80 protein-coding genes, 11 tRNA genes, 1 other RNA gene and 1 pseudogene (1 of these 93 running past the window's edge) are annotated in these 87,395 nt (G+C 66.6%); 50 read left to right on the forward strand and 43 right to left on the reverse strand.

What is annotated here, in order from left to right; translation table 11 throughout:
* The 14 genes from ACMZPQ_RS16640 to ACMZPQ_RS16705 form a co-directional block, all read left to right on the forward strand.
* Window positions 1-61 (forward strand) — tRNA-His (locus tag ACMZPQ_RS16640) (it extends 16 nt beyond the left edge of the window).
* A 79-nt stretch (window positions 62-140) separates the two neighbouring features.
* Window positions 141-216, forward strand: a tRNA-Lys gene (locus ACMZPQ_RS16645).
* A gap of 197 nt (window positions 217-413) precedes the next feature.
* Window positions 414-489 (forward strand) — tRNA-Lys (locus tag ACMZPQ_RS16650).
* Between the two features lie 153 nt (window positions 490-642).
* Window positions 643-727 (forward strand) — tRNA-Leu (locus ACMZPQ_RS16655).
* Between the two features lie 357 nt (window positions 728-1,084).
* Window positions 1,085-2,380 (forward strand): trigger factor, encoded by a 1,296-nt coding sequence (gene tig / locus ACMZPQ_RS16660; RefSeq protein ID WP_197583252.1) that lies wholly within the window; start codon window positions 1,085-1,087, stop codon window positions 2,378-2,380.
* A 76-nt stretch (window positions 2,381-2,456) separates the two neighbouring features.
* Window positions 2,457-3,083 (forward strand): ATP-dependent Clp endopeptidase proteolytic subunit ClpP, encoded by a 627-nt coding sequence (gene clpP, locus ACMZPQ_RS16665; RefSeq protein WP_004146318.1) that lies wholly within the window; start codon window positions 2,457-2,459, stop codon window positions 3,081-3,083.
* A gap of 126 nt (window positions 3,084-3,209) precedes the next feature.
* Window positions 3,210-4,499: an ATP-dependent Clp protease ATP-binding subunit ClpX gene (gene clpX, locus ACMZPQ_RS16670; RefSeq protein WP_197583251.1), complete on the forward strand. Its 1,290-nt coding sequence runs from the start codon at window positions 3,210-3,212 to the stop codon at window positions 4,497-4,499.
* Window positions 4,500-4,641: 142 nt separating this feature from the next.
* Window positions 4,642-7,089 (forward strand): endopeptidase La, encoded by a 2,448-nt coding sequence (gene lon, locus ACMZPQ_RS16675; protein WP_197583250.1) that lies wholly within the window; start codon window positions 4,642-4,644, stop codon window positions 7,087-7,089.
* Between the two features lie 217 nt (window positions 7,090-7,306).
* On the forward strand, window positions 7,307-7,579 hold the full coding sequence (gene hbs, locus ACMZPQ_RS16680) for a non-specific DNA-binding protein Hbs (protein ID WP_004146343.1): 273 nt from the start codon (window positions 7,307-7,309) through the stop codon (window positions 7,577-7,579).
* Window positions 7,580-7,590: 11 nt separating this feature from the next.
* Window positions 7,591-7,665 (forward strand) — tRNA-Val (locus ACMZPQ_RS16685).
* 26 nt (window positions 7,666-7,691) lie between these two features.
* Window positions 7,692-7,768, forward strand: a tRNA-Asp gene (locus tag ACMZPQ_RS16690).
* An 83-nt stretch (window positions 7,769-7,851) separates the two neighbouring features.
* Window positions 7,852-7,928, forward strand: a tRNA-Asp gene (locus tag ACMZPQ_RS16695).
* A gap of 87 nt (window positions 7,929-8,015) precedes the next feature.
* A tRNA-Asp gene (locus tag ACMZPQ_RS16700) sits at window positions 8,016-8,092 on the forward strand.
* Between the two features lie 146 nt (window positions 8,093-8,238).
* Complete coding sequence (locus ACMZPQ_RS16705) at window positions 8,239-10,194, forward strand: peptidyl-prolyl cis-trans isomerase (protein WP_197583249.1); 1,956 nt, start codon at window positions 8,239-8,241, stop codon at window positions 10,192-10,194.
* 218 nt (window positions 10,195-10,412) lie between these two features.
* Here the strand turns inward: ACMZPQ_RS16705 and ACMZPQ_RS16710 are convergent, their stop codons facing one another.
* Window positions 10,413-11,612, reverse strand: coding sequence for a lytic transglycosylase domain-containing protein (locus ACMZPQ_RS16710; protein ID WP_197580344.1), 1,200 nt, complete (start codon window positions 11,610-11,612; stop codon window positions 10,413-10,415).
* Window positions 11,609-12,373 (reverse strand): hydroxyacylglutathione hydrolase, encoded by a 765-nt coding sequence (gene gloB / locus ACMZPQ_RS16715; RefSeq protein ID WP_197580343.1) that lies wholly within the window; start codon window positions 12,371-12,373, stop codon window positions 11,609-11,611. The genes ACMZPQ_RS16710 and gloB overlap by 4 nt, the downstream gene beginning before the upstream one ends.
* 11 nt (window positions 12,374-12,384) lie before the next feature.
* Between gloB and ACMZPQ_RS16720 the strand changes: the two genes are divergently transcribed.
* From ACMZPQ_RS16720 to dnaQ, 3 genes are read left to right on the forward strand one after another with little or no spacing between them, the layout of a single operon-like run.
* Window positions 12,385-13,029: a class I SAM-dependent methyltransferase gene (locus ACMZPQ_RS16720; RefSeq protein ID WP_197580342.1), complete on the forward strand. Its 645-nt coding sequence runs from the start codon at window positions 12,385-12,387 to the stop codon at window positions 13,027-13,029.
* Between the two features lie 12 nt (window positions 13,030-13,041).
* A complete protein-coding gene (gene rnhA / locus ACMZPQ_RS16725; protein ID WP_014036151.1) occupies window positions 13,042-13,494 on the forward strand; it encodes a ribonuclease HI in 453 nt (150 codons plus the stop codon).
* A gap of 4 nt (window positions 13,495-13,498) precedes the next feature.
* Window positions 13,499-14,230 (forward strand): DNA polymerase III subunit epsilon, encoded by a 732-nt coding sequence (dnaQ, locus tag ACMZPQ_RS16730; protein ID WP_197580341.1) that lies wholly within the window; start codon window positions 13,499-13,501, stop codon window positions 14,228-14,230.
* A gap of 63 nt (window positions 14,231-14,293) precedes the next feature.
* On the opposite strand, the gene ACMZPQ_RS16735 is transcribed toward dnaQ, so the two are convergent.
* The gene (locus ACMZPQ_RS16735; protein WP_197580340.1) at window positions 14,294-14,998 is read right to left on the reverse strand and encodes a protein phosphatase 2C domain-containing protein; all 705 of its coding nucleotides are present in this window, start codon (window positions 14,996-14,998) and stop codon (window positions 14,294-14,296) included.
* A gap of 164 nt (window positions 14,999-15,162) precedes the next feature.
* Between ACMZPQ_RS16735 and ACMZPQ_RS16740 the strand changes: the two genes are divergently transcribed.
* Both ACMZPQ_RS16740 and ACMZPQ_RS16745 read left to right on the forward strand, forming a co-directional pair.
* Window positions 15,163-15,253, forward strand: a tRNA-Ser gene (locus ACMZPQ_RS16740).
* A 223-nt stretch (window positions 15,254-15,476) separates the two neighbouring features.
* On the forward strand, window positions 15,477-15,881 hold the full coding sequence (locus ACMZPQ_RS16745) for a DUF6165 family protein (RefSeq protein ID WP_040008687.1): 405 nt from the start codon (window positions 15,477-15,479) through the stop codon (window positions 15,879-15,881).
* 48 nt (window positions 15,882-15,929) lie between these two features.
* Here ACMZPQ_RS16745 and ACMZPQ_RS16750 read toward each other — a convergent pair whose 3' ends face one another.
* Window positions 15,930-16,976 carry a glycosyltransferase family 9 protein gene (locus tag ACMZPQ_RS16750; protein WP_197580339.1) on the reverse strand — a complete coding sequence of 349 codons (1,047 nt, stop codon included), beginning with the start codon at window positions 16,974-16,976 and terminating at the stop codon, window positions 15,930-15,932.
* Between the two features lie 20 nt (window positions 16,977-16,996).
* On the opposite strand from ACMZPQ_RS16750, the gene ACMZPQ_RS16755 reads away from it, so the two are divergent.
* From ACMZPQ_RS16755 to ACMZPQ_RS16765, 3 genes are read left to right on the forward strand one after another with little or no spacing between them, the layout of a single operon-like run.
* Entirely contained in the window at window positions 16,997-17,746 is a 750-nt protein-coding gene (locus ACMZPQ_RS16755; protein WP_197580338.1) for a 3-deoxy-D-manno-octulosonic acid kinase, read from the forward strand.
* The gene (locus tag ACMZPQ_RS16760) at window positions 17,746-18,513 is read left to right on the forward strand and encodes an MBL fold metallo-hydrolase (RefSeq protein WP_197580337.1); all 768 of its coding nucleotides are present in this window, start codon (window positions 17,746-17,748) and stop codon (window positions 18,511-18,513) included. The genes ACMZPQ_RS16755 and ACMZPQ_RS16760 overlap by 1 nt, the downstream gene beginning before the upstream one ends.
* On the forward strand, window positions 18,510-18,899 hold the full coding sequence (locus ACMZPQ_RS16765) for a nuclear transport factor 2 family protein (protein ID WP_197580336.1): 390 nt from the start codon (window positions 18,510-18,512) through the stop codon (window positions 18,897-18,899). Before ACMZPQ_RS16760 ends, ACMZPQ_RS16765 begins: the two co-directional genes overlap by 4 nt.
* Window positions 18,900-18,989: 90 nt before the next feature.
* On the opposite strand, the gene ffs is transcribed toward ACMZPQ_RS16765, so the two are convergent.
* Window positions 18,990-19,086, reverse strand: an RNA gene (gene ffs, locus ACMZPQ_RS16770) — signal recognition particle sRNA small type.
* 300 nt (window positions 19,087-19,386) lie between these two features.
* Here ffs and ACMZPQ_RS16775 point away from each other — a divergent pair.
* Together ACMZPQ_RS16775 and ACMZPQ_RS16780 are read left to right on the forward strand one after the other, a co-directional pair.
* A complete protein-coding gene (locus ACMZPQ_RS16775) occupies window positions 19,387-19,704 on the forward strand; it encodes a DMT family transporter (RefSeq protein WP_008265478.1) in 318 nt (105 codons plus the stop codon).
* A gap of 367 nt (window positions 19,705-20,071) precedes the next feature.
* Window positions 20,072-30,985 carry an autotransporter-associated beta strand repeat-containing protein gene (locus ACMZPQ_RS16780; protein WP_197580335.1) on the forward strand — a complete coding sequence of 3,638 codons (10,914 nt, stop codon included), beginning with the start codon at window positions 20,072-20,074 and terminating at the stop codon, window positions 30,983-30,985.
* A gap of 57 nt (window positions 30,986-31,042) precedes the next feature.
* Here ACMZPQ_RS16780 and ACMZPQ_RS16785 read toward each other — a convergent pair whose 3' ends face one another.
* The 3 genes from ACMZPQ_RS16785 to ACMZPQ_RS16795 form a co-directional block, all read right to left on the reverse strand.
* Entirely contained in the window at window positions 31,043-31,486 is a 444-nt protein-coding gene (locus ACMZPQ_RS16785) for a GNAT family N-acetyltransferase (RefSeq protein ID WP_197580334.1), read from the reverse strand.
* Window positions 31,487-31,562: 76 nt separating this feature from the next.
* Window positions 31,563-32,684: a DUF3667 domain-containing protein gene (locus tag ACMZPQ_RS16790; protein ID WP_414486069.1), complete on the reverse strand. Its 1,122-nt coding sequence runs from the start codon at window positions 32,682-32,684 to the stop codon at window positions 31,563-31,565.
* A gap of 191 nt (window positions 32,685-32,875) precedes the next feature.
* Window positions 32,876-32,968: transfer RNA gene (locus ACMZPQ_RS16795), tRNA-Ser, on the reverse strand.
* 143 nt (window positions 32,969-33,111) lie between these two features.
* Here ACMZPQ_RS16795 and dnaX point away from each other — a divergent pair.
* The 4 genes from dnaX (at window position 33,112) to ACMZPQ_RS16815 (ending at window position 36,619) form a co-directional block, all read left to right on the forward strand.
* Window positions 33,112-35,130: a DNA polymerase III subunit gamma/tau gene (gene dnaX / locus ACMZPQ_RS16800; RefSeq protein WP_197580332.1), complete on the forward strand. Its 2,019-nt coding sequence runs from the start codon at window positions 33,112-33,114 to the stop codon at window positions 35,128-35,130.
* Between the two features lie 6 nt (window positions 35,131-35,136).
* Window positions 35,137-35,457, forward strand: a complete 321-nt coding sequence (locus ACMZPQ_RS16805) for a YbaB/EbfC family nucleoid-associated protein (RefSeq protein WP_004154630.1) — start codon at window positions 35,137-35,139, stop codon at window positions 35,455-35,457.
* Window positions 35,458-35,578: 121 nt separating this feature from the next.
* Window positions 35,579-36,178 (forward strand): recombination mediator RecR, encoded by a 600-nt coding sequence (recR, locus tag ACMZPQ_RS16810; RefSeq protein WP_197580331.1) that lies wholly within the window; start codon window positions 35,579-35,581, stop codon window positions 36,176-36,178.
* 81 nt (window positions 36,179-36,259) lie between these two features.
* Window positions 36,260-36,619 (forward strand): histidine triad nucleotide-binding protein, encoded by a 360-nt coding sequence (locus ACMZPQ_RS16815; protein WP_133933945.1) that lies wholly within the window; start codon window positions 36,260-36,262, stop codon window positions 36,617-36,619.
* A gap of 77 nt (window positions 36,620-36,696) precedes the next feature.
* On the opposite strand, the gene ACMZPQ_RS16820 is transcribed toward ACMZPQ_RS16815, so the two are convergent.
* The 4 genes from ACMZPQ_RS16820 to ACMZPQ_RS16835 are packed head-to-tail and all read right to left on the reverse strand — an operon-like array spanning window position 36,697 to window position 41,063.
* Window positions 36,697-37,224 (reverse strand): Slp family lipoprotein, encoded by a 528-nt coding sequence (locus ACMZPQ_RS16820; protein ID WP_008265847.1) that lies wholly within the window; start codon window positions 37,222-37,224, stop codon window positions 36,697-36,699.
* Window positions 37,221-39,170, reverse strand: coding sequence for a transglutaminase TgpA family protein (locus tag ACMZPQ_RS16825; protein ID WP_197580330.1), 1,950 nt, complete (start codon window positions 39,168-39,170; stop codon window positions 37,221-37,223). Before ACMZPQ_RS16825 ends, ACMZPQ_RS16820 begins: the two co-directional genes overlap by 4 nt.
* Entirely contained in the window at window positions 39,163-40,107 is a 945-nt protein-coding gene (locus tag ACMZPQ_RS16830) for a DUF58 domain-containing protein (protein WP_197580329.1), read from the reverse strand. The genes ACMZPQ_RS16825 and ACMZPQ_RS16830 overlap by 8 nt, the downstream gene beginning before the upstream one ends.
* Window positions 40,108-40,109: 2 nt before the next feature.
* Window positions 40,110-41,063: an AAA family ATPase gene (locus tag ACMZPQ_RS16835; RefSeq protein WP_197580328.1), complete on the reverse strand. Its 954-nt coding sequence runs from the start codon at window positions 41,061-41,063 to the stop codon at window positions 40,110-40,112.
* 42 nt (window positions 41,064-41,105) lie between these two features.
* On the opposite strand from ACMZPQ_RS16835, the gene ACMZPQ_RS16840 reads away from it, so the two are divergent.
* On the forward strand, window positions 41,106-42,947 hold the full coding sequence (locus tag ACMZPQ_RS16840; protein WP_197580327.1) for a glycosyltransferase family 39 protein: 1,842 nt from the start codon (window positions 41,106-41,108) through the stop codon (window positions 42,945-42,947).
* Window positions 42,948-43,117: 170 nt separating this feature from the next.
* Here ACMZPQ_RS16840 and ACMZPQ_RS16845 read toward each other — a convergent pair whose 3' ends face one another.
* Window positions 43,118-43,687, reverse strand: coding sequence for a Maf family protein (locus ACMZPQ_RS16845; protein ID WP_197580326.1), 570 nt, complete (start codon window positions 43,685-43,687; stop codon window positions 43,118-43,120).
* A 113-nt stretch (window positions 43,688-43,800) separates the two neighbouring features.
* Here ACMZPQ_RS16845 and ACMZPQ_RS16850 point away from each other — a divergent pair, with 113 nt between their 5' ends.
* The 14 genes from ACMZPQ_RS16850 (at window position 43,801) to ACMZPQ_RS16915 (ending at window position 55,214) form a co-directional block, all read left to right on the forward strand.
* On the forward strand, window positions 43,801-44,310 hold the full coding sequence (locus tag ACMZPQ_RS16850; protein ID WP_008266016.1) for a YceD family protein: 510 nt from the start codon (window positions 43,801-43,803) through the stop codon (window positions 44,308-44,310).
* Between the two features lie 107 nt (window positions 44,311-44,417).
* Window positions 44,418-44,612, forward strand: coding sequence for a 50S ribosomal protein L32 (gene rpmF, locus ACMZPQ_RS16855; RefSeq protein ID WP_004154640.1), 195 nt, complete (start codon window positions 44,418-44,420; stop codon window positions 44,610-44,612).
* 91 nt (window positions 44,613-44,703) lie between these two features.
* A complete protein-coding gene (locus ACMZPQ_RS16860) occupies window positions 44,704-45,681 on the forward strand; it encodes a beta-ketoacyl-ACP synthase III (RefSeq protein ID WP_197580325.1) in 978 nt (325 codons plus the stop codon).
* Between the two features lie 78 nt (window positions 45,682-45,759).
* Entirely contained in the window at window positions 45,760-46,542 is a 783-nt protein-coding gene (locus ACMZPQ_RS16865; protein WP_197580324.1) for a BUD32 family EKC/KEOPS complex subunit, read from the forward strand.
* A gap of 117 nt (window positions 46,543-46,659) precedes the next feature.
* Complete coding sequence (gene fabD / locus ACMZPQ_RS16870; RefSeq protein ID WP_197580323.1) at window positions 46,660-47,604, forward strand: ACP S-malonyltransferase; 945 nt, start codon at window positions 46,660-46,662, stop codon at window positions 47,602-47,604.
* A gap of 81 nt (window positions 47,605-47,685) precedes the next feature.
* Window positions 47,686-48,429 (forward strand): 3-oxoacyl-ACP reductase FabG, encoded by a 744-nt coding sequence (gene fabG / locus ACMZPQ_RS16875; RefSeq protein ID WP_005408312.1) that lies wholly within the window; start codon window positions 47,686-47,688, stop codon window positions 48,427-48,429.
* A 152-nt stretch (window positions 48,430-48,581) separates the two neighbouring features.
* Entirely contained in the window at window positions 48,582-48,821 is a 240-nt protein-coding gene (gene acpP, locus ACMZPQ_RS16880) for an acyl carrier protein (protein ID WP_005408313.1), read from the forward strand.
* 143 nt (window positions 48,822-48,964) lie between these two features.
* Window positions 48,965-50,227: a beta-ketoacyl-ACP synthase II gene (gene fabF / locus ACMZPQ_RS16885; RefSeq protein WP_197580322.1), complete on the forward strand. Its 1,263-nt coding sequence runs from the start codon at window positions 48,965-48,967 to the stop codon at window positions 50,225-50,227.
* A gap of 100 nt (window positions 50,228-50,327) precedes the next feature.
* Window positions 50,328-51,692, forward strand: coding sequence for an aminodeoxychorismate synthase component I (locus ACMZPQ_RS16890; RefSeq protein WP_197580321.1), 1,365 nt, complete (start codon window positions 50,328-50,330; stop codon window positions 51,690-51,692).
* Between the two features lie 309 nt (window positions 51,693-52,001).
* A complete protein-coding gene (gene mltG, locus ACMZPQ_RS16895; RefSeq protein ID WP_197580320.1) occupies window positions 52,002-53,063 on the forward strand; it encodes an endolytic transglycosylase MltG in 1,062 nt (353 codons plus the stop codon).
* Window positions 53,060-53,725, forward strand: coding sequence for a dTMP kinase (gene tmk / locus ACMZPQ_RS16900; protein ID WP_197580319.1), 666 nt, complete (start codon window positions 53,060-53,062; stop codon window positions 53,723-53,725). The genes mltG and tmk overlap by 4 nt, the downstream gene beginning before the upstream one ends.
* Window positions 53,722-54,678: a DNA polymerase III subunit delta' gene (locus ACMZPQ_RS16905; protein WP_049457619.1), complete on the forward strand. Its 957-nt coding sequence runs from the start codon at window positions 53,722-53,724 to the stop codon at window positions 54,676-54,678. Before tmk ends, ACMZPQ_RS16905 begins: the two co-directional genes overlap by 4 nt.
* Window positions 54,675-55,028: a PilZ domain-containing protein gene (locus ACMZPQ_RS16910; protein ID WP_004146965.1), complete on the forward strand. Its 354-nt coding sequence runs from the start codon at window positions 54,675-54,677 to the stop codon at window positions 55,026-55,028. Before ACMZPQ_RS16905 ends, ACMZPQ_RS16910 begins: the two co-directional genes overlap by 4 nt.
* Window positions 55,029-55,139: 111 nt before the next feature.
* Window positions 55,140-55,214 (forward strand) — tRNA-Val (locus tag ACMZPQ_RS16915).
* A gap of 94 nt (window positions 55,215-55,308) precedes the next feature.
* Here ACMZPQ_RS16915 and ACMZPQ_RS16920 read toward each other — a convergent pair.
* The 3 genes from ACMZPQ_RS16920 to ACMZPQ_RS16930 all read right to left on the reverse strand — a co-directional run bounded on the left by ACMZPQ_RS16920 (window position 55,309) and on the right by ACMZPQ_RS16930 (window position 57,884).
* Window positions 55,309-55,716, reverse strand: coding sequence for a hypothetical protein (locus ACMZPQ_RS16920; RefSeq protein ID WP_197580318.1), 408 nt, complete (start codon window positions 55,714-55,716; stop codon window positions 55,309-55,311).
* A gap of 465 nt (window positions 55,717-56,181) precedes the next feature.
* Window positions 56,182-56,817 carry an SMI1/KNR4 family protein gene (locus tag ACMZPQ_RS16925; RefSeq protein ID WP_197580317.1) on the reverse strand — a complete coding sequence of 212 codons (636 nt, stop codon included), beginning with the start codon at window positions 56,815-56,817 and terminating at the stop codon, window positions 56,182-56,184.
* On the reverse strand, window positions 56,814-57,884 hold the full coding sequence (locus ACMZPQ_RS16930; protein ID WP_197580316.1) for a NucA/NucB deoxyribonuclease domain-containing protein: 1,071 nt from the start codon (window positions 57,882-57,884) through the stop codon (window positions 56,814-56,816). Before ACMZPQ_RS16930 ends, ACMZPQ_RS16925 begins: the two co-directional genes overlap by 4 nt.
* Before the next feature lie 277 nt (window positions 57,885-58,161).
* Between ACMZPQ_RS16930 and ACMZPQ_RS16935 the strand changes: the two genes are divergently transcribed.
* Window positions 58,162-58,542: a tautomerase family protein gene (locus ACMZPQ_RS16935; protein ID WP_049457617.1), complete on the forward strand. Its 381-nt coding sequence runs from the start codon at window positions 58,162-58,164 to the stop codon at window positions 58,540-58,542.
* 81 nt (window positions 58,543-58,623) lie between these two features.
* On the opposite strand, the gene ACMZPQ_RS16940 is transcribed toward ACMZPQ_RS16935, so the two are convergent.
* From ACMZPQ_RS16940 to ACMZPQ_RS17050, 23 genes are all read right to left on the reverse strand, one after another.
* Entirely contained in the window at window positions 58,624-59,697 is a 1,074-nt protein-coding gene (locus tag ACMZPQ_RS16940; RefSeq protein ID WP_197580315.1) for a contractile injection system protein, VgrG/Pvc8 family, read from the reverse strand.
* Entirely contained in the window at window positions 59,688-59,903 is a 216-nt protein-coding gene (locus tag ACMZPQ_RS16945; protein ID WP_197580314.1) for a tail protein X, read from the reverse strand. The genes ACMZPQ_RS16940 and ACMZPQ_RS16945 overlap by 10 nt, the downstream gene beginning before the upstream one ends.
* On the reverse strand, window positions 59,887-60,354 hold the full coding sequence (locus tag ACMZPQ_RS16950; RefSeq protein ID WP_197580313.1) for a phage tail protein: 468 nt from the start codon (window positions 60,352-60,354) through the stop codon (window positions 59,887-59,889). The genes ACMZPQ_RS16945 and ACMZPQ_RS16950 overlap by 17 nt, the downstream gene beginning before the upstream one ends.
* Window positions 60,355-60,356: 2 nt before the next feature.
* Window positions 60,357-62,819 (reverse strand): phage tail tape measure protein, encoded by a 2,463-nt coding sequence (locus tag ACMZPQ_RS16955; RefSeq protein WP_197580312.1) that lies wholly within the window; start codon window positions 62,817-62,819, stop codon window positions 60,357-60,359.
* Between the two features lie 120 nt (window positions 62,820-62,939).
* A complete protein-coding gene (locus tag ACMZPQ_RS16960; RefSeq protein WP_004154663.1) occupies window positions 62,940-63,230 on the reverse strand; it encodes a phage tail assembly protein in 291 nt (96 codons plus the stop codon).
* 81 nt (window positions 63,231-63,311) lie between these two features.
* Window positions 63,312-63,815: a phage major tail tube protein gene (locus ACMZPQ_RS16965; protein ID WP_008266187.1), complete on the reverse strand. Its 504-nt coding sequence runs from the start codon at window positions 63,813-63,815 to the stop codon at window positions 63,312-63,314.
* Between the two features lie 2 nt (window positions 63,816-63,817).
* Window positions 63,818-65,020: a phage tail sheath C-terminal domain-containing protein gene (locus ACMZPQ_RS16970; protein ID WP_197580311.1), complete on the reverse strand. Its 1,203-nt coding sequence runs from the start codon at window positions 65,018-65,020 to the stop codon at window positions 63,818-63,820.
* A gap of 106 nt (window positions 65,021-65,126) precedes the next feature.
* Entirely contained in the window at window positions 65,127-65,786 is a 660-nt protein-coding gene (locus tag ACMZPQ_RS16975) for a hypothetical protein (RefSeq protein WP_197580310.1), read from the reverse strand.
* A 1-nt stretch (window position 65,787) separates the two neighbouring features.
* Window positions 65,788-67,869, reverse strand: coding sequence for a tail fiber domain-containing protein (locus tag ACMZPQ_RS16980; protein WP_197580309.1), 2,082 nt, complete (start codon window positions 67,867-67,869; stop codon window positions 65,788-65,790).
* A 7-nt stretch (window positions 67,870-67,876) separates the two neighbouring features.
* Complete coding sequence (locus ACMZPQ_RS16985; protein WP_312645465.1) at window positions 67,877-68,425, reverse strand: phage tail protein I; 549 nt, start codon at window positions 68,423-68,425, stop codon at window positions 67,877-67,879.
* A gap of 223 nt (window positions 68,426-68,648) precedes the next feature.
* Window positions 68,649-69,545: a baseplate assembly protein gene (locus tag ACMZPQ_RS16990; RefSeq protein WP_197580307.1), complete on the reverse strand. Its 897-nt coding sequence runs from the start codon at window positions 69,543-69,545 to the stop codon at window positions 68,649-68,651.
* 2 nt (window positions 69,546-69,547) lie between these two features.
* Window positions 69,548-69,886: a GPW/gp25 family protein gene (locus tag ACMZPQ_RS16995; protein WP_008264997.1), complete on the reverse strand. Its 339-nt coding sequence runs from the start codon at window positions 69,884-69,886 to the stop codon at window positions 69,548-69,550.
* Window positions 69,887-69,938: 52 nt separating this feature from the next.
* On the reverse strand, window positions 69,939-70,529 hold the full coding sequence (locus tag ACMZPQ_RS17000; RefSeq protein WP_197580306.1) for a phage baseplate assembly protein V: 591 nt from the start codon (window positions 70,527-70,529) through the stop codon (window positions 69,939-69,941).
* Window positions 70,526-71,080, reverse strand: coding sequence for a hypothetical protein (locus tag ACMZPQ_RS17005; RefSeq protein ID WP_197580305.1), 555 nt, complete (start codon window positions 71,078-71,080; stop codon window positions 70,526-70,528). The genes ACMZPQ_RS17000 and ACMZPQ_RS17005 overlap by 4 nt, the downstream gene beginning before the upstream one ends.
* A gap of 92 nt (window positions 71,081-71,172) precedes the next feature.
* Entirely contained in the window at window positions 71,173-71,448 is a 276-nt protein-coding gene (locus tag ACMZPQ_RS17010; RefSeq protein WP_197580304.1) for a hypothetical protein, read from the reverse strand.
* Window positions 71,423-71,800, reverse strand: coding sequence for a hypothetical protein (locus ACMZPQ_RS17015; protein WP_197580303.1), 378 nt, complete (start codon window positions 71,798-71,800; stop codon window positions 71,423-71,425). The genes ACMZPQ_RS17010 and ACMZPQ_RS17015 overlap by 26 nt, the downstream gene beginning before the upstream one ends.
* Window positions 71,797-72,282: a glycoside hydrolase family 24 protein gene (locus ACMZPQ_RS17020; protein ID WP_197580302.1), complete on the reverse strand. Its 486-nt coding sequence runs from the start codon at window positions 72,280-72,282 to the stop codon at window positions 71,797-71,799. The genes ACMZPQ_RS17015 and ACMZPQ_RS17020 overlap by 4 nt, the downstream gene beginning before the upstream one ends.
* Complete coding sequence (locus tag ACMZPQ_RS17025; protein WP_004154677.1) at window positions 72,279-72,629, reverse strand: hypothetical protein; 351 nt, start codon at window positions 72,627-72,629, stop codon at window positions 72,279-72,281. The genes ACMZPQ_RS17020 and ACMZPQ_RS17025 overlap by 4 nt, the downstream gene beginning before the upstream one ends.
* Window positions 72,626-73,054 carry a helix-turn-helix domain-containing protein gene (locus tag ACMZPQ_RS17030; protein ID WP_312645433.1) on the reverse strand — a complete coding sequence of 143 codons (429 nt, stop codon included), beginning with the start codon at window positions 73,052-73,054 and terminating at the stop codon, window positions 72,626-72,628. The genes ACMZPQ_RS17025 and ACMZPQ_RS17030 overlap by 4 nt, the downstream gene beginning before the upstream one ends.
* 352 nt (window positions 73,055-73,406) lie before the next feature.
* Window positions 73,407-73,790 carry a hypothetical protein gene (locus tag ACMZPQ_RS17035; RefSeq protein WP_197580300.1) on the reverse strand — a complete coding sequence of 128 codons (384 nt, stop codon included), beginning with the start codon at window positions 73,788-73,790 and terminating at the stop codon, window positions 73,407-73,409.
* 151 nt (window positions 73,791-73,941) lie between these two features.
* On the reverse strand, window positions 73,942-74,493 hold the full coding sequence (locus ACMZPQ_RS17040) for a nucleoside/nucleotide kinase family protein (RefSeq protein ID WP_197580299.1): 552 nt from the start codon (window positions 74,491-74,493) through the stop codon (window positions 73,942-73,944).
* A gap of 40 nt (window positions 74,494-74,533) precedes the next feature.
* Window positions 74,534-74,761 carry a hypothetical protein gene (locus ACMZPQ_RS17045; RefSeq protein ID WP_008268745.1) on the reverse strand — a complete coding sequence of 76 codons (228 nt, stop codon included), beginning with the start codon at window positions 74,759-74,761 and terminating at the stop codon, window positions 74,534-74,536.
* Between the two features lie 153 nt (window positions 74,762-74,914).
* Window positions 74,915-77,200, reverse strand: coding sequence for a VapE domain-containing protein (locus ACMZPQ_RS17050; RefSeq protein WP_495495851.1), 2,286 nt, complete (start codon window positions 77,198-77,200; stop codon window positions 74,915-74,917).
* 531 nt (window positions 77,201-77,731) lie between these two features.
* On the opposite strand from ACMZPQ_RS17050, the gene ACMZPQ_RS17055 reads away from it, so the two are divergent.
* From ACMZPQ_RS17055 to ACMZPQ_RS17075, 5 genes are all read left to right on the forward strand, one after another.
* The gene (locus ACMZPQ_RS17055) at window positions 77,732-77,956 is read left to right on the forward strand and encodes a hypothetical protein (protein ID WP_008265251.1); all 225 of its coding nucleotides are present in this window, start codon (window positions 77,732-77,734) and stop codon (window positions 77,954-77,956) included.
* A gap of 11 nt (window positions 77,957-77,967) precedes the next feature.
* Window positions 77,968-78,222 carry a hypothetical protein gene (locus tag ACMZPQ_RS17060; RefSeq protein WP_197580297.1) on the forward strand — a complete coding sequence of 85 codons (255 nt, stop codon included), beginning with the start codon at window positions 77,968-77,970 and terminating at the stop codon, window positions 78,220-78,222.
* A 212-nt stretch (window positions 78,223-78,434) separates the two neighbouring features.
* Window positions 78,435-78,821, forward strand: a complete 387-nt coding sequence (locus ACMZPQ_RS17065; RefSeq protein WP_197580346.1) for a DUF2946 family protein — start codon at window positions 78,435-78,437, stop codon at window positions 78,819-78,821.
* Between the two features lie 128 nt (window positions 78,822-78,949).
* Window positions 78,950-81,088: a TonB-dependent receptor gene (locus ACMZPQ_RS17070; protein WP_197580296.1), complete on the forward strand. Its 2,139-nt coding sequence runs from the start codon at window positions 78,950-78,952 to the stop codon at window positions 81,086-81,088.
* A gap of 11 nt (window positions 81,089-81,099) precedes the next feature.
* A complete protein-coding gene (locus tag ACMZPQ_RS17075; protein WP_197580295.1) occupies window positions 81,100-82,605 on the forward strand; it encodes a PepSY domain-containing protein in 1,506 nt (501 codons plus the stop codon).
* A 9-nt stretch (window positions 82,606-82,614) separates the two neighbouring features.
* On the opposite strand, the gene ACMZPQ_RS17080 is transcribed toward ACMZPQ_RS17075, so the two are convergent.
* On the reverse strand, window positions 82,615-83,748 hold the full coding sequence (locus ACMZPQ_RS17080; RefSeq protein ID WP_197580294.1) for an MFS transporter: 1,134 nt from the start codon (window positions 83,746-83,748) through the stop codon (window positions 82,615-82,617).
* Between the two features lie 10 nt (window positions 83,749-83,758).
* Window positions 83,759-84,535: a DeoR family transcriptional regulator gene (locus tag ACMZPQ_RS17085; protein ID WP_197580293.1), complete on the reverse strand. Its 777-nt coding sequence runs from the start codon at window positions 84,533-84,535 to the stop codon at window positions 83,759-83,761.
* A 126-nt stretch (window positions 84,536-84,661) separates the two neighbouring features.
* Here ACMZPQ_RS17085 and smqnr point away from each other — a divergent pair, with 126 nt between their 5' ends.
* Entirely contained in the window at window positions 84,662-85,309 is a 648-nt protein-coding gene (gene smqnr, locus ACMZPQ_RS17090; protein ID WP_197580292.1) for a SmQnr family pentapeptide repeat protein, read from the forward strand.
* A 16-nt stretch (window positions 85,310-85,325) separates the two neighbouring features.
* Here the strand turns inward: smqnr and ACMZPQ_RS17095 are convergent, their stop codons facing one another.
* Together ACMZPQ_RS17095 and ACMZPQ_RS17100 are read right to left on the reverse strand one after the other, a co-directional pair.
* Window positions 85,326-86,000, reverse strand: a complete 675-nt coding sequence (locus ACMZPQ_RS17095; protein WP_197580291.1) for a methyltransferase — start codon at window positions 85,998-86,000, stop codon at window positions 85,326-85,328.
* A gap of 78 nt (window positions 86,001-86,078) precedes the next feature.
* Window positions 86,079-87,299, reverse strand: a pseudogene (locus ACMZPQ_RS17100) (aminotransferase-like domain-containing protein); the annotation flags it as partial.
* Window positions 87,300-87,395: the final 96 nt, after the last annotated feature.

The raw sequence follows: 87,395 nt of genomic DNA on the forward strand, positions 1-87,395 counted from the left end.
TGGTTAGAGTACCGGATTGTGATTCCGGTGGTCGGGGGTTCGAATCCCCTCAGCCACCCCACTGATTCAACCGCATCGGCGCAGCCGAAACGGTATTGCAATAAACAGAAAGCACGCTACACTGTGCGTCTGAGTTTCACGGGCCGTTAGCTCAGTTGGTAGAGCAGTTGACTCTTAATCAATAGGTCCAAGGTTCGAATCCTTGACGGCCCACCAAGACAGAAGCCACCTGGTACGCCAGGTGGCTTTTTTCTTATAAGTGTGACTGCTTCGTTTTGATCGGTCACGTGCAGCAGGACCCTGTTTTTCAGGGGCCTGCGGCAGAAGCGGGATCGCAATGCTGGTTTCAACGACGTTGAAAAAAGTGCTTGCACCCACCGAGCGGATCGGGTCATAATTCGCGCCCCGATTTCGGGCTGTTAGCTCAGTTGGTAGAGCAGTTGACTCTTAATCAATAGGTCCAAGGTTCGAATCCTTGACAGCCCACCAGACGAAAGCCACTTGGTACGCCAAGTGGCTTTTTTCTTGCCTGCGTGTTGGTGGAATCGGCGCAGAGCCTGCCTTCGGGATGATGGATTCAGCTTTGTGCAGGCCTTTCGCTTACGGCCTCTGCCTGCGACAATGACGGCCTGTGCCGGCCACGCGAAAGTGGCGGAATTGGTAGACGCCCTGGATTTAGGTTCCAGTGCCGCAAGGCGTGGGGGTTCGAGTCCCCCCTTTCGCACCAGCAGTGGTGCCTCCATGGCCGGCCAGCCCCCCTCTGCACTGCCACGGGCAAGCCTCCTGCCGGCCTATCGTCGCTGCCGGCGCGCGTTCCGGCTTTCCGGCGCCGCCCTCTGGCGGCTGCGGGCCCGGGAGTTGCGGCAGTCGCCTGAAGGGGCCTCGGCACCGCGCCGCGCTGCCCCCGCACCCGCCCGGAGGCCTGGCTCGGCCCCCCTTGACCGGCACGCGCTGGCAGTGCAGGCCGAATTGGGCGAAACTAAAGGGCTGCGGCAAGCAGGCGCGTCACAGACGTCGTGTCCTTACAACCGTTTCATTCCAATCATCGAGCCGGGGGCGTGGGCCACCGGTGGCAGGAGTCAACATGCAAGCTTCGATCGAATCCACCGGCAACCTGGAACGCCGCCTGAGCTTCTCGCTGCCGGAAGACCGTCTGCAGAGCCACATCGTCGGCCGCCTGGGCGAAATCGCCCGTACCACCCGCATCAAGGGTTTCCGTCCGGGCAAGGTGCCGGCCAAGGTGATCGAGCAGCGCTTCGGCGCGCAGGTCCGTGGCGAGGCGCTGGACGGCCTGCTGCGCGAAACCTTCGACGCGGCCGTGCGCGAGCACGACCTGCGCATCGTCGGCAGCCCGCGCATCGACAAGGGCGACGAGGGTGAGTTCTCGTTCGTGGCCACCGTGGAAGTGGTGCCGGACTTCGGCGACATCGACGTCAGCAAGCTGACCGTGGTGCGCCACAGCGCCGAGATCACCGACGCCGACATCGACCAGATGATCGAAAACCTGCAGAACCAGCGTCGTACCTGGGCCCCGGTCAGCCGTGGCGCGCAGGACGGTGACCTGGTCGCGGTGGAAACCTGGTCGCAGGCCGGCGAAGAGCGCCTGCCGGCGGAGGGCACCGAGAAGGGTTCGATCGTGCTCGGCCAGGGCATGATGTTCGAGACCATCGAAAAGGGCCTGGTCGGCCTGGCCAAGGGCGAAGAGAAGACCCTGGACGTCGAGTTCCCGGCCGACTGGCGCGTGCCGGTGCTGGCCGGCAAGACCGTGCAGGTCACCGTCAAGGTCGCCGAAGTGTCCGAGCCGGTCGTGCCGGCGGTCGACGAAGCCTTCATCAAGAGCTTTGGCGTGAAGGGCGGTGACGTCGAGCAGTTCCGCAGCGACATCCGCGCCAACCTGGAGCGTGAGCTGAAGGGCGCGCTGATGAACCGCCTGCGCCGCGAAGTCGGTGAGCAGCTGATCGCCGCGTATTCCTCGGTGGAAATGCCGCCGCGCCTGGTCGAGAACGAAGCCCGCGCCATGCTGGCCCAGCAGGTCGAGCAGATCCGCCGCAACGGCCAGAACGTCGGCGAGATCCCGGCCGATGCCCACGAAGGCTTCAAGGACGCTGCCGCCAAGCGCGTGCTGGTCGGCCTGCTGGTCGGCGAAGTGGCCCGCACCAACGACCTGCGCCTGGAAGCCAAGCGCCTGAACGAAACGATGCGCCTGATCGCTTCGACCTACGAAGAGCCGGAGCAGGTCATTGAGATGTACCGCAACGACCCCCAGCTGATGTCTGGCCTGCAGAACCGCGTGATGGAAGAGCAGGTGATCGACTGGATCGCCGAGCGTGCCCAGCACACCGAAGAAAAGCTGTCGTTCCAGGACGCGATCCGCCAGTAAGCCCGGGCGGATCACCGGATGCCCCGCGCCTTTGCCGGCGCGGGGTTGTTTCCCCCCAAGATAGGTACCTCACGTAATGGACAACCGAACCAAAGCCCTGAACCTGGTTCCGATGGTGGTCGAGCAGACCAGCCGCGGCGAGCGTGCCTACGACATCTATTCGCGCCTGTTGAAGGAGCGCCTGATCTTCCTCGTGGGCCCGATCGACGATCACATGGCCAACGTGGTGGTGGCGCAGTTGCTGTTCCTGGAATCGGAAAACCCGGAAAAGGACATCAACATCTACATCAACTCGCCGGGTGGCGTGGTCACCGCCGGCATGGCGATCTACGACACCATGCAGTACATCAAGCCGAATGTGAGCACCACCTGCATCGGCCAGGCCGCCTCGATGGGCGCCCTGCTGCTGGCCGCGGGCGAAGCTGGCAAGCGCTACGCGCTGCCGAACTCGCGCGTGATGATCCACCAGCCGCTGGGCGGCTACCAGGGCCAGGCCACCGACATCGACATCCACGCGCGTGAGATCCTGACCCTGCGTTCGCGCCTGAACGAGGTGCTGGCCAAGCACACCGGCCAGTCGCTGGAGACGATCGCCCGCGACACCGAGCGCGACAACTTCAAGAGCGCCTTCGAGGCGCAGGCCTATGGCCTGGTCGACCAGGTCCTGGAGCGTCGTCCGGATGAGTCGATCCAGGCGGGTTGACCGGCCTTCACGGGGCCCGGCAGGCCCCGTTCCTGCAGGGTCGGGCGGGACTGGTGTCCCCTCGGCCCTGTGCTATTCTCGAATCGAACCCCCGTTCAGCGGGTGGGGTAACTGGGTAAGCGAAGCATGAGCGAAGACCGCCAAGGTCGTTCCACGGACACCGGCAAGATCCTCTACTGCTCTTTCTGCGGCAAGAGCCAGCATGAAGTGCGCAAGCTGATTGCGGGTCCGAGCGTGTTCATCTGCGATGAATGCGTGGAGCTGTGCAACGACATCATCCGCGAGGAACTTGAGGAAAAGGCGCAGTCGGCGCGCAGTTCGCTGCCCAAGCCGCGCGAGATCCTCGAGGTGCTCGACCAGTACGTGATCGGCCAGAACCGCGCCAAGCGCACCCTGGCCGTGGCCGTGTACAACCACTACAAGCGCATCGAGAGCCGGCAGAAGAACGACGACGTCGAACTGGCGAAGTCGAACATCCTGCTGGTCGGCCCGACCGGTTCGGGCAAGACGCTGCTGGCCGAGACCCTGGCCCGCCTGCTCAACGTGCCGTTCACCATGGCCGACGCCACCACGCTGACCGAAGCCGGTTACGTGGGCGAGGACGTGGAGAACATCATCCAGAAGCTGCTGCAGAAGTGCGACTACGACGTCGAGAAGGCGCAGCAGGGCATCGTCTACATCGATGAGATCGACAAGATCTCGCGCAAGAGCGAGAACCCGTCGATCACCCGCGATGTGTCCGGCGAAGGCGTACAGCAGGCCCTGCTGAAGCTGATCGAAGGCACCGTGGCCAGCGTTCCGCCGCAGGGCGGCCGCAAGCACCCGCAGCAGGAATTCCTGCAGGTGGACACCAAGAACATCCTGTTCATCTGCGGCGGCGCGTTCGCCGGGCTGGACAAGGTGATCCAGGCCCGTTCCACCGACGTCGGCAGCATCGGCTTCGGCGCCAAGGTCAGGAGCAGCGAGCGCAAGCAGGAAGTGGGCAAGGTGCTGGCTGAAGTCGAGCCGGAAGACCTGATCAAGTTCGGCCTGATTCCCGAGTTCGTCGGCCGCCTGCCGGTGGTGGCGACCCTGGAGGAGCTGGACGAGCCGGCCCTGATCAAGATCCTGACCGAGCCGAAGAACGCCATCACCAAGCAGTTCAAGAAGCTGTTCGAGATGGAGAACGTCGAGTTGGAGTTCCGTCCGGACGCGTTGTCGGCCATCGCCAGGAAGGCGCTCAAGCGCAAGACCGGCGCCCGTGGCCTGCGCACCATCGTCGAATCGGTCCTGCTGGACACCATGTACGACCTTCCCTCGCAGGAAAACGTCAGCAAGGTGGTGGTGGACGAGTCGGTGATCGAGCACAAGTCCGAGCCGTACCTGATCTACCAGACCCCGGCGGCCCCTGAACAGAAGGTCGCAGGCGCTGAGTGATCCTTTCAAGCTTTTGATTTGAAAGGATTTTAAACGAACGCCTTGCATCTGAAAGCCGATGGCCCCATAACGGGGCCATCGGCTTTTTTTGTCTCCGGAAGATGCCCTCCCGGAGGCGGTTTTCCCCTTCCCTGGAGCCCCCATGGCCCGTTCCCCAAGTGAAACCCTCGACCTGCCGGTCCTGCCGCTGCGCGACGTAGTGGTGTTCCCGCACATGGTCATCCCGCTGTTCGTCGGCCGTGACAAGTCCATGCACGCGCTTGAACAGGCAATGGAAGCGGACAAGCGCATCCTGCTGCTGGCGCAGAAGTCGGCCGAGACCGACGACCCGCATGCGGCCGACCTCTACCAGGTCGGTACGCTGGCGCAGGTGCTGCAGCTGCTGAAGCTGCCCGACGGCACCATCAAGGTGCTGGTCGAAGGCCTGTCGCGCGTGCAGGTGACCCACGTCGACGAGCGCAACGGCTCGCTGCACGGCCAGGCCGTGGAGATCGATGCCACCGACGAGCGCGAAGCCCGCGAGGTCGAGGCGATCGCGCGCTCGCTGATGTCGCTGTTCGAGCAGTACGTCAAGACCAACCGCAAGCTGCCGCCGGAACTGCTGCAGACGCTGTCGGGCATCGACGAGCCGGCCCGCCTGGCCGACACCATCGCCGCCCACATCAGCGTGCGCCTGGCCGACAAGCAGCGCCTGCTGGAAACGCTGGCCGTGAGCGACCGCCTGGAGATGCTGGTCGGCCTGGTCGATGGCGAGATCGATGTGCAGCAGATGGAGAAGCGCATCCGCGGCCGCGTGAAGTCGCAGATGGAGAAGAGCCAGCGCGAGTACTACCTCAACGAACAGATGAAGGCCATCCAGAAGGAACTGGGTGACCTGGACGACGCGCCGGGCGAGCTGGAAGAGCTGGCCCGCAAGATCGCCGAAGCCGGCATGCCGAAGGCCGTTGAAGCCAAGGCGCGCAACGAACTGAACAAGCTCAAGCAGATGTCGCCGATGTCGGCTGAAGCAGCGGTCGTGCGCAACTACCTGGAGTGGCTGCTGGGCGTGCCGTGGAAGAAGCGCAGCAAGGTGCGCAAGGACCTGAAGGCCGCGCAGGACACCCTCGACGCCGATCACTACGGGCTGGAGAAGGTCAAGGAACGCATCCTTGAGTACCTGGCGGTGCAGTCGCGCGTGAAGCAGATGAAGGGCCCGATCCTGTGCCTGGTCGGGCCGCCGGGCGTGGGCAAGACCTCGCTGGGGCAGTCCATCGCCAAGGCCACCAACCGCAAGTTCGTGCGCATGTCGCTGGGCGGCGTGCGCGATGAAGCCGAGATCCGTGGCCACCGTCGTACCTATGTGGGTTCGATGCCGGGCCGCATCGTGCAGAACCTCAACAAGGTCGGCAGCAAGAACCCGCTGTTCGTGCTCGACGAGATCGACAAGATGTCGATGGATTTCCGCGGCGATCCGTCGTCGGCGCTGCTGGAAGTGCTCGACCCGGAGCAGAACAACGCGTTCAACGACCACTACCTGGAAGTGGACCTGGACCTGTCCGAAGTGATGTTCGTGGCCACCTCGAACTCGCTGAACATCCCGGGCCCGCTGCTGGACCGCATGGAAGTGATCCGCATCCCCGGCTACACCGAGGATGAGAAGCTCAACATCGCCACCCGCTACCTGGTGCCGAAGCAGATCAAGGCCAACGGCCTGCAGCCGGAAGAACTGGAGATCGGCAGCGATGCCATCCAGGACATCGTGCGTTACTACACGCGCGAATCGGGTGTGCGCAACCTGGAACGCGAGATCGCCAAGATCTGCCGCAAGGTGGTGAAGGAGATCGCGCTGGCCGGCCCACAGCCAGTGAAGGCGAAGAAGGGTGCCAAGAAGAAGGCACTGGTGAGCGTGTCCAGCAAGAACCTGGACAAGTACCTGGGCGTGCGTCGCTTCGACTTCGGCCGTGCCGAGGAAGAGAACGAGATCGGCCTGGTCACCGGCCTGGCCTGGACCGAAGTCGGTGGCGATCTGCTGCAGATCGAATCGACGCTGGTGCCGGGCAAGGGCCAGCTGATCCTGACCGGCCAGCTCGGCAACGTGATGAAGGAATCGGCGTCGGCGGCGCTGTCGGTGGTGCGTTCGCGTGCGGTTGGCTTCGGCATCGACAGTGACTTCCTGCAGAAACACGACGTGCACCTGCACGTGCCCGATGGCGCCACGCCGAAGGACGGTCCGAGTGCCGGTGCGGCGATGGTCACCTCGCTGGTGTCGATGCTGACCAAGGTGCCGGTGCGCGCCGATGTGGCGATGACCGGCGAGATCACCCTGCGTGGCCGCGTCACCGCCATCGGTGGCCTGAAGGAGAAGCTGCTGGCCGCGCTGCGTGGCGGCATCCGCACGGTCATCATTCCGGAAGAGAACCGCAAGGACCTGGCCGACATCCCGGCCAACGTCACCCGCGACCTGAAGATCGTGCCGGTGAAGTACATCGAAGAAGTCCTCGACCTGGCACTTGAACGTCCGTTGGCACCCAAGAAGGCGCGCAAGAGTGCGCAGCGTGTCACGGTGCGCAGCAAGGCCAAACCGAGTGGAAGCGCGCGCGTCAAGCATTGACGCGCGCTGTCCAATGGCCCGAAACCCGCGTCGTTGCTGGCTTTCCAGCTTGCGTGGGGGTAGGGCCACTGGTATAAAAGCAGCACTCGCGAATGAGTGATCGCTGTCAGCGGTGACTGAATCGGCGAACCGTTTCCACATGGCGGCCGCATGCAGAAGGCGTGCGGTTGCTTCCCTGTCGAATAAGCGGAACCCACCGCCAAAGGAGTTGTAGAGAATGAACAAGACCGAATTGATCGATGCCGTTGCTGAAGCTGCCGACCTGACCAAGGCCGAGTCCAGCCGCGCTGTCGATGCCGTCGTTGCTGCCGTCACCAAGGCGCTGAAGGACGGCGATGCGGTCACCCTGGTTGGCTTCGGTACCTTCCAGGTCCGCGACCGTGCTGCACGCACCGGCCGCAACCCGAAGACCGGCGACACCATCAAGATCGCTGCTTCGAAGAATCCGTCGTTCAAGGCTGGTAAGGCCCTGAAGGATGCTGTAAACTAAGCGGCTCGCTGGGGTGCTTAGCTCAGCGGTAGAGCGTCTCCTTTACACGGAGAGGGTCGGGGGTTCGAAACCCTCAGCACCCACCACAGCACCGCGGTAAAAGTTTGAGTGTGGAGCGGTAGTTCAGCTGGTTAGAATGCTGGCCTGTCACGCCGGAGGTCGCGGGTTCGAGTCCCGTCCGCTCCGCCATTCAACGAGGCCTCCGGCCAAAAGCTGGAGGCTTTGTTTTCTTCCCGGTCCAGGCCGGCGGAAAACAAGAAAGGTAACAACGCGGAGCGGTAGTTCAGCTGGTTAGAATGCTGGCCTGTCACGCCGGAGGTCGCGGGTTCGAGTCCCGTCCGCTCCGCCATTACATCGAGGCCCCCGGTCTGAAGCCGGGGGCCTTGTCTTCTCCCCGGAAGGTTGGGGAAGAAGGCGAAAAGGTTTTTGCAAGAACGGAGCGGTAGTTCAGCTGGTTAGAATGCTGGCCTGTCACGCCGGAGGTCGCGGGTTCGAGTCCCGTCCGCTCCGCCAACTTTAAAAGCCCTCGGCATACGCCGGGGGCTTTTTCTTTGGTCTTCGCCAGGAAGCGCGCAGGCCGCGCCGGTGCTGCTTTTGGTCCCTGCGGCGAAGCGGGTTACACTGCCGGGCTCGCCAATCAGGCCTTGTGATTCCTCACCATGCTGCAGAAACTCCGCGACAAGACCTCAGGCTGGATCGTCACCGTGATCCTGGGGCTGCTGATGATTCCCTTCCTGTTCGTGATCGACAGCAGCTACCTCGGTGGCGTTGGCGCTCAGAACGTGGCCAAGGTTTCCGCACCTCCGACCTGGTGGCGTTCGGCGCCGTCGTGGTGGCCGGTGCGCATGCTGTGGCAGCACCACGAGATCAGCGCGCAGGATTTCCGCACCCGTTTCGAACAGGAGCGCATGCGTGAGCGCCAGCAGCAGGGCGAGAACTTCGACCCGCGCGCGTTCGAAAGCACCGAAAACAAGCTGGCCGTGCTCGACCAGCTGATCGACGAGCAGGTCGTGCGCCTGGTCGGCGAGCAGGCCGGCGTGGTGATTGGTGACGGCGCGGTGCGCGAGTACATCACCACCATCCCGGCCTTCCTCGATTCGAACGGCAAGTTCAACGAGAACAACTACCGCCTGGCGCTGGCCGGTGGCAATCCGCCGCGCACCCCGACCCAGTTCCAGGAACTGGTGCGTGAGAGCCTGCAGCAGTCGGTGATCCCGTCGGGCCTGCAGAATTCGGGCTTTGTCACCCAGTCCGAGACCGAGCGCCTGCTGAAGCTGCTGGGCGAGACCCGCGACGTCGAGCTGGCCGCGCTGCCGGAAGTGCCGGCCGATACCGCGCCGGTCACCGACGCGCAGATCAAGCAGTGGTATGACAGCCACGGCAAGGATTTCCGCCAGGCCGAGAGCGTCTCGCTGGAGTATGTCGAGATCAACGGCGCGAACCTGCCGGCACCGACCGCGGCCGACGAAGCCGCCCTGCGCAAGCGCTATGAAGACGAGAAGGCGAAGTTCACCTCGCCGGAGCAGCGCCAGGCCGCGCACATCCTGATCACCGGCGACGGTGCCGAAGCCAAGGCCAACAAGATTGCCGCCGAGGCCAAGGCCGCCGATGCTGACTTTGCCGCGCTGGCCAAGGCCAACTCGGAAGATCCGGGCTCGAAGGCGCAGGGCGGTGACCTGGGGTGGGTCGAGCGTGGCGCGATGGTCAAGCCGTTCGAGGACGCCCTGTTCGCTGCCAAGGCGGGCGAGGTGATCGGTCCGGTCAAGACCGACTTTGGTTACCACATCATCAAGGTGGCCGCCGTGCGCGGTGGCGAAGGCAAGTCGTTCGAGGAAGTGCGTGACACGCTGGCCGCCGAGCAGCTGAAGGCCGACGGCGAGCGCGGCTTCAACGAGCTGGCAGGCCGCCTGGTTGACGCCATCAACAAGAGCCCGAGCGATCTGGCCGCTGCAGCCAAGGAAGTGAAGCTGCCCCTGCAGACCCTGGGCCCGATCACCCGCGCCACCGCCAGCGGCATCGCCGCTGATCCGGCTGTGCTGCGCGCTGCTTTCTCCGACGTGCTGGTACAGGACGGTACCGCCAGCGATCCGATCGCCCTCGGTGGCGCGACCAACCACAGCGTGGTGATCCGCGTGGCCGCCCACACCCCGGAACAGGCGATGCCGTTGGACAAGGCGCGTGAGCAGGTGATTGCCGCGATCCGTGCCGACCGCCAGCGCCAGGCCAGCGACAAGGCCGCCGACGCAGTGCTGGCCAAGCTGAAGGCGGGTGCCACCCTGCAGTCGCTGGCTGCCAGCGAGAAGCTGCAGCTGAGCCCGATGCCGGGCCTGCCGCGCAGCCAGCCGGTACCGACCCCGGAAATCAACCGCGCGATCTTCAGCGCGCCGCTGCCGGCCGAAGGCAAGCCAAGCTACGGCAAGGTCGACGTCAACGGTCACGCGCTGCTGTTTGCGGTGAACAAGGTCAATCCGGGCGACATCAAGGAAGTGACTGCCGAGCAGCAGAAGCAGCTGAAGGACCAGCTGAGCCAGATCGACGGCATGGCTGCGGCCAAGGCCTACATCGAGGCGATGCGCAAGAAGTTCGTGGTCCAGACCACCGAAGCCAACCTGTAAGCCTCGCGGCGGGCAGGAACGAAAAGGCCCGGCATTGCCGGGCCTTTTTTGTGGAGCCGGTCGGCGCCGAACTTGCTCGATCGCCTTTTGTAGAGTCGAGCTTGCTCGACTGGATACACAAAAGCAGTCGAGCAAGCTCGACTCTACGGGCGATGTTTCGAGGGCAAGAAAAAAGCCGAGCGTGGGCTCGGCTCTATAGGGAGTGCCTGGCTGGTGCGTCAGTCTTCGACGCGCAATACAGCGCCCGGCTTCAGTACGCTGCTGCCGCTCAGCCCGTTCAGCGACAGCAGGGCCTTCACCGGCATGCCGTAGCGGCGTGCGATGGTCCAGGCCGACTCGCCATCACGCACGGTGTGGCGACGGCTGCGCGGGCGGTCGGCGATCGCGGCAACGGTCTTGGCGACCGTCGGGGTGGGAACCGCGGCGGCCACCGGGGCGACGCTGGCGACCAGTGCGGTCGCGGCCTCGGTCACCGTCGCATTGGCGGCCGAGACCGGCGCCAGTACGCGGGTGGTGCCGGAGGCGCGGCCACCGGATGCCAGGGCCGGGTTGAGGCGGGCGATCCGGGACGGGTCCAGGGCGCGCTGTGCGGCCCACTGCTGCACGCTGGTGCCCGCCGGCAGGGTGTGATCCTTCAGCACCGGCACGGTGCGGTCCAGCGAGGCCATCACGCCCGGCTGGTCTTCCACGTCTTCCAGCACGCAGGCCAGGGCATGCAGCTTCTCGACGTAGGCATGGGTGACCGGCGACAGGCCAGGCAGCGCTGAAGGCTTGGCGTTCTGCGCGTTCATGCCGGCCTTGCGCATGGATTGCAGCACGCGGTACTCACCGGCGTTGTAGGCCATGGTGGCCAGGCGCCAGTCGCCGCCGAACATGCCGTGCAGGGTCTTCAGGTAACGCACGGCAGCCTGGGTCGAATCGACCGCCGACAGGCGGCCATCGTAGCCGTTGGCCATCGGCACGCGGTGGTTGCGTGCGGTGGTGGCGATGAACTGCCACAGGCCGGTCGGGCCGCTGCCATTGCGGGCATTGGGCCGGTAGCCGCTTTCCACGAAGGGAATCAGTGCGAATTCGGTGGGCAGGTTGGCCTTGCGCAGCTCTTCCACCACGTACCCGAACAGCACCAGTGCATCGTCATCCTGGTTGGCCAGGCGCGAGGGGGCGTGGGCGAACTGCTTCTGCCAGCGCGGGCTGGTGGCCTCGGCGTCGCAGCTGGGTTCGGCCAGGCCGTCGCGGAAGCTGGTGAAGATCTCCTGGCCGTTGCGTACCGACGCGGCCGGCAGCGCGGACGGATCCAGCGGCAGGGCCGCAGCAGCGGTCAGGTTCTGGCTGATGCCGGCGCCCAGCGACTGCGCGCCCGCGGTTCCGGCCAGCCCCAGGGCAAGGCCCAGGGCCAGCGGCAGACTTCGGCGCATCATGCGCGGAAGCCGTCTTTCCAGTGCCGGAGACCGGCCATCACGTCGACGTCGTCCACGACGTCACGGCCCAGGTGTGCCGATACCGACGCACGGATCGGCGCCGCGTGCACACGCAGGAAGGGATTGCAGTCGAATTCGTTGGCCAGGGTTACCGGCAGGGTGGAACGGTCATCGCGGCGCATGGCCAAAGCCTCCTCTTGGCGCTGCCACAGGGCAGCGTTGGCGGGGTCGACATGCCGCGCGAAGACGGCATTTGACACGGTGTACTCGTGGGCGCAACAAAGCAGCAGTTGCGCGGGCAAGGTACCCAGCTTGCGCATCGATGCCAGCAGCTGGGACGGCGTACCTTCGAACAGACGTCCACAGCCCAGGCTGAACAACGAATCTCCGCTGAAAAGATGTTCAGCTGTGTGAAACGCGATATGGCTGCGGGTATGCCCGGGCACGGATAGTACGTGGAACGTCCGGCCCAGTGCCTGAACGCGTTCACCTTCGCCGACCCGTTCGGTGGCCGTGGGAATGCGTTCCTCAACCGGCGCGATGACCCGCACGCCGGGAAAACGGGCCTGCAGGGCCGGCACGCCGCCGATGTGGTCGTCGTGGTGGTGGGTGAGCAGGATCGTGTCCACGCGCAGGCCCTGATCGGCCAGCGCAAGCACCGGCGCAGCATCGCCGGGGTCGACGACCACGGCGGCGCCATCGTCGTCGATCAGCGTCCAGATGTAGTTATCCGCAAATGCGGGCAGGGCAGTCAGTCGCATAGAATTGGACCATGCCCGCCCTGCAGAGCACCCGTCAAGCGAGCCAGACCCCGTGGTTCGACAGTGAACCGGCGGCGGCCTTGCGCGTGCTGGAGCGGCAATTGCTGCTGCCGCAGCTGTCGGTGTTGCCGGCCCAGCCCTGGTTGTGGATCGCGCCGAGCGCGGCGTGGCTGGACGACGCGCAGCTGGGTGGGCGCGGCCTGCGACTGCACCGGCAGGGACACGGCTATGCCGGTGATACCCGCTGCGCGTTGCCGCTGCCGTTGGCCAACGAGAGCGTCAATGCAATCGTGCTGCAGCATGTCACCGCCGCCGATGCCGACCTGCTGCTCGACGAGTGCGAGCGCGTGCTGATGCCGGGCGGCCACCTGTGGCTGAGCAGCCTCAATCCGTTCAGCCCGTATCGCACGCGCTGGCGCCAGCACGGGCTGGTGGTGCGCACGCCGCAGCGGATCCGCCTGCTGCTGGGCCGCCATGGCCTGGAGTGCGACGATATGCGTTACCTCGGACCGCTGTGGCGGGGCGCCGGCAGCCGTGGCCCCGGGGGCTGGGCCCCCCTGCGCGCGGCCTGCCTGTTCCATGCGGAAAAACGCACGCTGGCCCTGCCCGGGCCGAAACCGCTGCCGGTGCGATGGCACGGCACCGTAGCTACCTGATCTGGAGTTGTATTGAAAACCATTGAAATCCACACCGACGGTTCCTGCCTGGGTAATCCTGGCCCCGGCGGCTGGGCGGCCTTGCTGCGCTACAAGGGGCATGAGCGCGAACTGAGCGGTGGCGAAGCGCACACCACCAACAACCGGATGGAGCTGATGGCGGCCATTTCCGGGTTGGAGACGCTGACCGAGCCGTGCAATATCGTGCTCTACACCGATTCGCAGTACGTGCGGCAGGGGCTGACGCAGTGGATGCCGGGCTGGATCCGCAAGAACTGGAAAACCGCTGGCGGTGACCCGGTGAAGAACCGTGAACTGTGGGAGCGGCTGCATGCAGCGACGCTGCGGCACCAGATCGACTGGCGCTGGGTGAAGGGGCACTCCGGTGACCCGGACAACGAGCGGGTCGACACGCTGGCCCGCAACGCGGCGATCCAGATCCGCGACTCCAGCCCGGTAAACTGAGCCCATGCGTCAGATCATCCTTGATACCGAAACCACCGGCCTGGAGTGGAGAAAGGGCAACCGCATCGTCGAAATCGGCTGCGTGGAGCTGTTCAAGCGTCGCCCGACCGGCAACAACTACCACCAGTACATCAAGCCGGACTGTGAGTTCGAACAGGGCGCGCAGGAAGTCACCGGGCTGACCCTGGAGTTCCTCGACGACAAGCCCGACTTCGCGCAGATCGCCGACGAGTTCCTGGCCTTCATCGATGGCGCCGAGCTGATCATCCACAACGCGGCGTTCGACCTGGGCTTCCTCGACAACGAGTTGTCGCTGCTGGGTCCGCAGTACGGGAAGATCACCGACCGCTGCACGGTGATCGATACCCTGGCAATGGCGCGCGAGCGCTTCCCGGGCCAGCGCAACTCGCTGGATGCGTTGTGCAAGCGGCTGGGCGTGGACAATTCGCACCGCGCGTTGCACGGCGGCCTGCTCGATGCGCAGATCCTGGGCGATGTCTACATCGCGCTGACCTCGGGCCAGGAAGAGATTGGCTTCGGCCTCGGAGACGAGGACGGTGGTGGCGCGGGTGCAGCGCTGCAGGCGTTCCATACCAGCAAGCTATTGCCGCGGCCGCGGGTGATGGCCACGGCGTCGGAGCAGGAAGCGCATGCCGCGCGCCTGGAACGCCTGCGCAAGAAGGCCGGCCACGCGTTGTGGGATGGCCCGAAGGTGGAAGAGCCCGCCAGCGCGTAATCGTTCGGGGCTGCCGGCCAGCGGCCGGCACTACCGCATCCACGCATGGCGTGGATCTACGGATTAATGGCAGCGCACCAGGATCACGCTGATGTTGTCGCGACCGCCGCCGTCGAGCGCGGCCGCGACCAGCGTGTCCACGCATTCCTGCGCGCTGGCGTCCTCAAGCGCCAACGTGCGGGCGATGGCGCGGTCATCGACTTCCTCGGTCAGGCCGTCGCTGCACAGCAGCAACTGCATGCCCGGGCGCAGTTCGCCGCTGGTGGTGGCCACGTTCAGATGAGCGGGATCGGTCACGCCCAACGCCTGGGTGACCACGTTGCGATGCGGATGCGCGCGCGCCTGTTCGGCGGTCAGGTTGCCCTGCGCGACCAGTTCCTGCACCACGCTGTGGTCCTGGCTGAGCTGGGCCAGCTGGCCATTGCGCCACAGGTAGGCGCGACTGTCGCCCACCCACGCCACTTCATAGCGGTTGCCCTGCACGCGGGCGGCGACGACGGTTGTACCCATCGGCAGGGTGTCGTTGCGCCGGCGCGAGGCACGGATGATTTCCTCGTCCGCGGTGCGGATGGCCTGCGGCAGCAGGGCGCCACGTCGGATCTCGCGCACGATGGTTTCGCGGGCGAGCGCGCTGGCGACCTCGCCGCAGGCGTGGCCGCCCATGCCGTCAGCCACCAGCCACAGGGCCAGCTCACTGTCACCGTAGTAGGTGTCCTCGTTGAGCTCGCGGCGCATGCCGGGGTGGGTGAGGTGTCCGAATTCGATCATGTGGGCGGGGGCGGGGTAATGCTGGGGAGACAGGCATCATCGGGTGGCTGCAGGCATCCGGCAAGGCGTGCGCCCAGGAAATTTTCACTTCATTGGCCGCAATGACTTGTCGTCGGCCTCACTTCCTCGTATGATGCGCGTCCCCGGTCCGCCGGGGACCACCCGGAGAGGTGGCAGAGTGGTTGAATGTACCTGACTCGAAATCAGGCAGGCGTTTATAGCGCCTCGGGGGTTCGAATCCCCCCCTCTCCGCCAGATAAAGAAAAAAGCCGCCCACTGGGCGGCTTTTTTCTTTATCTGGCTGGGGATGCGCCGCGCTCTGCGCGTCGCCCCACGTTGTTGGCCTCTCCCCGGTAGATCCAGGCCATGCGTGGATGCTGTTCCTGCCGAGCTGAATCATCCACGCATGGCGTGGATCTACCCGTTCCATCGCGAGCTGCGGGTTAAACTGCCTGCATCACCTGCTGGAGCTTTCCCCATGACCGCTGAAATTCTCGTGCCCGTTTCTTTCGGCGAGCTGCTGGACAAGATCTCGATCCTGCAGATCAAGTCCGAGCGCATCAGCGACGAGGGCAAGCTGGCCAACGTGCGCAAGGAACTGTCGGCGCTGGAGCAGACCTGGATGGCGCACCCGGCGGCGGTGAAGGACATCGCCAAGCTGCGTGCCGAGCTGAAGGCGGTCAATGAGCAGCTGTGGGACATCGAGGACGACATCCGGCTGAAGGAGAAGGCGCAGGCCTTCGACCAGGGCTTCGTCGACCTGGCGCGCAGCGTCTACCTGCGCAACGACGAGCGCGCGCGCATCAAGAAGGCGATCAACCTGGCGCTGGGTTCGGCCTACGTGGAAGAGAAGTCGTACCAGGATTACACGCAGCGCGCGTAATCCCGGCCAAGCGCTAGATCCACGCCATGCGTGGATGGAGCCTGTCGCTCACCCCAGTTGGTCGGCCACGTAGCGTTCGAAGGCGGCGATGCCGTCCTCGACGGTGATCAGTTCCATCACGTCGTCGAACTCGATCTTGGTGCCCCACTTCAGGTCGTCGGCCTGCTTGCCGAGGTACTTGCGCGCGGCGTCGTCGTAGCGGTCCACGCAATAACGGCGGTCCGAGTACGGGCCGCTGCGGTGCGGATTGCTGGCCGCATGCAGGCCCAGAACTTTCGCGCCCATTGCGTTGGCGATGTGCATCGGGCCGGAATCCGGCGTCATCACCAGGTTGGCGCGCGCCAGCAGGGCCGGCAGCTGCTTGAGCGTGTCCTTGCCGACCAGGTCCAGTGCGGGGGTATGCAGCTGTGCCTGGATGGCATCGGCCATGCTGCGCTCCAGTTCACTGCGGCCGCCGCACAGCACCACTTGCCAGCCACGCTGTACGGCGTGGTTGGCTACAGCGGCATAGCGATCGGCGTACCAGTTGCGGCGCACGTGGCTGGAGCACGGCGAGATCATCAGCACCGGGCGGCCATCGTCCTGCCATTGCGCGGCGGCCCAGTCGAACGCCGACTGCGGCGTGGCCAGGTCCCAGCTGACGTCGGTCTGGCGCAGCCCCAGCGGTTCGCAGAAGCTGCCGATCGCATCGAGCACGTGGATGCCCGGGCGGTCGGGAATGCGCTCGTTGATGAAGAGCCCGTGCAGGTCCTTGGAGCGGCTGCGGTCGTAGCCGATGCGGCGCTCGGCCGGAATGAAGGCCGACAGCAGGTTGGCGCGGAACGCGACCTGCATCTGCAGCAGCGCTTCGAAACGTCCCGGTGGCAGCTGTCTGCGCAGCTCCTTGACACCGGCCATGCCGCTCTTCTTGTCGTAGGCATGGAAGGTGACGCCCGGCAGGCCATCAAGCAGCTTGTGCCCGGCCTTGTCGATGATCCAGTGGATCGGCGTATCCGGGCGCGCGGCCTGCAGGGTGCGCACCAGGGGCACCACGTGGGTGACATCGCCGAGTGCGGACAGGCGCAGGAGGCACAAGGAAGAGGACGCTGATGCCATGTGTTGTTAGACTCAATGAAATGGTCGCATTCGACGCCAATGAAGCGCTGACGCCATGCCGCGAGGGTCGCGGCATCGGGGCCATTCTGTTCGACCGCGAGCGGCTGCGGCAAGCCGAGGTCGGCCTGTTCTCGCCCCAGCACTGGGGCAGCAAGGCCCGGCCGGTCGGTGAGGGCGGCCGCGGCAGCGCCTGGTTCATCGATGCGCCGTTCGGCGCCAGCGTGCTGCGCCACTACCTGCGAGGTGGTCTGGCGGCGAAGATCAGCCACGACCAGTATCTCTGGCGGGGCTCGGACCGCACCCGCAGCTTTGCTGAATTCCGGCTGATGCGGGCGCTGCGCGAGAAGAAACTGCCGGTGCCACGGCCGATCGCCGCGTTCTACATGCGTGAGGGCCTGCGCTACCGCGCCGCGATCCTGATGGAGCGCATCGAGGGTGTGCGCTCGCTGGCCGACCGCGCGCTGGTCGCTGGCCGGGGCGCGCCGTGGGAGGAGACCGGGCGGCTGATCGCCCGCTTCCACCGTGCCGGGCTGGACCATGCCGATCTCAATGCGCACAACATCCTGTTCGATGGCAACGGCCATGGCTGGCTGATCGACTTCGACCGCGGGGTCATCCGCATCCCCGCCACCGCGTGGCGCGAGCGCAACCTCAAGCGCCTGCTGCGTTCGCTGATCAAGCTGCGCGGCGAGCGCAGCGTGGAAGACGTGCAGAAGGACTACGCGCGGCTGCGCCGCGCCTATGACATGGCCTGGAACCGGGGCACCTGATGGACTGGTCGTTGCGTTTCCTCGGCGTCGGCAATGCGTCGGCGGTCGAGCTGGGCTCGCCGATGTCGGTGATCGAGCGCGATGGCCGGCCGTGGCTGACCATCGACTGTGGCGGCGAAGGACTGACCGCGTTCAAGGCCCACTACGGGCATATGCCGCAGGCGCTGTTCGTCACCCACGTGCACCTGGACCATGTGGCCGGCTTCGAACGGTTGTTCGTGGATACCTTCTTCAGCGCGCAGCGGCGCGGCAAGGTGCGCCTGTACGTGCCGGCCACCGTGGTGCCGTTGCTGCACAAGCGTATCGGCGATTACCCGAACGTGCTGGCCGAGGGCGGTGCCAACTTCTGGGATGCCTTCCAGCTGATCGTGGTGGGTGAGGCGTTCTGGCACGAGGGGGTACGGCTGGAGGTCTTCCCGGTGCGCCACCACTGGCCGGAGACGGCCTATGGCCTGCGCCTGCAGGGCGCGCTGACCTGGAGCGGCGATACCCGGCCGATTCCGGAGATGCTGGCCCGCTACGCCAATGACAATGAACTGATCGCCCACGACTGCGGCCTGCACGGCAACCCGTCGCATACCGGCGTGGCCGATCTGGAGCGCGAGTACAGCGCCGAACTGCAGGCGCGGATGATGCTGTATCACTATGCCAGCGTGGCCGACGGCCAAGCGCTGGCCGCGCGCGGGCACCGCGTGGCGCAGCCGGGGCAGTGCGTGCCGCTGGCGGCCCCGACCGCGCCGCACGTGCTGGCGCAGGATCCGCCGTGAACATCTGCGGCCAGCCTGCTGATGCAGCGCTGGCGGCTGAACTGGAGGCTCTGGAACGCGCGCTGCACACCCCGCAGGTGCGGGGGGATCGTGCGCGCCTGGCGGAACTGCTGGATGAGGATTTCAGCGAGATCGGCAGCTCCGGCCAGTGCTACGGCCGTGCGGCGGCGCTGGCGGAAATTCCGCTGGAGCGGGCGCAGGTGTTGATCGAGTCGGAACAGTTCGCGGTGCGGCTGTTGGCCGATGGTCTGGCCCAGGTGCGCTACCGCAGCCGCTATCACGTGGAGGGCCTCGCGCAACCCTGGGTGCTGCGCAGTTCGCTGTGGCGCCGGCATGGGCAACGCTGGCGGATGCTGTTCCACCAGGGCACGCCCGAGGCACGGTAGCGCCGGGCCATGCCGGGCGAAGCATGTGAAGCCGGGGTCAGATCCCTTTCCCATGCAAAGAGATCTGACCCCAGTGCAGAAAAGGCGATGGCCCCGCCGGCTGACCTCGGCGCCCGCGTCGATCGATACCGTTGCTGCCTTCCGGCCCTGGCGGGATTTTCGACCTAGCGTCGCGAGGGGCCGACGGGGCCACCATAGAGACGTTGGCCGCCCGGTGGGCGGCCAGTTCACGGATCAGGGGAAGCAGCGCGCGATGCGCCAGAGACCACAGCCGGACTGCACATCGGCTGTCCGATGGCAGACGCGCATTCTAGCGCACGCAGGTGCATCGACGCCAGCTTCACGCGCTGAATCGGCTGTAACCCGCTCCCGGCCACGGCGGCCGGGGCCAGCCCCCGTTGCTAGAATGCGGGCCTGGAGGAACGGCCTCCCCCACATCGGGAATCAATGACCAGGACGGCCTGGCCCTACCAAGAGGAGGGCCGTCATGGCCTGGATCTATCTGTTGTTCGCCGGCCTGCTGGAAATCGTCTGGGCCGTGTCCATGAAGCAGTCCGAAGGCTTCACCCGGCTCACCCCCACCGTGGTCACCATCGTCGGCATGATCGCCAGCTTCTGGCTGCTGGCCGTGGCCATGCGCAGCCTGCCGCTGGGTACCGCCTACACGATCTGGACCGGCATCGGCGCGGTCGGCGCGTTCGTGGTCGGCATCGTGTTTCTCGGCGAGCAGGTCAGCCCGATGCGGATCGGCGCAGCGGTGCTTATCGTTTCTGGCCTGGTTTTAATGAAACTCTCCAGCACGTGAAGGTTTATCGGGGCGCGATTTATCCAGGCCCCGGCCGGTTTGCTGTGAATATGCAATGCGCATATTCGGCAAAATAGATTTATTAACCCATTTTATTTGACGTACGTCATAAAAATTATGTGGGTGATTCACGCGGCACTGTCGGCATCCGTCGCACAGTGCCGCCATTCGTCAAGCGAAACCGGGGAGTTTTCGCGCTGATGGATACGCCGGCGCGCCGCTCTTCCTGCGCGTTCGCGTGAAGATGTGAAGATTTTCACGAGTAAATGCCGTAAGCCTTGTTCCCGTGAAGGAGCAGGGACGGGCGGCATCGTCTTCAAAAAAACCTGCCTGCCGTGCCGTCCGGTCTTTTCATGGAGATTTACCGATGAACCGCATTTACCGTCTGGTTTTCAATCGCGCCCTCGGGGTAATGCAGGTTGCTTCGGAGGTCGCCCAGAATCCTGGCGGAAGTGCGATTACCGCGAAGCGGCCACCGCGATTGCGGGCACATCAGCTGGCGGTCGCATTGGCGGCCACATTGGCCAGCGGTTCGGCATTCGCGGCGTGCAATACCTCAGGCACCACGGTGACCTGTGCGACCGGCTCCAATACCAACTCGCTGGCCAACAGCATCAATGGCGTGACGCTGGATATCCAGACTGGTGCTGTGCTGAGCGTGCCGCCGATCGTTGGGGGCAGTGCAGTGAACCTGAGCGGTAACGGCATTACCGTGAACAACCAGGGCACGGTCGACCCCACCATCAATGGTGGCCTGAGCCTGGCGGCGTCAGGCATGGTGCTGGGCAACAACACCGCCGGTGGAAACACCATCAACGTCAACAACCAGGCGGGCGGGGCGATCAAGGGCCTGGTCAATATCGGTTCCATCCTTGGTTTCGGTGGACAAGCGCTGGTGGTGCAGAACGCTTCCGGCGGTGTCAGCAACATCGTCAACGCCGGCACTGTGGACATGTCGATCTTTGGCGCAGGCCTGTTGACCACGGCCGATGCGGCGTCGATCGTCAGCTACGGTGGCGCGCAGACCAACCTCAACAACACCGGCACCATCACCGGTCGCATTGGGTTCCAGGGGTCGGCCACGGCAGGAGCCGGCAACACCTTCCTCAATGCGGGCACCATCAACGGCAGCGTGAACCTGGGCAGTTCGGTCAGCGGCAACACCTTCACCGCCGTGTCGGGTTCCAGCGTCAACACCGCAGGCATCGGCGTGGCCGGGCAGGTCGGCGCGCTTGCGGTGAATCTGGCCGCGGCCGGCATCGTCGACGGCGGTTCGGCGTCCAACAACACCCTCGTGCTGCAGAACAGCGCGACCGGAACCGGCAGCGGTACCGGCGGGGCGGTGACCTCGCTGGGCTGGAACCAGTACATCAACTTCCAGAGGCTCACCGTCAACAGCGGTACCTGGAACCTGCAGGGGGCGTGGGCGGGCGCTGGTACGACCACGCTCAATGATGGCCTGGTCAACTTCAGCACGGCGACGTCTTTCGGCAGCGGCCTGTTCACTGCCAACGGGGGTGCGATTGCCGCATCCACCGCCGGCCTGAACCTGGCCAACCCCTTCAGCCTCGGTGGCACTCTGTCCCTGTCGGGAACCAATGCATTCGGGTTGGGCGGCGTGCTGTCCGGTACCGGCGGGCTGACGGTCAACAACACCGGCATCGTCACCCTGGGCGGCGCGAACCTGTTCAGCGGTGGCGTCAACCTCAATGCCGGCGGCCTGGTGCTGGGCAATGCCGGGGCGCTCGGCAGCGGCAACCTGACTGTCGGTGGCAGCGCCTCGCTGGATACGACGGCCGGCTTCAACCTGGCCAACAACCTGGTGATCAATGGCGGCGGCGCGCTGAACCTGCTGGGCAGCAATGCGTTGTCATTGAACGGCTCGATCTCCGGTGCCGGCAATCTGACCAAGAACGGTGCCGGCACCCTGACCCTGAACGGTGCCAATTCGCTGACCGGCAATTTCAACCTGGCCGGAGGCGCGTTGGCACTGGGCGCGGGCGGCAGCCTGTCGCCCACCGGCGCGATCACGGTCGGCGTCGGCACCAGCCTTGACCTGTCCGCAGCGGGCAACCAGACCATCGGTTCGCTGGCCGGGCTCGGTGGTTCGGTCAACCTTGGCAGCCGCACGCTCACGCTCGGCGGGCTGGGCAATACCAGCTACAGCGGCACGTTCGCCGCAGGCACGGGTGGCCTGGTCAAGCTTGGCACTGGCGTGCAGACCCTCTCGGGCGTCAACAACCTCAGTGGCGGTGTCGCGCTCAATGCCGGTGGCCTGTTGCTGGGCAATGCGGCTGCGCTGGGCAGCGGCGCGCTCACTGTGGGAGGTGCCGTCACCCTCGACGGTACCACCGGGTTGTCGCTGGCCAATGCGGTCAATCTTGGCAGTGGCGCCAGCCTGAATCTGCTGGGAGGCCAGCCGCTGGTCTTCAATGGAGTGATTGCCGGTGCCGGCAGCCTGGTCAAGAACGGCGCTGCCCAGCTCACCCTGAACGGCGCAAACACGTTCAGCGGTGGCACGTCGCTCAACGCTGGCAGCCTGCTGCTGGGCAATGGCAGTGCCCTGGGAACAGGGGCCTTGAACGTCGGCGGGGCCGTGACCCTCGATGCCAGCGCCGCGTTGAGTGTGGGCAACAACATCAATCTTGGCGTAGGGGCCTTGCTCGGCATTCCGGGCAGCAATGCACTGACGTTGGGCGGGGTCATTGCCGGCAGCGGCAGCCTGGTGAAAAACGGCGCATCAACACTCACCCTGACCGGTGCCAGCACCTACACCGGTGGCACCGCCATCAATGCTGGCACCCTGGCGATCGGTGCCGGTGGCAGCCTTGCGGCGGGCGGCGCGGTCAATCTCGGTGCGCTTGGCACCACGTTCGACATCTCCGCCGCTGGCAACCAGACCGTGGGTGCGCTCAGCGGTGTGCTCGGCAGTACCGTGGCGCTCGGGGGCAATACGCTCACCTTCGGTGATGCGACCAACCAGACCCTGGCGAGCGTGGTCACCGGCACCGGTGGCCTGGTCAAGCAGGGTACCGGCACGCAGACCCTGTCCGGCGCCAACGTCTTCAGCGGAGGCGTGAATCTGGCCGCGGGTGGGCTGTTGCTGGGCAACAACGGTGCCCTCGGCACCGGTGCGCTGACGGTCAGTGGCAACGGCTCGCTCGATGGCACCGCCGCGCTGAACCTGGGCAACGCCGTGAACCTGAGCGGTTCGCTGAACCTGTTGGGCGGGCAGAACGTAACGCTGGGCGGCGTGATCGCCGGTACCGGCAGCCTGGTCAAGAACGGCGCATCGCTGCTGACCTTGAACGGCAACAACACGTTCAGTGGTGGCCTTGCGCTCAACGCCGGTGGCCTGCTGCTGGGCAACAGCGGCTCGCTGGGCAGTGGTGCACTGAACGTCAATGGTTCAGCCACGCTGGATGGAGCGACGGCGCTCACGTTGGGCAACAACATCGCGCTGGGCGCGGGCGCCGCGCTGGCGCTGCCGGGTACGCAGGCAATCACGCTCGGTGGCGTGGTCTCGGGTACGGGCAGCCTGACCAAGAATGGAGCCAGCACGCTGGCACTCAACGGTGCCAACACCTTCAGCGGTGGCCTCGCGCTCAACGGCGGCGGCCTGCTGCTGGGCAACGCCGGTGCACTCGGCACGGGTGCGTTGAATGTGGGCGCAAGCGCGACGCTGGACAGCAGCGTGGCGCTCAACCTGGGCAACGCGGTGAACCTGGGCGCAGGCACTGCACTGAATCTGCTCGGTAGCCAGAACGTGACGCTGGGCGGCGTCATCGCCGGTACGGGCGCGCTGGTCAAGAACGGAACGTCGACGCTGGCATTGAATGGCGCCAATACCTTCAGCGGCGGCGTCGGCCTCAACGCCGGTGTGCTGCAGCTGGGCAACGCGGGCGCGCTGGGTACCGGCGCGTTGAACGTGGCCGGCAACGCCTCGCTGGACACCAGTGCCGCACTGAATGTGGCCAACGGCATTAGCCTGGCCGCCGGCGCCAACCTGACCCTGCTGGGCAGCAACGACCTGACCCTGAGCGCGCCGGTGACCGGTGCGGGTGGGCTGATCAAGGACGGTGCGGCACGCCTGACCCTTGGCGGTGCCAATCTCTATGCCGGTGGCACCACCATCAACAACGGCACGCTGGCATTGGGCGCTGGCGGCAGCCTTGCGGCGGGCGGTGATGTCACGCTCGGCAATGCCGGCGCAGGGTTTGATATTTCCGGTGCCAGTGGCAACCAGACCATTGCAGCCCTGAACGGCGTGGCCGGAACCGCGCTCTCGCTTGGCAGCAATTCGCTGACCTTCGGCACCAACGCCAACGCCACGTTTGATGGCGTGATCAGTGGCACGGGCGGGTTGGTCAAGACCGGCACCGGCATCCAGACGTTGTCCGGCGCCAACACCTTCAGCGGTGGCCTGGCGCTCAATGGCGGTGGCCTGCTGCTGGGCAACGCCGGCGCACTGGGTACCGGCGCGCTCGGCGTCGGCGGCAATGTCAGCCTCGACAATACGGTGGCACTGAACCTTGCCAACGCGGTGAACTTCGGTGCCGGCACGCAGCTGACGCTGGGCGGCAGCAATGATGTCACCCTCGGCGGCGTGTTGAGCGGCAACGGCAGCCTGGTCAAGAACGGCACTGGCCTGCTGGCGCTCAACAACAGCAACACCTTTGGTGGCGGCCTGACCTTGAACGGCGGCAATCTGGTGGTGGGCGCCAACGGCGCGCTGGGTACCGGCGCATTGGCGGTGAACAACAGTGCCTCGCTGGATGCCGGCGCTGCGGTGACGCTCGGCAACGCGGTGACCCTGGGCTCGGGCGTGGCACTGACCGTGCCGGGCAGCAACGCGCTGACCCTGGGCGGCATCGTGTCCGGTAATGGCAGCCTGATCAAGAATGGCGCTGCCACGCTGACGCTGGGCGGCGCCAACACCTACAGTGGTGGTACCACCATCAATGCCGGTACGTTGGCGTTGGGTGCGGGCGGCAGCCTTGCCGCCGCCGGCGACGTCACTCTCGGCAATGCCGGTGCGGGCTTCGATATCTCCGGCGCGGGCAGCAGCCAGACCATCGGTGCGCTCAACGGCGTGACCGGAACCACGGTGACGCTCGGTGGCAACTCGTTGACCTTCGGCACCGCGGCCAATGGCGCCTTCGATGGCGTGATCAGCGGTGGCGGTGGGCTGGTGAAGGTCGGCGCCGGGGTGCAGACCCTGTCCGGTGCCAATACGTTCGGCGGCGGCGTGACGCTCAATGCGGGCGGCCTGGTGCTGGGCAATGACGCGGCGCTGGGTACCGGCGCACTTACCGTCGGTGGCGCGGCCACGCTGGATACCACCGCGCTGGCGACGCTGGCCAACAACGTTGTGCTCAATGCCGGGCTGACCGTGCTGGGCACCAACGCGCTCACCCTCAACGGCGTGCTGTCCGGTACCGGCAGCCTGACCAAGAACGGTGGCGCAACGCTGACCTTGAATGGCATCAACACCTACACCGGTGGCACCAATGTCAACGCCGGTACGCTGGCGCTCGGCGCTGGTGCCAGCCTGGCCGCAAGCGGTACCGTCAATCTCGCCACCGGCGCCACGCTGGACCTGTCGGCGGGCAACGGCACGCAGGTGTTCGGCACGCTGGTCGGCAACGGTACGGTCAACCTGGGGGCCAACAACATCGAAGTGGGCAGTGCTGCCAATGGCACCTTCAGTGGTTCGATCGCCGGTACCGGTGGCCTGACCAAGGTCGGCGCCGGTACCGAAACACTGACCGGCACCAACACCTACACCGGTGGCACCACCATCAACGCCGGCACGCTGGCGATCGGTCCCGGCGGCAGCCTCTCCCCGATCGGTGCGGTGAACGCGGCGAGCGCCGGTGCCGGCTTCGACATCTCGGGGTCCGGTGCCAACCAGACCATCGGTTCGTTGTCCGGTGTGACCGGCTCGACGGTGAGCCTCGGCGCCAACGCGCTGATCCTCGGCGGCGCCAGCAGCAGCACCTTCAACGGCGCGATTTCCGGCACGGGCGCGCTGGTCAAGAATGGCGCGGGCATCCTGACCCTCGGCGGTGACAACCTGTTCAGTGGTGGCCTGACCTTGAACGGAGGCGGCCTGGTGGTCGGCAACAACAACGCGTTGGGAACAGGGGCACTGGGTGTTGGCGCCGACGCGACGCTGGACAGCAGCCTGGCGGTGACCCTGGCCAATGCCATCGGTCTTACCGCCGGCAGCAACCTGACCCTGCTGGGCAGCAATGCGCTGACCCTGGGTGGCGTGATCAGCGGCGGCGGCGGGCTGGTGAAGGACGGCGCGGCCACGGTGACCCTCACCGGCGCCAACACCTACACCGGCGGGACGACCATCAACAATGGCACGCTGGCGATCGGTGCCGGTGGCAGCCTGGCGTCCACGGGGGCGGTGAATCTTGCCGGTGCCGGCACGCTGGATATCTCCGGCGGCGGCAACCAGACCATCGGTTCGCTGGCTGGCGTGGCCGGCAGCACCGTGGCGCTGGGTGGCAACGGGTTGACGCTCGGCGGTGTGGCCGACAGCACCTACAACGGCGTGATCAGCGGCAGCGGTGGCCTGATCAAGAACGGTGCCGGCGTGCAGACGCTGACCGGTGCCAATACCTTCAGTGGTGGCGTCACGCTCAACGCCGGTGGCCTGGTGGTCGGAAACAATGCCGCGCTCGGCACCGGCACGGTGACCGTGGGCGGCAATGCCACGCTCGATTCCAACAGCGCGGTCACGCTGGGCAACAACTTCGTTCTCAACGCCGGCCTGACCGTGCTGGGCAGCAATGACCTGATCCTCAACGGCAACCTCAGCGGCGTTGGTTCGCTTACCAAGGATGGCCTGGCCACGCTGACCTTGAATGGCACCAACACCTACACCGGCGGCACGTTCATCAACGCCGGTACGCTGGCGCTGGGTGCGGGGGCGAGCCTGCATGCCAATGGCATCGTCAACCTGGCTAGCGGCGCGACCTTCGATCTGTCTGCCGGTGCCGGTACGCAGCAGTTCGGCACGCTGATCGGCAACGGCACGGTGAACCTGGGCGCGAACACGCTGACCATCGGCGACGCCACCAACGGCACCTTCTCCGGCTCGGTGGCGGGCACCGGCGGTCTGATCAAGGAAGGCAGCGGCACCCAGACCCTGACCGGTACCAATACCTTCACCGGTGGTACCACCATCAACGCCGGCACGCTGGCGATCGGCGCCGGCGGCAGCCTGGCGGCGACCGGTGCGGTCACCCTGGCCAATGCCGGCACCGCGTTCGATATCTCCGCAGGCGGCAACCAGAGCATCGGCTCGCTGGCGGGCGTGACGGGCTCGAATGTGGCGCTGGGCGGCAACACGTTGACCCTCGGCGGCATCGGCAACACCGCGTTCAATGGTGCCATCGGTGGTACGGGCGCCTTGAGCAAGAACGGCGCAGGCGTGCAGACGCTGGGGGGTGCGAACACCTTCAGCGGTGGCGTCACCCTCAATGCCGGTGGGCTGGTGGTCGGCAACAATGACGCGCTGGGTACGGGGGCGTTGACCGTGGCGGGCAACGGCTCGCTGGATGCCAATTCAAACGTCGCCCTGGCCAACAGCGTCGCGCTGGGCGCCGGTGCGACGCTGGACGTGCTGGGCAGCAACGACCTCACCCTGGCCGGCGCGGTTTCTGGTGCGGGCGGCCTGACCAAGGATGGCGCGGCCACCCTGACCCTGACCGGTGCCAGCAGCTACACCGGCACCACCACCATCAACAGCGGCACGCTGGCGGTGGGCGCGGGTGGCAGCCTGTCCGGCGCCAGCACGGTGAACCTGGCCGGCACCGGCACGCTCGACATCAGCGCCGGTGGCAACCAGAGCATCGGCGGCCTGGCCGGTGTGGCCGGCAGCACGGTGGCCCTGGGCGGTGCGACGCTGACCACCGGCGGCAACAACGCCAGCACCACATTCGCCGGCATCCTCGACGGCACCGGTGGCCTGGTACAGAGCGGTGCCGGCACGCTGACCCTGAGCGGCGACAACACCTACACCGGGGGTACCACCATCAACGGTGGCAGCACGCTGCAGATCGGCAACGGCGGCAGCACCGGTTCGGTGCTGGGTGACATCACCAACAACGGCAGCCTGGTCTACAACCTGGGCACCACTGCAACGGTGGCGGGCGTGGTCAGCGGCAGCGGTGGCCTGACCCAAGCCGGCAGCGGCACGCTGGTGCTGACCGGCAACAACACCTACACCGGCGGCACTACCATCAATGCCGGTGGCACGCTGCAGGTGGGCAACGGCGGCGCGACCGGTGCGATCGTCGGTGACATCACCAACAACGGCGCGCTGGTCTCCAACGTAGCCGGCAACACCACGCTGGGTGGCACCATCAGCGGCAGCGGCGGCCTGACCCAGGCCGGCGCCGGTACGCTGACCCTGACCGGCAACAACACCTACACCGGCGGTACCAGCATCAATGCCGGTGGCACGCTGCAGGTGGGCAACGGCGGTGCGACCGGTGCGATCACCGGCAACGTCGCCAACAACGGCAGCCTGGTGTTCGACGTGGCCGGCAACACCACGGTCGGTGGTGCCATCAGTGGCACCGGCGCGCTGACCCAGGCCGGTGCCGGCGTGCTGACCCTGGTCGGCAACAACACCTACACCGGCGGCACCACCATCAACAGCGGTGGCACGCTGCAGGTCGGCAATGGCGGCGCGACCGGCTCGATTGCTGGTGACATCACCAACAATGGCGCGCTGATCTCCAACGTGGCCGGCAACACGCAGCTGGGCGGCACCATCAGCGGCACGGGCGCGCTGACCCAGGCCGGCAGTGGCACGCTGCTGCTGACCGGCACCAACACCTACAGCGGCGGCACCACCATCAACGCCGGTGGCACGCTGCAGCTGGGCAATGGTGGCGCGACCGGTTCGATCGTCGGCGACATCACCAACAACGGTGCGCTGGTGTCCAACGTAGCCGGCAACACCACGCTGGGCGGCACCATCAGCGGCAGCGGCGGCCTGACCCAGGCCGGCAGTGGCACGCTGACCCTGACCGGCAACAACACCTACACCGGCGGTACCACGATCAACGCCGGTGGCACCCTGCAGGTCGGCAACGGTGGCGCGACCGGTGCGATTGGCGGCAACGTCAGCAACAACGGCAGCCTGGTGTTCAACGTCGGTGGCAACACCACCGTCGGCGGCACCATCAGCGGTACTGGTGGCCTGACCCAGGCCGGCAGCGGCACGCTGATCCTGGGTGGCAACAACACCTATACCGGCGGCACCACCATCAACACCGGTGGCACGCTGCAGGTCGGCAATGGCGGCGCCAGCGGTGCCATCACCGGCAACGTCAGCAACAACGGCAGCCTGGTGTTCAACGTCGGTGGAAACACCACCGTTGGCGGCACCATCAGCGGCAGTGGCGGCCTGACCCAGGCCGGCACGGGCACGGTCACCCTCACCGGCAACAACACCTACACCGGCGGCACCACCATCAATGCCGGCGGCACCGTACAGGTTGGCAACGGCGGCGCCAGTGGCTCGATCACCGGCAACATCACCAACAACGGTGGCCTGATCATCAACACCAGTGGCACCACCACGCTGGGCGGCACCATCAGCGGCGGTGGCAGCATCGTGCAGGCTGGCCCGGGTGGCCTGAACCTGGGCGGCAACAGTGGTGGCTTCAGCGGCACCGGCCAGGTCACCGGTGGCGGCCTGAATGTCACCGGCAACATCGGCGGCCAGTGGACCATCGGCAGCGGCACCACGCTGTCCGGTACCGGCACCATCGGTGGCACCGGCGGTGGCGTGACCGTATCCAGCGGCGGCGTGCTGTCGCCGGGCAATGGGCCGGGCAACGGCAGTGGCGCTGGCAACGGCACCGGTACGATCACCGTGGGGGGCAACCTGACCCTGTCGCCGGGCAGCACGCTGGGCATTGATCTGGGGGCCACCGGCAGCGATACCGTGCAGGTCGGTGGCAGCGCAACGGTGGGCGGCAGCACCGTGCAGGTGAACACCATTTCGCCCAGCACCAGCTACCAGCAGGGCCAGCAGTACACCGTGGTCAATGCGGCCGGTGGGGTCAGCGGGCAGTTCGCCGCGGCAACCTCGCCGTCGGCGTTCCTGACCATCACCCCGGTCTACACCGCCAACACCGCCAACCTGAAGATCGACGTGGCGCAGACCGCGGCGTTCACTTCGGTGGCCAACAGCCGCAACCAGTACAACACCGCGGCCGCGCTGGACAGCCTGCCGCAGAGCGGGCCGGCGCTGGGGCTGTACAACACGGTGCTGATCTATGACGCGGCCACCGCGCGCAGCGCCTTCGATCAGTTGTCCGGTGAAGTGCACGCGGCCAGCCGTGCGGTGCTGCTGTACGACAACTACCTGGAAGAGGGCATCCGCCAGCGCCTGGGCAGTGAACTGCCGACCGTGCGTGGCGAGCGCGCCTCGGCCTGGCTGGCCGGCAGTGGCAAGGTGTTCAAGCAGGATGGCGATGGCAATGGTGATGAGATCCGCGCCAACCGCAATGCGCTGATGGCCGGTGTCGACTGGCAGCTGGGCGAGCACGTGGTGCTGGGCGCGGCGGCCGGCAATGAACGCCTGGATACGCGCCTGTACGATCGCAGCTCGCGCGCCCGCCTGCGTGGCAACACCTTCGGCCTGTATGCGCAGGGCGAGTGGAACAACGGCTTTGCGGTCGGTGGCAGCGTGTCGCGCGGTGATTACCGCACGCGTACGACACGTGAAGTGCCGCTGCTGGGCCAGACCCTGTACAGCCGCCAGGACTCGGACGTGACCATCGCCCAGGTGGAAGGCAGCTGGACCTGGACCCACGGCCGCACCCAGCTGCAGCCCTACGTGCAGTTCACCAAGCACTGGGTCGACAGCGATCGTGCGGAGGAGCAGGGCGGTACCGCTGCGCTGGTGCTGGAAGGCGGCAAGGACACGCTCAATGTCAGCACCGTGGGCGTGCGTGGCCGCTGGGATGTGGGCAGCGGTGAGCGCTTCCCGGCGCAGCTGACGGTCGGCCTGGGTTGGCAGCACGCTTCGGGTGATACCGATGTGGCCAGCCGCAACCGCTTCGCGGTGGGTGGCAATGCCTTCGATGTCTACAGCGCGGTGATGGCACGCAACGCGCTGGTCAGCCAGGTTGGCGTGGCGGTCGGCCTGGGCCGCAACAGCCAGCTGTCGATGTTCGTGCAGGGCCAGCACGGCGATGGTCGCCGCGATGTCGGCGGGCAGATCAACCTGCGCGTGGGCTTCTGAGGGGAGTAGGGCAGCAAGGGATCCACGCGCGCCGTGGATCCGGGTCGGGGCGGAGGGCTACACCCTCCGCTCCATCTCCACGGCATCGATGCCGGCGGCGTGGCCATCGGGTACCACCCGTGTCACCTGGAAACCGAGGCCGGCGTAGAACCCTTGAGTGTGCTGGCTGGTGCTGAGCGTGATGCGGGTGATGGACGGATCCGCTTCGGCCTGGTGCAGGCGCGCCAGCGCCAGTTCACGGCCGATGCCGCGCCGGTGCAGCGCGCGTTCGACCATGCCCCAGCAGAAACCGGCGCTGCCGTCGTCGCGGCGCGAGAGCCCGCCACAGGCCACGATGTTGCCATCACGCTCGATGACCTGAAAGGCGCAGTCCACCGCCTGCACGAGCAGGAAGCGTTCGAAATCGCTGCGCTCTTCGGCAGCGAAGTAGGTGGGGACGTTGCTGTCGAAGATCGACAGGCAGGCGCTGGCATCCGTATGCCGGTAGAGGCGGCGTGTCATGCGCTCACGATAGACGATCGGCGGTAGATCCACGCCACGCGTGGATTCACTGCCGGCATGCCCTGCGTGTTCCCGCTTACGCCGAAATGCCCGCCAGCACCGCGTACATCACCCCGAAGCTGACCAGGAACAGGTAGACGCCAGCGATGAGCAGATAGCGCAGCACGGTCAGTGCCTTGTTGCCGCCGTAGACGCGTTGCTGCATCCACAGCAGGTAAACCGGAACCGCCAGCCACAGCAGCGCGTACAGCCACTGGCTGGCGGCGGCGAACGTGGGCGAGGCGAAGGCGCTGCCCAGCCCGGCGATGAGGAAGGTTGCCAGCAACACCATCATCAGCCAGCAGTGGCTGTACAGCGCGACCACCAGGTGTTCCAGATAGCCCATCGACCGAGGGATGTAGGCAATGCGCAGCACCAGTGCGAACACCGGCATCAGGAAGAACAGGGCACCCGGCAGCGCGGTGAGGATCGCCTGCATGTAGAGGTCGGTCTTGCCGCCCATGCGCTGGATGTTGACGTTGCCGTTCTGCAGGCGCTTGTTGAGCCATCGATTGGCGAACTGTGGCCAGCCCTTGAGCACGATGGGATTGCTGTCCGCATCCCAGGGCTTGCCGTTGATGCTGTAGTTGAAGAAGGTGCCGTATCCGGCCGCGGTGGTTTCAGCGGGGGCCGCGGCGCCGGTGCCATCGAGCTCTGCCTTGCGCTGCGCGGCGGCGGCATTCACCGCAGCGCGCGCCATGGCGAAGCCGGCGTTGCCGCTGGCGGGAGCGCTGGCCTGCTGCCGCTCGATGATCGCTACCTGTTCCGCCCGTGCGGCTTCGACCTGTTCAATGGTGGTGGCCTTGGCGTATACCGAGTCGCGCCCACCGCCCACACCGAAATCGTCGACGTGCACGAACAGCTTGCCGACGAAGAAGGTGAACAGCGTAAGGATCACGAACAACCGCAGTGGCTGCACATAGCCCACCCGGCGACCCTTGAGATAGTTCAGCGCGATGCGGCCCGGGACCCACAGATCGCGCAGCGTGCGGAAGATGCGTCCGTCCAGGTGCCAGAACGATTCGAAGACTTCCTCGATGGCGTGGCCGACATGCTTGAGCGGGTTGTGTGCCGATTGCCCGCAGCGGTGGCAGTATTGGCCGTGCAGGGAGGTGTCGCAGTTCTCGCAGGCGGCATGCGCGTTGTCGGTCGAACTCATGGGCGATGGGCCACGCGTCGGATTGAAGGCGCCTACGATAGCGAATTTTCAGGTTTTGTTCAGTTTTGTTTGAGGGGCCGCGGGAGTGTGGAAGGCGACCAAGCGCATCCACGCATGGCGTGGATCTACTGATTGAGGGAGCGCCAGATAAATAAAAAAGGCCACCCGGAGGGCAGCCTTTTTTATTTATCTGGCGGAGAGAGGGGGATTCGAACCCCCGAAGCGCGGTTTAGACGCTTACACACTTTCCAGGCGTGCTCCTTCAACCACTCGGACACCTCTCCGGATCCCTGCCATCGGCAAACGCCTCAGCAGGGGCGCAGATTCTAGCGGGCGGCGCGGCAGGACACAAGCACCCTGATCTGCGGCGCATCCATGTGCGTTGAGGGCGAGGGGGCTGGACAGGCATGGCACAATGGAACATCCGATGGAAAACGGTGGCCTGATGTCCTATCTCGTCCTTGCCCGCAAGTGGCGTCCGAAGCGTTTTGCCGAGCTGGTGGGCCAGGAACACGTGGTCCGCGCGCTCAGCAACGCGCTCGACAGCGGCCGGGTCCACCACGCGTTCCTGTTCACCGGTACCCGCGGCGTGGGCAAGACCACCATCGCGCGCATCTTCGCCAAGTCGCTGAACTGCGAGCAGGGCACCAGCGCCGATCCGTGTGGCCAGTGCGCGGCGTGCCTGGATATCGATGCGGGGCGTTACATCGACCTTCTGGAAATCGACGCCGCGTCCAACACCGGCGTGGATGATGTGCGCGAGGTGATCGAGAACGCGCAGTACATGCCCTCGCGTGGCAAGTACAAGGTCTACCTGATCGACGAAGTGCACATGCTGTCCAAGGCGGCGTTCAACGCGCTGCTGAAGACCCTGGAAGAGCCGCCGGAACACGTGAAGTTCCTGCTGGCCACCACCGACCCGCAGAAGCTGCCGGTCACCGTGCTCAGCCGCTGCCTGCAGTTCAACCTCAAGCGCCTGGACGAAGACCAGATCCAGGGCCAGATGACCCGCATCCTGGCGGCGGAAGACATCGAAGCCGACGACAGTGCCATCGTGCAGCTGGCCAAGGCCGCCGACGGCAGCCTGCGCGACGGCCTGTCGCTGCTGGACCAGGCGATCGCCTATGCCGGCGGCGCGCTGCGTGAGGACGTGGTGCGCACCATGCTGGGCACCGTCGATCGCACCCAGGTGGCGGCGATGCTGGATGCGCTGGCCGAGGGCGATGGCCCGCGCCTGTTGCAGGTGGTGGCGGCGTTGGCCGAATTCTCGCCGGACTGGAGTGGTGTGCTGGAAGCGCTGGCCGAAGGCCTGCACCGCATCCAGGTGCAGCAGCTGGTGCCGGGGGCTGTCCTGGCGGAGGGCCTGGACACTACTGCATTCGCCGAGCGCCTGCGCCCGGAAGTGGTGCAGCTCTGGTACCAGATGGCCCTCAATGGCCGTCGTGACCTGCCGCTGGCGCCGAGCCCGCGCGCCGGATTTGAAATGGCGGTGCTGCGCATGCTGGCGTTCCGTCCGGCCGCCGCGGTACCGCCGGTGCCGAAGTCGGTGGACGGTGCCGTGGGTGGCAATGCAGCCAGTGGTGGCGCCGGCACCGGTAGCCAACCGTCCACTCCGGCCGCGGCCGCCGCTTCGGCGGGCCCAAGCATGGCGGCGCCGGTTGCCGCTCCAATGCAGGCCGCACCACGCGAACCCGATCCCGAACCTGAGCCGGCCCCGCAACCGGAGCCGGACCCGACGCCGGAACCCGAGCCGGTGCCGGTGGAAGAGCCCGTGCAGCCGCCCCCGGTGAAGGCCGAAGTGGAAGCGCCGACGTCGCCGGCTGATTCAGCGGCGGGCGACGATCTGCCGCCGTGGGCCACTGATGAAGCCGAGGCCCGCAACGAGGCACTGGCGGCCGAGATGGTCGGCCCGGAGGCCGCGATGGTCGCGCCCTGGCATGAGCCGGCTGTCCCGGCCGCTGCACCTGCCGAGCTGGAGCGTCCGTTCCGTGCCGAGGGTATTGCCATTGCCCCGGCCGAGCCGGCGCCGCAGGACGGCATCAGTGAGCTGGCCACCGCCGAGGACTGGCTGGACCTGGTTGCCAACAGCGGCCTGAGCGGTCCGTCGCGGCAGCTGGCCGCCAACGCGGCGTTCATCAGTTGCCAGCAGGGGACCTTGAAACTGGGCCTTTCGCCCGGATTTGAATACCTGCGTTCGGAGCGTGCGCTGAGCGCCCTGGGCGAGATGCTGGCAAAGGCCCTCGGCCAGGCGCCGAAGATCGTGGTCGAGACCGTGGAAACCGAACACGTTCCGGCCGAGACCCTGCACCAGCGTGCCGACCGCCAGCGTGGCGAGCGGCAGCAGGAGGCAGAGGCCGTTTTCATGGACGACCCGGAAGTGCAGGTGCTGATCCAACAGCACGGTGCCCGGGTTGTTTCCGATTCCATCCGTTCTTTTGACGAGTAAGACACCATGCGCGGAAACATCGCCCAACTGATGCAGCAGGCCCAGAAGATGCAGGAGAACCTGCAGAAGGCCCAGGAAGAAATCGCCAAGATCGAAGTGACCGGCAGTGCCGGTGGCGGCATGGTCAGCGTCACCCTGACCGGCGCCAAGGAGTGCCGCAAGGTGCGCATCGACCCGTCGCTGGCCAGCGATCCGGAAATGCTGGAAGACCTGATTGCCGCCGCCTTCAACGACGCCTCGAACAAGATCGACGCCGAGTCGAAGTCGAAGATGGGTTCGGCCACCGCCGGCATGCAGCTGCCGCCGGGCATGAAGCTGCCGTTCTGATCTGCGCCGGGGCGCCTGCCGTAGAGTCGAGCGTGCTCGACTCTGCCGCGCGCTTCAGTCGAGCACGCTCGACTCTACCCATAGCCGTCGAGCTTGCTCGACGCCATCAAAGCCTGTCGCCGTGTCCGCACCCCTGCTTGAACAATTGATCGATGCGCTGCGGGTGCTGCCTGGTGTTGGCCAGAAGACCGCCCAGCGCATGGCCTACCACCTGCTCGAGCGCGAGCGCGAAGGCGGCCAGCGGCTGGCCGAAGCGCTGGCGACGGCGATGGAGCGTATCGGCCATTGCGCGCAGTGCCGCGATTTCAGTGAAACCGAGCTGTGCCCGACCTGTGCCAACAACAGCCGCGAGCGCAGCCAGCTGTGCGTGGTCGAATCGCCGGCTGATCGGCTGGCGATCGAGAACGCGACCGGTTTCCGTGGCGTCTACTTCGTGCTGCAGGGCCGTTTGTCGCCACTGGATGGCATCGGCCCGCGCGAACTCGGGCTGGAGCAGCTGGAGCAGCGCCTGGCCGAGGGTGAAGTGCAGGAACTGATCATCGCCACCAGCGCCACGGTCGAAGGCGAGGCGACTGCGCATTACCTGGCGCAGCTGGCGCGCGCACGCAAAGTGCAGCCGAGCCGCTTGGCCCAGGGCCTGCCGCTGGGCGGTGAACTGGAGTACGTCGATCGCGGCACGCTGTCGCACGCTTTCGGGACGCGCAGCGAATTCCGCGATTGATCCGCAACTTCGTGCACCTCGTCACGCCCGTGTGGCAGGGGTCGTTGCATACAATGCCGGGTCCCCCCGCCGAGGCCGGCCATGAGCACCGAAACCCTCTTCAGCAAGATCATCCGTCGCGAGATCCCGGCCACCATCGTCTATGAAGACGACGAGGTGCTGGGCTTCAAGGACATCGCGCCGCAGGCGCCGGTGCATGTGCTGTTCATTCCGAAGAACGAGATCATCCCGACCCTGGATGACCTGCAACCGTCGCAGGCGCACCTGATCGGCAAGCTGGCGCTGGCTGCGGCCGAATACGCGCGCCGCGAAGGCTTCGCGCAGGACGGCTACCGCATCGTGATGAACTGCCGCGAGCATGCCGGGCAGACCGTGTTCCATATCCACATGCATCTGCTGGCCGGTGGGCCGCTGGGGCATTTCGGGTCGCCCGGGCGTTGAATGCCTCTGCACGGCCTGCGTGAATGAAAAAAGGCCGCCCGAGGGCGGCCTTTTCCGTCAAGCGTGCCGGCGGGCGATCACCACCAGCCCCAGCGACCGTAACCCCCCCAGTACGGGCCGTACGGGCCCGGGCCCCACGGGCCATAGGGGTAGGGCACCACGTCGACCTGGCGCTGTTCCGGCCATAGGTAGATCACATCGGCCGACAGCTTGGGCAGGCGATAGTCGTAGTCGCCGATGCGGGTGTTCTGGTAGCCATCGATCTTGCCGATGAAGGTCACGTCGCGGCCGGCTTCGAACACGGCCGGGTCGTAGAAGCCGGCACGGCAGGCGATGAAGCGGCCGTCGCTGGCGTCGGACGAGGTGGTGTTCGGGCGGCCACTGGCGTTGAGCGGGCGCGAGATCATCTGGAAGCAGGTCTCGCCCTGGCCGGGCTTGGTTTCGATGATGCGACCGCCCCAACGGACCGGCGTGCCGACCTGCTGGGTGGCGACCGAGTCGCGGGGGGAGACCAGGCTGAACTGTCCCTGCAGCGGCTTGGGGGCCGTGGCGCAGGCCGACAGGGCCAGCGTGGCCACAGCGGTGAGGAGGAACTTGGTGTTCATGGGGAGGCTCCGGAAGTCGGGCGATGCCTGCGCAGGTCCCGCAATAATGAAGCGAGGTCGGTGCAAGTTCCAGCGTAACGCGCGTCGGCGAAACGCTGGCTGAGTGCGAGCAGCGCAGGATCGGGGCGCCGGGCATGGACCCGTAGCGCCCACTGCTGCGCGGTTTCATGGGGCGCGCGGGCCAGATCCAGGCGGGCATAGCGCCGGCCCAGGCGGTGCCAGGCGCGCAGCAGCGGGTCGCGCTCGCGTTCGCCGCGGGCCAGCAGCCAGGCCATCCACGCCAGCGCCATCAACGCGGCCATCACGAAGCCGGCGACCAGCTGTCCAGGCCCCAGCTCGTCCAGGCCGAACGGTTTCAACAGCTGCTGCTGGCGGCGTGCATCGAAGGAGAGCACCAGGTCGTTCCAGCCACGGCGCAGCCAGTCGCCCATCTGCCCCAGTTTCAGCCAGCGTTGCTGCAGCGGGCTGTCGGCACCGGCCTGCAGGCGATCGTCGAGTGTGTCCAGGATGCGTTCCGGTGCCACGGCGGCGGTCGGGTCGACCCGTACCCAGCCGCGCTGCGGCAGCCAGACTTCGGCCCAGGCGTGGGCGTCCATGCGGCGCACCACCCAGTAGTCGCCGATGCGGTTGCGGGTGCCGCCGGCGAAGCCGGTCACGATCCGTGCCGGGATCCCGGCATTGCGCATCAGCACCACGAAAGACGAGCTGAAGTGCTGGCAGAAGCCGGCCTTGTAGCCGAACAGGAACTCGTCAACCGGATCACGTCCCGCTGGCGGCGTTTCCAGGGTGTAGGAGAAGTCGCGGCCAATCCACTGCAGCGCGCGGCGGACGATGGCGGCGTCATCGCTGCCGGCATCCTGTCGCCACTGCCGGGCCAGCTGTGCGGTGCGCGGGTTGAAGCCGGCGGGAAGCCGCAGCGTCGCGTGGCGCAGATAGGGTGGCAAGGTGGCGTCGAAGCGCTGCGGCGGCGCCGAATGCAGCCGCCAACGGCTGAGCGCGGACAACGCCTGGTCGCTGCGCAGGCTCATGTCGGCGTCGAAGCGGCTGCCCTGGGGTGCCTGGCTGGGCAGGTCCAGCGCGACCAGCAGGCGGCGGTCGGTGGGCTCATAGTCGATCTGGTAGTCCCAGCCGCCCGCGCCGGCTTCGACCACGGCGGCCGGCCGTCGCGCGCTGGCCGGATCACGGCTCCAGCGGTGGCCATCGAAGTCGGTCAGCACCGGGCCGCGCCAGTAGCGCTGTGAGGGCTCGGGAACGGCGCCGAAGAACTGCACGCGCAGGGCAGGCGTGTCGTCGGCCATCAGGTCCAGCCACTGCCCGGGCTCCATGCTGTCTGACAGCCCCGGGCTGCCGACCGCGCGTTCGGGAACGCCCCACAAGGGCGTCGCCAACCGCGGGAACAACCAGAATCCGGCCAGTGCCAACGGCAGGCCTATCGCCAGCAACCGGCCGATGCCGCGCAGCTGCCCACGCCACGGCAGGCGGCCGGCGTGCCCTTCGTCCTGCGCCAGGCGTTGCAGGGACAGCAGGGCGCCGACGCCGGCCAGCGCGGCGAGCGTGGTGGTCAGTGGGCCCTGATCGAGCAGGAACGCGGCAAAGGGTGCGAACAGGGCGAAGCCAAGCAGGCTGCGTGCGTCGCGCAGGGTACGCAGTTCGCTGGATTTGATCGCCAGCATCGCCGCCAGCAATGCGCAGCCGGTATCGCGGCCGGGGCGCACCATGCCCATCTGCCAGACGATGGCGGCCAGCATGCCCAGCACCAGCAGCAGGCGCACCGGCATCGGCAGCACGCGCCGCCATGACAGCGCGGCGGTCAGCATTGCGGCGACCGCGATCACTGCTGCCAGCAGGGATGGCAGCTGCAGCAGCAGCGGCAGCAGGGCCAGTGCACCGCAGGCCAGGGTCCAGCTGCGCGTGCTGCGATCCAGCGCGAGGGCGGGCTCAGCCATGGGGCATCAGCGCCAGCGCGCGCAGGCACAGGTGGTGATGGGCCGCCCCCTGGCCGGGGCCGAACGGCGGGTGCACCGGCAGCCGCAGGGTATAGCGGCGCCCTTCGCGTTCGGCCATGTCGACCCAGCGCGCCAGCCGCGCGATGCGTGCTTCGTGCCCGAGTGGAGCCAGCGTGCGCCAGTCCAGTACCACCTCGATGCCGACCGGCTTTTCATACTCGCGCACCAGCAGGCTGTCGCGCCGCGCCGAGTGTTTCCAGGCGATGCTGCGCGGAGCATCGCCGCTGCGATAGGGGCGCAGCTGATGCAGTTCCTCGCCACTGGCATGGGCGCGGGTGTGCAAGGGATCGTTGCCGCGTTCGGGAAGCGTGGGCGATACGGCTTCGGCCAGCGGATAGACCAGCAACGGTTGTTCCGGCCATATCCACGACCAGGCCCGCACCAGTCCCAGCGGCTGGGTCGTGGAGAGGCGGATGCGCGGCAGTTGCAGCCAGCCGCGCTGCTCGGTGGGCAGCGCCAGCTCCACCTCGCCGCGGCCGTGCGCCGGCAGGGATATCCATGCTTCGCTGTCGCCCAGCTGCAGATGCAGGCCATGGCGCGCGCGCGGGTCGTGCAGCGACAGGTCCACGCGCAGGCGCAGCGGTTGCCCGGCCGCAACGGGTTCGGCACTGATCGCATCGACCTGCACGCCGGAAAGCTGCAGGTGCGCGGCAATGGCGCTGGCAATGCCGACCGCTGCCAGCAGCATCGCCAACAGCAGCGCCGGGTTGTTGTTGTAGTTCAACGCGCCCAGCAGCATCGCCGCCAGCAGAGTGGCCACGAACAGCCCGAAGCGGGTCGGCAGCACGTAGATGCGGTGACGGTCCAGCCGCTGTGGCAGGAACTCCGGCTGGCGCGGCCGTGCCAGCAGCTGCAGTCGTGCCCAGCGCGACGCCACCGTCAATCCACCGCGACGGTCTGCAGGATCGCGCGGGCCAGCGCGGGTCCGGAACTGGACTCGGCTTCGGCGACCAGGCGATGGCCGGCTACGGCCACGAACAGGGTCTGCACGTCCTCCGGCACCACGTGGCCACGGCCCAGCAGCAGCGCATGTGCCTTGGCTGCGCGCAGCAGCGCCAGGCCGGCACGCGGTGACAGGCCCACGCGCACGCCCGCATGCTGCCGGCTGCGGGTCAGCAGGGCCTGCACGTAATCGATGAGCGCGTCGCTGGCATGCACCTGAGCCACCGCTTCGCGCAGTGCGCGCACCTGGCTTTCATCCAGCGCCGGCACCGCGCGTGCGATCAGCTCACGGCGATCATTGCCGCGCAGCAGCTCGCGCTCGGCCTGCGCGTTGGGGTAGCCCATCGCAAGGCGCAGCAGGAAGCGGTCCAGCTGCGAATCCGGCAACGGGAACGTGCCGGACAGGTCCACCGGGTTCTGCGTGGCGATCACGAAGAACGGATCAGGCAGCGGATGGGTCTGCCCGTCCAGGGTGACCTGCTGTTCGGCCATGGCCTCAAGCAGTGCACTCTGGGTACGTGGCGGAGCACGGTTGATCTCGTCGGCCAGCAGCACATGGGTGAACACCGGGCCCGGATGGAACTGGAACTGGCGGCTGCCGGCGTCATACACCGAGACGCCCAGCACATCGGCGGGCAACAGGTCCGAGGTGAACTGCACGCGCTGGAAACCCAGCCCAAGGCTGCTGGCCAGCGCGTGCGCCAATGTGGTCTTGCCCAGGCCGGGCAGATCCTCGATCAGCAGATGGCCGCCTGAAAGCAGGGCGACAAACGCCAGCCTGACTTCCGGCACCTTGCCAAGCACCAGTGCATTGACCTGATCCTGTGCCTCCCGCAGGGCCTGACGCAGTTGATCGGTTAGCATGCTGGGATTGGGGGACGAAGCTGTCATGATCGTCTCAGATCTGGAATCCATTCGATTATCCATAGGGCAATGCAAGGCGAACAGCGCGCGCGAACGATTTTTCTCTGGTTATGGACGCTGGTCACAGCGGCCAAGCTGGTGGTGGCCGCTCGCCTGCCGTTGTTCGTCGACGAAGCGTTCTACTGGCAGGAAGGCCAGCATCTGGCCGCCGCCTATTCCGATCTGCCCGGGCTGACTGCCTGGATGGCGCGGTTGGGTGTGGAGATCGGTGGCAATCATGTGCTCGCGCTGCGCCTGCCGTTCCTGGCCATCGGAGCGTTGCTGCCGCTGCTGGTGGCGCGCACGGCTACGCGCTGGTTCGGCAATGTGGCGGGGTGGCAGGCGGGCAGCCTGACGCTGCTGATGCCGTTGTCGGCCACCCTGGGCCTGCTGGCGGTGCCGGATGTGCCGATGGCACTGGCCGCGGTGATCTGCCTGCATGCGGGTGCGCGGCTGCTGCACAACGTCGAAGCATCGTCGGCGATGAAGCTGGCGCTGGGCCTGGCGATCGGTGCGCTCAGCCACTACCGCTTCATCGGCGTGATCGGCGTGGGCTTCATCGCACTGCTGGCCCTGCCGCAGGGGCGGCGCATGCTCGGCGATCCGCGCGTGTGGGTCGCGCTGGCCGTGGGTGTGCTGGCCTGGCTGCCCCTGCTGGCGTGGAATGCGGACAACCACGATGCCGGCCTGAAGTTCCAGGTGGTCGAGCGCCATCCGTGGACGTTCGAATGGAACGGGCTGTGGTTCCTGGTCATCCAGCCGATGCTGGTCACGCCCATCCTGTGCATGGCGATGTGGAAGGTGGCGCTGGCCGGTACCCGCAGTGGCGGCGGCGCACGCGTGCAATGGCGTTACTTCGGCCTGGTGGGCGGCGTGTCGACGCTGGGCATTTTCCTGCTGGGATTCTTCACCGACGTCGAACGCATCAGTTTCCATTGGCCGCTGCCGGGCTACCTGGCGTTGCTGGTCGCGGTGCCGGTGGTGCTCAACGGCTGGCCGCGCTGGCTGCGCCGCACCGGTTGGTGGCTGGCGGGCGCAGGCATGGTGCTGGCCTTCGGCTACTACCTGATGGCGTCCACGCCTGCGCTGCGTGAGCAGCTGGCGGGCAGCAAGTACTACCCGCGCAACTTCGCCGGCTGGCAGCCGCTGGCGGTGGCCGTGCGCGAAGAACTGCAACAGATGCCGGCCGGCACGCGGGTGTTGGCCGGCAACTTCAAGGTGGGTGCCGAACTGGGCTTCCAGCTCGGCAAGGGCGATATCGACGTGCTGCCGCACCCGCTCAACGACAAGCACGGGCGCACCGCGCAGCTGGCGCAGTGGGCGCTGCTGCACGACGGCGCGCGCACGGCACCGATGCTGCTGGTGCTGTCACCCAGCGACCAGCGCTATCGCGACCTGCTCGCGCGCTACCACGCCATCTGCGAACAGGTAGGTCCCCTGCCGCCGCCGCGGGTGGTCAGCAGTGACCATGGGTTCCAGCGGTTCCTGCTGTTCCGCCTGCCGGCGCAGCGCGCCCCGGGACCGTGCGTGACGCCGGCGATGGCCTGGCTGGACACGCCGTCCAATGGCGAGCGGGTGTCCGGCACGCTCGCCATCAAGGGCTGGGCCTTCAAGGACGGTGCCGGCCTGGCCCGCGTCGAGATGCTGGTGGACGGACGTTCGATCGGTGACGCGCGCTACGGACGTGCCTTCGATGTGCGCCAGACCTGGCCGGACAGCTCCGACCCGCAGCATCCGGCAGTGGGTTTCGATGCGTCGTTCGACACCGGCACGCTGGCGCCGGGCCGGCACTGGCTCGGCCTGCGCCTGCACGGGCGCGACGGCAGCGTGGAGAAGTGGCAGGAGCAGCCGTTCGAGGTTCGCAGGCGCTGAGGCGGCGCGCGGTCCAGGTAGGTCGCGCGCTCCAGGTAAGTAGAGTCGACTGCTCTTCCATCAGGTGCCGGAAACCCCGCGCTGCGCGCGATAGTCGACTGACAGTCGACTCTACCCGGTCCATGTCCGGCCTGTTTCCGCGATCGGTGCCAGCCGTCGGCGTGCCGCCGTCACGGCACCGCGAAACCTGCTTTGCGCAGCAACCCGCACAATGCGATCAACGGCAGGCCGATCAGCGCGGTCGGGTCGCGGTTGTCGATCGCCTCGAACAGGCTGATGCCCAGGCCCTCGCACTTGAAGCTGCCGGCACAATCCAGCGGCTGCTCGGCGGCCACATAGCGGGCGATCTCGTCGTGGCCCAGCGCGCGGAAACGCACCTCGGTCAGATCCACGGCAGTGAGGGATTCTCCTTCGCGCGTGAGACTGATGGCGGTGTGGAAGCGCACCGTCTGCCCGGACATCGCGGCCAGCTGTGCGCAGGCCGCCTCGACCGTGCCCGGCTTGCCCAGCGGCTGCCCGTTCAGGTCGGCCACCTGGTCTGAGCCGATCACCCAGGCGCCGGGATGGCGGGCGGCGACTTCGGCGGCCTTGGCGGCGGCCAGGCGGGTGGCCAGGGTCAGCGGCGTCTCGCCGTCCGACGGGGTTTCATCCACGTCCGGGCGCGCGCAGTCGAAGGGCAGGCCCAGCCGCTGCAGCAGCTCGCGGCGGTAGCGGGAGGTGGAGGCCAGGACCAGTGACATGCGACAATTCCGGGGCAGGGCGCGGCAGTCTGGCCCGGGCGCGGCGCCAGCAGCAAGTCCTGTATGGCGGGCATTTGACAGCGGCCGCCCCGATCCTTAGTATTCAGCGGCTTATGTCCGCGAACGTGCCCGAAACGCTGGATGCCTGGCGGATGGTTGTAGCGCGAAGGCGCTTCGACGGTCAGGTGTCCCTGGCTGAATTGACCCGCCTGCAGGGGCTGGTCGCAGATACCGACGGCGAGTGTGCCTACTCGCTTGAATTCGGTCGCGACGAAGTCCTGCGGGTATCCTATGTGGAACTGACCATCGACACCGCGTTGCCGCTGACCTGTCAGCGCAGCATGCAGCGATTCCTGTTGCCGGTGAAGATGACCCAGAGGCTTGGCCTGATCCGCGACGAGGACGAGGAATCGTCCCTGCCGGAGGAATACGAGGCGTTGCTGGTGCCGGAAGACGGCCAGCTGCGTCCGTTGGACCTGGTCGAAGACGAGTTGGTGCTGGCAGTGCCGGTTGTACCGCTGTCGCCCGATGGCGAAGCAGTCGACAAGGACTGGGCACCAAGCGAAGAAGAAACGAAGCAGGCCAACCCGTTTGCGGCGTTGGCAGCACTGAAGAAACAATAGCAGCCGGATTGTCGTCGGCGGCTGCGGCGAAAGCGAAAGTGTGCTGGGCGCTGGCGTCCTGCGCGACGATACGACGAAGCAAAACGAACCGAGTTTGGAGCAATCCCATGGCTGTGCAGAAATCCCGTGTCACCCCGTCCCGCCGCGGCATGCGTCGTGCCCATGACGCCCTGAGCGCCAAGCAGCTGTCGACCGACCCGACCACCGGCGAAGTGCACCTGCGTCACCACATCACTGCTGACGGTTTCTACCGCGGCAAGAAGGTCATCCAGACCAAGACCTCGGCCGTCGAAGAAGATTGATGTGCCGGGAAGGCCGCTGCCTTTGGGCAGCGGCCTTTGCCTTCTTTCCCGGGCGTGCCGGTGATCGGCGGCCCGCGCAACAGGAAACATGATGAGCAAGCGGATCTATTCGAGGATCGCGGGCACCGGTAGCTATTTGCCGGAAAAAGTCCTGACCAACGCCGACCTGGAAAAAATGGTCGAAACCTCGGATGAGTGGATCCAGTCGCGCACCGGAATTCGTGAACGGCACATCGCGGCCGAAGGCGAAACCACCAGCGACCTCGGCTACCAGGCCGCGTTGCGCGCACTTGAAGCGGCCGGCATCGACGCTTCGCAGCTCGACATGATCGTGGTCGGCACGACCACGCCTGACCTCATCTTCCCCTCCACCGCGTGCCTGATCCAGGCCAAGCTCGGTGTTGCAGGGTGCCCTGCCTTTGACGTCAATGCGGCCTGTTCTGGCTTTGTGTTCGCGTTGGGCGTGGCCGATAAATTCATCCGTTCCGGCGACTGCAAGCATGTGCTGGTGATCGGCACCGAAACGCTGACCCGCATGGTCGACTGGAACGATCGCACCACCTGCGTGCTGTTCGGCGATGGTGCCGGTGCCGTCGTGCTGAAGGCCGACGAAGAAACCGGCATCCTCAGCACCCATCTGCATGCCGACGGCAGCAAGAAGGAACTGCTGTGGAACCCGGTCGGCGTCTCGACCGGCTTCAAGGACGGCGCCAACGGTGGCGGCACCATCAACATGAAGGGCAACGACGTGTTCAAGTACGCCGTCAAGGCGCTGGACTCGGTCGTGGACGAGACCCTGGCCGCCAACGGCATGGACAAGTCCGACCTGGATTGGCTGATTCCGCACCAGGCCAACCTGCGCATCATCGAAGCCACGGCCAAGCGCCTGGAGATGTCGATGGACCAGGTCGTGGTCACCGTCGACAAGCACGGCAACACCTCGTCCGGCTCGGTGCCGCTGGCGCTGGATGCGGCGGTGCGTTCGGGCAAGGTCGAGCGCGGCCAGCTGTTGCTGCTGGAAGCCTTTGGTGGCGGCTTCACGTGGGGTTCTGCCCTGTTGCGCTATTGATAGCGCAAGTTACGACAACGTGAAGCTTGTCGTTACGGCCCCTCTGGGGCCGTAACGCGTTTATAGGAGTACCTGTCCATGGTTGAGCCCATCGTCATCGAAGGGCAGCGCGCCTGGCTGAAGCAGTACGGCAAGGGAAGCCGCGCACTGGCCCTGGGCCTGCTCAATTTTGTTGCCCGCCGTTTCCATCTGGACGCCCTGCGCCCACCCCCGCACCGCGGCGGTGACGCAGCGCGCGAAACCGAAGCCCGTCGCCTGGCAGAGCTGCAGGCGCAGGGGGTGAACGTGCCTGATGTGCTGGGCAGTGGCCATGCCGCGCTGGTGATCGGCGACAACGGCAGTTCGTTCAATACCTGCCTGCGCCAGGCCGACGACGCCGGCCGCGACCGGTTGGTGATGGCGGCGATGCAGGCCATCGCCGAAGCGCACGCGCATGGGGCCTATTTCGGCCAGCCGCTGCCGCGCAACCTCACCTGGGACGGGCAGAACGTGGGCTTCATCGACTTCGAGGAAGATCCGCTGGAAGTGATGGATCTGTCCGAAGCGCAGGCGCGCGACTGGCTGATGTTCGGCTACGGCGTGGCCAAGTATTACACTGATCGCCCCGAGCAGCTGCAGGCGATGATGGCCGAGGCGATGGGCGGGGCCCAGGCGCCGGTGCGCGAACATGTGCACGCGGTCAGTGGCCGCCTGCGCAGCCTGGCGCGGGTATGCATGAAGCTGGGACGTTCCGCACGCGCGCTGGCCCATTCGATCTTCATCACCCACGGTGCCAGTACCGCTGGTGTGCTGATGCTGGTGGGCCTGTGCGTGGACTTCCTGGCCGACGGCGATCTGGACGTGCTGCAGCTGTTCTGCTGATGGCCCCGTCGTGCTTGCCCGGCCGCGCTCCATACGCCTGCATACGCGCACGTACAGACGACACAGCGGATTCGCCCTTATCATGGCCCGCTTCGATTGCAACAAGCGGATGACCGCGTGACCGTATCCACCCTCGCTTTTGTCTTCCCCGGCCAGGGCTCGCAGTCTGTGGGCATGGTGGCCGAGCTGGCCGAACTGCACCCGCAGGTGCGTGAAGCCTTCACCGAGGCATCCGATGGTGCCGGCGTCGACCTGTGGGCGCTGTCCCAGGGTGGCCCGGAGGAAATGCTCAACCGTACCGAATACACCCAGCCGGCCCTGCTGGCCGCGAGCATTGGCGTGTGGCGCGCCTGGAACGCCGTGGGCGGCGTGCGCCCGTCGGTGCTGGCCGGTCACAGCCTGGGCGAATACACCGCGCTGGTCGCTGCCGGCGCACTGAGCCTGCATGACGGTGCGCACCTGGTGCGCCTGCGCGGCCAGCTGATGCAGGAAGCCGCGCCGGCCGGCGTCGGCGCCATGGCCGCCGTGCTGGGCGCCGAGGACCAGCTGGTCCTGGACGTCTGCGCTGAAGCCGCTGGCAGCCAGGTGGTGGTGCCGGCCAATTTCAATTCGCCGGGCCAGATCGTGATCGGCGGCGACGCTGATGCGGTTGACCGCGCGCTGGCACTGCTGGCCGAGAAGGGCGTGCGCAAGGCGGTCAAGCTGGCCGTCAGCGTGCCCTCGCACACCCCGCTGATGCGCGAAGCCGCCAACCGCCTGGCCGAAGTGATGGCTGGCCTGTCCTGGCAGGCACCGCAGCTGCCGGTGGTGCAGAACGTCGATGCCAAGGTGCATGACGGCGTGGACGCCATCCGTACCGCGCTGGTGCAGCAGCTGTACCAGCCGGTGCAGTGGACCGGTTGCGTGCAGGCGCTGGCCGCCCGTGGCATCACCCAGATCGCCGAGTGCGGCCCGGGCAAGGTGCTCACCGGCCTGGTCAAGCGCATCGACAAGGCCATCGATGGCCGTTCCCTGGCCACTCCGGGCGACTTCGAAGCCGCCCGTGAGGCATGGTCGGCCTGACCCCCTTGTTCCTGCCGATCGTACCGGTGGCCGCTGCACGCGGCGCGGGTACGGCGGCCGCCCCCGTCTGAGGAAAACATCATGAGCAAGCCCCTGCAGGGTGAAATCGCACTGGTCACCGGCGCCAGCCGTGGCATTGGTGCCGCCATTGCCGATCTGCTGGCCGCCCAGGGCGCCACCGTCATCGGCACCGCCACCACTGAATCCGGCGCTGCGGCGATCGGCGAGCGCCTGGCTGCCCACGGTGGCCACGGCCGCGCGCTGAACGTGACCGACGCAGCCGCGCTGGACAGCGTGCTGGATGGCATCGCCAAGGAATTCGGCCCGATCTCGATCCTGGTCAACAACGCCGGCATCACCCGCGACAACCTGCTGATGCGCATGAAGGACGAGGACTGGGCGTCGATCATCGACACCAACCTGACCAGCGTGTTCCGCACCAGCAAGGCGGTCATGCGCGGCATGATGAAGGCGCGCAAGGGCCGCATCATCAACATCGCATCGGTGGTGGGCGTGACCGGCAATGCCGGCCAGGCCAACTACGCGGCCGCCAAGGCCGGCATCATCGGCTTCAGCAAGTCGCTGGCCAAGGAAATCGGTTCGCGCGGTGTCACCGTCAATGTGGTCGCTCCCGGCTTCATCGACACCGACATGACCAAGGCGTTGCCGGAAGAAGCGCGTACCGCGCTGATCAACGACATCGCCCTCGAACGCCTGGGTTCGCCGGAAGACATCGCCCATGCGGTGGCCTTCCTGGCCAGCCCGGCTGCCGGTTACATCACCGGCGAAACCCTCCATGTGAACGGTGGCATGTACATGCCGTAAGCAAGGGGCGCAGGGATTGCGCCGCAAGTGGTTGATCTGCCGGGTTTTTTGCTGCGATGCAAGGCCGCGCCGGTTTCCACTACACTATCCCACGGCCATCGCCTTTGATGGCGACCACTTTTGAACCACAACTCCATCTGGAGCGAGATCCCATGAGCACCATCGAAGAACGCGTCAAGAAAATCGTCGTCGAACAGCTTGGCGTCAAGGAAGAAGAAGTCACCAACAGCGCATCGTTCGTCGATGACCTGGGCGCTGACTCGCTGGACACCGTCGAGCTGGTGATGGCCCTGGAAGAAGAATTCGAGTGCGAGATCCCGGACGAAGAAGCCGAGAAGATCAGCACCGTGCAGGCCGCCATCGACTACGTCAAGGCCCACGTCAAGGCCTGATGTCAGACGGCAGTGCGCGTGCGGGTTGATGCTCGCCGCGCACCGCACCCCATGGGGCCGCTGTTGCGGCCCCGTGTGTTTGGGCATCACATCGAAGCAAACCGAGTTACCCGTAGAAACCATCCGGGTCAGGAGAAACAGCAATGAAGCGTCGCGTCGTCGTAACCGGCCTGGGTATCGTCTCGCCGTTGGGCAATGATCTGGCCAGCAGCTGGGAAGGCATCACCCACGGTCGTTCGGGCATCGGTCCGCTGACCAACGTTGCTGATGCCTACGTGGATCGATTCACCACCAAGATTGCAGGTGAGGTCAAGGGATTTGACATCACCGCCGACAATGAACTGTTCGGCAAGTTCCGGGTCAGCGGCAAGGATGCCAAGAAGATGGACCCGTTCATCCATTACGGCCTCGGTGCCTCGTTCATGGCCCTGCATGATTCGGGCCTGGAGATCACCGACGCCAATGCCGAGCGCATCGGTGCCATCGTCGGCGCCGGCATCGGCGGCCTGCTCGGCATCGAAGAGCAGACCATCGAGTTCCACGAGGGCAAGAAGATCTCGCCCTTCTACGTGCCCAAGACCATCATCAACATGCTGCCGGGCCAGCTGAGCATCATCACCGGCCTGAAGGGCCCGTCGTTCTCGGCGGTGTCGGCGTGCGCGACCTCGAACCATTCGATCGGCACCGCGATGCGCATGATCCAGTACGGCGATGCCGACGTGATGGTGGTCGGCGGTGCCGAGCGTGGCTCGTCGCCGACCGCGCTGGGCGGCTTCTGCGCGATGAAGGCCATGAGCACCCGCAACGACGCCCCGGAACAGGCCTCGCGCCCGTGGGACAAGGACCGTGACGGCTTCGTGCTGGGCGACGGTGCCGGCATCCTGATCCTGGAAGAGTACGAGCACGCCAAGGCACGCGGCGCGAAGATCTACTGCGAACTGGCCGGTTTCGGCGCCAGCTCCGACGCGTACCACATGACCGCACCGAGCGAGAACGGCGAAGGCGCCGCGCGCTGCATGGCCATGGCCATGAAGGACGCCGGCGTGACCCCGGAACAGGTGGGCTACCTCAACGCGCACGGCACCTCCACGCCGCTGGGCGACCTGGGCGAGACCATGGCGATGAAGACCGCTTTCGGCGACCACGCCTACAAGATGATGGTCAGCTCCACCAAGTCGATGACCGGCCACCTGCTGGGCGCTGCCGGCGGCGTGGAAGCGATCTTCTCGGTGATGGCGCTGCAGGACAACGTGATCCCGCCGACCATCAACCTGCAGCAGCCGGGCGAAGGCTGCGACCTGGACTACGTGCCCAACGAAGCACGCCAGGCCAAGGTCGACGTGGTGATGTCCAATGGCTTCGGCTTCGGCGGCACCAACGGCACGCTGATCTTCAAGCGCGTCTGATCGAGTTGTAGAGTCGAGCTTGCTCGACTGAACGTGCGTTACGCACGAGGAGGCCGCCGCAAGGCGGCTTCCGTGCATCTGAAACCCTGAACTGGCCGCCATGACCCACGCACCGCTGATCCACCCGCTGCCGCACCCGATCGACCTGCTCGCCCTGCAGCAGCACGATCCGGCGCGCTTCCCGCTGCTGATGGAATCCACCGCCTCCGGTACCGCCCAGGGCCGCTGGAGCCTGCTGCTGGCCGCACAGGGCGATGTCCTGCGGTTGGATGCCGATGGCCAGGTGCGTGACCAGCACGACGCCGCACGCGCGGGCAGCTTCCTGCAGGTGCTGGACCGCGCCTGGCAGGCCGAACGCCTGCCGCATGACGGCAGCCACAGCCTGCCGTTCCGCGGTGGCTGGGCGCTGATGCTGGACTACGAAGTGGCCAGCCAGATCGAACCGGTCCTGGCGTCGCGTGCGCGCGACGACGGCCGCCCGACCGCGCTGGCACTGCGCTGCCCGGCGGCGGTGCTGCACGACCACCACAACGAGGCCACTTTCGTGATCGCCGAAGCGGGCCAGCAGGCGCTGCTGGATGCGCTGGTGGCACTGGCCTCGGCCGCGCTGCCCGAAGCAGGGCAGGGCTGGCAGCCGCCGCAGTCGGTGGGTGAGGATGCACCGCAGCGCTTCACCGACGGCGTGCGCCGGGTGATCGACTACCTGCGTGCCGGCGACGTGTTCCAGGTGAACCTGTCGCGGCGCTGGAGCGCCCGGTTCGCCGCGCCGGTCAGCCCCCAGGCGCTGTATGCGCAGCTGCGCCGCGCCAACCCGGCACCGTTCGCTGGCCTGTTCAGCGCGCACGGCCGCCACGTGGTCAGTTCCTCGCCGGAACGGCTGGTGTCGGTGCACGCCGGCCACGCGCAGACCCGTCCGATCGCCGGTACCCGTCCGCGGTTTGAAGGCGATGATGATGCCGCACGCATCCAGGAGCTGGTCGGCCACCCGAAGGAGCGCGCCGAGCACGTGATGCTGATCGACCTGGAGCGCAACGACCTGGGCCGCATCTGCCTGCCCGGCACCGTGGTGGTCGATGAGCTGATGACCGTGGAGAGCTACGCGCATGTGCACCACATCGTCAGCAACGTCAGCGGCCATCTGCGCCCGGAGGTCACCCCCGGCGAGGTGATTGCCGCGACCTTCCCGGGCGGCACCATCACCGGCTGCCCGAAGGTGCGCTGCATGCAGATCATCAGCGAGCTGGAGCAGGTGCCGCGCGGCGCCTACACCGGGGCATTTGGCTGGCTGAACCGCGATGGCGACCTGGACCTGAACATCCTGATCCGCACCGCCGAAGTGGAGGGCGATGAGGTCAGCTTCCGTACCGGCGCCGGCATCGTGGTCGATTCGGACCCGGACAAGGAGCTGGACGAGACCCGCGCCAAGGCGCGCGGCCTGCTGCGCGCACTGGGCCAGCAGGGGTAGGCGCACTCCGGTAGTGCCGGCCGCTGGCCGGCATGGATGCCTCCATGGCCGTTCATCCACGCATGGCGTGGATCTACTGATGGCCGCGCCTGACAGGGCGTGTGGTGGGGGCCGACCTTGGTCGGCACGGATGCCGCCTGACAGGGCGTGTGGTGGGTGCCGACCTTGGTCGGCACGGATGCCGCCTGACAGGGCGTGTGGTGGGTGCCGACCTTGGTCGGCACGAATGCGGGTGTCTGCCACCCCGGTCATGACCCCACACCACCGGCACGGTATCCTGCACGACGGAATCGAGTTCAGAGGTAGTCCATGGCGGGAGCCAAGCGCGGGTGTCTGTTCGTGGTAACGCTGGTGGTGGTGCTGGCCGCCGTCGTGGCCGGTGCGGGCGCGTGGTTCTTCTACCAGCAGACCCAGTTCGCCGACGCGCGGATCACCCCGACCGCCGAGAGCGTGGTGATCGCCAGCGGCGATGGCATGAACAGCGTGCTGCGCAAGCTGCGCGAGGCCGGCGTGGATGAAGGCCAGGATGCGCAGTGGCAGCTGCTGGCGCGCCAGCTCGATGCCGCTGGCAAGCTGAAGGTGGGCGAGTACGCGCTCAGTGCCGACCTGACCCCGCGCGAACTGCTGCTGCGCATGCGCGCCGGCAAGGTACTGCAGCACCGCGTCACGATCGTCGAGGGCTGGAACATCCGCCAGCTGCGTGCCGCGCTGAAGCGCGCCGAGCCGCTGCTGCACACCACCGGCACGCTCGACGACGCGGCCCTGATGCAGCGTCTCGGTTTCGGTGGCCAGCATCCGGAAGGCCGCTTCCTGCCGGAGACCTACGTCTACCAGCGTGGCGACAGCGATCTGGACGTGCTCAAGCGCGCCCACGCCGCGATGGAAAAGGCGCTGGATGAAGCCTGGGAAAGCCGCGCGCCGGACCTGCCGATCAATACGCCCTACGAACTGCTGACGATGGCCTCGATCATCGAGAAGGAAACCGCGCTGGCCAGCGAGCGCCCGCAGATTGCCGGCGTGTTCATGCGCCGCCTGAAGATCGGCATGCGCCTGCAGACCGACCCGACCGTGATCTACGGCATCGGCGCCGCGTATGACGGCAACATCCGCCGCCGCGACCTGACCACCGATACGCCCTACAACACCTATACCCGTGCCGGCCTGACCCCGACCCCGATCGCCATGCCCAGCCGCGATGCGCTGATGGCGGCCGCGCAGCCGCTGTCCGGCGATGCGCTGTACTTCGTCGCCGTCGGCGATGGCAGTGGCGCGCACGTGTTCTCGTCCAGCCTGGACCAGCACAACGCCGCAGTAGCCCGCTACCTGCAGCAGCTGCGCCGGCAACGTACCCAGGAGACCCCGGCGCAATGAGTCCCGCGCTGCTTCGCCACCCGCGTTTCGTCAGCCTTGAAGGCGGCGAGGGCGCGGGCAAGACCACCGCCATCAATGCCATCCGTGACTGCCTGCGCAGCCACGGCCACGAGGTGGTGCTGACCCGCGAGCCGGGCGGTACACCGCTGGCCGAGCGCATCCGCGGCCTGGTGCTGAAGCCCGATGCCGAGATCGCCGCCGAGCCGCTCAGCGCCGAGGCCGAGCTGCTGCTGGTGTTCGCTGCGCGCGCCCAGCATGTGCGCCAGGTGATCCAGCCGGCGCTGCAGCGCGGCGCCTACGTGCTCAGCGATCGCTTCACCGATTCCAGCTACGCCTACCAGGGCGGTGGCCGTGGCCTCGACCCGCGCTGGATTGCCGATCTGGAACGACGCGCGGTCGGCCTGTTGCCCGGCCTGACTCTGCTGCTGGATGTGGATGTGGCCGTGGGCCGCGCGCGCGCCAACGGCCGTGACCTGTGGCCGGACCGTATCGAGAGCGAGCAGGATGATTTCTTCCAACGCGTGCGCGAAGTGTTCCGCCGCCGCGCACAGCAGGACCCGCAGCGTTTCGCCCTGATCGACGCCGGCCAGGTGCAGGCGCGCGTGGCGGCCGACGTGGTCGCGCGCGTCGAGCGCTGGCTGCTGGACGGGGAGGGCGCATGAGTACGTTCTCGCCGTGGCAGCAGCGCGCGTTCGAGCAGACCGTGGCCGCGTTGGATGCCGATCGCCTCGGTCATGGCCTGCTGATCTGCGGTCCGGCCGGGCTGGGCAAGCATGAGGTGGCGCTGGCGCTGGCCGACCATGTGCTGGCACGTGGCGACGCTGCACATGCCACGCGCACGCGCCAGCTGATCGCCGCCGGCACGCATCCGGACCTGCAGCTGGTCAGCTTCATTCCGAACAAGAGCGGCGACAAGCTGCGAACCGAGATCGTCATCGAGCAGGTGCGCGAGATCACCAACAAGCTGGCGCTGACCCCGCAGTACGGCGTGGCGCAGGTGGTGATCGTCGACCCGGCCGATGCGATCAACCGCTCGGCGGCCAATGCGCTGCTGAAGACGCTGGAAGAGCCGCAGCCCGGGCGCTACCTGTGGCTGATCAGCAGCGATCCGGCGCGCCTGCCGCAGACCGTGCGCAGCCGCTGCCAGCGGCTGGAGTTCAAGCTGCCTCCCCGCGATGAAGCACTGGCGTGGCTGCAGCAACAGGGCCACAGCGAAGCATCGGCGCGCGAAGCGCTGGACGCAGCGCGCGGCCATCCCGGGCAGGCCGACAACTGGCTGCGCGAAGATGGCCTGAGCCTGCGCCGCGAAGTGGGCCGGGAGCTGGAGCAGCTGGCCGCCGGCAAGACCGGCGCGGTGGAACTGGCGCAGAAGTGGTGCGGTGATGACAACGCGGCGCTGCGCCTGCGCTTTGCTGCCGACCTGGCACTGGCGCAGGCCAGCACCGATGCCTTGACCACGCCGGAGCGATTGCACAAGCTTGCAGCCTGGTTCGATGCGGCCAACCGCACCCGCGACCTGCTGCGCACCACGGTGCGTGCAGACCTTGCGGTGGTCGAGTTGCTGCTGGCCTGGAACAAGGTGAACGAGCGGCCTGCCGCAAGGGGAAATCGATGAGTGCCAGCAACGCCCGCCAGGGCATCCTGTCCCTGGCCGTGAAGGACAAAGCCGCGCTGTACAGCGCGTACATGCCGTTCGTGAAGAATGGCGGCATCTTCGTGCCCACGCCCAAGCGCTACTTCCTGGGCGACGAGGTGTTCCTGCTGCTGACCCTGCCCGATTCCAGCGAACGCCTGCCGGTGGCCGGCAAGGTGATCTGGGTGACCCCGGCCGGCGCGCAGGGCAACCGCACCGCCGGCATCGGCGTGCAGCTGGCCGATGGCGCCGAAGGCGAGGGCGTGCGCCACAAGATCGAGACGCTGCTGGCCGGCCTGACCAGCTCGGACAAGCCGACCCATACGATGTGAGAGCCGAGGGATGCTCGGCTGCGTGCCCCGGAAAACGCCGGTGAACACGAATGTGAAAAACGGTTGACGGCCTCTGAAAAGCCCCTATAATGAGCGGCTCAGCAACACACCGGGCGGTTAGCTCAGCGGTAGAGCATTGCCTTCACACGGCAAGGGTCACAGGTTCGATCCCTGTACCGCCCACCATGTTGCAGAACGAAAGAAGCCTCCAGCAATGGGGGCTTTTTTGTTGCCTGTGGTTCTGCGCAGGGCTCCCCGCCGGCACCGTGCTGCGGCACCGTCAACCGTTGCTGCTCGCCAGGCAATGGCTTGCTTCGCGCACCAGTTGTCGTGCGGCCACGATCAACCCGTCGGTGTGGAAGGCGCCCAGCTGCTCATCCGGGCCGGCCTCGCTACGCGCGCGGTCGGCGGCCTGCAGCAGATCGAGCAGTGCGGTGAGCCCTGCCATCGAGCGGCGCAGCGACGCGTGATTGGCCGCGGCAAGGGTGAGGCTGCTGCACGGCTGCCCGTCCTCGCCCTCGGCGTTATTGATGGCGTTGAGGCACGCGAAAAACGCGGGTGACTGCACGGGCAGGTTCTGCTCGTCCAATGCGCACTCGATCTCGCGTGCGATGTCGTCGGGAACCTGGTTGGCGATGTCGGCAATCAATGCGTACAGGCGTGGAAGCGATGCGGCTCGTTTGGTCATGGCGAAACCCTCACTGGCGTAAAGCCACCGTCGGAGTGAAGGTGGCGGACGGTGCGGGTTGGCGTACCAAGGCAGAAAGGCTCACAGGGAGAAAAGGCCCGGCGGATCTTGCGATCCCCACGCACCGCCCGCCATAGAAGGCAGTCGGTGCATTCTCTTTGCTGCGATCAAGACCGCAACTTCCTGTGAGCCTGTTCGTTTATTCGAGACGCCAATCCCGACCAAGACGTGTTGCCTTGGCGGGGCCATCATGGAACGGCCCAGACGTACACGTCAGTAAGGAAAGTTGCATTGAAGCGGCGACGGCACAGGTATTTCCAGTTCTGTGCGCCAGTGCCGCCACCGAGTGTGCGCTGGGACAAGCCGGGTAGTGTCGATCTGCATACGCGACGAGACTTGCTGGTCTGGAAGTGGCAAAAGCGTCAACGCGCGATGGTTAACCCTCCCGAAGGAGGGTGCTGTCGGCTACAGAGTGAACTCGCTCTCCTCCAGCATCAGGTGTGCAAACGAGGCGAACCAATCGATATCGACGCGACTATAGACATGGGCATCGCACTCATTTGGCGTCGAAAGGCGGTGAGTGTCCAACAGGAAGAAGTCATCGCCCATCTGTGGTGTGCCGGTTACCTGTATGGCGCGATCAAGGTGGTACTGGAACGCCTCCTCTACCGGGTCCACAACCAGCTCCCGGCGAATCTGCACGATCTCTTCGTTGTCCTGGCCGAACGGGCGAATCAATTCGACGGGCAGCAGGATGTCCACAAAACGCCCCGGCAACACAAAGCCATTGCTGACCTTCAGGAAGTCGCGGTAGCTCTTCGGCAGCCTGACACCGAGGCGATTTTCCGCATTCGCGATCGCCACCTCGCTTGCACCCGGTACGCCGCACCAGTCGATGGTTCCAGTGAGCGCTCGTCGAGCAACCTCTGCCAGAGGGCTGTCAGGATACTGGTCGATAAAGGGTTGCAGTCCCATGTCGACGTGGGACTGGGCAAGGCTCTCATTCAGTGTGGAAAGCAGTTGTCGATTCAGTCGGGTGAGAAGACCGATCCAGTCATCTGCGCTGACAGGTACTTCATGGCGCTTCTTGGGTGCGATCATGGGACGATCCTCACCCAGAATTCCTCACCGTCGACGATGCGGTCGCTTCCGCAGTAGAACTGTCCCATTCGCCCGCCGACGCGGCGGTTGTCCGACGAATCCAGATATCGGACGGACATCTGTTCCTCCTGCACGAGGCTGGCACCCTGGTAGGTAGATGCGAAGGGATATTCGTCGCAGTCCTTTCCTGTACCGGGCTGCCCCGGGTACCTCTGCTCGCAGAGCAGCTTGCTGGATTTCCGGTTCGCAATCCTCACGTCTCTGCTCCGAACACGCGTCAGCGCCTTTCCTCTGAGGGCAGCATCAGGATCCCAGCGCCCGATGTTGCCGGGCAGCGCGGCCTGCGCTGCAAGAATGTGGGCAGCGGATTCGTCCACCTCCGGATCGGAAAGGCTGAGTTCTGCAACACCGGGGTAGCCTGAATGCCGGCAGGCTGCGTTGCTGTTCGCCAGCCTCTCGCACCGCAGTTCCGGCGCCGACATCTCGATTGGCGTCTGCTCCACGTTGAAACGGTTCAGGATCAGCTGGGTGTTCTGGCTGGTGCGCCCATCCTCGGTGTCCATGCTGAGCGTCGCAGCGAAGTCATAGGCACCTTGCCCGCCGATGGTGATCATCTGGAACTGCTGCTTGCCGGTACAGCTGCCGCAGAACAGGAAGGGCGCCATCGTCAGCCCCTTGCTGGCCTCGCCCACTACGTCCTGGATATGCACGCGAACGCGGTGCGTCCATGTGGTGCCTGTGCGTGGAAGGTAGGCATAGTCGTACATCGTGACGTCCGAGTACTCCTCCGCGCCGACGTCGGTGTTGTAGGACACATAGCGTGCGGTGCGCTTGATGCAGTAATGCCGTCGTGAACCTGCAGCGTCCTCTTCGTCCTTGTCGGTCGCATCCTTGCAGAGTTCCTCGAAGGGCGGCTCTTCATTGCGCATGTCCGCTTCATACCGATCAAGCTCGGCCAGGGACATGCTTGCGACCATCTGCGCATCGCTGGGACAGTCATCGCCCTGCTGGGCATGCGCGGTGAACGCGCACAGTGTTGCGGCCAAGGCCAATGGCGCCAGTTTCATCAGGGTCTCCTCGTCTTGGACAGGTCGCCGGCGCAGCGTGCCGGTACCCCTTGATGCGCCTGCCAACAGGTGGAGGAGGGTAGGAATACCCCGGCCGTCTGACGGGGCGTGATGGCTGGCACGGCAGAGATGTGGCGCCGATCACTGGATGGCCTGCGGCCGGTCACATTGGCCTGTCATTGCCTGGGCCAACGCGACAGCCGCGCAGCACTTGCTGGGTCTCTCGCCGCGTGCTCCCATTCGCAGGAACATCCCGCCGCGTTCCTGGAGCCCCACCATGCCGCTCGCCCGCATCGATCTTCGCAAAGGTAAATCCGCCGACTACCTGCAACGCGTGGGTGAAGCCATCTACCAGGCCATGCGTGCGGTGGGCGTGCCGGAGAACGACCGCTTCCAGATCTTCCAGCAGCACGACCCCGGCACGCTCGTTTACGACCCCGGCTACCTGGGCGTGGACCGCACCGACGATTTCATCTGCATCCAGATCACCTGGAACGAAGGGCGCACGCTGGAGCAGAAGAAGGCGCTGTATGCGGGCATCGCCGAAGGCCTGCACGCGGCGGTGGGCATCCGCCGCGAGGATGTGTTCATCAACCTGGTGGAAGTGAAGAAGGAGAACTGGTCGTTTGGCAATGGCGTGGCGCAGTACGTGAGCTGATGCGCGAAAAGCATCCACGCATGGCGTGGATCTACTGAGCGTGGGCGAGGACGCTGATGTAGATCCGCGCTCCGCGTGGATTTACACCTCGCTGGCTACCTGCTCGCCTTCGCTGGCCGGGGCATTGCTGGCCGCTTTTACTGCGTCGGCACTGTTGGGTTGTTCGCATTCGATGCGGGTGACGTAGCCCTCGCTGCCGATGCTGTGCTCGGCACGCTTGACCAGCCACTGGCCATCCACGCCCTCGCGGAACCCCTGCATCACCACGGTGGCTTCGGCCATCAGTGTTTCGCGGCCGGGCAGGGTGTAGCTGAGCGTCCGCGTCTGCCGTGCCTGTTCGCGATGCTTGGCGCGTGCGGCCGCCTCTGCGCTCTCGCGGTCGGCATAGGCCATGCGCAGGCGAACGATCGGTTCACCGCTGCCCACCTTCACTTCCTGGCGTTTGGCACTGCGCACGTCGCGGTAGTAGGCAATGGTGGTACCGGCATCTTCGCGTGCGGCAAGGGTTACCCGATAGTCGCTGCCATCGGCGGGGGTGAGGGTGACATCGGGAATGCGCTCGCCGCTGGCGCTGGTGGATTCGCCCCGCTTCACGAACACCAGGCGCCCGCCTCCGGGCTTGGCGATGGCATCGTGCTGTTTGGCCAGGCGCAGCAGCAGGTTCATGTCCGACTCCTGCGACTGCACCGTCAGCGGCAGCACGATCGACGCCAGCGATGCACTCACCGCTGCGTTCAGCCCATGCTCGCCGGCCATGCGCCGCACCATGTCGCCGATCGTGGTGCCCTTCTTCCAGGTGCGCGTCTTCTGCGTCTGCAGATCGCTCTTGCCCCCCTTGCTGGTCTCGAACGGTGCCGCCCGGGCGCGCAGCGTCATGCTGCCGGGAAAGCCGGAGATCTCCACCTCGTCGCAGATGTACAGGCCTACGCGCCGCACTTCGCCGTCATAGCCGATGAAGGCCTCCAGTTCCGCGCCCACCGGTGGCAGCTGGATCGGGTCGGACGGATCATGGTCGGCCAGCTGCAGCTCCAGCGTGTCGGACGTGTTGCCGGTCTCGTCGGTGATGCGCAGCGACTTGAAGCGCGCCATGATCTTGTCGGTGATGTCCTGGCTGTTGGCCACCACGCGGAAGGCCGGTGCGATGTTCAATCCCACAGGGCGACTCCCTTGCGCTCGCTGGCCGGGCGCTGCACCTCCGGCAGGGTGATCGCCACGCCGGCAGGCAGCACTGCGCCGCGCGCAGCCAGACCCTGGTTGGCGTCGAGTACCGCGCGCAGGATGGCCGGTGACTGCTCGCCATAGTGCGCATACGCGATACGGTCGACGACATCGCCGTCGCGGGTGTTATACGTTCGTTCCATCGCTGTGCTTCCGCAGTGAAAGGGTGAATTCCTGTTTCAGGACCGCGCTGTCGGCGGTGAACTCGCTGGCGGTGGCATCGATCTTCTCGATGACCCACAGGCCCAGGTTGCCGCCCTTGCCGGTCAGCATTCGATGAGGCGTGCCCTGCGCGGCCAGCTTGCGCAGCTGTGCGAGCTCATTGCCGGCGCCGCGGAACTGGTAATAGATGACGCCAGGCAGGGTCATGCTGGCTGAGCCCGGTCCGGTGTACTGCAGGGCCGCCATCTGGCCGACGCGGTCCTGCGCCTGCCAGCGATACTCGTTGGATTGCTGGATCTCCCGGAAGACCGCGGTGTTGAGGCTGAACTTGAAGCCGCCCAGCATCAGCAGGACCGGGGCGTTGCCGGAGTCGTTGGCTTTGAACTGCGACAGCAGCTTGTCTACTGCGCCGGTTACGAATTCGCGTTTCATGCTCAGTTCCTGTCTGCCAGGCCACCACGGGCGGTCACCGCGCTGCGACGCTGCAGCTCATCGGCCGTGCGGCGCGCCACCGCTTCGCTGGATTCGCCTGGCTGCTGGTGGATGGTGATGTTGTTGGTCTGCTGCTGCTGCACCGTGGTGGCGCTGCGCGGGCTGGGCGAAGGCATCTCCGGTGCGGCACGCCCGGCCGGTGTACCAAAGGCATTCGGCATGCGTGGTTGCACGCTGGCGCTGTGCATGCTGGCGGGCGCGAGCATCACCGGCGGGAGCTGTATGCCGCCGTTTGCGCGTATCGCGCCGTAGGCATCGACCGCGGTGTTCACGCCAAACGCGATCTTTTTCTTGGTGGTGCCCAGCAGGCCCCCGACCTTGTCCATGATGGTGCCCACCACCTCCATGAAGGGGGCCATCTTGGCCATCATCGTGTCGATCACGCCACTGACCTTTGCTGCAACCCAGTCCCAGGCACTACCGAAGGTGACGACGATGAATCCAGCCACCGTGCCGATGACCTCACCGATCATCCTGAAGACCTCGGCGACGAAGCCAGCGACCTGGATGATGGCGCGGAAGTTCAACATCAACGCTTCGCCCACCAGCTTGCCGATCTCGCCCACGCGGGAGAGTTCGTTTCCGGTGTACTGCGCCGGGGCCAGCATCCGCGACAGCCAATCCCAGGCCTGTCCCAGCAGGGCACTCACGGCCTCCCACGCCGGACGCAGCGGCGCAACGGCATTCACCAGCTCTCCCATCGCAGAGGTACCCGCGCTGCTGAGACCTTCCCATACACCGCCGAGGAAGGCCTTGATCGGCTCCCAGTACTTGCGGACGAGCAGGGCACCGGCAGTGAGCGCGGCCACAGCTACCGCGATAGGTCCGCCACCAATGGCCCCCACGGCCGTGGCGACGACGCGGAACACCGAGGCGATACGCATGGCCATCGGGCCGAAGCGTCCCAGCTGGGCCAGCAGGTTGCCGGCACGGAACAGCTGGAAAGCTTTCTGCACGCCCAGGATCGGACCCTTCACGAACGTCCAGGCGTAGCGGGCGCCGAGTACCGCGCTGCGCATGGCGAGCATGCCCACCACCACCTTGGTGGTATTGGCGATCAGCTTCGGATTCTCGGTCACGAAGGTGGTTACGCCGTTCAGCAGTTCGGTCAGTTTCACCGCGGCGTCGCCGACCGCGGGCAGCAACGCCGCACCAAAGGCCTTGGACAGGTTGTCCACGGCGATCTTCGCGCCCTGGATCTTCTCCGGGTCGGTCTGCATGGCATTGGCATACGCCGCATCGGTGGCTCCGGCAGAGCCCGTGAGCGCCTTGTCGCGGATCCGGGTGTATTGATCCCAGTTCTGGATCATCGGGCCGACGAAGTTCTTTGCCTGCGCATCGCCGAACAGCTTGCCGATCTTCTGCTGATCGCCGGCCGTGGCCTGGATGATGGCCTGCATCGCTGCGTCGAACGGGTTGCCACCGCTGCTCTGCGCGTCGCTGATGATCTTGCGCAGGTCGAGGCCGAATCCCTTCTTGGCCTTGGCCTGGAGCTCGGGCGACATGATCGATGTCATGAAGCCCTTCATCTGGGTGGCCGCCTGGTCAGCGCCGCCCGCAGACTTGCGCGTGGCTTCCAGTGCCGCGCCCATGGTGGCCGCTGCTGCGTTGCCCTGCAGCTTCAGCGCCTGGAACGACGTTCCCAGCACCGGCATCACCTTGGCCATGTCCTTCAGCCCCAGCCCGCCCTGGCGGCTGCTGACGACCAGGACATCCAGCGCCGACTGCATGTTGGCAGGATCGATATCGAATGACTGCTGTAGGCCAACGGCGGCGCTGGAGACGTCGTCGATCCCGGTACCGGTGACGGTGGCGGTGCGGCCGATGGCGCGCAGGCTGGCCTGCGCCGACTGTGCATCCATGCCGGCGTCGACCAGCAGCCGGATGGCGCGCTGCAGGTCATTCGCCTTCTGGTTGGTGTTGCCGGTCTCGGCCAGGATCGTCCTGCCCAGCGCTTTGACCTGGCTGTTGTCCAGGCCCGCTGCGCTGCCGATCTGCTGGTTCTGGCGGGCAAAACTGGAGGCGTTCTCGACCGGCTTGGCCAGCTGAGTCACTGCGCTGCCGAGCAGGGTGCGTGATTCCTTGAAGGAGGTTCCCAGCTTCTTGCGGCTACGCAGATTGGCGGTGCTCGCCTTCTCGATGCGCTCCAGGCCGGTCTGCACCTTGCGCAGGCGATCGCCCTCGCTGGAGAGCCTGGCGTACTCCTGGCGCAGCCCGGCAACGTTCTGCTTGAGCTTTACCAGCGAGGGGTTCGCCTTGCTCATGGAGCGCTGCTTGCGCTCCAGCCTGTCCATTTCGCTGCCGATCTTCATCAGTCCGTCCTCGGTGGAGGACAGTGCGGACTTCAGCGAGCCCGAGATCGAGCCACCGATCGTGATCGTTGTCGTTTGAACGTTACTCGCCATGTACCGGCAATCCTTGTATCCACCAGATGAACTTCGACACCCGCAGCGTCATGATTTCGCGCAGGCCCCAGCCGGTATGGCCGGCCAGGGCGAGCACTCCCTGCCTGATCTGCGGCAGGGTCAGGTGGTAAAAAGCGCGACCCCCGACTGCAGGCGGGCGTAGTCGCGCAGCGGCAGCTTGCGCAGGTCGTCCGGCGGGATCTCGCACAGGTTGGCGATCATGCGCACCTCACGCTGTGCATCGCTGCCCTTGTCATCCTGGAAGCGCTCCATGTCTTCCACGGTGGGTTCGCGCATGCGCAGCACGGCGGTTTCCACGCCATTGACCTGGCGCGGGCGGGTGAGGGTGACTTCGGCATAGCCATCGCGTTCGATGACGTGGTCGTTGGCGGTCTTGGTCTTGCTGGACATGGATGTGTTCCTGGAAATCGAGGGAGCGCGATGAAGGCGGGGGCGCGAGGCGCCCCCGGTACTGTGGAGATGCGTGCGGGGTCAGATGCCCAGGGCGCTGCGCAGGCCGGCCAGCATGTCCACGCCGTTCTGCTTGGCGATCATGTTGACCACGTCCAGCTCCTGGACGACCAGCGGTCCGTGGGTGAGCTTGTAGTAGCTCAGCGCGAGCGAGATCTTCACCGTGCCCTTCTCGCCGGACTTGGACTCGCCACGATCGATGGCCTTGACCTTGCCGCGCATGTTGTGGACCACGGCGGTGATGCTGCCGTCGCTGGATTCCAGCGCCTCGCGTGCGGTGAAGGAGTACTCCTTGCTTTCCACGACGTGGAACTTGCCCATGATGTCCGGGTCATCGGCGATGAAGACGGCCTCGGCTTCAAGCTTCTCGTGGCCCAGGGTGATCTCGGTCGGGGCGAACATGCCACCGGCCTGGAAATCCTCGGTCTTCAGCGTCAGCTTCGGAGCGGTGAAGGATTCGACGTTGCCGGCATAGCCCTTGCCATCGACGTAGAAGTTGAAGTTCTTGCGGACGTTGCGCGCCATGCTTAGAAGATCTCCGAGACGTAGTTGTTGTTCATGTGCATGCGGAAGGTCAGCTGCTCACCCGGGTAGGTCGGGGTGAAGTCGAAGTCCCAATAGAAGCGGCCCTGGGCCACGCTGTCCGCTGCGTTCAGTTCCGGGTCGATCCAGCAGTTGCCGCCGAGGATCGCGCCCTGGGTCTTCAGGCCGCGCAGGAAGGCATTGACGCCCTCGCGCACGTCATCGACGTAGGTCTTGCTGATGCCGCGGTCGACGGCCCACAGATGGGCGGCCTCGAGGCTGTCGGCGATGATGTCGGCAGTGCGCACCACGCACAGGAACTGCCACTTCGGATCGATGCTGGTGGTGCGGTTGCCCCACAGGCGGAAGCCACCTTCGCGGATGACGGTTGCCACGTTGGACTGGTTCAGCAGGTTGGCGCGGCTGGTCGCATCGGACAGGCCGAAGTCGATGGCACGCGCGGTACCGACCACGCCGTTCAGTTCCAGGTTCGACGGCGACGCCCACCAGCCGCGTTCGTTGTCGCTGCGGGCGATGGCGCCGGCCACGGCACCGGAGGCGTAGCGGGTGACGATGGCATCACCGGACTGCACCAGCAGCGCCGGGTCGACCACGTAGACGCGCTTGGAACCGGTCAGGGCGGTGGTGCTCTTGGCGGCGTCATCGTTGCTGTTCGGGCCGTCCTTGATGATCACCGCGCGCAGCTTGTCGGCGATGCCGAGCAGCTCGGCCACGACCGGGTTGGCCAGTACGGCCTCGGGCTTGGCCGGATCGGTGGGATGCACATGGGTGAAACCCGGTGCGACCAGGATGCGCGGCTTGACGCCGACGATGGACTTGGCCGCCAGCAGCGCATGCACGCCTTCATAGGCGCCGGTCTGTGCGTTCACACCGCCCAGCACGTTGGCCAGGGTGGCGCTTTCGTTTGCACCGTTCTCGACGCGGATGACGACGACGACAGCACTGGACTGATCGAAGATCGCATCGAGTGCGCCGGGCAGCGTGCCGGCTTCGGCGCCGGTCTTGGCCGACAGCTTGGCGGCCTGCGAGGACGAGGTCACCAGGACGGGGGTGTTGATGGGGAACGCTTCGGTGTCAGCCAGCGGTGCGGTGCCGACGATGCCGATCACGCTGCTGGAGGCGATGGCAATCGAACGGGCACCAGTATCGATGTTGACGACCTGTACGCCATGGAGAAATTCGGTCATTCGGGGTTCTTCCTCGGTGTGGGTGTGTGCCGGCTTGTGCAGGCGACGGGGTAATGTTCGGAGAAGGCGGCGCTGGCGATAATTGCAGCGGTGGCCTGGTGATCGGTCAGACCCAGCCAGACGCGCTGACGCTGGCGGTGAAGGTGGAGACCTGCGCGTTGCCACCTGCACGACGCAGCGCGACGGAAACGCTGACGCTGTCCGATTCGTAGCTGGCCGACCTGGCAGGGACGCTGATTGACACGCCTGCCGATGGTGACGCCGATGCCGGCACGAACGAGGGAGCACTGGTGCTGAAAGAGGCTTTGGCGGGCGAGGAACCGGTGATCTGCACTTCGTACTGGGAAGCGCTTGCACCTGCCGGCAGCCACTGGCCCGACGCCGCTACCGAGCTGCCTCCGTTGCCACCACCGGCGACGGCCGTGCGGATGGCATACGTGCCGTCGGCATTGATCACGATCGAGACGGTTGCCGACACGGAGCCGGTGGAGTTGGTCTTGGCGCCATTGCTTGCCGAATAGCCCTTGCCATGGAACGGCAGCCTGTAGATGGCGCTGCCGCGGGCCGCCCACAGGTTGGACACGTCCATGCCACCGATGCGATGCCCGACATCCGCACGCTTGCTGCCGTACTGGATGTGGGCGTAGCGCCGGCTCAGGTCGGTGCCGCCGACGCGGCGGCCCGAATCCTGTGCCTGTGGTCCCTCCACATAGGGATCGAACAGGTCATCGAAATCCATGCCGCCGGAGCGATAGCCACTGGCCATATCAACGCTCCGCCTTCAGGGCGCGAACCTCGGCCGACAGCTCCTGGATGGCCTTGGCCAGGACCGGCAGCAGCTGGTCGAGCTTGACCGATGCCACGCGCTCGCCCTGGAACGCGACGCCTTCCAGGTCGACCGCTTCCGGCACCAGTTCGGCCAGCTGCTCGGCGACGAAGAACAGGCGACGACGACCGTCGTCGTTGTACTCGGGCTTGTAGTGACCGGCTGCCAGTTCCATCTGTTCGACAGCCGCCAGGCCGTAGGGGAGCATGCCTTCGATGTTCTTCAGCTTGCGCGAAGAGCCGAAGTCATATCCACCGGTGGTCGAAAGAACGCCGCCTGAGGTAAGTGACATCTTCGGTGTCAGGGCTCCAGGCGTGTTGACGCCGAACCGCAATGTTTCATACTCGGTCCAGATGCCACCGTGCGTATTGCCGCCCGTGTCAATGAGGCCGAGCCCCCCGCCGTAGTTGCCTTGTGAGATCAGTCCGAATGATCCAACTGCATTGCCTGGGGAGGCGTTGATGGGCTTGGCGACGATCTCGCCGTTCGCTGTGAAGTGAACGCGGTTGGCACCCTGGGAGTCGTTGTACCGCAGCCCATTTGCGCTGATCGCAACGTCCACGTTGCTGCCAATATCCACCTGTTGGCCCCGCCCCTGGAGGCTCACGCCTTCCCCGGTCAGGAACAACTTCGCGAATGCGTCTTCAGCTGCATTGACGGACTGGAGCATGGTGCTGCTGGTGCCATCATTGACAATGCGAATCAACGAGCCGCTACCCGCTTGTACCTTGAGTGGGCCGGTCATCTTGTCGCCGGCCTTGTTCAATTTGCTTGTCGGATCGAAGTTGCCGCTGGTCCAGACAGTGCCACCGGCGTTGAGGGTTGCGCTGTAGCCACCGGCCGCGTTGGCGAACGTGAAGTTCGCAGCGTTCTTCAGGATGTAACTATCGGAGGTGCCGAAGTAGATGACGCCGTCATTGGTCGCGCCGGCCCAGCCTGCAACGCGCAGGGAGTTGTTCTTGATGGTGACGCCGCCAGTGAAGGCGCCACCGGCCACATCCATCTTCGCTTCCGGCGCGAAGTTGCCAGCGTGCCATATGACCGAGCCATTCCAGCGCGGCGTGTCGCCATGCTTGATGGTGATCTCGCTGCTGGCGCTGCGGTCGGCGCTCCAGACGCGCCACAGGCTGGAATTTCCCCAGCCACCGATGAAGGATTGTTCGGCGCCGGCGGCACCGAAGCCCAGCAACGGATACGTGCCGCTGATGAACTGCTGGTCGGTGAACGTGTTGCCCCCTCTGGATGCTTTGCCATCCAGCGCCGGCTGCAGCCCGGTCACATCAGCAATCACATGCTTGTGGCCCACCGTGGCGAAATCACCGGCCAGCGCGAACTCGGAGGCATGCTTGCCGTCCAGGGTGTCGGCGTCCAGTCCGTTGCCATGCCCGGTGTCCTTCAGTGCGGCACTCTTCAGCTCCAGCGCAGTGCGCGCCGCCGCGGTGGTCGCAGCCGACAGCAGCGTCTTCGCCAGTGCGGTCGGGGCGCTGGCACCGAAGCGCTTGTCGGTGTAGGCGCGTACGCCACGCGGCGTCACCGCGCGCTGGGTGTCGGTCGCATCTTCTGCTTCGGTGCTGGTAGCCAGTTCGACCACGCCCACGACCTCGGTGGTGGCCGGCGGATAGAGGAAGCCGGCGTCGCCGAACTGGATCTGCGTCGCGTCGATCCCGCTGAAGCGCGTGTCGGTGGCCAGCAGCAGCAGCGAGGCGGCCGACTTCTCCATGATCGGATCGGCCTGGCCGTAGCTGGCGAACAGGGTGCCGTCGGCCAGGTACAGGCCGAACCCGCGCAGCGTGTACGCCGTTGCGCTGTCGTCGCGGATGGTGACGTGCACGGTGTCATCGCCCACCGCCTGGCCACCAAAGGTGAGGAGGCGCTTGATCTCGCCGGGCAGTGCTGTGAGTCCCGCCGAAGGTACGAAGGCGGTCGAGGTCAGGCCGATCTGGGTGATCAGGACGGCGTTGGTGCCGGTGTTGGGCGGATTGACCAGCTTGGCGAAGCCGGCATCGGTGATTTTCAAGCGCATGCGGGGGTTACTCTCCGATCAGTTGAAGGCGGCGGAAGGCCGTGGCGTGGGCGGCTGCAAGGGCGCCGATGGCGGCGTCGGCCTGCATGCCCTGGGTGAAGGTGAAGTGCGATCGCACCGGCTTGGTCCGGCTGATCTCGCCGATGACGTCCTCGACGAACATCGCCGTGGCGGCCTGGCCGCCCTGGTTGGCGATGGTCATCACCGCTTCGAAGGTGTGCGGCGATCCCTTGGGCTGTAGCTGCCACCATTCGCGGATCAGCACCGAGCCACCGAATGCAGCGACCACGTCGCGCACACTGCCGGCGGTGCCCTTGCGGCGCTGGATGGCGATGGCCGTGCGCACCCGGGCGCGCTTCACCGCTTCGGGCCAGTAGGCCTTCCACTCATCCACCGACAGCGCCCAGGCCAGCCAGGGCAGCAGTGCGGTCGGGCAGCGGTCGGCGTCCCACAGTGCGGTGATGTCCACCGGCAGCGGGCGCGCGACGCTGGCGCGGGCGAGCGCGCGCTCGGCGTGGGTGGCGTTGGCGGGCAGCAGGTTCGCTGCCGACGGCACCACCACCTGGGCGTCACCGTCGATGCTCTCGCCGGGTACCGGTGCAGCAGCCAGGGTCACCACGCCTCCCTCGATAAGGCCGCCCTGCAGCGCCTGCCGTCCTTGCGCGTTGGTGCGGTACACCGCCTGCAGCGTCGCCAGCGCGCCACCAGGGTGGCGGAAGGTGCGGTTGCGGCCATCGATCGCGCCGCGCAGGCGCGCGTTGATCAGGCGCGTGCTCGGCTCATTCATCGGTGCCGCCATGGGTCAGGGTCACGCCGGTGCAATGCGTAGCCTGGGTGCGATCCACGACCACGTCGGCAGCGGGACGCGTGATCTCCACACGCTGTACGCCCTCGGCGTGCAGTGCAGCGAACAGGCCCGAACGGGTGACGTCACGGCCGAGGCGATGCGATTCGCTGATGTAGCGATCGAGGCGGCTGCGTGCCTCGGCCAGCACCACCTGCGAGTCCGGGCCGGCAAAGGTGAAGAGCGTGGCGTCGACCGTGTAGTTGACGATCGTGGCCGGCTTCACCAGCACGTGATCGGTCAGCGGCCGCACGTCATCCGCGCTCAGCTTCGCCTCGACGATGTCGAGCAGGCTCTGGGTGGCGGTTCCATCCGCCTCGCGCGACAGCACCGAGACCACGACTTCGCCCGGGGTGGGGCTGGTCGCACTCGCATCGAGTACCCGCGGGTCGGCGCTGAGGGCATGGAATACGTACGCGCCCTCCGGCCCCGCCACGCTGAAGCCTTCCGGGCCCAGCTGGATACGGCGGCGGAAATCTTCATCGCTCTCGTAGCGTGGCGCGATGCCCTCCTGCGGCTTGCCCGGGTCCAGTACCTGGCGGGCGATGCCGAAGATCGCAGCGAGATGGTCCAGGTCGCTGCCGATCGCATAGGCCAGCATCACGCCACGTGCGGCGTCGTTGACGCGTTGGCGGTCGAGCAGGCGCAGGTAGGTGCAGACCTCCAGGATCTTGAAAGCAGGGTCCGACGGCAGCAGCGCGTCGAAGGTGGGATCCAGGGCCTGCAGCGCGGTCAGCGATTCATCGAACATGGCTTCGAAATCGAGCACTTCGATGACCGCCGGGGCAGGCAGCTGGGACAGATTGACACTGGTGAACGAGCCGGATGCCACGGTTAGCGAACCTCGATTCCTTCGATGGTGATGGCCTGCCCGTCGGGTAGATGGATGCCGGTGACTGCCAGGATCATCACGCCGGGGGCGGGGAGGGAGACGTCGACGTTCTCGACGTGGAGCCGCGGTTCCCATCGCGCCAGGGCGTCGACGGTGGCGGCAATCAGGTCCATGCGCAGCGAGCGATTCGTGGGCGCATCGATCAGTTCAAACACGCGTGAGCCGTATTCGCGGCGCAGTACGCGGGAGCCAAGGGGCGTGGTGAGGATGTCACGCACGGATTGGTGCAGATGGGCCAGGCCATCCAGTGATTTGCCGGTGTTGGCGTTGATTCCTCGCATGGTCTCTATCGTCGTGGAGTGCGGGTTTTCAGGGCATTGCACGCGTGGCCATTCAGGCCTGCGCCGGCGTGGTCGGTGCGGTGGGGCCCTGCGCGGTGTGCTTGTGCGCCTTCAGGCCGATGGCGCCGGCCTTGATCTCGCCCGGGGTGCTGATGTCCTTGCCGGCGGTGATCGCACCGGTCACGTCCAGGTCGCCGGTGGCCTTGATCGACGGTGTATCGAGCAGCACCGATTCGCTGGCGATCACCTGTGCGCTTGCGCAGGTCACGATGACCTTGCCGCCGCCGACGTTGACGCTCAGCGTGGCGCTTTCCTGGTCGTACTCGACGCTGCTGCCGTCGGCGAACGCGGTGCGTTGCCGCAGGCGCGAGTCAGCCGGTGCGGCGAAGCGGTCCTGGTACAGGCTGCCCAGCACCAGCGCCTGGCCCGGATCGCCATAGGGGCAGGCGAGCACCACCTGCTCGCCCGGCTCGGGCGCGCACCAGCTGCGCACGCCGGGCCCGGCACGTCGTTCCAGCCAGGGAATCCAGTCGGTGAGCATGCCGTCGGCATCGACGCGCACGCGCGCTGCCGCTTCATCGAGTTCGCGCACGACGCCGATCATCAACAGGTTGCCAATCAGCCGCGCGTGCTCGGCGCTCATGGCGCGTGCTCCGGCAGCGGCTGGTAGCGCGGCTCATGGGCACGGCCGATCTCGGGCGCGAAGCTGAAACTGGCGCGCGGCACCACGCCGCCGCTGTCTTCCCAGGGGTTGCTGCCCAGTGCCATCGGCAGCGACCACTCGACGATCCAGCTGCGCAGCCCTGGCAGCGCCGTGGCGGTGTCTTCAGGCAACGCGGCGATCACGTCGATCGCGCCGCTGGCCACGCCGGGAAAGCGGCCGAGCTGGTGCAGCCAGGTGGCGAGGTCGATGGCGGTGTTGCGCAGCTGCAGTGCCACGCCGGGCGCGTCCGCCGCCAGAACAACACGTGCCTCGAAGCGCAGCAAGGCCTGCATCTGCCCACTGCCGTCGGCGTTGTCCTTGCTGCGGTCGCAGCGGGTCATCGCCAGCAAGCACGCGGGCGTCGTCATGCCTTCGGTGCCGGCCTCCCGATGGAACTCGACGGTCGCGAAGTGCGGGAAGCGCGCACGGATGGCCGCTGCGATGGCGGCAAGCAATGCATCCAGTGGTGGAGGAGAGGGGTCGGTCGCCATGTCAGCTCGTGCATTGAATGGAAAAAGGGCGTGGCCAGTGTTGCCATCACCGCCGTTGGGCGGCATTGCAGGCGTGGCCGTGTGCAGCTGGATCAGCGCGTGGTCGCGGCGCGCAGGGAAGCTGCGCCGCGATCACAGCCCGCAGGCATCAGCGGTTCCGCACCATTGAGCGTGATGCCGCGCTGGCCACCGAGGCTGCACAACAGCGCGTGCAGCTGATCGGCGAGTGCGTGGTACCGACGTGCGACCTCGACGTGATTGCGCAGCAGCGCATCGTCATCAGTGCCATCGAGGTCGGGCAGTGGCCGCGCGACACGCAGTTGCGCCGGCGCGATGGCGAGGTCAATGCGGCAGTGCGCCGCCGGCATTGGCCTGGCGCCAGATGCGCACGAACTCAGCATCAGCATTGCCGCGATCGCGGCCAGGAGTCTTGGCATGGGTGTCGATGTCCCGTTGCAGGGCGTTGAACTGCTGGATGCGCTCGGCCTGCGTGGCCAGTCGCTGCGATTCGGCCCGGGCGCCGGCCCGGGCATTGGCGAGGTCCTGCTGATGTGCGGCCTGCGCCGCATCAGCGCGGGATGCCTGCTGTGCAACCTGGGCGCTGGCAACGGCGAGGTCCGCGCTGCGGTCCCGCAGGGTCCACCCCAGCCAGGCGCAGCCGGCATGGCTGCCGACGAGCAGTAGCAGGCTGACGCGCAGCCTCAGCGCGAGTGGGGTCATGCCAGGGCGCCTCCTGCGGTGCGATAGGCCGCACGCAGCGTCTCCAGCGCGTGTTCCTTCTGCCCGTAACCGGCGCCCGGCAGCGATGCCCAGATGCGCCGCGCCGCGCTGACGGCGGCGTCGAAACGGCCTAGCCGGACCAGCTCGTAGGCACCGCATTGCCTGAGCAGGGCGACGGCGGCGCGATCCTGCGAGACCGGGCCGAAGTCTGGCAGGCCCAGGCGCGCGCGCAGGTCGTCCCAGGTGCTGCGCAGGAACTGGTAGCGGCCGGCAGCGCTGGATTTGATGCCATAGCGCGGCAGCGACACCAGGACGCGGGGATGGTCGCGGTAGGTGTCGAGCAGCTGGCCACCGACGATCACGTCGTAGCCGCGGTCACGTGAGCGCTGGCCGGGAATGTCGGTACCCTCGGACACCGCCAGCATGTCGAGGAACGCGGCCACGTTGGCACCGCCGAGGGCGCTGGCTGCGGCGGCGGTCATGCGGCCGCCTCCGGCTGCTTGCGCACCAGTGCCAGCAGCGCGTCTATCTGCACGCTCTGCTGGGCGATCTGTGCACGCAGGGCGTTGACCTCGCCACGCAGTTGCCCGATCTCCTGCGCCATCGCCTCGCGTTCGTGCATCAAGCCATCGGCGCGGGTGCGCTCGGCGGCGAGCTGCTCCTGCAGGGTGCGCAGGGTGTTGCTGGTGGCTTCATCGGCGGTGCGGTCGACCTTGGCCGACGACAGCCATTGGCGCAGCCACAGCGACACCGCGATCAGTACGCCGGAGGTACCGCCCAGGTATTTGGCCCAGTCCGGTACGCCGGCCAGCAGGTCGCTCTCGTTCATGCGCGTGCGTATCCCTTGAGCAGGGCCGGGTGGACCGCAGGCGGTGGCGCGGAGCGGGCATCGCGCAGGGCGCGCTTGATGGTGGTCTGCGAGACACCGAACTCACGCGCGACGTGGTCGCGTGGCATGCCGCTGGCAACGGCGCGTGCGATGCGTTCGCGGCGCTGCTGCGCACCGGCAGCGAAGCAGGAGGCCAGGAACAGCAGTTCGCCACCGAAGTGCGCGACCAGCCGCCGGGCGACGTCGTAGCCGAGGATGTCGATCAGCCGGTGCTGGTCGGGCAGGGTGGACGGCACGTAGACGATGACGCGGTGGCGGCCGGTGGTGCTGGAGGTGGTCGGCGGCCATGCACGCACCAGCGTGAGGGCTGCGGATTCGCCGATGACCTCGGCGAGGGTCTGGATGCTGTCGGGCAGGGCGTTCATGAGGAGTGTCGTCAGTGGCATTGATCTCCACTGTTGCCCTCCCGTCCTTCCGGTCAACACCTTTCATCTACTTTAGAAATTGCGTGCTGAAGGCATTCAGTGAGCCTGAGCACCGATGAGGACAGCGCTGCGGATGCCTGCGGCGGCTCTCGCCGGGTTGTCGTTGCCGCGGCTGTTTTCCGTATTCCTGTACTCGCTGTCCTCACCGTGTGGAAACAGAGGCAGGTAAAGGGGAATCCGGCAGGTATGGGGTGAGGATGGCCTTGTTGCCCGCCCTCCTGTCCGGGCGCAGGCTCGGAAACAAAAAAGCCCCGGACGATGCCGGGGCTTCAGGACTGCAGGTGGGGCTGGGTCAAAGGTCGAACACCAGGTTGCCGCCGGTCTTGCGGGGGATATAGCCGGCGTCGCGCAGCCAGCGCGCCGCATTGACCTGGTCCATGCGCTTGACGGGAAAGCGGTTGGCGAACATCAGGAAGCGCGCCACCGTGATCGACTCACCCTTGCCCTTCAGGGCGGCCAGGGTTTCGGTGAACCACGGTGCGGGCGGCTGCTGCCTGCCCGGGCGGGCCACGGTACGGGCCTGCGTCGAGCTTCCATAGCCGGCCTGGGCGTGGGCCAGCGAGCACAGCGAGATGAAGATCGCGTCCAGGCTCACGATGTCCTTGCCACCCTTGGGCTGGGACTTGAACAATTCGATGGCCTTCAGGCGCGTCGACGTGAACTGTTCGACCTCCATGGCGTTTCCTCTCTGCGAAAATGGTTGGGGGATGCAGGGTGACGACAGGTGTCGTCGGTGATGGGGCGACCTTACATCATTTTCGCCGATGATGGGTCGCGACCTGCGCTTGCATCGGCGGGAAGCGGGGGCACGCGATGGTGTGCCGTGATCAGATCACGCCGCGCGACAGCAGCTGGTCCAGCGCCCTGCGCACCAGATCGGCCGGCGTGCCGTCATTGTCTACTTCGATGTCGACCAGGTGGTCCGGCAAGGGCTGTTCGCTGGCATGGCCCGGACGGCTGACGCGGATCACGACACCGCCACGACGGCGGATCGCGCGGGCTTCATCGGCCAAGCGCACATCCGGCACCAGTCCGCCTGCAGGCAGGCGTGCGAACAGCGCGCGCACCCGCAGCTCGGGGAGGAGGCACTCACGCCCCGATCCGGTGCCGGTGCTCTGCATCAGGTGCTGCGGGAAGCGTTCGGCCAGCGCCTGCAGCGGGGTAGCAAAGCCGTCGCAGGGCAGCGCCAGCGCCGAGGCCAGTCCATTGGCCAGGGTGTCCTTGCCCGCATGCGTGGCGCCGGCGATGCCGATGTAGAGCGGACCGGCTGACTGCGGGGCAGGCCGCAGCCGAGTGCGGCGCAGGGCGGGGCCGGCACGGAATGCGGCCAGGGTGTCGGCGATCATGCGATGGCCGCTGTCGAGGGAGGCGGGGATCATGCGGAATCTACTCCTGGAAGAAGACGGGGGGCGGTGGCGGTCAGGAATCGCGACCGGCAGCACCGCGCGCGCGCAGCAGGCGCTGGGTGATGCGCCCTCCGCGGGCAGCGGCCGCGACAGGGTCAAAGCACAGCATGGCAGTGCGGGTACGACGGCCAGCGGCAAGGTGATCGCGGATGGTCCGTTCGGACAACACCGGTACCCGCTGGTGGATCTGCCGCACGGTCAGCTGTTCGCCTTCGAAGGCATGCAGTTGGGGACGAGGCATGGCGGAAGCGCTCCTGGAAGGTGGCGTGGCCGATACAGGCATCTTGCCTTTGTGGGCCCCTTTAGTCAACCCCTTTCATCTACTTACGTCCTGATTGATTCGGCCGTTGGGTGGCGCGCGCCCCTCCAATGCACACCGCGCCGGCACCCGGCATCAGAACGGACCTGCCGCCTGCTCGCCGAGGTTGAGCCTGCGCGGCGGCATCAGCCAGACTTTGGCCCGCTCCTTGCCCACAACGCGGGTACGTACGCCATGGCGCTTGACCACATAGGCGGCCGCCTCGTTGACGTCGCGGCGGTTCGGCTTGTCGATGCCCGCGGCAATGACGATTTCGGTGGCGCGGTAGTGCGCGTTCCAGTGCTCGGTAGGCAGGGACCAGTCGAAGCGGCGGTCGATCAGTTCGGCGATCGGCGAGATCGGTTCGTGCTCGCTGTTGGTGGCATTCAGCGCATCCAGCTCCTCACCGGACAGGTGCCAGGTCTCGCCGTTGCGGTACAGCGCATGGGCCTCGGCCCACACCTGCTGCATGTCGATCCGCGCCGGTTCGCCAAGTGCCACGGCATGCACGGTCCACCAGCGCGTATTGCCGGTCGCGTCGCGCAGGAAGCGCTCGTCATTGACACTGGCAAACAGGATGGTACGGCGCGCATAGCGCGATTCGTTGCGCGCGTACGGGCGGCGGATCTCATCATGGCTGCGCGAGATGAACGATTTCAGCGCGGCGATATCGGTGCGGCGGAACGTGGCATCCACTTCGCCCAGTTCGACGATCCACTTGGAGATGACCTGCTTGATGCTGTCCTTGTTGGCCGGATCGAGCACCACGCCGTCGGCGATCAACTGCAGCTCGGCCGGTGCCAACTGCCGGGCCCAGCGCGTCTTGCCCAGATTCTGTTTCGAAACGAACGTCAGCACACCCCGCGCCACCACGCCATCCGGCTCAAAGGCCGCCGCCACGCCGGAGACCATCCAGCGTCGCATCAGCACTTCCTTCAGGATGCGCCCGTCGGCCATGCGCGTGGGCTGCGCCTCCTGCACCGTATCGAAGAAGGCCTGCAGGCGGGACTGGCCGTCCCATGGGCGTGAGGTTATCCAGCTGGCGACCGGATTGTAGGGGTTGGCTTCGGCCACCTGGCACAGGTTGGTTTCGAAGCTGGCGGTGGTCATGCCAGCGCGGTGCATGCAGTCCATCACTTCACCGGCAGCCACTTCCTTGGCATTGTCCACCGTGCTCTGCAGGCCCGGCACCAGGATCTCCAGGTCCTTGCGGATGACGTTGTAGCGCACGGTCACGCCGGTGCGCCGGCACAGTTCGGCCAGATTGCGTGCGGTCGGCAACGGACGGCCGCGCGCGCTGGTATCGGGAAACGGCGTAAAGGCATCGAACGCGGACAGGTTGCCTGGTACCTGATAGTTCGCGCTGGTTGTCGCAGGTGAGACGTCGCCGGCCATGTCATCTTCCGCCACGGCGGCTGGCGGCGGCAGGAGCTGTGCGCGGACCGCCTCCAGCCCTTCGCGCAGATGCAGGTCGTTGAAGTCGGTCGGGCGGTCACTGTCACCGTGCACTGCGGAGAACTCGGGCCATGCCACGCGTGCGTCGATTTCCGCAGCGGCGCGCGTTGCGTGGGTGACGCCGGGATTGTCCACGGGCTGCCGGGTCCATTGATCGTTGTCCGCGCAGAGGACGAACACACCGTCGGGCACGGCGCTGCGCCACGCGCGGGCGACCGCGGCGAGGTTGCCCGCATCCCAGGCCACCACCACGCACCAACCGGTGGCCTGATGGATGGACGCCGCGGTGGCATAGCCTTCGGCGATGGCGATCGGCTGCGCAGCGAGCGCTTTGCCGATGACATGGAAACATCCCTGCTTGCGGCCACCGGACAGGAAGTCCTTGTCGCGCCCCAGTGCGGGTTCCATGCGCGGAAAGATCGCCTGCAGCGAGACGATCCGACCGGCAGCGTTCATCACCGGCACCAGCAGCGCGTTGTCGATGTGGCGGAAGACCAGGCCGTCGCTGTTGCGTACCGGCCACGGCGCCACGCGCAGGCCATGCGCAGGGATGCCCTTGCGCACCAGATAGGGATGGCTGCCGTCCGCAGGTACCGCGCGGTTCCACAGGACATTGGCAGCCTTGGCAGCGGCCTCCTCGCGTTCGCGCTGCTGCTGCTCGCGTTCGGCGCGGGCCGTTTCGTGGCGGTGGCGGATGGCGCGCTGTTCGGCGGCGCTGAGCGTGCCGGGTGACTTCGCGCACCAGGCATGACGGGTGCCGGTACGCCAGCTGCCGAACTCGCCGGCCGGCACCTGGTCGCCGAACAGCACGGCCCACCCATTGCGAGTGCCGGGGCGGTCACCCTCCACATGGAAGCGCACCAGCGTGCCGTCGGCATTGAGTGCCTCGCGGCCGCGGGCGTCCGGCACGATGCCGTGTGCGTGCATGACCTGCAGGAACGCAGGAACGACATCCTGCGCTGGGTGCGATGTGTGCATTCGGCGAAGCCCCTTGAAGCGTGGTCCGGTTCACCGCAGCCTGTGGACGCGCCGCGTGATTCATGCCGGGCGCAGTGCACGTGGCGACCGGCCGACGCGGCAGGGTCAGCCGTAGAGGGGAAGCGGTGATGCGGCCATGGTGTCGGAATGGACTCCCTTTTGCAACACCTTACGACACCTTGCATCCCTGATTCCGGCAGCGCAGCCTGGTGTCGTGAGGATCTGCGATGAGGTTCGCAGATTGTCGCTTCTGCGGCGGCGTGTCGCAGTTGGCGAGAACCGTTTTTCCGATGATGCCGTTGCCGCCAGATGCGGCCTTCCCACACGTCTTCCGCCCTTCCGGGCGCCCATGCACAAGGAGCCTGCATGCCTGAAATCCATTGCAACCACAAACGCCGAACCGATGCCGGGCGCGACTCATCCAACGCCGTTGATGCGTTCTCAATCGGTGCGACCACCCCCCGATAAAATACAGCTGGCATGACGGACACCATCGACGAAGCGCAGGAACTGGAAGCGCGCCATCTGCAACAGGCATTGGCCCAGCACGCAACGCGGGCCCGCACTGTTGCCCCTCTCACACCCATTGGGGAATGCCACAACCCGGACTGCAGCGAAGACTTCAACAACGATCCGGCCAGGCTGTTCTGTGGGCCTGCCTGTGCCGAGCGCTACGAAGCCATCCATCAACACCGCAACGCATAGGAACAGGGGACATGTCTCTGAACAGCAACGACGCTGGCTTCACCGAACGCATCGCCGGAGTGTCGGCCGAGCTCGCCGTGCTGGTGAGCCTGGTGGAGAACCACATCCATCTGCAATTGGCTGACCTGGCCGATTCAGGTGACATGGATGCGCAGGAGCGATTCGCGGTCGCCGATCCGGAGCGCTGGTTGGAGAACGCCCGCCACAGCCTGCAGGCGGGCGTCATGTTCCTGGAACGCGCGGTGCGACAGCCCGCCCGGTTCTAGCGTTGCCGCGTGGGGACGGAAGGGGCCGGTGTGGTCGCCTTCCGTCCCCATCGGAGGACGCAGCGCGCTGCACGAGAGGGGGCTGCGTCATAACGTCGCACCGCCTGTGGAGCAACCCTGAACGTGGTCCAAGGTTGGGCGAGGCCCCGTAGAATGGTGGCGTGCGCCGTTCTGTTCTCCACCGCCGGTTCCAGGCCCTGGCATGGCTTGCCATGCTGCTGGTGCTGCTCGCCCCGCTGGTGAGCCGCTGGCTGGCGCATGGCCACGTTGCGGCCAGCGCACCAGTGGCGACGATGGACCACAGCCTGCACGCACGGCACGCGATGGAGGGCCACCACGACCATCATGCGATGGCGATGCAGCACGGCGACGCGGCCCCGAAGCCTGCAGCCGACCCCCATGCCGATCATGAGAGGGGCGTGGACTGCGACTACTGCCTGATCGCCGCGCGGATGATCACCCTGCTGGTGGCAGCGTTGCTGCTGCTGGCACCGATGACGCCGGTCTGCCGCGCGTTGCGCGGTGCGGTGCAGGCGCTGCCGCAACGGATCAGCGGCACCCTGGGAGCGCGCGGGCCACCGATCCTCAGGGCCGCCTGAGCCGCACGCGCGCTGCAGTGATCTTCCTGCCATGAGGTTGCCGGCCACGGCCGGTGCCCGCACGCGCGTGCTTTTCCCTTTCTGATTGTTGCCCTGCAATGCGGGGTGGCCTTGCATGCCGTGACCCAATGAAAACCAACCCCAACTCCGCGCGCCTGCGCCGGGCGGTGCTGCCTGCGCTGTGTACCTGGCTTCTGCAGGCGGCGCCTGCCTTTGCCGCCGAGGCGGTGCCTCCGACCACGCTGGATACCGTGCGCGTGGTCGATACCCGCAGTAGTGAGCTGTCTTCCACCGCCAACGCAGGTTCCGCACTGGGCCTGAGCGTGCTGCAGACGCCGGCCAGCCTGACCGTGATTTCACGCGAACAGCTGGAGCAGCGCGGCGATACCAACCTCAACGATGCGATCAGCCGCGCAGGTGCGATCAGCGCCATGCCGCACCCCGGCAACGGCCTGAGCGCGCTGTCCAGCCGCGGCTTCACCGATGGGGCGTCAGTGATGCGGTTGTATGACGGGTTGCGCCAGTACGGCGGCGTGGGCATCACTTTCCCGTTCGATACCTGGTCGATCGAGCGCATCGAAGTGCTGCGTGGGCCAGCTTCGGTGATCCATGGTGACGGCGCGATCGGCGGCGTCATCAACATCGTGCCGAAGAAGCCCTCGCGCGGCGCCATCGAGAACGAAGTCAGCGTGACTGTCGGCAGTGAGGACACCGCACGCCTCGGTTTCGGCAGCGGTGGCGCGCTGACCCCGGCGCTGGCGTACCGGCTGGACGTGAGTGGCAATTACAGCGTCGGGTGGGTCGATCGCGGGCGCAACAGCGACGCCACCTTCTCCGGTGCGCTGCTGTGGCAGCCGCGCGATGACCTGCAGCTGACCCTTACCCATGCGCAGGGCCAGCAGCAGCCGATGCGCTACTTCGGCACGCCGCTGGTCGACGGTCGCCAGCTGGACGCGCTGCGCCACCGCAACTACAACGTGGAAGACAGCCAGATCCGCTTCCGTGACCGCTGGACCCAGCTCGACGCGCTGTGGACGCCCACTGCGAACGTGGAATGGCGTACCCGTGTCTACCAGATCGACAGCCAGCGCGACTGGCGCAATGCCGAGGCCTATGTCTACAACCCACGCAGCGGCCTGGTTGATCGGTCCGGCAATACCCAGATCACCCACAACCAGGACCAGACCGGGCTGACCTCGACGCTGCGCGTGCAGGGTGAGGTGGGCGGGCTGGTGAACAGTTTCGCGGTGGGGCTGGATGCCAACCGTGCGCACTTCAAGCACACCAACAACACCTATGCCGGCAGTTCGGGCCCGGTCGATCCGTTCCATCCGGTGCCCGGCACGTTCGTCAGCGATGCGCCGAACCTGCCGCGTTACCGCAACCGCGCCGAGCAGTACGCGCTGTTCGTGGAGGACCGGCTGGCACTGAGTGAGCGCTGGTCGGTGCTGGGTGGACTGCGCCACGATCGTGCCGACATTGGTCGCACCGATCTGGTCAGCGGCCAGCGTGCGTTCTCGAAGACCTACAGCAGCACCGGTTGGCGCACCGGCACGGTGTTCGCGCTGCGCCCGACGCTGAGCCTGTACGCGCAGTATTCGCAGGCGGCGGACCCGGTCAGCGGCCTGCTGATGATCAGCCCCGCCAACGGTGCGTTCGACCTGGCCAAAGGCCGGCAGGTGGAGGTGGGCTTGAAGCAGGCCTTCGACGGCGGCGAGTGGATGCTGGCCGCGTACCGCATCCGCAAGACCGGTCTGCTCAGCCGTGACCCGCTGCAGCCCGACCGCCGGGTGCAGGTGGGCGCGCAGACCTCGCGTGGCATCGAGGCTTCGCTGAACTGGAACTTCGCGCCGGACTGGTCGCTCGATGCCAACGCCACGGTGCTGAAGGCCGAGTTCGAGGACTTCCTGGAGGCCACAGGTTCACCGGTCGTGCTGGTCTCGCGCGATGGCAACGTGCCGCCGAACGTGGCCGAACGCCTGGCCAACGTGTGGTTGAGCTGGCAGTTCCTGCCCGACTGGACCCTGGCCGGCGGCGCGCGCTACGTCGGCAAGCGCTACGCCGACAACGCCAACACGCTGGAGCTGCCGGGCTACAGCACCACCGACCTGGCGTTGTCCTGGCAGGCCGCGCCGCGGACGCGGGTGACTGCACGCCTGTTCAATGTGTTCGACAAGGCGTACTACGCCACCGCGTACTACACCAGCACACAGTGGTTGTTGGGTGCTGACCGGCGCGTCGAGTTCACTGTCGATCATCGCTTCTGAGGGCGCCGTCCATGTCGCTGCGTTCCACCGCCAAGCGCTGGACCTACCTGGTGCATCGCTGGCTGGGCATCGGAGGGTGCCTGTTGATGCTGCTGTGGTTCGTCAGCGGCATGGTGATGCTGTTCATCGGCTATCCAAAGCTGACCCCCGGTGAGCGCCTGGCGGCGCTGCCGGTGCTGGGTGATGCCGTCGATTGGCGAGGGCTGTCGGCGCTGCCAGGCGCTGTACAGGCCGAGCCGGAAGCCGTGGCGCTGACCACGCTGCGTGGCGAACCCGCCTATGTGGTGCGCAGCGGCAGCAACGTCGGCGCGTGGTCGGCGCGGACAGGCCAAGCGATGCTGCCAGTGTCGGCACAGCGCGCCGAAGCGTCGGCCGCGCAGTTTGCCGGCGGGCAGGCCTTCGTTGGCGCAATGCGCGTGGATGAGGATCGATGGACACACTCGCGCACACTGGATGCACATCGGCCGCTGTACCGGGTCGAGGTAGGTGGTACCCAACCTGGGGACCTGTACGTGTCCTCGCACACGGGCGAGGTGGTGCTGGATGCGCCGCATGTGCAGCAGCGCTGGAACTATGTGGGCGCATGGTTGCACTGGCTGTACTTCCTGCGCATGCAGTCGGTGGATCCGGTATGGACCTGGGTGGTGATCGTGCTGTCGGCGCTGTGTACCGTGGCGTCCGTCAGCGGCATCGTGGTCGGCCTGTGGCGCTGGCGTTTCCGTGGGCGCTACCGCTCCGGTGCGAAGACGCCGTATGTCGAACCCTGGATGCGCTGGCACCATCTGATCGGTCTGGTCGCTGCTGCCTTCGTGTTCACCTGGATCTTCAGCGGCCTGATGTCGATGAACCCGCTGGGTGTGTTCAGCAGTACCCGCGATGCGATCACTGCCGACCGTTACCGCGGTGACCGGGTGGTGGTGGATGGGGCGCTGGCCGAACCGTCGGCGTTGCTGGCGGTGGCCGGCGACGCGCGTTTCCGGCCGGTGGAAATCCAGTGGCGTCGCATCGGTGGCGAGCTGTTCGCGCTGTTGCTGGACGGGCAGGGCGATACCCGCATCGTGTCCAATGTGCACGGGCGGCTACAGGTCGCGCGCCAGTTGCCTGCTGCGCGCCTGCGGCAGCAGGTAGCCCTGATGTCGGATGCGCCGCTGCAGGACTTCCGCGTCCTGCAGTCGGCTGATGCCTACTTCTATCCGCGCGCGCCCGAAGCCATGAACGGTGCAGCCGTTCGCCGCTTTCCGGTGGCAGTTGCGGACTTCGGTGACGCCGAGGCGACGCGTGTCTACCTCGACCTGGCCAGCGGTGACCCGCTGTTGACGATGGGGCGCCGCGAGCGGGTGGGGCGCTGGCTGTTCTACTTCCTGCACAGCTGGGACCTGCCGGCGATGCTGCGGCAGGACATTGTGCGACTGGGTGTGTTGCTGCTGCTGAGCGTGGCGGGCACTGCGCTATGTGCGACCGCTACTGTGATCGGCTATCGGCGCGTGCGGATGAAGGTGCGGCGTCGGCGGCGCTGATGCTGCGGGTCACACCCGCAGCCAGCGCGTGGACATCGCCACCAGCAACAGGGCCGTCGCCACGCCGATGAACGCGGCGATCAGGCCGACGTGGTTGGCGGCGAAGCCGATCAGCGCCGGGCCCGCAAGGATGCCGGCGAAGCCCAGCGTCGACACCGCCGTGATCGCCAGTGCACCGGGCATGCGGGTCTGGTGGCCGGCCAGCGAGAACAGGGCCGGCGCGATGTTGGCGCAGCCCAGGCCCACCAGCACGTAGCCGACCAGAGATGCCTGCCAGGGCGTAACCAGGGTCAGCACCAGCACGCCGCTGGCGGCGAGCAGGGCGCCGAACACGATCGCGCGCTGGCGACCGACGCGTGCCACTAGGGCATCGCCAAACAGGCGCGCGATGGTCATGGTCAGGGTGAAGGTCACATAGCCGATGCCCGCAAGGCTGGCGTCGACACGACGCACGTCGCTGAGGAACACCGCGCTCCAGTCCAGCATCGCGCCTTCGCCGAGAAAAGCGACGAAGGCCAGTACGCCGATGAACAACACCACGCCGTGCGGCATGGCCAGCATCGGTGTGTCGTGCGGCATGCGTTCGCGGTGCCAGTGCGATGCCGACAACAGCATCACCAGCAGCATCGCGCCCACGCCGATCAGCACCGACGCCAGCGGTGGCAGTTGTGCGGAGAGCAGCACGGTCATGGTGGCCGCGCCGATGAAACCGCCGATGCTGAAGAAGGCATGGAAGCCGGACATCATCACGCGCCGCGCTTCGCGCTCGACGATCACCGCCTGCACGTTCATCGTGCAGTCCATTGCGCCCACCGCGGCACCGAACACGAACAGCACCAGTCCCAGCAGCCAGGCCGTGTCGGCCAGCACCAGCCCGGGCACGCTGAGGCAGATCAGCAGCGTGCTGGCCACCATCACCCGACGGCAGCCCAGGCGCGCGGCCAGCACACCGGACAGCGGCATCGCCAGCAGCGAACCGGCACCGAGGCAAAGCAGCACCAGGCCCAGCGTGGCATCGTTGATGTCCGTATGTGACTTGGCGAACGGTACCAGCGTGGCCCACAACGCGGTAGCGAAGCCGGGAATGAAGAATGCAGCGCGGGTCGCGTGCTGTTCGGCACGCGCGCGGTTGGCAAGGGACATGGCGGTTGGATCAGGGCAGGGTGGGATGCACGGCGATGCCGGCGGCACGGAAGCGGGCGGCCAGTGCGGGGGGCGCTGACGTGGTCAGTACCAGATCGTCGATTTCGTCCAGGCCGGCAATCTGCCAGTGGCCACGGGCACCGAGCTTTTCGTTGGTGGCGGCGACGATGATGCGGCTGCTGCAGGCGACCATCGCGCGCTTCAGCGTGGCTTCCTCTGGATCCATCGCCCACACGCCGGTGTCGCCGTCCACCGCGCAGGGGCCGGGCAGATAGACATCGGCGCGCAGCCGTTGCACCTGCGCCAGCGCTTCGGCGCCGACCGCACCACCGCCACGGGCCAGCCGGCCGCCGATCAACTGCACGGCGATGCCTTCGTGATAGCTGGCGGCGGTAGCAATCTGCGGAGCATTGGTGATCACCGTCAGCCCGAGCGCGGCAGGCAGCTGCTGGGCAATGGCCAGATTGGTCGAGCCCGCATCAAGCAGTACCACTTGGCCCGGTTGCAGCAGAGCGCAGACGCGAGCGGCCAGTTCGGCCTTGTCGCCCCGGTCATGGGTCAACCGCTCACGCAGCGGGCGTTCCTTCGGCGGCGGCAGCACCGCCCCGCCGTAGACACGCTGGCACAGGCCCTGGGCGGCCAGTTCGCGCAGGTCGCGGCGGATCGAATCTTCGGAGACGGCGTAGCGGCGCGCCAGGTCGGCGGCGACCACGCGACCCTGCTGGCGCAGTTCTTCGAGAATCTGCTGGGTGCGCTGGGCGGGAAGGGGGCTGGGATCGGAGCTCATGCCGGGAATCATGCATGAGTGTGCATGAACGTGCAACATCAGGCATTGCGTTCCGCGGCGCAGGCGGGGTTGGGAATACGGCGCTTCCCCGGCATCATGGCCGCGCTCCCTGGCATGGAATCCCTGATGTCCCTCACCGTTCACCACAAGCTGCGCATCGGCGCCGACCAGTACACCGGCCAGAAAGTGGTCGACCAGCAGTTCCAGCAATGCGACTTCTCCGGCGCGGACCTGACCGCGACCGAGTTCATCAACTGCAGCTTCTACGACGCCGACAGCCGCACCGGTTGCCGCTTCAACGGTGCCACGCTGAAGGAGGCCAGCTTCCGTGGCTGCGACCTCAGCATGTGCCACTTCAATTTCATCAAGGCGCTGGGCCTGGAGATCAGCGAGTGCCGCGCACAGGGCGCGGATTTCAGCAATGCCAGCTTCATGAACCAGATCACCACGCGCAGCGGGTTCTGCAGCGCGTTCATCAAGAAGTCGAACCTGCGCTACGCCAATTTCTCGCGGGTGACGCTGGAGAAGTGCGAGTTGTGGGAGAACCGTTGGGACGGCGCCAACGTGAGCGGTGCCAGCTTCGCCGGTTCGGACCTGTCCGGTGGCCAGTTCGAGGGCATCGACTGGAACAGCGCCAATTTCACCGATTGCGACCTGACCAACTCCGAGTTGGGTGAGCTGGACGTGCGCAGCGCCAACCTGCGTGGCGCACGGCTGGACGTGCAGCAGGTGGCGCTGCTGATGCAGCGGATCGGCATCACTGTGGTGCCGTGATGACGGTCCGGCCGCATCACGTTGCGTAGGCTACCCAGCCCTTGAAGCTGAAGCCGGCGTAGAACAGCTCCACATCGTCGAAGCCGGCCTCCTGCAGCAGCGCGACCTCCTGCTCGGGTGACAGCAACGGCAGCCGCTCGGCAATGGCCTCGATCGCGCGCTGCGCATCCACGCGCGCAACGCCAGAGGCTTCGGCAAACGCCGCGTAGCGCTGCAACCAGCGCAGCTTGCCGTCCGGATCCTGCGGCACGCTGTGGTGGGCGACCACCAGAGGGGCACCCGTGCGCAGTCGCTTGTGCAGTTCGCGCAGCGTATGCAGGCGTTGCGTGGCGTCGAGGAAGTGCAGGGTCAGCAGGCAGCTGGCGCCGTCGAAGCGCACGTCCGGAGCATCGTCGATGTAGCCTTCCAGCAGCTCAACGCGTGCGTTCAACGGGCCCAGCGTCTGCTCGGCCAGGGCCAGCATCGGTGCGGCCGGGTCCACGCCCAGCAGCTGCCAGCCCGGTTGGGCTTCGGCAAAGGCCTTCAGTTCCAGGCCGCCACCGGCGCCCAGCACCAGCACACGCCCGTGCACGGGGACCCGTTCGGCCAGCAGCAGACGACTCATCTGCTGCAGGGCGAGGTAGCCCGGCACCTGGCGCAGCGGGCCCTCGGCATAGCGGGCCACGGCCTGCGGATCGGAAAACGAGGACATGCGGGCATTCCTGCAACGGGGACTTACCACTGTACCGTGGCATGCAAGTGCCAGTGCCGCAGGGCACCAGCATCGCGCTCAGCGCATGGCCTGTGCCAGTACCTGCCAGATGCGCGGGTCCTGGCATTGCGAGACATTGAACCGCAGGTAGTCGGCCGCGCGCTGCGATTGGCTGAAGGCGTTGCCCGGTGCCAGCACGATGCCCTCGCGCAGGCAGTGCCGCGCCAGGGCCGCGGCGTCGCGGCCATCGGGCAGCTGGCACCACAGGAACAGGCCGGCTTCGGGCTGCAGCCACGGGGTGATGCCCAGGGTGTGCAGTTTCCGCAGCGCATGCCGGCGTGCGTCGGCCAGGCGCGAACGCACCGACTGCATGTGGCGGCGGTAGCCACTGTCGGTCAGCGCGATGTGCATCAGCTGCATCGCCAGATGGCCACCACCGAAGCTGGTTGCCAGCTTCAGGTCGGTCAGCGCGTCGATCCAGTCGTGGCGCGTTGCGATGTAACCGCACCGCGACGCCGCCGACAGCGTCTTGGAAAAACTGCCGACGTGGATCACCCGCGACAGCCCATCCAGCGCGGCAAGCCGCGGTGCGTGCTGCAGCTCGAAATCGGCAAAGATGTCATCCTCGACGATGATCAGTTCGCTGCGCTCGGCCAGGCCCAGCAGGCGGTGAGCGGTGCTGGCGGAAAGCACGGCGCCGGTCGGGTTGTGCAGGCCCGAATTGGTGATGTACAGCCGCGGCGAATGTGCCTGCAGCGCCTGCGCGAACGCATCCAGGTCCGGGCCGGTGTGGGTATACGGAACGCCGACCGCCTGCACCTGGTGTGCCTTCAGTAGCGCGTGGTAGTTGAAGTAGCTGGGGTCATCCACCAGCACGCAGTCGCCGGGCTTGAGCAGGAAGCGGCAGATCAGGTCGACCGCGTGCGTGCCCGATTCGGTCAGCAGGATCTGTTCCATCGGCGCATCGATACCCAGTGCAGCAGCACGCCGCTGCAACAGCTGGCGCAATGCGGGCAGGCCGAGCGGGCCGGCGTAGTCGACCAGCTGCGCAGCATCGACACGTGCCAGCCGGCGCAGGCCGCGACGCATGCCGTCCTGGTACAGCCAGTCGCTGGGCATCCAGCCGCAGCCCGGCTTGAGATGGCCCGCGGGCGTCTCCAGCGACTGTCTTGATACCCATAGCGGGTCCACCACGCGGTCCAGCCGCGGCTCCATCGCGGCCAAGGCCAGCGGTGCGGCCGGGCCACTGACGTAGAAGCCCGAGCCGGCACGTGCACTGATCACGCCTTCAGCCGCTAGGTGTGATCTCTCGGTAGGTTGTTCATCCGGGGCATCTTTGGAAAATGGTGGTTACCACACCTGTCCAGCCCCCAAAGAGCCCGGATGAACCACCAT

Source organism: Stenotrophomonas maltophilia, assembly GCF_047497515.2.
GTDB lineage: Bacteria > Pseudomonadota > Gammaproteobacteria > Xanthomonadales > Xanthomonadaceae > Stenotrophomonas.

What these genes read in the sequence shown, in the direction of transcription:
- ACMZPQ_RS16920 (WP_197580318.1), bottom strand. Translation starts at nt 55,716, where the DNA reads ATGACCAAACGAGCCGCATCGCTTCCACGCCTGTACGCATTGATTGCC.
- ACMZPQ_RS16975 (WP_197580310.1), bottom strand. Translation starts at nt 65,786, where the DNA reads ATGGCCAGTGGCTATCGCTCCGGCGGCATGGATTTCGATGACCTGTTC.
- ACMZPQ_RS16845 (WP_197580326.1), bottom strand. Translation starts at nt 43,687, where the DNA reads ATGTCACTGGTCCTGGCCTCCACCTCCCGCTACCGCCGCGAGCTGCTG.
- ACMZPQ_RS16750 (WP_197580339.1), bottom strand. Translation starts at nt 16,976, where the DNA reads ATGGCATCAGCGTCCTCTTCCTTGTGCCTCCTGCGCCTGTCCGCACTC.
- ACMZPQ_RS16955 (WP_197580312.1), bottom strand. Translation starts at nt 62,819, where the DNA reads ATGGCGAGTAACGTTCAAACGACAACGATCACGATCGGTGGCTCGATC.
- ACMZPQ_RS16850 (WP_008266016.1), top strand. Translation starts at nt 43,801, where the DNA reads ATGTCCGCGAACGTGCCCGAAACGCTGGATGCCTGGCGGATGGTTGTA.
- ACMZPQ_RS16790 (WP_414486069.1), bottom strand. Translation starts at nt 32,684, where the DNA reads ATGAGTTCGACCGACAACGCGCATGCCGCCTGCGAGAACTGCGACACC.
- ACMZPQ_RS16950 (WP_197580313.1), bottom strand. Translation starts at nt 60,354, where the DNA reads ATGAAACGCGAATTCGTAACCGGCGCAGTAGACAAGCTGCTGTCGCAG.
- ACMZPQ_RS17060 (WP_197580297.1), top strand. Translation starts at nt 77,968, where the DNA reads ATGTCTCTGAACAGCAACGACGCTGGCTTCACCGAACGCATCGCCGGA.
- ACMZPQ_RS16755 (WP_197580338.1), top strand. Translation starts at nt 16,997, where the DNA reads ATGGTCGCATTCGACGCCAATGAAGCGCTGACGCCATGCCGCGAGGGT.
- gloB (WP_197580343.1), bottom strand. Translation starts at nt 12,373, where the DNA reads ATGCGACTGACTGCCCTGCCCGCATTTGCGGATAACTACATCTGGACG.
- dnaQ (WP_197580341.1), top strand. Translation starts at nt 13,499, where the DNA reads ATGCGTCAGATCATCCTTGATACCGAAACCACCGGCCTGGAGTGGAGA.
- ACMZPQ_RS16945 (WP_197580314.1), bottom strand. Translation starts at nt 59,903, where the DNA reads ATGGAACGAACGTATAACACCCGCGACGGCGATGTCGTCGACCGTATC.
- clpX (WP_197583251.1), top strand. Translation starts at nt 3,210, where the DNA reads ATGAGCGAAGACCGCCAAGGTCGTTCCACGGACACCGGCAAGATCCTC.
- ACMZPQ_RS17005 (WP_197580305.1), bottom strand. Translation starts at nt 71,080, where the DNA reads ATGGCGACCGACCCCTCTCCTCCACCACTGGATGCATTGCTTGCCGCC.
- ACMZPQ_RS17070 (WP_197580296.1), top strand. Translation starts at nt 78,950, where the DNA reads ATGAAAACCAACCCCAACTCCGCGCGCCTGCGCCGGGCGGTGCTGCCT.
- ACMZPQ_RS16865 (WP_197580324.1), top strand. Translation starts at nt 45,760, where the DNA reads ATGGTTGAGCCCATCGTCATCGAAGGGCAGCGCGCCTGGCTGAAGCAG.
- ACMZPQ_RS16780 (WP_197580335.1), top strand. Translation starts at nt 20,072, where the DNA reads ATGAACCGCATTTACCGTCTGGTTTTCAATCGCGCCCTCGGGGTAATG.
- ACMZPQ_RS16825 (WP_197580330.1), bottom strand. Translation starts at nt 39,170, where the DNA reads ATGGCTGAGCCCGCCCTCGCGCTGGATCGCAGCACGCGCAGCTGGACC.
- ACMZPQ_RS16860 (WP_197580325.1), top strand. Translation starts at nt 44,704, where the DNA reads ATGAGCAAGCGGATCTATTCGAGGATCGCGGGCACCGGTAGCTATTTG.
- ACMZPQ_RS16760 (WP_197580337.1), top strand. Translation starts at nt 17,746, where the DNA reads ATGGACTGGTCGTTGCGTTTCCTCGGCGTCGGCAATGCGTCGGCGGTC.
- ACMZPQ_RS17050 (WP_495495851.1), bottom strand. Translation starts at nt 77,200, where the DNA reads ATGCACGCACACGGCATCGTGCCGGACGCCCGCGGCCGCGAGGCACTC.
- ACMZPQ_RS16775 (WP_008265478.1), top strand. Translation starts at nt 19,387, where the DNA reads ATGGCCTGGATCTATCTGTTGTTCGCCGGCCTGCTGGAAATCGTCTGG.
- ACMZPQ_RS17030 (WP_312645433.1), bottom strand. Translation starts at nt 73,054, where the DNA reads ATGAACGCCCTGCCCGACAGCATCCAGACCCTCGCCGAGGTCATCGGC.
- ACMZPQ_RS16980 (WP_197580309.1), bottom strand. Translation starts at nt 67,869, where the DNA reads ATGCGCTTGAAAATCACCGATGCCGGCTTCGCCAAGCTGGTCAATCCG.
- ACMZPQ_RS16905 (WP_049457619.1), top strand. Translation starts at nt 53,722, where the DNA reads ATGAGTACGTTCTCGCCGTGGCAGCAGCGCGCGTTCGAGCAGACCGTG.
- mltG (WP_197580320.1), top strand. Translation starts at nt 52,002, where the DNA reads ATGGCGGGAGCCAAGCGCGGGTGTCTGTTCGTGGTAACGCTGGTGGTG.
- ACMZPQ_RS16705 (WP_197583249.1), top strand. Translation starts at nt 8,239, where the DNA reads ATGCTGCAGAAACTCCGCGACAAGACCTCAGGCTGGATCGTCACCGTG.
- ACMZPQ_RS16970 (WP_197580311.1), bottom strand. Translation starts at nt 65,020, where the DNA reads ATGACCGAATTTCTCCATGGCGTACAGGTCGTCAACATCGATACTGGT.
- ACMZPQ_RS16910 (WP_004146965.1), top strand. Translation starts at nt 54,675, where the DNA reads ATGAGTGCCAGCAACGCCCGCCAGGGCATCCTGTCCCTGGCCGTGAAG.
- ACMZPQ_RS17065 (WP_197580346.1), top strand. Translation starts at nt 78,435, where the DNA reads ATGCTGCTGGTGCTGCTCGCCCCGCTGGTGAGCCGCTGGCTGGCGCAT.
- ACMZPQ_RS17020 (WP_197580302.1), bottom strand. Translation starts at nt 72,282, where the DNA reads ATGACCGCCGCCGCAGCCAGCGCCCTCGGCGGTGCCAACGTGGCCGCG.
- ACMZPQ_RS16995 (WP_008264997.1), bottom strand. Translation starts at nt 69,886, where the DNA reads ATGCGAGGAATCAACGCCAACACCGGCAAATCACTGGATGGCCTGGCC.
- hbs (WP_004146343.1), top strand. Translation starts at nt 7,307, where the DNA reads ATGAACAAGACCGAATTGATCGATGCCGTTGCTGAAGCTGCCGACCTG.
- ACMZPQ_RS17045 (WP_008268745.1), bottom strand. Translation starts at nt 74,761, where the DNA reads ATGCCTCGTCCCCAACTGCATGCCTTCGAAGGCGAACAGCTGACCGTG.
- ACMZPQ_RS16785 (WP_197580334.1), bottom strand. Translation starts at nt 31,486, where the DNA reads ATGACACGCCGCCTCTACCGGCATACGGATGCCAGCGCCTGCCTGTCG.
- ACMZPQ_RS17040 (WP_197580299.1), bottom strand. Translation starts at nt 74,493, where the DNA reads ATGATCCCCGCCTCCCTCGACAGCGGCCATCGCATGATCGCCGACACC.
- ACMZPQ_RS17000 (WP_197580306.1), bottom strand. Translation starts at nt 70,529, where the DNA reads ATGAGCGCCGAGCACGCGCGGCTGATTGGCAACCTGTTGATGATCGGC.
- tig (WP_197583252.1), top strand. Translation starts at nt 1,085, where the DNA reads ATGCAAGCTTCGATCGAATCCACCGGCAACCTGGAACGCCGCCTGAGC.
- ACMZPQ_RS16840 (WP_197580327.1), top strand. Translation starts at nt 41,106, where the DNA reads ATGCAAGGCGAACAGCGCGCGCGAACGATTTTTCTCTGGTTATGGACG.
- clpP (WP_004146318.1), top strand. Translation starts at nt 2,457, where the DNA reads ATGGACAACCGAACCAAAGCCCTGAACCTGGTTCCGATGGTGGTCGAG.
- dnaX (WP_197580332.1), top strand. Translation starts at nt 33,112, where the DNA reads ATGGAAAACGGTGGCCTGATGTCCTATCTCGTCCTTGCCCGCAAGTGG.
- ACMZPQ_RS16890 (WP_197580321.1), top strand. Translation starts at nt 50,328, where the DNA reads ATGACCCACGCACCGCTGATCCACCCGCTGCCGCACCCGATCGACCTG.
- ACMZPQ_RS16815 (WP_133933945.1), top strand. Translation starts at nt 36,260, where the DNA reads ATGAGCACCGAAACCCTCTTCAGCAAGATCATCCGTCGCGAGATCCCG.
- ACMZPQ_RS17075 (WP_197580295.1), top strand. Translation starts at nt 81,100, where the DNA reads ATGTCGCTGCGTTCCACCGCCAAGCGCTGGACCTACCTGGTGCATCGC.
- ACMZPQ_RS16835 (WP_197580328.1), bottom strand. Translation starts at nt 41,063, where the DNA reads ATGACAGCTTCGTCCCCCAATCCCAGCATGCTAACCGATCAACTGCGT.
- ACMZPQ_RS16820 (WP_008265847.1), bottom strand. Translation starts at nt 37,224, where the DNA reads ATGAACACCAAGTTCCTCCTCACCGCTGTGGCCACGCTGGCCCTGTCG.
- ACMZPQ_RS17055 (WP_008265251.1), top strand. Translation starts at nt 77,732, where the DNA reads ATGACGGACACCATCGACGAAGCGCAGGAACTGGAAGCGCGCCATCTG.
- ACMZPQ_RS16960 (WP_004154663.1), bottom strand. Translation starts at nt 63,230, where the DNA reads ATGTCCAGCAAGACCAAGACCGCCAACGACCACGTCATCGAACGCGAT.
- fabG (WP_005408312.1), top strand. Translation starts at nt 47,686, where the DNA reads ATGAGCAAGCCCCTGCAGGGTGAAATCGCACTGGTCACCGGCGCCAGC.
- ACMZPQ_RS17095 (WP_197580291.1), bottom strand. Translation starts at nt 86,000, where the DNA reads ATGTCCTCGTTTTCCGATCCGCAGGCCGTGGCCCGCTATGCCGAGGGC.
- ACMZPQ_RS16710 (WP_197580344.1), bottom strand. Translation starts at nt 11,612, where the DNA reads ATGATGCGCCGAAGTCTGCCGCTGGCCCTGGGCCTTGCCCTGGGGCTG.
- ACMZPQ_RS16935 (WP_049457617.1), top strand. Translation starts at nt 58,162, where the DNA reads ATGCCGCTCGCCCGCATCGATCTTCGCAAAGGTAAATCCGCCGACTAC.
- rpmF (WP_004154640.1), top strand. Translation starts at nt 44,418, where the DNA reads ATGGCTGTGCAGAAATCCCGTGTCACCCCGTCCCGCCGCGGCATGCGT.
- ACMZPQ_RS16720 (WP_197580342.1), top strand. Translation starts at nt 12,385, where the DNA reads ATGCCCGCCCTGCAGAGCACCCGTCAAGCGAGCCAGACCCCGTGGTTC.
- ACMZPQ_RS17080 (WP_197580294.1), bottom strand. Translation starts at nt 83,748, where the DNA reads ATGTCCCTTGCCAACCGCGCGCGTGCCGAACAGCACGCGACCCGCGCT.
- ACMZPQ_RS16805 (WP_004154630.1), top strand. Translation starts at nt 35,137, where the DNA reads ATGCGCGGAAACATCGCCCAACTGATGCAGCAGGCCCAGAAGATGCAG.
- ACMZPQ_RS17085 (WP_197580293.1), bottom strand. Translation starts at nt 84,535, where the DNA reads ATGAGCTCCGATCCCAGCCCCCTTCCCGCCCAGCGCACCCAGCAGATT.
- ACMZPQ_RS17025 (WP_004154677.1), bottom strand. Translation starts at nt 72,629, where the DNA reads ATGAACGAGAGCGACCTGCTGGCCGGCGTACCGGACTGGGCCAAATAC.
- ACMZPQ_RS17010 (WP_197580304.1), bottom strand. Translation starts at nt 71,448, where the DNA reads ATGCCGGCGGCGCACTGCCGCATTGACCTCGCCATCGCGCCGGCGCAA.
- acpP (WP_005408313.1), top strand. Translation starts at nt 48,582, where the DNA reads ATGAGCACCATCGAAGAACGCGTCAAGAAAATCGTCGTCGAACAGCTT.
- ACMZPQ_RS17015 (WP_197580303.1), bottom strand. Translation starts at nt 71,800, where the DNA reads ATGACCCCACTCGCGCTGAGGCTGCGCGTCAGCCTGCTACTGCTCGTC.
- lon (WP_197583250.1), top strand. Translation starts at nt 4,642, where the DNA reads ATGGCCCGTTCCCCAAGTGAAACCCTCGACCTGCCGGTCCTGCCGCTG.
- ACMZPQ_RS16735 (WP_197580340.1), bottom strand. Translation starts at nt 14,998, where the DNA reads ATGATCGAATTCGGACACCTCACCCACCCCGGCATGCGCCGCGAGCTC.
- ACMZPQ_RS16925 (WP_197580317.1), bottom strand. Translation starts at nt 56,817, where the DNA reads ATGATCGCACCCAAGAAGCGCCATGAAGTACCTGTCAGCGCAGATGAC.
- ACMZPQ_RS16745 (WP_040008687.1), top strand. Translation starts at nt 15,477, where the DNA reads ATGACCGCTGAAATTCTCGTGCCCGTTTCTTTCGGCGAGCTGCTGGAC.
- ACMZPQ_RS16930 (WP_197580316.1), bottom strand. Translation starts at nt 57,884, where the DNA reads ATGAAACTGGCGCCATTGGCCTTGGCCGCAACACTGTGCGCGTTCACC.
- tmk (WP_197580319.1), top strand. Translation starts at nt 53,060, where the DNA reads ATGAGTCCCGCGCTGCTTCGCCACCCGCGTTTCGTCAGCCTTGAAGGC.
- smqnr (WP_197580292.1), top strand. Translation starts at nt 84,662, where the DNA reads ATGTCCCTCACCGTTCACCACAAGCTGCGCATCGGCGCCGACCAGTAC.
- ACMZPQ_RS17035 (WP_197580300.1), bottom strand. Translation starts at nt 73,790, where the DNA reads ATGGAGGTCGAACAGTTCACGTCGACGCGCCTGAAGGCCATCGAATTG.
- fabF (WP_197580322.1), top strand. Translation starts at nt 48,965, where the DNA reads ATGAAGCGTCGCGTCGTCGTAACCGGCCTGGGTATCGTCTCGCCGTTG.
- ACMZPQ_RS16965 (WP_008266187.1), bottom strand. Translation starts at nt 63,815, where the DNA reads ATGGCGCGCAACGTCCGCAAGAACTTCAACTTCTACGTCGATGGCAAG.